103 protein-coding genes, 1 tRNA gene and 1 pseudogene are annotated in these 115,343 nt (G+C 56.7%); 44 read left to right on the top strand and 61 right to left on the bottom strand.

The window, feature by feature from the left end; translation table 11 throughout:
- Positions 1-4: 4 nt before the first annotated feature.
- Positions 5-409, top strand: coding sequence for a DUF302 domain-containing protein (locus tag HQL76_01630; protein ID MBF0107864.1), 405 nt, complete (start codon positions 5-7; stop codon positions 407-409).
- 172 nt (positions 410-581) lie between these two features.
- Here the strand turns inward: HQL76_01630 and ccoP are convergent, their stop codons facing one another.
- Genes ccoP through ccoN form a run of 3 tightly spaced genes read right to left on the bottom strand, consistent with a single transcriptional unit; the run spans position 582 to position 3,721 of the window.
- On the bottom strand, positions 582-1,496 hold the full coding sequence (ccoP, locus tag HQL76_01625; GenBank protein ID MBF0107863.1) for a cytochrome-c oxidase, cbb3-type subunit III: 915 nt from the start codon (positions 1,494-1,496) through the stop codon (positions 582-584).
- 34 nt (positions 1,497-1,530) lie between these two features.
- Positions 1,531-2,358 (bottom strand): cytochrome-c oxidase, cbb3-type subunit II, encoded by an 828-nt coding sequence (gene ccoO / locus HQL76_01620; protein MBF0107862.1) that lies wholly within the window; start codon positions 2,356-2,358, stop codon positions 1,531-1,533.
- Positions 2,306-3,721: a cytochrome-c oxidase, cbb3-type subunit I gene (gene ccoN / locus HQL76_01615; GenBank protein ID MBF0107861.1), complete on the bottom strand. Its 1,416-nt coding sequence runs from the start codon at positions 3,719-3,721 to the stop codon at positions 2,306-2,308. Before ccoN ends, ccoO begins: the two co-directional genes overlap by 53 nt.
- Before the next feature lie 161 nt (positions 3,722-3,882).
- On the opposite strand from ccoN, the gene ccoG reads away from it, so the two are divergent.
- From ccoG to HQL76_01575, 8 genes are all read left to right on the top strand, one after another.
- On the top strand, positions 3,883-5,292 hold the full coding sequence (gene ccoG, locus HQL76_01610) for a cytochrome c oxidase accessory protein CcoG (GenBank protein ID MBF0107860.1): 1,410 nt from the start codon (positions 3,883-3,885) through the stop codon (positions 5,290-5,292).
- Positions 5,292-5,834 (top strand): FixH family protein, encoded by a 543-nt coding sequence (locus tag HQL76_01605; protein ID MBF0107859.1) that lies wholly within the window; start codon positions 5,292-5,294, stop codon positions 5,832-5,834. Before ccoG ends, HQL76_01605 begins: the two co-directional genes overlap by 1 nt.
- Positions 5,821-6,012 (top strand): cbb3-type cytochrome c oxidase subunit 3, encoded by a 192-nt coding sequence (locus HQL76_01600; protein ID MBF0107858.1) that lies wholly within the window; start codon positions 5,821-5,823, stop codon positions 6,010-6,012. The genes HQL76_01605 and HQL76_01600 overlap by 14 nt, the downstream gene beginning before the upstream one ends.
- A gap of 98 nt (positions 6,013-6,110) precedes the next feature.
- On the top strand, positions 6,111-6,410 hold the full coding sequence (locus HQL76_01595) for a hypothetical protein (GenBank protein MBF0107857.1): 300 nt from the start codon (positions 6,111-6,113) through the stop codon (positions 6,408-6,410).
- A gap of 92 nt (positions 6,411-6,502) precedes the next feature.
- Positions 6,503-7,447 (top strand): agmatinase family protein, encoded by a 945-nt coding sequence (locus HQL76_01590; GenBank protein MBF0107856.1) that lies wholly within the window; start codon positions 6,503-6,505, stop codon positions 7,445-7,447.
- A gap of 153 nt (positions 7,448-7,600) precedes the next feature.
- Positions 7,601-8,413 carry an alpha/beta hydrolase gene (locus tag HQL76_01585; protein ID MBF0107855.1) on the top strand — a complete coding sequence of 271 codons (813 nt, stop codon included), beginning with the start codon at positions 7,601-7,603 and terminating at the stop codon, positions 8,411-8,413.
- Positions 8,414-8,457: 44 nt separating this feature from the next.
- Positions 8,458-8,754 carry an antibiotic biosynthesis monooxygenase gene (locus HQL76_01580; GenBank protein MBF0107854.1) on the top strand — a complete coding sequence of 99 codons (297 nt, stop codon included), beginning with the start codon at positions 8,458-8,460 and terminating at the stop codon, positions 8,752-8,754.
- Between the two features lie 3 nt (positions 8,755-8,757).
- Positions 8,758-9,945 carry an iron-containing alcohol dehydrogenase gene (locus HQL76_01575; GenBank protein ID MBF0107853.1) on the top strand — a complete coding sequence of 396 codons (1,188 nt, stop codon included), beginning with the start codon at positions 8,758-8,760 and terminating at the stop codon, positions 9,943-9,945.
- A 50-nt stretch (positions 9,946-9,995) separates the two neighbouring features.
- Here the strand turns inward: HQL76_01575 and HQL76_01570 are convergent, their stop codons facing one another.
- Genes HQL76_01570 through HQL76_01560 form a run of 3 tightly spaced genes read right to left on the bottom strand, consistent with a single transcriptional unit; the run spans position 9,996 to position 13,582 of the window.
- Positions 9,996-10,886, bottom strand: coding sequence for a GNAT family N-acetyltransferase (locus HQL76_01570; protein MBF0107852.1), 891 nt, complete (start codon positions 10,884-10,886; stop codon positions 9,996-9,998).
- A gap of 13 nt (positions 10,887-10,899) precedes the next feature.
- The gene (ccoS, locus tag HQL76_01565; GenBank protein MBF0107851.1) at positions 10,900-11,100 is read right to left on the bottom strand and encodes a cbb3-type cytochrome oxidase assembly protein CcoS; all 201 of its coding nucleotides are present in this window, start codon (positions 11,098-11,100) and stop codon (positions 10,900-10,902) included.
- Positions 11,093-13,582, bottom strand: coding sequence for a heavy metal translocating P-type ATPase (locus HQL76_01560; protein MBF0107850.1), 2,490 nt, complete (start codon positions 13,580-13,582; stop codon positions 11,093-11,095). Before HQL76_01560 ends, ccoS begins: the two co-directional genes overlap by 8 nt.
- Positions 13,583-13,635: 53 nt before the next feature.
- On the opposite strand from HQL76_01560, the gene HQL76_01555 reads away from it, so the two are divergent.
- Positions 13,636-14,325, top strand: a complete 690-nt coding sequence (locus tag HQL76_01555) for a sulfite exporter TauE/SafE family protein (protein MBF0107849.1) — start codon at positions 13,636-13,638, stop codon at positions 14,323-14,325.
- Positions 14,326-14,376: 51 nt separating this feature from the next.
- On the opposite strand, the gene HQL76_01550 is transcribed toward HQL76_01555, so the two are convergent.
- The 8 genes from HQL76_01550 to rsgA all read right to left on the bottom strand — a co-directional run bounded on the left by HQL76_01550 (position 14,377) and on the right by rsgA (position 22,389).
- On the bottom strand, positions 14,377-15,159 hold the full coding sequence (locus HQL76_01550) for an ABC transporter substrate-binding protein (protein ID MBF0107848.1): 783 nt from the start codon (positions 15,157-15,159) through the stop codon (positions 14,377-14,379).
- Between the two features lie 171 nt (positions 15,160-15,330).
- Positions 15,331-16,596 carry a glycosyltransferase family 4 protein gene (locus HQL76_01545; GenBank protein ID MBF0107847.1) on the bottom strand — a complete coding sequence of 422 codons (1,266 nt, stop codon included), beginning with the start codon at positions 16,594-16,596 and terminating at the stop codon, positions 15,331-15,333.
- On the bottom strand, positions 16,581-18,068 hold the full coding sequence (locus tag HQL76_01540; protein ID MBF0107846.1) for a phosphotransferase: 1,488 nt from the start codon (positions 18,066-18,068) through the stop codon (positions 16,581-16,583). The genes HQL76_01545 and HQL76_01540 overlap by 16 nt, the downstream gene beginning before the upstream one ends.
- Positions 18,034-19,419, bottom strand: a complete 1,386-nt coding sequence (locus HQL76_01535; GenBank protein ID MBF0107845.1) for a hypothetical protein — start codon at positions 19,417-19,419, stop codon at positions 18,034-18,036. The genes HQL76_01540 and HQL76_01535 overlap by 35 nt, the downstream gene beginning before the upstream one ends.
- A 24-nt stretch (positions 19,420-19,443) precedes the next feature.
- A complete protein-coding gene (locus HQL76_01530) occupies positions 19,444-20,595 on the bottom strand; it encodes a glycosyltransferase (protein ID MBF0107844.1) in 1,152 nt (383 codons plus the stop codon).
- A 128-nt stretch (positions 20,596-20,723) separates the two neighbouring features.
- A complete protein-coding gene (locus tag HQL76_01525) occupies positions 20,724-20,975 on the bottom strand; it encodes a DUF1640 domain-containing protein (protein MBF0107843.1) in 252 nt (83 codons plus the stop codon).
- Between the two features lie 219 nt (positions 20,976-21,194).
- Positions 21,195-21,272 (bottom strand) — tRNA-Arg (locus HQL76_01520).
- Positions 21,273-21,393: 121 nt separating this feature from the next.
- A complete protein-coding gene (rsgA, locus tag HQL76_01515) occupies positions 21,394-22,389 on the bottom strand; it encodes a ribosome small subunit-dependent GTPase A (protein MBF0107842.1) in 996 nt (331 codons plus the stop codon).
- 285 nt (positions 22,390-22,674) lie between these two features.
- Here rsgA and HQL76_01510 point away from each other — a divergent pair, with 285 nt between their 5' ends.
- Positions 22,675-24,576 (top strand): diguanylate cyclase, encoded by a 1,902-nt coding sequence (locus HQL76_01510; GenBank protein ID MBF0107841.1) that lies wholly within the window; start codon positions 22,675-22,677, stop codon positions 24,574-24,576.
- 30 nt (positions 24,577-24,606) lie between these two features.
- On the opposite strand, the gene HQL76_01505 is transcribed toward HQL76_01510, so the two are convergent.
- The gene (locus HQL76_01505) at positions 24,607-25,425 is read right to left on the bottom strand and encodes a TIGR00282 family metallophosphoesterase (GenBank protein MBF0107840.1); all 819 of its coding nucleotides are present in this window, start codon (positions 25,423-25,425) and stop codon (positions 24,607-24,609) included.
- A gap of 172 nt (positions 25,426-25,597) precedes the next feature.
- Between HQL76_01505 and HQL76_01500 the strand changes: the two genes are divergently transcribed.
- From HQL76_01500 to mobB, 3 genes are all read left to right on the top strand, one after another.
- Positions 25,598-26,869: an LbtU family siderophore porin gene (locus HQL76_01500; GenBank protein ID MBF0107839.1), complete on the top strand. Its 1,272-nt coding sequence runs from the start codon at positions 25,598-25,600 to the stop codon at positions 26,867-26,869.
- A 208-nt stretch (positions 26,870-27,077) separates the two neighbouring features.
- Positions 27,078-27,329 carry a molybdopterin converting factor subunit 1 gene (gene moaD, locus HQL76_01495; protein MBF0107838.1) on the top strand — a complete coding sequence of 84 codons (252 nt, stop codon included), beginning with the start codon at positions 27,078-27,080 and terminating at the stop codon, positions 27,327-27,329.
- Complete coding sequence (mobB, locus tag HQL76_01490; GenBank protein MBF0107837.1) at positions 27,326-27,853, top strand: molybdopterin-guanine dinucleotide biosynthesis protein B; 528 nt, start codon at positions 27,326-27,328, stop codon at positions 27,851-27,853. The genes moaD and mobB overlap by 4 nt, the downstream gene beginning before the upstream one ends.
- A 96-nt stretch (positions 27,854-27,949) precedes the next feature.
- Here the strand turns inward: mobB and trxB are convergent, their stop codons facing one another.
- On the bottom strand, positions 27,950-28,912 hold the full coding sequence (trxB, locus tag HQL76_01485; GenBank protein ID MBF0107836.1) for a thioredoxin-disulfide reductase: 963 nt from the start codon (positions 28,910-28,912) through the stop codon (positions 27,950-27,952).
- A 430-nt stretch (positions 28,913-29,342) separates the two neighbouring features.
- Here trxB and HQL76_01480 point away from each other — a divergent pair, with 430 nt between their 5' ends.
- Together HQL76_01480 and HQL76_01475 are read left to right on the top strand one after the other, a co-directional pair.
- Complete coding sequence (locus HQL76_01480; protein ID MBF0107835.1) at positions 29,343-30,602, top strand: heme NO-binding domain-containing protein; 1,260 nt, start codon at positions 29,343-29,345, stop codon at positions 30,600-30,602.
- Between the two features lie 199 nt (positions 30,603-30,801).
- Positions 30,802-30,951 (top strand): hypothetical protein, encoded by a 150-nt coding sequence (locus HQL76_01475; protein MBF0107834.1) that lies wholly within the window; start codon positions 30,802-30,804, stop codon positions 30,949-30,951.
- A gap of 81 nt (positions 30,952-31,032) precedes the next feature.
- On the opposite strand, the gene HQL76_01470 is transcribed toward HQL76_01475, so the two are convergent.
- On the bottom strand, positions 31,033-32,052 hold the full coding sequence (locus tag HQL76_01470) for a 2-dehydropantoate 2-reductase (GenBank protein MBF0107833.1): 1,020 nt from the start codon (positions 32,050-32,052) through the stop codon (positions 31,033-31,035).
- 73 nt (positions 32,053-32,125) lie between these two features.
- Between HQL76_01470 and HQL76_01465 the strand changes: the two genes are divergently transcribed.
- Complete coding sequence (locus HQL76_01465) at positions 32,126-32,392, top strand: cytochrome c (GenBank protein ID MBF0107832.1); 267 nt, start codon at positions 32,126-32,128, stop codon at positions 32,390-32,392.
- Between the two features lie 51 nt (positions 32,393-32,443).
- On the opposite strand, the gene HQL76_01460 is transcribed toward HQL76_01465, so the two are convergent.
- Positions 32,444-32,977: an O-acetyl-ADP-ribose deacetylase gene (locus tag HQL76_01460; protein ID MBF0107831.1), complete on the bottom strand. Its 534-nt coding sequence runs from the start codon at positions 32,975-32,977 to the stop codon at positions 32,444-32,446.
- Positions 32,978-33,049: 72 nt separating this feature from the next.
- Between HQL76_01460 and HQL76_01455 the strand changes: the two genes are divergently transcribed.
- Positions 33,050-33,775, top strand: coding sequence for an FkbM family methyltransferase (locus HQL76_01455; protein ID MBF0107830.1), 726 nt, complete (start codon positions 33,050-33,052; stop codon positions 33,773-33,775).
- A gap of 16 nt (positions 33,776-33,791) precedes the next feature.
- On the opposite strand, the gene gcvT is transcribed toward HQL76_01455, so the two are convergent.
- The 5 genes from gcvT to HQL76_01430 form a co-directional block, all read right to left on the bottom strand.
- Positions 33,792-34,889 carry a glycine cleavage system aminomethyltransferase GcvT gene (gene gcvT / locus HQL76_01450; protein ID MBF0107829.1) on the bottom strand — a complete coding sequence of 366 codons (1,098 nt, stop codon included), beginning with the start codon at positions 34,887-34,889 and terminating at the stop codon, positions 33,792-33,794.
- Positions 34,886-35,740, bottom strand: coding sequence for a 3-deoxy-8-phosphooctulonate synthase (kdsA, locus tag HQL76_01445; protein MBF0107828.1), 855 nt, complete (start codon positions 35,738-35,740; stop codon positions 34,886-34,888). The genes gcvT and kdsA overlap by 4 nt, the downstream gene beginning before the upstream one ends.
- Positions 35,737-37,368 (bottom strand): CTP synthase, encoded by a 1,632-nt coding sequence (locus HQL76_01440; GenBank protein MBF0107827.1) that lies wholly within the window; start codon positions 37,366-37,368, stop codon positions 35,737-35,739. The genes kdsA and HQL76_01440 overlap by 4 nt, the downstream gene beginning before the upstream one ends.
- Positions 37,369-37,569: 201 nt before the next feature.
- Positions 37,570-38,520 carry a tRNA (adenosine(37)-N6)-dimethylallyltransferase MiaA gene (miaA, locus tag HQL76_01435; protein ID MBF0107826.1) on the bottom strand — a complete coding sequence of 317 codons (951 nt, stop codon included), beginning with the start codon at positions 38,518-38,520 and terminating at the stop codon, positions 37,570-37,572.
- Between the two features lie 16 nt (positions 38,521-38,536).
- Positions 38,537-39,607, bottom strand: a complete 1,071-nt coding sequence (locus HQL76_01430; protein ID MBF0107825.1) for a response regulator — start codon at positions 39,605-39,607, stop codon at positions 38,537-38,539.
- A gap of 710 nt (positions 39,608-40,317) precedes the next feature.
- On the opposite strand from HQL76_01430, the gene HQL76_01425 reads away from it, so the two are divergent.
- The 6 genes from HQL76_01425 (at position 40,318) to HQL76_01400 (ending at position 49,167) form a co-directional block, all read left to right on the top strand.
- Complete coding sequence (locus HQL76_01425; GenBank protein MBF0107824.1) at positions 40,318-42,219, top strand: hypothetical protein; 1,902 nt, start codon at positions 40,318-40,320, stop codon at positions 42,217-42,219.
- 115 nt (positions 42,220-42,334) lie between these two features.
- On the top strand, positions 42,335-42,649 hold the full coding sequence (locus tag HQL76_01420; GenBank protein ID MBF0107823.1) for a hypothetical protein: 315 nt from the start codon (positions 42,335-42,337) through the stop codon (positions 42,647-42,649).
- 419 nt (positions 42,650-43,068) lie between these two features.
- A complete protein-coding gene (locus HQL76_01415; protein ID MBF0107822.1) occupies positions 43,069-44,199 on the top strand; it encodes a sigma-54-dependent Fis family transcriptional regulator in 1,131 nt (376 codons plus the stop codon).
- A 115-nt stretch (positions 44,200-44,314) separates the two neighbouring features.
- Positions 44,315-45,232: a sigma-54-dependent Fis family transcriptional regulator gene (locus HQL76_01410; GenBank protein MBF0107821.1), complete on the top strand. Its 918-nt coding sequence runs from the start codon at positions 44,315-44,317 to the stop codon at positions 45,230-45,232.
- A 60-nt stretch (positions 45,233-45,292) separates the two neighbouring features.
- Positions 45,293-46,468, top strand: coding sequence for a hybrid sensor histidine kinase/response regulator (locus HQL76_01405; GenBank protein MBF0107820.1), 1,176 nt, complete (start codon positions 45,293-45,295; stop codon positions 46,466-46,468).
- Entirely contained in the window at positions 46,465-49,167 is a 2,703-nt protein-coding gene (locus tag HQL76_01400; protein MBF0107819.1) for a response regulator, read from the top strand. The genes HQL76_01405 and HQL76_01400 overlap by 4 nt, the downstream gene beginning before the upstream one ends.
- 58 nt (positions 49,168-49,225) lie before the next feature.
- Here HQL76_01400 and HQL76_01395 read toward each other — a convergent pair whose 3' ends face one another.
- The 4 genes from HQL76_01395 to HQL76_01380 all read right to left on the bottom strand — a co-directional run bounded on the left by HQL76_01395 (position 49,226) and on the right by HQL76_01380 (position 52,278).
- A complete protein-coding gene (locus HQL76_01395; protein MBF0107818.1) occupies positions 49,226-50,050 on the bottom strand; it encodes an RMD1 family protein in 825 nt (274 codons plus the stop codon).
- Positions 50,040-50,822 (bottom strand): phosphate signaling complex protein PhoU, encoded by a 783-nt coding sequence (gene phoU, locus HQL76_01390; protein MBF0107817.1) that lies wholly within the window; start codon positions 50,820-50,822, stop codon positions 50,040-50,042. Before phoU ends, HQL76_01395 begins: the two co-directional genes overlap by 11 nt.
- A gap of 132 nt (positions 50,823-50,954) precedes the next feature.
- A complete protein-coding gene (locus HQL76_01385) occupies positions 50,955-51,194 on the bottom strand; it encodes a hypothetical protein (GenBank protein MBF0107816.1) in 240 nt (79 codons plus the stop codon).
- Between the two features lie 4 nt (positions 51,195-51,198).
- Positions 51,199-52,278 carry a patatin-like phospholipase family protein gene (locus HQL76_01380; protein MBF0107815.1) on the bottom strand — a complete coding sequence of 360 codons (1,080 nt, stop codon included), beginning with the start codon at positions 52,276-52,278 and terminating at the stop codon, positions 51,199-51,201.
- Between the two features lie 198 nt (positions 52,279-52,476).
- Between HQL76_01380 and HQL76_01375 the strand changes: the two genes are divergently transcribed.
- The 3 genes from HQL76_01375 (at position 52,477) to HQL76_01365 (ending at position 54,319) form a co-directional block, all read left to right on the top strand.
- Positions 52,477-53,412, top strand: coding sequence for an oxaloacetate decarboxylase (locus HQL76_01375; protein MBF0107814.1), 936 nt, complete (start codon positions 52,477-52,479; stop codon positions 53,410-53,412).
- 488 nt (positions 53,413-53,900) lie between these two features.
- Positions 53,901-54,125, top strand: coding sequence for a type II toxin-antitoxin system HicB family antitoxin (locus HQL76_01370; protein ID MBF0107813.1), 225 nt, complete (start codon positions 53,901-53,903; stop codon positions 54,123-54,125).
- Positions 54,122-54,319, top strand: coding sequence for a type II toxin-antitoxin system HicA family toxin (locus HQL76_01365; protein ID MBF0107812.1), 198 nt, complete (start codon positions 54,122-54,124; stop codon positions 54,317-54,319). The genes HQL76_01370 and HQL76_01365 overlap by 4 nt, the downstream gene beginning before the upstream one ends.
- A gap of 352 nt (positions 54,320-54,671) precedes the next feature.
- Here HQL76_01365 and HQL76_01360 read toward each other — a convergent pair whose 3' ends face one another.
- On the bottom strand, positions 54,672-58,220 hold the full coding sequence (locus HQL76_01360; protein ID MBF0107811.1) for a PAS domain S-box protein: 3,549 nt from the start codon (positions 58,218-58,220) through the stop codon (positions 54,672-54,674).
- Positions 58,221-58,520: 300 nt separating this feature from the next.
- Between HQL76_01360 and HQL76_01355 the strand changes: the two genes are divergently transcribed.
- From HQL76_01355 to HQL76_01345, 3 genes are read left to right on the top strand one after another with little or no spacing between them, the layout of a single operon-like run.
- The gene (locus HQL76_01355; protein MBF0107810.1) at positions 58,521-60,170 is read left to right on the top strand and encodes a hypothetical protein; all 1,650 of its coding nucleotides are present in this window, start codon (positions 58,521-58,523) and stop codon (positions 60,168-60,170) included.
- The gene (locus HQL76_01350) at positions 60,167-61,597 is read left to right on the top strand and encodes a glutamate--cysteine ligase (GenBank protein MBF0107809.1); all 1,431 of its coding nucleotides are present in this window, start codon (positions 60,167-60,169) and stop codon (positions 61,595-61,597) included. The genes HQL76_01355 and HQL76_01350 overlap by 4 nt, the downstream gene beginning before the upstream one ends.
- Positions 61,597-62,646, top strand: coding sequence for a peptidase M14 (locus HQL76_01345; protein MBF0107808.1), 1,050 nt, complete (start codon positions 61,597-61,599; stop codon positions 62,644-62,646). The genes HQL76_01350 and HQL76_01345 overlap by 1 nt, the downstream gene beginning before the upstream one ends.
- Before the next feature lie 102 nt (positions 62,647-62,748).
- On the opposite strand, the gene HQL76_01340 is transcribed toward HQL76_01345, so the two are convergent.
- Positions 62,749-64,455, bottom strand: a complete 1,707-nt coding sequence (locus tag HQL76_01340; protein MBF0107807.1) for a DUF262 domain-containing protein — start codon at positions 64,453-64,455, stop codon at positions 62,749-62,751.
- Positions 64,456-64,482: 27 nt separating this feature from the next.
- Positions 64,483-65,478 carry a TAXI family TRAP transporter solute-binding subunit gene (locus HQL76_01335; GenBank protein ID MBF0107806.1) on the bottom strand — a complete coding sequence of 332 codons (996 nt, stop codon included), beginning with the start codon at positions 65,476-65,478 and terminating at the stop codon, positions 64,483-64,485.
- A 300-nt stretch (positions 65,479-65,778) separates the two neighbouring features.
- Here HQL76_01335 and HQL76_01330 point away from each other — a divergent pair, with 300 nt between their 5' ends.
- Complete coding sequence (locus HQL76_01330) at positions 65,779-66,873, top strand: uroporphyrinogen decarboxylase (protein ID MBF0107805.1); 1,095 nt, start codon at positions 65,779-65,781, stop codon at positions 66,871-66,873.
- Between the two features lie 9 nt (positions 66,874-66,882).
- Here HQL76_01330 and HQL76_01325 read toward each other — a convergent pair whose 3' ends face one another.
- The 7 genes from HQL76_01325 to HQL76_01295 form a co-directional block, all read right to left on the bottom strand.
- A complete protein-coding gene (locus tag HQL76_01325) occupies positions 66,883-67,269 on the bottom strand; it encodes a response regulator transcription factor (protein ID MBF0107804.1) in 387 nt (128 codons plus the stop codon).
- A 106-nt stretch (positions 67,270-67,375) separates the two neighbouring features.
- Positions 67,376-67,765, bottom strand: coding sequence for a hypothetical protein (locus HQL76_01320; protein MBF0107803.1), 390 nt, complete (start codon positions 67,763-67,765; stop codon positions 67,376-67,378).
- Positions 67,762-68,703 carry a protein translocase subunit SecF gene (gene secF / locus HQL76_01315; GenBank protein ID MBF0107802.1) on the bottom strand — a complete coding sequence of 314 codons (942 nt, stop codon included), beginning with the start codon at positions 68,701-68,703 and terminating at the stop codon, positions 67,762-67,764. The genes HQL76_01320 and secF overlap by 4 nt, the downstream gene beginning before the upstream one ends.
- Before the next feature lie 41 nt (positions 68,704-68,744).
- Positions 68,745-70,340 (bottom strand): protein translocase subunit SecD, encoded by a 1,596-nt coding sequence (gene secD, locus HQL76_01310; protein ID MBF0107801.1) that lies wholly within the window; start codon positions 70,338-70,340, stop codon positions 68,745-68,747.
- Positions 70,341-70,460: 120 nt separating this feature from the next.
- Complete coding sequence (yajC, locus tag HQL76_01305; protein MBF0107800.1) at positions 70,461-70,877, bottom strand: preprotein translocase subunit YajC; 417 nt, start codon at positions 70,875-70,877, stop codon at positions 70,461-70,463.
- A gap of 169 nt (positions 70,878-71,046) precedes the next feature.
- Positions 71,047-71,340, bottom strand: coding sequence for a type II toxin-antitoxin system RelE/ParE family toxin (locus HQL76_01300; protein MBF0107799.1), 294 nt, complete (start codon positions 71,338-71,340; stop codon positions 71,047-71,049).
- Entirely contained in the window at positions 71,337-71,552 is a 216-nt protein-coding gene (locus HQL76_01295) for an addiction module protein (protein ID MBF0107798.1), read from the bottom strand. The genes HQL76_01300 and HQL76_01295 overlap by 4 nt, the downstream gene beginning before the upstream one ends.
- A gap of 332 nt (positions 71,553-71,884) precedes the next feature.
- On the opposite strand from HQL76_01295, the gene HQL76_01290 reads away from it, so the two are divergent.
- Complete coding sequence (locus HQL76_01290) at positions 71,885-72,784, top strand: HDOD domain-containing protein (GenBank protein ID MBF0107797.1); 900 nt, start codon at positions 71,885-71,887, stop codon at positions 72,782-72,784.
- On the top strand, positions 72,781-73,668 hold the full coding sequence (locus HQL76_01285) for an MBL fold metallo-hydrolase (protein MBF0107796.1): 888 nt from the start codon (positions 72,781-72,783) through the stop codon (positions 73,666-73,668). Before HQL76_01290 ends, HQL76_01285 begins: the two co-directional genes overlap by 4 nt.
- 38 nt (positions 73,669-73,706) lie before the next feature.
- On the opposite strand, the gene HQL76_01280 is transcribed toward HQL76_01285, so the two are convergent.
- From HQL76_01280 to HQL76_01170, 23 genes and pseudogenes are all read right to left on the bottom strand, one after another.
- Positions 73,707-74,474: a DUF547 domain-containing protein gene (locus tag HQL76_01280; protein ID MBF0107795.1), complete on the bottom strand. Its 768-nt coding sequence runs from the start codon at positions 74,472-74,474 to the stop codon at positions 73,707-73,709.
- The gene (locus HQL76_01275) at positions 74,471-76,501 is read right to left on the bottom strand and encodes a U32 family peptidase (GenBank protein MBF0107794.1); all 2,031 of its coding nucleotides are present in this window, start codon (positions 76,499-76,501) and stop codon (positions 74,471-74,473) included. Before HQL76_01275 ends, HQL76_01280 begins: the two co-directional genes overlap by 4 nt.
- Before the next feature lie 45 nt (positions 76,502-76,546).
- Positions 76,547-77,845, bottom strand: a complete 1,299-nt coding sequence (locus tag HQL76_01270; GenBank protein ID MBF0107793.1) for an aspartate aminotransferase family protein — start codon at positions 77,843-77,845, stop codon at positions 76,547-76,549.
- A 10-nt stretch (positions 77,846-77,855) separates the two neighbouring features.
- Positions 77,856-78,926 carry a hypothetical protein gene (locus tag HQL76_01265; GenBank protein ID MBF0107792.1) on the bottom strand — a complete coding sequence of 357 codons (1,071 nt, stop codon included), beginning with the start codon at positions 78,924-78,926 and terminating at the stop codon, positions 77,856-77,858.
- A complete protein-coding gene (locus HQL76_01260) occupies positions 78,907-81,060 on the bottom strand; it encodes a hypothetical protein (GenBank protein ID MBF0107791.1) in 2,154 nt (717 codons plus the stop codon). Before HQL76_01260 ends, HQL76_01265 begins: the two co-directional genes overlap by 20 nt.
- Positions 81,057-82,718 (bottom strand): SDR family oxidoreductase, encoded by a 1,662-nt coding sequence (locus tag HQL76_01255; GenBank protein MBF0107790.1) that lies wholly within the window; start codon positions 82,716-82,718, stop codon positions 81,057-81,059. Before HQL76_01255 ends, HQL76_01260 begins: the two co-directional genes overlap by 4 nt.
- Positions 82,719-82,738: 20 nt before the next feature.
- A complete protein-coding gene (locus HQL76_01250; GenBank protein MBF0107789.1) occupies positions 82,739-83,365 on the bottom strand; it encodes a hypothetical protein in 627 nt (208 codons plus the stop codon).
- Positions 83,366-83,458: 93 nt separating this feature from the next.
- Positions 83,459-86,266, bottom strand: a complete 2,808-nt coding sequence (locus HQL76_01245) for a bacteriohemerythrin (protein MBF0107788.1) — start codon at positions 86,264-86,266, stop codon at positions 83,459-83,461.
- Between the two features lie 324 nt (positions 86,267-86,590).
- Positions 86,591-87,610, bottom strand: coding sequence for a thiamine-phosphate kinase (thiL, locus tag HQL76_01240; protein ID MBF0107787.1), 1,020 nt, complete (start codon positions 87,608-87,610; stop codon positions 86,591-86,593).
- Positions 87,600-88,094, bottom strand: coding sequence for a transcription antitermination factor NusB (nusB, locus tag HQL76_01235; GenBank protein MBF0107786.1), 495 nt, complete (start codon positions 88,092-88,094; stop codon positions 87,600-87,602). Before nusB ends, thiL begins: the two co-directional genes overlap by 11 nt.
- Positions 88,095-88,220: 126 nt before the next feature.
- Complete coding sequence (locus HQL76_01230; GenBank protein MBF0107785.1) at positions 88,221-88,697, bottom strand: 6,7-dimethyl-8-ribityllumazine synthase; 477 nt, start codon at positions 88,695-88,697, stop codon at positions 88,221-88,223.
- 92 nt (positions 88,698-88,789) lie between these two features.
- Positions 88,790-90,037: a bifunctional 3,4-dihydroxy-2-butanone-4-phosphate synthase/GTP cyclohydrolase II gene (locus tag HQL76_01225; GenBank protein ID MBF0107784.1), complete on the bottom strand. Its 1,248-nt coding sequence runs from the start codon at positions 90,035-90,037 to the stop codon at positions 88,790-88,792.
- 4 nt (positions 90,038-90,041) lie between these two features.
- On the bottom strand, positions 90,042-90,701 hold the full coding sequence (locus HQL76_01220; protein ID MBF0107783.1) for a riboflavin synthase: 660 nt from the start codon (positions 90,699-90,701) through the stop codon (positions 90,042-90,044).
- A complete protein-coding gene (gene ribD / locus HQL76_01215; GenBank protein MBF0107782.1) occupies positions 90,686-91,813 on the bottom strand; it encodes a bifunctional diaminohydroxyphosphoribosylaminopyrimidine deaminase/5-amino-6-(5-phosphoribosylamino)uracil reductase RibD in 1,128 nt (375 codons plus the stop codon). Before ribD ends, HQL76_01220 begins: the two co-directional genes overlap by 16 nt.
- 311 nt (positions 91,814-92,124) lie before the next feature.
- Positions 92,125-93,396, bottom strand: a complete 1,272-nt coding sequence (locus HQL76_01210; protein ID MBF0107781.1) for a serine hydroxymethyltransferase — start codon at positions 93,394-93,396, stop codon at positions 92,125-92,127.
- Between the two features lie 92 nt (positions 93,397-93,488).
- Positions 93,489-93,935 (bottom strand): ribose 5-phosphate isomerase B, encoded by a 447-nt coding sequence (rpiB, locus tag HQL76_01205; GenBank protein MBF0107780.1) that lies wholly within the window; start codon positions 93,933-93,935, stop codon positions 93,489-93,491.
- Between the two features lie 113 nt (positions 93,936-94,048).
- Positions 94,049-95,284, bottom strand: coding sequence for a DUF790 family protein (locus HQL76_01200; GenBank protein ID MBF0107779.1), 1,236 nt, complete (start codon positions 95,282-95,284; stop codon positions 94,049-94,051).
- A gap of 21 nt (positions 95,285-95,305) precedes the next feature.
- On the bottom strand, positions 95,306-96,754 hold the full coding sequence (locus HQL76_01195; protein MBF0107778.1) for a DEAD/DEAH box helicase family protein: 1,449 nt from the start codon (positions 96,752-96,754) through the stop codon (positions 95,306-95,308).
- Positions 96,751-98,634, bottom strand: a complete 1,884-nt coding sequence (locus HQL76_01190) for an ATP-dependent helicase (protein ID MBF0107777.1) — start codon at positions 98,632-98,634, stop codon at positions 96,751-96,753. The genes HQL76_01195 and HQL76_01190 overlap by 4 nt, the downstream gene beginning before the upstream one ends.
- Positions 98,631-100,472 carry a DUF2813 domain-containing protein gene (locus tag HQL76_01185; GenBank protein MBF0107776.1) on the bottom strand — a complete coding sequence of 614 codons (1,842 nt, stop codon included), beginning with the start codon at positions 100,470-100,472 and terminating at the stop codon, positions 98,631-98,633. Before HQL76_01185 ends, HQL76_01190 begins: the two co-directional genes overlap by 4 nt.
- Positions 100,473-100,550: 78 nt before the next feature.
- Positions 100,551-100,779 (bottom strand): annotated as a pseudogene (locus tag HQL76_01180) (type II toxin-antitoxin system HicA family toxin).
- Positions 100,776-100,979 (bottom strand): type II toxin-antitoxin system HicB family antitoxin, encoded by a 204-nt coding sequence (locus tag HQL76_01175; protein MBF0107775.1) that lies wholly within the window; start codon positions 100,977-100,979, stop codon positions 100,776-100,778. The pseudogene HQL76_01180 and the gene HQL76_01175 overlap by 4 nt, the downstream one beginning before the upstream one ends.
- Before the next feature lie 95 nt (positions 100,980-101,074).
- Positions 101,075-101,644, bottom strand: coding sequence for a VanZ family protein (locus HQL76_01170; protein ID MBF0107774.1), 570 nt, complete (start codon positions 101,642-101,644; stop codon positions 101,075-101,077).
- Positions 101,645-101,887: 243 nt separating this feature from the next.
- Between HQL76_01170 and scpA the strand changes: the two genes are divergently transcribed.
- The 6 genes from scpA (at position 101,888) to HQL76_01140 (ending at position 110,551) form a co-directional block, all read left to right on the top strand.
- A complete protein-coding gene (gene scpA / locus HQL76_01165; protein MBF0107773.1) occupies positions 101,888-104,023 on the top strand; it encodes a methylmalonyl-CoA mutase in 2,136 nt (711 codons plus the stop codon).
- Positions 104,024-104,176: 153 nt separating this feature from the next.
- Positions 104,177-105,160 (top strand): methylmalonyl Co-A mutase-associated GTPase MeaB, encoded by a 984-nt coding sequence (gene meaB, locus HQL76_01160; protein MBF0107772.1) that lies wholly within the window; start codon positions 104,177-104,179, stop codon positions 105,158-105,160.
- A gap of 116 nt (positions 105,161-105,276) precedes the next feature.
- Positions 105,277-106,821, top strand: coding sequence for an acyl-CoA carboxylase subunit beta (locus HQL76_01155; protein MBF0107771.1), 1,545 nt, complete (start codon positions 105,277-105,279; stop codon positions 106,819-106,821).
- A gap of 16 nt (positions 106,822-106,837) precedes the next feature.
- The gene (locus HQL76_01150; protein MBF0107770.1) at positions 106,838-108,799 is read left to right on the top strand and encodes an acetyl/propionyl/methylcrotonyl-CoA carboxylase subunit alpha; all 1,962 of its coding nucleotides are present in this window, start codon (positions 106,838-106,840) and stop codon (positions 108,797-108,799) included.
- Between the two features lie 27 nt (positions 108,800-108,826).
- Entirely contained in the window at positions 108,827-109,237 is a 411-nt protein-coding gene (gene mce, locus HQL76_01145) for a methylmalonyl-CoA epimerase (protein ID MBF0107769.1), read from the top strand.
- A 228-nt stretch (positions 109,238-109,465) separates the two neighbouring features.
- Positions 109,466-110,551: an HD domain-containing protein gene (locus HQL76_01140; protein MBF0107768.1), complete on the top strand. Its 1,086-nt coding sequence runs from the start codon at positions 109,466-109,468 to the stop codon at positions 110,549-110,551.
- 25 nt (positions 110,552-110,576) lie between these two features.
- Here the strand turns inward: HQL76_01140 and HQL76_01135 are convergent, their stop codons facing one another.
- Positions 110,577-112,031, bottom strand: coding sequence for a tetratricopeptide repeat protein (locus HQL76_01135; GenBank protein ID MBF0107767.1), 1,455 nt, complete (start codon positions 112,029-112,031; stop codon positions 110,577-110,579).
- A 58-nt stretch (positions 112,032-112,089) separates the two neighbouring features.
- Between HQL76_01135 and HQL76_01130 the strand changes: the two genes are divergently transcribed.
- From HQL76_01130 to HQL76_01110, 5 genes are all read left to right on the top strand, one after another.
- Positions 112,090-112,620 (top strand): DUF721 domain-containing protein, encoded by a 531-nt coding sequence (locus tag HQL76_01130; protein MBF0107766.1) that lies wholly within the window; start codon positions 112,090-112,092, stop codon positions 112,618-112,620.
- Positions 112,621-112,842: 222 nt separating this feature from the next.
- Positions 112,843-113,499 (top strand): alpha/beta hydrolase, encoded by a 657-nt coding sequence (locus HQL76_01125; GenBank protein ID MBF0107765.1) that lies wholly within the window; start codon positions 112,843-112,845, stop codon positions 113,497-113,499.
- Between the two features lie 65 nt (positions 113,500-113,564).
- On the top strand, positions 113,565-114,101 hold the full coding sequence (gene cobO / locus HQL76_01120; GenBank protein ID MBF0107764.1) for a cob(I)yrinic acid a,c-diamide adenosyltransferase: 537 nt from the start codon (positions 113,565-113,567) through the stop codon (positions 114,099-114,101).
- Positions 114,102-114,198: 97 nt separating this feature from the next.
- Positions 114,199-114,930 carry a response regulator gene (locus tag HQL76_01115; protein MBF0107763.1) on the top strand — a complete coding sequence of 244 codons (732 nt, stop codon included), beginning with the start codon at positions 114,199-114,201 and terminating at the stop codon, positions 114,928-114,930.
- Positions 114,931-114,991: 61 nt separating this feature from the next.
- The coding region (locus tag HQL76_01110) for an Rpn family recombination-promoting nuclease/putative transposase (GenBank protein MBF0107762.1) at positions 114,992-115,343 on the top strand (352 nt) is incomplete at its 3' end.

The following is a 115,343-nucleotide window of genomic DNA, read 5'->3' as shown; positions in this document are numbered from 1 at the left end:
CGTCATGGACAAAAACCGCTATGCCTGGATACGGCCCGTCGCCGGGACTTTCGAAGAGGTTGCAACCAGGGTGCGTCAAGAGCTGCAACAACAAGGATTCGGCATTCTGACCGAAATCGATCTTGCCACCACGTTCAAAAACAAACTGAATGTTTCCTGGCCCAGGACCCTGATTCTTGGCGCCTGCAATCCACCTCTGGCGCACAAGGCCATGACGGCGGATGCGGATGTCAGCGTTTTTCTCCCCTGCAATGTCGTCATCCGGGAAACCGACGGCAAAACGATCGAAGTCGCGGCCATCAACCCGGAGGTTCTTGGCGCCATCATGCAAAACGATCGGATCGGTAGCGTCGCGGGTGACGTGGCGGCAAGAATCGGCAAGGTTCTCGATGCCCTGACCACCGCGTAACGATCAAACGTGCCGGCAAAAGGAACAGCGACAGGCCACCTCATGGAAACATGCATATCGTGCAACCGTTCATCCCCCCTTGACAGGGGATCCAGGGAGGCTGAAGCAAATCCTTGGATTCCCACTGTAGCAGGGAATGACGGGGTCTGAACAGTTCCAGATCAACAGTCGTTCATTGTCCTCCACCCAGGCTGTGGACATAAACCGCCACCTGTTTGATCGCCAGGGGATCGAGTTTACGGTTTGTCCCCTCGGTTCCGGCGCCCCAGGCGGGCATCCGACCACTGCGCCCCTTGGCAATGGACTGACGGACCGTCGCTTCATCGCCGCCATAGAGCCAGATGGCATCGGCAAGATTCGGGGCGCCAACCGTCTTCTCCAGAGGCTGTCCGGCCATGGTGTCCCGGGCCGATCCTTTTCCCTGATCGCCATGGCACACATTGCATCCCGCCTCACCCGCAAACAACGGCCCCCCCCGGGCAGCGGCATCCTTGCTGGATTCCCGACCGCTCAACGAAAGGACAAACTGGACCAGATCATCCACCTGTTCCTTCTTCAAGGCCCCGCCATGATCGATCAGATGGGCCGGCATCATGGCGACATGCCCGTTGGTGATGGTCTCGTGAATTCCATCAATGCTCCCGGACATCAACCAGTCGTCATCCACCAGGACCGGAAATCCGCCAGCACGAGAACCCGTACCGCCGCTTCCATGACATGGCGCACAATTGTCACCAAAAACCGCCTTGCCGCCCGAAATGGCATACTGCAACAATTGCGGATCATGGGTAATTTCCGCCAAAGTCATTTTTTCAAGGCTGTCATTGAATGGTTTCTGCTGAAGCCGCGCCTCGGCCAGTTCCTCCTCCAGCTGGGTATGCATGGTCCACCCGAGAAGACCTCGGGTAAAATCGGTCATCAGTGGCCAGGTGGGATAGAAAAACCAATAGACCACAGCCCAGATGATCGTTGCATAAAAGGTGTAGAGCCACCACCGGGGAAGGGGATTGTTGTATTCCTTGAGTGGATATCCCTCGTCTTCATCCCATTGGTGTCCCGTGGTATCCACCTTGTGCTCTTCTGACATGAAAAGGTCTCCTTGTGTTTGGCTGGATGCCCGGTCAACGGGTTTGGGTGATTGGTTGCGGGGTGGAGAAATCGACCAGGGTGCCCAACATTTGCAGGTAGGCCACCAGGGCATCAAGTTCGGTAATCTTCTCGGGAATGCCGTCAAAATCATCCAGGGCCAGTTTCTGGCCATACCGTTGCAGCAACCCTTTGCTGTCGCTCTGAAGAACCGCCTGGGCCTTGAGGTCCGCCACCGCGTTGGCAATCTGCTCCGGCGAATAGGGAACACCCACCTTGGCCAGGGCCGACATGCGATCGGCGATGTCGGCAAAATCAAGCGCGTTCTCTTCCAGCCAGGGATAGCGCGGCATCACCGACTCGGGGGCGACATCCTTGGGATTGCGCATGTGGGCCTGATGCCACTGGCTCGAATACTTTCCTCCCACACGGGCCAGGTCGGGACCGGTCCGCTTGGAGGACCATTGAAACGGATGATCGTACATGCTTTCCGCCGCCAGGGAATAATGGCCGTAACGCAGGGCCTCGTCACGAAATGGACGGATCATCTGTGAATGGCAATTGTAGCACCCTTCACGAATGTAAATGTCGCGGCCCTTGAGTTCGAGCGGTGTATAGGGCCGCACCCCGTCCACCTGGGTCACGGTGCTTTTCAGATAGAACAGGGGAACGATTTCAACCAACCCACCAATGGCGACCACCACCAGGGTAAGGATGGCCATCAGTGGAATGCTTTTTTCGATGATTGCGTGATTCACGGTGTTCTCCTTGCCTGCTTGCCCAGCAATGAAAAGAAAATGAGTTTCCTTTTCACGCGGCACGGGTGGTCGAAGTGGACGTGTTGCCGATGGTCTTGACAACATTGAAAGCCATCAGGAGCGCCCCGAGCAGAAAGATGATGCCACCCACCGCCCGAAAGACATAATAGGGATGCATGGCGCCGACGGTTTCGGCAAATGAATAGGTCAGGTTGCCAAAATGGTCGTAGGCTCGCCACATGAGTCCCTGCATGATGCCGGAAATCCACATGGAGACAATGTAAATGACGATGCCGATGGTGGCCAGCCAGAAGTGAACGTTGATCAATCGGACCGACCAGGTTTGGGTCCCCCAGAGTTTGGGTACCAGATGATAGATGGCGCCAAAAGAGACCATCGCCACCCACCCCAGGGCCCCCGAATGGACATGGCCGACCGTCCAATCGGTATAGTGCGACAGTGCATTGACCGATTTGATCGACATCATCGGTCCTTCAAAGGTGGACATGCCATAGAACGAAAGAGAAATGATGAAAAAACGCAGAATGGGATCGGTACGCAGCTTATGCCAGGCGCCACTCAGCGTCATGATGCCATTGATCATTCCACCCCACGACGGAAGCAGCAGCATGATGGAAAAGGTCGCCCCAAGCGTGCTGGCCCAATCGGGAAGCGCGGTATAGTGCAGATGGTGGGGACCGGCCCAGATATACAGAAAAACCAGCGCCCAAAAATGGACGATCGAAAGACGATAGGAGTACACCGGACGTTCGGCCTGCTTCGGAACGAAGTAATACATCAATCCAAGAAACGCCGCAGTCAAAAAGAATCCAACCGCATTGTGACCATACCACCACTGTATCATGGCATCCTGAACACCAGGATAAATGGAATAGGAATCGGTCAGGTTGACCGGAATGGCCAGGTTGTTGACAATATGCAACATCGCCACGGTAATGATGAACGCCAGATAAAACCAGTTGGCGACATAGATGTGCTTTTCCCGCCGCTTTGCCAGAGTACCAACAAAATTGATGAAATAGGCAACCCATACCACCGTGATCAGCAGGTCGATCGGCCAGATCGTCTCGGCGTACTCCTTCCCCTGGGTCAACCCCAGAGGATAAGTGACGACCGCGCCGACAATCACCAGATTCCATCCCCAAAAAGTGAACCAGCTCAGGGCATCGGAAAACAGACGCGCCTTGCTCGTCCGTTGCACGACATAATAACTGGTGGCAAAGAGAACCGATCCGCCAAAGGCAAAAATAACCGCCGAGGTATGCAAGGGACGCAATCGTCCAAATGATATGTAGGGAATCCCGCCATTGAGTTCGGGAAAGGCCAGCTCCAGGGCAATGAATACCCCGAGCAAAAATCCTACGATCCCGTAGATGATGGACATGATGGTGAACATTTTCACCACCTTGAAGTCATAGTGTTCCGTTCCCGCCGATTGTGCGATCATCGTCTCTCCTCGCATCATTGATTACCGGAATGTCCGTCAATCACGCCCTGGATATGTTCAACAAAAAAATCTGATTTGAAAACACCTTCATTTAAAAATATAATTCAAACATGATCAAGAAAAAAAACGCATCATTGCCAACAAAAAAAGGACACCAGACAATGGAGGAAACTTCAAATTCGCTCTATGCCGATTGGAAAAAAATTTATCCAAAGTATCAGACGGGTTTCTTTCGCAATCTGCGCTGGTCTCTCATACTCTTGTGGCTTGGGGTATACTATTTATTACCATTTGTGCGATGGGAAAGACCTGCGGGGCTTCCCAGTCAGGCTGTATTATTCGATCTTCCGGAGCGTAAGTTCTACATATTCGATCTTGTGGTTTGGCCACAGGAAATTTTTCTCCTTGCCTTGTTGCTCATTGCGGCGGCGTTGGGATTGTTTTTCATGACCGCGCTGGCAGGCCGGGTGTTTTGCGGCTACATGTGTTTCCAGACGGTCTGGACCGATCTGTTTTTGCAGGTCGAGCGTTTCTTCGAAGGAAACCGCAAGCAGCGGATCAAATTGGACCAGTCCCCCTGGGGACTGAACAAGGCGATGCGCAAGTTGGGAAAACACGTAGTTTGGCTGTTGATCGGAATGGCCACGGCAGGGGTTTTCGTCTTTTATTTCGCCGACGCGCCAACGCTGCTCAAGGGGTTTCTGACCGGAGAAGCGCCATTCGCCGCCTGGATGACCCTGTTGTTTCTGACAATGACCACCTACGTGATGGCGGGGTTCGCCCGGGAGCAGGTCTGCATCTACATGTGCCCCTATGCCCGTTTCCAGGGGGTCATGTTCGACGAGGACACCATCATCGTCGCCTACCATCCCGAACTGGGAGAACCGCGGCAGGGCAATCGGAGAACACGAAACGCTTCACGGGAGCGGGTCGGAATGTGCATCGATTGCCGCGAGTGTGTCACGGTGTGCCCGACCGGCATCGACATTCGCAACGGCCAGCAGTATGAATGCATCACCTGCGGCGCCTGCATCGATGCCTGCAATTCCGTCAAGGGAAAGCTCCATCTCGACAACGAACTGATCCGCTACACCTCCATGCGCGAAATGGGAGGGGGGCGAACACGATGGTTCCGCTTTCGAGTTCTCGCCTACGGCACCCTGCTTTCGGTGTTCCTGGGGGGGATCGTGTTTTATTTCCTCGGGCGCGACAGGGTCGAACTGAACGTGGTGCATCATCGCCAACCGACGTTCATTGCCCTCTCGGATGGCGGGATGCAAAATAATTTTACCATACGCGCCTTGAACATGAGCCCGGAGCGGCAAACCTATCGTCTGGAGGTGCGTGGACTGGAAGGGGCCGAATTGAAAGTGGCGGCGGTCGATGACATCGATGCCACGGGGCATCCCCTGTTGACCCTGCAACCGGGCGAGGTCGCTCCCTACACGGTTTATCTCAGGCAGGAGGCGCGCATGGTCCGGCCAGGACCTCACGAAATCACCTTTCATCTGACCGCCGTCGATTCCAGGGGGGGAGCGGCCATCTACAACAGCGTCTTCATGAGGCCGTGATGCAACGAATTCGTGAAAAAAAAATCGTGTTCCCGGGACGTGTCAATCCATGGCTTCTGGGATTGGGCGCCTTTTTCCTTTGCATTCTTGCCGTCAATGTCTGGATGATTCATCTGGGACAGGAAACCTTTCCCGGAGTGACAACCGAGAATCATTATGAAAAAGGGCTGGCATTCGATGAAACCCTGAAACAGCGACGGATGCCGCGGGAGATGGGAGTGACGGTATCGCTCGACGACGTCACTCTGGTCACGGGCCAGAAAGGGACTCTGCGTCTGCGCCTGGCCAAAAAAGAAGGGGTGGGAATGTCGGGAATGCGCATCGACGGAGAATTATACCGCAGTGTCCGGGCGGGTGTGGACCAGAAACTCTCCTTCGTCGGGACAGACGACGGAGTGTACAAGGCCGAAGTGACGCCACCCTTGCCCGGCCTTTGGGAACTCAAGCTCAGGATCCACACGGCAATGGGCATCTGGGAATACGATCAACCTTTGGTCGTGGTACAACAATCGGCGGGGAGGACTGACGATGACGTTCGGTGAACTGATGCTGTGGTCGAAGGAAATTGCCCTGGTCCTGTTTTTTCTGACCTTTCTGGCCATTGTCGCCTGGGCCTTCTGGCCGGGAAACAGAAGTCGTTTTCAACGGGAGGGAGCGCGAATCCTGGAGGAGGAAGAATCGGGCGGGACCGGTTCGAACGAGGGTTCCACCTCACGATGAAAGACGGCTGTTTCATTTGATCCAGTCATTCATCCGCAACTGGTTTTCGCTCCTTATCCGGGCGAACGGAGCCAGTTTCCGATAAGGAGGCCAAAATAATGGACATGATCATTCATTCTCCGATCCTGCCTGTCCAACAATCCAGGGAAAAAGACACTGCCAATGATCTTGTTGCACTGGCAACCCAGGCGGCCCTGGAACAACAATTGATTGCTCGCCGCCTCGCAAAGTCTCAGGAGCAGAGCGTGCGAGGAGAGGATGCGACCGATGAGGTCAATGACTTCTTCGCCAAGTGGAGCCTGTATGAAGGTCAAATGGACGCCGGAGGCAAAGGAAAGCCTCTTTCTAACGCATTGGAAGGGTTCCGTTTCAATGGAGCTCTTCGCACAATTTCTTGAGCCATGGGGTTGTTTTCCGTTGCCGATCTTCACGTCATCACCTATCCTCCCCGACGAAACATGGCGCACAATTCAAGAACCGGGGCCAGAAAATGGAAAAACTCCAGACATCCGAGAGGACGGAGAATGATTTAATCCTTTTGCCGCCCTCTCTGGGTTTCCTCGGTTTGGCCGATGACTCCCAGGATTCCAGGGGCGGTGACGCATGCCGGGCCCTGGTGATGCCGTTCGGGCTGGAAGCGAGTGTTTCCTATGGCCGGGGCACGTCCGGAGGACCTCGGGCGATCATCGAGGCCTCCCGTGAGGTCGAAACCTTCGACTGCGAACTCTGGACCGAAGCCTGCGACCATTTCGGCCTGTGGACCTGGGCAGGGGAACCCGTTCCCGGCGAAATCGGCGCCGCGCTCGCCCTGCTCGGCAGGCGGGTGGAACAGGCATTGACGCAGGGTTATTTTCCATTGATCCTGGGCGGAGAACATTCTTTGACTCCGGGGGCGATCATCCCCTTTGTCCAACGCCATCCCGACCTTGTCATCCTGCACTTTGACGCCCACGCCGACCTGCGTGATGGCTACCTGGGAGAACACCATTCCCATGCCTCGGCGTTGCGCCGTTGCCTCGATCATCCCGGAATTCAGGTCGTCAGCATCGGAATTCGCAACATTTCCCGTTCCGAGGCGGCGTATTACGAACGGGAACGGCGCCGGATCAAAATCTTCTGGGCCCACGAAGGAAAAGGACCGGAAATCATCGAACAGGTTCGACAACTGATCCAGGGACGTCCGGTCTATCTTTCCTTCGACCTCGATGCCTTCGACAGCAGCCTGATGCCGGCTACCGGAACCCCCGAACCGGGTGGACTCTTCTGGGACGATGTCATGCCGCTGCTGCGAATGGCCATGCGGGAATCCAGGGTTCTTGGGGCCGACATCGTTGAACTCGCCCCGGTGCCGGGATTGCATGCCTGCGATTTTCTGGCCGCGCGACTGGCCTATCGAATTCTGTCGTATCGATTTGCCGATGATCGAGGCTGTTGACATGTACAACAGATCGTGCGTGTGGATGGATCCGGGGTCGGTGTCTCCTTCCTGGTGGCATCCGGGGGGCAAAGCCCCAAAGTTTTAAACGGCGGAGCGACATGAAACGCCTGGGGACCATGTGTGCGTGAAAAAGGAGTTGGAGAGAACGTCATGAATCTGGAACTGGTGACCCATGAACCGACAGGCGTGTCAAAGCCGGTCGATTTGTTGTTCGTCCATGGCATTTGTGTCGGGGCGTGGGTGTGGGAGCGGCATTTTCTCCCCTTTTTCGCACGGCATGGATACCGTTGCCATGCGGTCAGCCTGAGGGGGCACGGAAAAAGCCCTTCATCGACCCCGGTGCGTTTCAATCATCTTCAGGAATATGTCGATGATGTCCGCAAGGCCCATGCCTCCATCAATCGCCCGACGGTCGTGATTGGCCATTCCTTCGGTGGAGGCGTGGTGCAAAAATATTTCCAGACGGGTGGCGCGGGGAAAGGCATGGTATTGATGGCCTCCGTTCCCCCCTATGGACTGGGAATCGCTTCCTGGCGAACCATGGTGATGAATCCGCTGCTTTGGACCAAGCTGGCCGCCATCATGACCTGGGGGGTGGCGACGATGGATCCCGGGGTGGTGCGCAAGATGGTCTTTTCCGAGGCGGTACCCGATTCGGTTTTTCTGGATTTTCTGAGCCGGGTGGGTGAACCTCCCATCATGGCCAGCATGGAACTCATGGGCTGGCCGCCACTGGCCCCCCTTCCCGGCAGTGGCAAAAACGACAAGATCCTGGTGATTGGCGGCGACGAGGACATGTTCGTTCCCGAAACCGACGTTCGCTGGACCGCCTTCTACTACGGAACCAAGGCAGTCATCCTGAAAAAAACGGCCCATGCCATGATGCTCGAACCGGGCTGGCAGGAATCGGCCGGAAACCTGCTCGCCTGGCTGGAATCACAATTTGTCGATACTCCGGCCTGAAACGGCGCACCCAAAACCGCCGGTCTTCCATCAAGGAGCGTTCGATGCATGTCACTTTGGTTCATGTTCATGTCAAACCGGAACAGGTCGATGCCTTCATCGAGGCGACCCGAGTCAATCATGAGCGGTCCATCAAGGAACCAGGAAATCTGCGCTTCGATGTCCTCGGGGATTCCGAGGACGGTAACCGGTTCTATCTGTACGAGGTCTATCGGACCCCGGACGATGCCCGGGCACACAAGGAGACGGCGCACTATGCCGCCTGGCGCGATACGGTCGCGACGATGATGGCCGAACCGCGACATGGCGTTCCCTACATCGGCATTTTCCCGGAGATCTAGTCCATGCACGTCGGTGAATTCGCCATTGCCGCCCTTCCCAGGATCGACTTTGGACCGGGGGCGTTGCTCCGTTCGGTGGGGCACGCGCTCGGTCATGGCCGCAACCTGCTGTTGGTGACTGGCGGTCGATCCCTGGAATCGGGAGGACATCTGGCGCGAGTGGTGGCGGCCATCGAATCGGGAGGCGGCGCGTGGCAGCGGGTGGTGATCGAGGACGAACCCTCGCCGGAACTCGTGGACGAGGTCGTCAAGCGCCATGGAACCGATGGAATCGATTGTGTTTTAGCCATTGGCGGCGGCAGTGTCCTCGATGGAGGCAAGGCCATTGCCGGTTTGATCGCCTCGGGTCGGTCCGTGCTCGATTTTCTGGAGGGGGTGGGACGCGGTTGTCGCTATGAAGGACCGGCGATTCCCCTGATCGCGGTGCCAACGACTGCGGGAACCGGCAGCGAGGCAACCAAAAATGCCGTCCTCAGCCGTCGGGGGCCGGAAGGATTCAAGAAATCCTTTCGTGACGACAGACTGGTGGCGGCGGTGGCGGTGGTCGATCCCGATCTTCTGCAAGGGGCGCCGGATGCGCTTCTTGCCGCCAACGGCATGGACGCTCTGACCCAATTGCTCGAATCCTTCACCTCGACCCGGACCAATCCCATGACCGATACCCTTGCCTGGTCGGGAATGGAGTCCTTCAAGGATCATTTTCTTCCCTTCTGGCGTTCCCGTGGGGGCGATCCTCAGGGACGGGCCGCCATGGCCTATGCGTCGCTCATGTCGGGCATCTGTCTGGCACAGACAGGACTGGGAGCGGTTCATGGATTGGCCGCGGCCCTTGGCGCACGGATTCCCATTCCCCACGGTGTGGCATGCGGCACCCTTCTGGCGGAGACGACCGCGATCAATATCGAGGCCCTGCGTCGGCGCCAACCTGATTCTGGCGCCCTGGATCGCTATGCCCGGACAGGTAATCTGCTTTCGGGACGTAGTGATCCCCGTGACCAGGCCCTGGCTGGACTTGTGGCCAGGCTTCGTTCCTGGAAGGAAACCCTGGCCCTGCCAGGACTGGGGCGTTTTGGCCTTGATTCTTCCCATTGGCCCCCAATCGTTGCCGACAGTCGCGGATCCAGCATGAAAACCAATCCGATCCCTCTGGAGGATTCCGAACTCACGGAAATTCTCGATCGCTGCGTCTGATCCGCGACCAACGTTCAGAACCGTTCACCGCAGGGAAATCTCCGTTTGTTTCATGCGGTTTTCCCGACCCGCAACCGCGTCACCAGGTCATGAAACCACTTTCTCCCCGGATGAATGACCCGATACCAATACCAACAGGGTTGAAACCGACCGCCAAAACGTTCCTTGAACTGAAAAATACCTTGAAGTCGCGGGTTATCGGTGGCGCGACGCACCCCTCCCAGATCATAAACGGCGACCTGACGCCGTTTCAGTTCCAGCATCACCTCCCAATGGAGCCATTGGGCCGCACCGGGAACACCGTCGGGAAGTGTCGCCCCATGCAAATAATAACCCCGTTGCGCATCCAATGGCACAATGGCCCCGGCTTCCAAACCACGGTCCGAATAGGCCCCCATGGTCAGCAAACGCGGTCCCGCCAGGGACAGCAATGATCGCAGATATTCCCGAGGGAAAGGATTTTTCATGTCCCCCTTGGCATAAGACCTGTCCATGAGCGTGATGAACTCATGGACATCCAACGTGGAACGAACCTGAATCGCCTCACGTCGGGCCCGATTGACCATGTTGCGATGCTTGCCATGAAGTCCAGACCATAACTGGCGCTCCTCCCGGCCCAGATCCACGACACTGGTGCCAAACTCGTCGGTGATCCTGGCCCCCAGACGCGCCAACAGCCGATCATCGGTCCAACGCGCCATGTTGAACGCGCATTCAATCTGAAATACGCCATGATGTCGTCCCAGGGCAAACAGTTCCTCCAACCACGCCTCTGCCCCGTCCTCCTCCCAGGCGCCATACAACTGCCATTTCCGTTGACGCGCATTGCGATATTCTCCCACCCACACCGAAAGGCCGGCGACCTTCAATTCCAGGGGACGATGGATCGACCCTGACCGTGCCAGCAGGGTCACCCACGGCTCATCAAGGAAATAGTTCATGATACGCCACCTTCTATTTTTTTCGCACGTCTACGTTCCTTGTTTCATCATGCGCGGTCCCGGGAATCATGTCCGCGTCATCATCAAACAGGATGCGGTGGGCCGGACCTTCCATGTCATCGAATTGACCCGTCCGGACCCCCCAGATCATCCACATCAGGCCGATGGCGCCGAGGATCAGGGCAATGGGCAACAGTATGAAAACACTATCCATGAAAACTCCCTGGAGAAAAAATGCCGCCATCCCCTCCATCACCCGATCCCTTGCCACGCAGACGAAGGGCATTGGCCACAACCACCAGACTTGAAACGGGCATGGCGATGGCGGCGACGATGGGACTGACCCAGCCGGCAACCGCCAATGGAATGGTCACCACATTATATGCCAACGAAAAAAACAGGTTTTGCCGAATGATGCGCAGGGTCTGCCGGGCCATGGCAAACAAATGTGCCACGGAAGAAAGGCCGGGATCGAGCAGAATCACATCACTCGTGGCCCGTGAAAGATCGGCGGCGCGATCGACCGCCAGACTCACATCGGCAAGCGCCAGTGCCGGGGCGTCATTGACGCCATCACCCACCATCGCCACCCGGATCCCCTCCTGCCGCAAGGCGCGAATGACCTGCTGTTTTTCCTCGGGCAACACCCCCCCCACCGCCATGGCAATGCCCACCCTGTCGGCGGTCCAGGAAACCGACGCCTGCCGGTCGCCGGAAAGCAAAGAAACAATCAACCCCTGTTCCTTGAGAAAACGAACCGTAGCCACGGCATCGGCGCGAATCGGGTCCAGGAATCCGAGCCACCCCCACGGCGTTCCTTCCACGGTACAAGCGACCCAGGTCACAGGTTGTCCCGAATCGTCCACGGGAATTTCGATACGGTCCTCCCGATCCCCGGCAAAGGCGAATTCAGGCCGTCCCACCCGCGTCATTTCCCCTTCCACCCGGGCCAAGAGGCCCAGACCGGGTTCAATACGGGGATTTTCGGCCTCCGGGAGTCGTTCCAGTTCCTGTTCGGCAAATGCCCGCATCACGGCCTGACCCAGGGGATGTTCCGAATAGCGTTCGACCGCGGCGACACGCCGCAAGAGTGTCCGATGATCGATGCCGTTTTCGGTCGCGGGAAGGGATCGGGTCAACCTTGGCTTTCCTTCGGTGACGACGCCGGTCTTGTCAAGAACGACCTGTTGGATTCGGGCAAGCCGTTCCAGCGTTCCCGGATCGCGAATGAGCATCCCCCCGCGCGCCGCATTGCCGCAGGCAACGAGCATGGCCGCGGGTGTCGCCAGGCCCAGGGCGCACGGGCAGGTGATGATCAAAAGTGCAACCGCGTTGGGCAGGGCCTGGTCCGGGTCCCTTGGCCACCAATAGACAAAGGTCACAAAAGACAGGAACACCACCCCTCCGACCAGCCAGGCGGCGACTCTGTCGGCCAGGGGGTGGACCAGAGTGCGGCTGCTTTGGGCCGCGGTGACGGTTTGGAGAATTCGCGCCAAAGTCGTCTCCCCGCCCACGCGACGCACCCGGACATGAATGCCGCCATCCACGTTCATGGTGCCACCAATCACCGCCGATCCTGGAACCTTGACCACCGCTTCCGCCTCACCCGTCAACATGGATTCATCCACGGTCGTTCGTCCACGGAGGATCCAACCATCCACGGCGATCCGTTCACCAGGCCGGATCACCACTTCATCGTCCACCCGAACCTGGCGGAGCGGCAGCCGCTGTTCCACCCCCTCCCGAAGGACCTGGACGGTTTCGGGTTGAAATCGGGTCAATCGTTCCGCGGCACCCGCCGCCTTGCGCCGGGCGGTCGATTCAAGGGTGCGCCCCAGAAGAAGCACGAAAATGAAAAGGGTGACCGAATCGAAATAGACTGCGCCCGGACCACCCCAGGTCGCCACGACGCTTGCAAGGAAGGTGACCGTGGCCCCCAGGGCAATGGAAAAATCCATCGTCAATCGTCCAGCCCGGATCCCCTGCCAGGCGCCATGAAAAAAAACACTTCCCGAATAGAACACCACCGGACAGGCAATCAACAGGGATACCCAATGGAAGAAGGTTTCGTATCGCGTCTCCATTCCCTGGAATGTCCCCGCATACAAGGCAACGGCGATGAACATGACATTGGCGGCACCGAAACCGGCAACCCCCAAGCGAATCAACAATGAGCGATCCCGCCGCCGATGCGATTCCTCGACCCTCCGGGGATCATACGGATGCGCCTTGTAGCCAACCCGCTGAATGGCGTCGATCAAATGACCCAGAGTGGTCGTTTCCGGATGCCAACGGACAGTCGCCCGAAAATCGGCAAAATTGACATGGGCTTCGAGGACACCAGGTATTCGGCGCAGGACCTGCTCGTTCAACCAGACGCAGGCGGCGCAATGGATCCCTTCCAGGAGCAGATGGACCTCCCGATCTCCTCCGGGAAGGTCGCGCACCATTTCCTTTTGGAACTCGGAATCGTCATAAACCGCCGAATCGACCCCCTCCCCCACAAGCAAACCGGTACCCCCCCCGGTCCGACGGTCATAATAGGCGCCAAGCCCCAGACCATGAATCAAGCGAAAGGCCCCGAGACATCCCTGACAACAGAACATCCTGCCATCCTGATGAATGGCTTTCCCCTCCCCGGCGGTCAATCCGCAGTGGTAACATGCCTCATCGCCATGATCGGACAACGGTTCCATCCTTTTGGTTCATGCACCGATTCCACCACCTTGACCATCCGGGAGTGACAACGATGTCCGCAACCCCCATCGACCTGTGGCTGACCTTCGTGACGGCCCTGCTGGCGAGCGGCCATTGCATCGGCATGTGCGGCGGCATGGTTGCCGCCCTGAGTTTCGCTCGCGACGATCATTCCAGGCTTCCCGCACGTTCCATCGACCTGATGATGCGTCATTTTTTCTACAGTTGCGGGCGTCTTTCCACCTATCTCGTTCTGGGTGGACTCAGTGGCTGGCTGGGTTCCCTGGTCCCCACCCTGGGACGTTCCCCCACCTTCATGGCCCTCCCCCTGATATTGGCGGGAGGGACGATGATCCTCATGGGACTGGAGACCTGGGGCATCCCCGTTCCCGGTTTTTCCTGGGCCAGGGGGTGGCACGAACGGCTGCTCGGGAAAAAAAACATCCATTCCACCTGGAAAAAGCCTGCCGCACTGGGACTCCTGACCGGACTTCTCCCATGTGGATTGCATTGGGCCTTTCAGGCCAAGGCGTTCGCCACCGGGTCGATCACGGGCGGATTATCCATCCTTCTTGCCTTTGGCCTCGGAACGCTTCCGGCGCTCCTGGGATTGGGATGGATCATCACCCTCATGGGACCGAAGATTCGGCAGGTTCTGCAACGTGCCGCAGCCCTGCTGGTGGTGATCATGGGGGTCATGGCCGTGATCCATGGATGGCACAAAGCGGGACTTTGGGAATAAACCAGGAGGGACCCTCCGGAAACATTGTCCCATGTTTCCCCCCCCTCCGTACTATTTTCCCCCTGGCGTCACGCCTTCAATCAACGGAGGCTCGACCCCATGCAAACGATACAACTGGGTCACCCGTCCCGACAACGCCATTTCCTTGAGCGTATCGTTGAGCAGGGGAGAAAGAGCGGCATGGGGCGATTTTTTCGACATGCCGAAATAATTGCCGATTCTTTGCCGGTAACGATAGTCGGCAAAGGAATAATCCTTGAACCCCAGACCGGTCAACACCCCCTCCATGGCCTGACGGTCGAGAAGGGCCACGGTATCGAAACGACCGCCGATGAACATTCGGGCAAGGTTGTGATCGTCCGCCGCGGTCTCCTTGCGGAGGGTTGGGTCCTTGTCGAACATTTCGAAATAGGCGGTCTTCAGCTTGATGCCGACGACCCATTTTTTCAGATCATCGTAGGATTGGATCGTCCCTTCCTTTCCTTTGTGTACCAGGAATTGAATATCCTTGTCCTGGTAACCGATCGGGCCCAGAAACGAAACGAACGCCTCGCGTTCGGGGGCCTGGATGACCCGGGGGACAATATCGACCTGACCGGTTTCAAGGTCATGAAGGCTCAAGGGAAAGGGCGCGACCCGCCATAGCACCCGATAGCCGAGTTTTCCGGCGGCTTCATTGAGAATATCCTTGAGCGGCCCCGATATTTTTTCCCCCTCGGCAACCACCATCTCCGGTGGACGGGGGCGATAATCGGCCTTGAGAATTTTTTCCCCAGCGGACAACGATCCGACCGATCCCGAAAGAACGATCATCACGATTGCCCACCCGAACATCGTCACGAACCCGCGCCCAACCCATCCATTCCTCAACGAACCCATGGCGAAAAACTCCCCGAAAATTCATGGAACAAAGGCGCCGGGAATCACCTCCGCCATCATGATCCAACGGAACAGTCCGGCAATCCGCGGCAACATTCTACAACCATTCATGCAGAAATTCCACCCTCATTCCCCACCTTCCATGGCGCCGCCCCAATGTTTGCACCCCGGAATCAGATAATGATGCAGTCTGTCTCCCTTGATATTCCACAAGAAAGAACCCTGAACCCGTTCCCTTGTCCCGATCGTCAATCGAGCCAATCGTTGCCGATCCCGAAAAAGTTCGGCCATTGCCCGTGCCAGGCCGGCGATCGCCTCCTCGGGAGTGGCCGCATCGACCCGGATGCCGCAGTCGTCATCGACGATTTCTCCGGGCCCGGGAAGATTCAGGCAAACGACCGGGGTTCCCATCGCCAGGGCTTCGAGGACGACGAATCCCGCACATTCCAAAAGACTGCCATAGACAAACACATCGGCCTGGGAGAATGCCTTGAGAACCAGGTCGCGTGTGGGCAGGTGGGCCGTGAATTCAACATGATTGCCCAGGTCCAACCGTCGGCAAAGCTCATGCAGGGATCGGGTCCTGGGTCCCCGGCCCAGGATGGTCAGGTGGACCTGATCCGGCCCCAGTTCATCGACCAGGCGGCGAAAGGCATGAAGAAGAAGGTCGATTCCTTTCCAATAGACGTGCCGGCTTGCGGTGATGAACCGAAGCGGAAGATGGGTCAAACGATTTTTTTCGGCGGCAAGATGCGCCGGCATTCCGACCTGCGCCTCCAAGACCACCCGATTCCTGTATCGCCTTGGAATCATTTCCGCGGAAGCCGCGGTCGCCGCCAGGATCAGGCAACTGCGATGGCAGGCCAGGTGAAACAGGGGATCGAGACGGGTTGCGATCCCAAACAAAAAACGGATCCCTTCCCGCAAGCGGTACCGCCAGGAAAACCCTTTGACGAACGGCTGGGGAATCCGCTCCCCGCCACCGACCGGTCCCCAGATGAACGGTACCGGCAACAAGGAAAAAACCGGGAAGTGGTACATGGGACTGAAGGTTATATGATGACAGAATGAAAATCGTTCTCGCCGATGCAACGATCTGGCCCGCCACCAGGCGCCCCACTGCCACAGGATATAGTACACATGAACCCCCCTCTGCCCCTTTTTCCAGAAGGACGCCCACCGGGGCAGGTCATGGTAGTACATGTGCAGCCAGGGATCGTTCCGGGATTTCAGTTCGGCCTCGATGGCCATGCGGTTGTTTTCACGGGTGAAGACCCAGACCTCGAAAAAACGGGTCAATTGCATCACCCATTGCCACCCCACTTCCGGTTCCGAACCATGTCCCGGTTCGCAGGCATAGGCGGAAACAAGAATTTTCAACCTTTTTTCCATGGCCATTTTTCTCCCGGAACGATCAGGGACAAGGATTCGAGGGCCTGAGGTTCATTGCGGCAAAGAAAACGTTGCAACAGCCACGAACGGATCACGGTTCCCATCCCTTCATGCATGTTGATCCACTGCCATTCTTTCCCGGCGAGAATCTGGCCAAACCGGGCAAACAGCTGCTCCGGTCCGAACCCCTGCTTCCGACCCAGGCGCGAATAGAAGAAATGGAACAGATCGGTGGTGGCCAGTCCGTCGGGTTCGCTCTCCTCCCAATCGATCACGAACATGATTCCATGGTCGAAACGCAGGTTCCATGGCGCGAAATCGCCATGAACGAAACAACACGGCACCTCGATGCCATCCCGGACCTCCTGGAGAAGGTGGGAAAAATGAGTGTGGACCCGTTCAGGCCAGGGATGCCCGCCTTCATACGCCGCGACCAGGCGCCGCCAACACGCCGTATCGCCCAGGGGTCGAACATGTCTGCCCAAACCGGCCAGACGCAAAAGAAAGTCTCCATGTCCCCCGGTCCAACGGGTGACCTGAGCCAAACCGGAGCGACCCACCATCGTTTGCAACGACATTTCGTGTCCCATCCAGGATTCCCGGTCGATGACGATGGCGGGAATTTGCCTGGAGAGGGCGGATCGGGAAAGAAATGCAAGGGCCCGTGATTCCTGATGCAGCGCCTCCACCCCGGCGGGGGAATCGGCCAGTTTGGCGATCCATGCATCTCCCGTTTGCCGATTTCCGACCAGGATCGTCATTTTGCGTCTGGCAAGTCCGGAACCGGCGTAGATCACCCAGTAATCGGGACGACCCCGCAATTTTTCGCCCAGAAAGCGAATGAATCCCGCGGAAATCACCCCTGGGTCCGCGGATTTGCGTGCGAGCAGGACCCCCTGCCATCCGGGATAAACCGGCCAACCCGCGCCAACCAGGAATCGTAACCCCGACACCAGCCCTCCCAACCAGGGACGCCCCGGAGCATGAAAAGAAAGGCCCATTCGCCGTTGAAACCGATCCTCCTGCGGAAAGAACAGACGCGGCTGTCGCGGCGGCACAGCGGCCAGGGTGGTCATGGACTGGAATCCCGTTTTCTTCAGTTTTCCTGGGGTGATGGAACATCCGCGAAACCCAAGGCAAGCCAAAAAGCCACCATCCGCCAGGGCGGCATGAAGAATCCACAAGTCACACACCATCCGTCCGACGACGATCAGATGGTAGGGAGGGTCGATCCGGTCCATCGTTTCCAGAAGACGGATGCGTCGATCCATGTGCTCTGGAAGGGAATCGTCCCGCTTTTCTTTCTGATCGATGTCCCAGCCATCGACCCGATCCCAGGTTCGCGCCAGTCCCAGGAGTTCTCCCAGCCCCAGCCCCAACGCCAGAACCCGCCCCCGAGGAGGCACATCCAGAACGATTTTCCACGAAACGCCCCGTTCATCGACCGATTGATTGCTTGAAAAGTGATTCATGGCGTCGAATCATCCGCGAGGACATGGCCTGGAACAGGAGTGTCAGGGCATCGTCATGCACTTTTTCGATCGTCGTTCCCGTGTCCAACCAGTGGGAACGGTCCATGGTCCCCTGCCAATGATGCAGCCGTTCCACCTGCCGGGCGATTTCGTCGCGGGAGAGTTCCGGCTTGCGCGCATGGATGATTTCGGGGTCGGTTCCGAGACAGAACACAAGGTCGGGACGGGGAACGAGCCAGGCGATGACACGGATGATCCAGGAAGGCAGGGCCACCCGACTGCGCCGCGGATCCACCAGAAAATCGTAAAAATAGCGGTCGAAGATGGTCAGACATGGTCGGGACACCCGTTCGGGAAAGACGCGCAGCCAATAACCGAAGATAAAATCGCACGAATAATAACCCAGCCGGGCCATCGACCCCAGCCATCCCGAAGGGGTTGACCGATGGGGGACGGTGACCGGACCCTGGGGGGCCGTGCCCCCGGTCAACACCGAAAGCGCCGGCAACCATCCAGGCCGCCAGTGGCGAACGTGAATGGCCCCGTGCAAGGGGTGGGTCAGCGTCTCGCGCAAGATTGCGATCAGAGCCGATTTTCCCGATCCGTCGGTACCAAGAATCACCAGCATGAAGCCAGGCGGAATGAAAAGTCGCCGCCATCGACCGATCCGGTTGTTCCATTGACGCCACCAGGTACCGCCTGGATTTTGCCGCCATCGATGCTGCCGCAAACAGTGACGCAAGTCCCTGACCAACCGTGCCAAGGGTTCACCGGAATCGGGCATCCCGGAAGACAATAACCGAACGAGCAGAAGGCGCCCATCCATCCCGAATGATTCCTCGAAGATGCCGCGCCAATGAACCGGATCGAGAAAATACGTCCGGGAGGCCCCGGCCAGATAACCTTTACGGTCGGTGCCGTTGTGGAGAAATTCCTTGAGAAAAGCGATCATCGTCCCTTCCGGGACGGCAACGACCGGTATCCCCCGCCACCATACCCGGCGTTCCAGGGTTTTCCTGGCATCGTAGTACGGCAGTCCACGAAAGGAAAGTTCCGAAAAAAAATCGATGGCGATGCCCCACCAACCGCTCGAACGACCGGCAAATCGGGCAAGGAAACCCGATTGCCGGTAGCCCGCGATCAATCCTCCACCATGCCTTTCGGCCACGCGACACGCCAGGCGAACCATCGATTCCAAATCATCCCGCTCCACCAACAGATCCAGATCATGGCCCCCGGTCGAATCGGGAAGATGTTCAAAGTCTCGCAGGACGGCATACCGGAAGCCAGCGCGTTGCCATTCGCCGAACAATTCGCCGAGAAACCGACCCCCGGATATGCGATCGATCAAAGTGGTTGATCCTTGTTCATTATTTCATTCATGAATTCGCTGCTTGGCAGTCTGTTGCACAAGACGAATAAATTGGGCAACACCATCGGTAAAGGCAATGGGCATGAGATCGGGGGGCAGGACGGCGGCGGGAATCGAGGAAAGCGGACGACCCGCCATGGCGTTCATCATGCAAACCACCAACTCATCACGATCCCACGGATCGAACAACCATCCGTTTTCTCCTTCGACGATCAAATCCCGTCCCCCGGCGACCCGTGAACAGACCACCGGCATTCCCGCCGTCAAGGCCTCGTGAATCACCGCCCCATAAGGTTCGAAGGAACTGGCCAGAAGGAAGACCTGTCCCAACAGGTACCATGCCGCCAGTTCCTGTTCCAGCAACTGTCCGGTAAACAGGACCGCCTCCGCCAAACGCAACGCCCGCATCGAGGATTCCAACCTTTCCCGTTCCACCCCATCGCCCACGATCACCAACCGCGTTTCCGGTCTCAGCCTGTGGACCTCATGGAAGGCCAGGAGAATGCGGTCCACCCCCTTGATGGCGGCCAGCCGGCCAACCGAAAGAAAGACAAACCGCCCCTGAAGCCGATACCGTTGCCACAACGAACAGGCCAGGTCCCGTGCTTCCCGCAATCGTGTACGAAAGCGACCGGGATCGTTGATGTTGGCGCACACGGCCATTTTTTCGTGGTCCATGCCCCATCCGACAAACCAGTCCCGCACCGCCGCGGAATAGACGATGAGGCCATCGGCATGGGACAATAAAAACTTTCGCGCCATCGATCGAATGGGCGATGCCCCGAGACACATTTCGACATTGTCGGCGGTCCAGATCAGGAGTCCAAAATTCTTTCGGCCAATAAAGCGTTGCCATGCCGCCATCCAGGTCGAAGGGGCATATTCCATCACGACGACCACATCGGGCCGGTGGACTCGTAGCGCCATGCCGATGCCCCAGCGAAATTGCCGGCCAAACAGATCGATCCCCTGGTTCAAATCACCATGAGCACAACGCAACTGTCGGCGCAGCCGAGTCTGATCGAACGATTGACTGACCGGATTGGAACGAAAAAAGAGGGTTGTCAGATCAAAGGGATCGGCCAGGGCGTTGAACAGATCGATCCGATAGGGGGTCAACGAGGGATGGAGAATGAGCACCCGAAGTCGCGCCATGGCCGTCATTCACTGGAGGCAATCCCCAGGTCCCCTTTATCCATGCCTGGCTGCGGCAGGAAGGGTACGACGTTAACATTCGGGAGACGTCGTCAGAAAAATTGGGAAGAATACATGACACTGAGGAATCAAAGCAACTTCACCAGTGCCGCCACCACGGCCACCGTCGCGGCCTGCATTCCGCCAAGACGGATCACAAGTCGCAGTTCCATTTCCTTCATGTCGCGCCGGACGTTCTCAATGTCCAACTTGGTCGCCAGCCTTTCTTCAATCAATTCGACCATGGCTTCGGCCTGGACTTCCGCTTGATCCTCGGTAAAGCCAACGGCTTTCAATTTCTTGGCATATGCCAAGGTGTCGAATGCAATCGCGGTACTCACGGGGCAATCTCCTTGCCAGGGTGACAACTGGAGTAAGCGTACCACGATGTCCCGCCAAACAACAGATAAATTCCCCCCTTGACACCACCGCCAACAGGGCTGTAGCCTTTTCCTCGTCACGACAAAACACCGTGGCCGGGTTTGATCGCCCGAACGGGATCACGCATCGCGCCTGCATCATGTTGGCGCTTTTTTTACGTCCGCATGTCATGTTTTTTTTGGCGCGCCCGGAAGGATTCGAACCTCCGGCCTACTGGTTCGTAGCCAGTTGCTCTATCCAGGCTGAGCTACGGGCGCAATCGAATCAAGAGAACAGCTTAGTTACCAGGATTTCCGGATGATGTCAATGGCCTTGTTCGAGAAAGTCCGGGAAAAAGATTTTTTCTCCATTGCAGCACATGCGGGTCCCTGGATGGCCTCAAGAAAGCGAATGAAAAATGCGCAACATGCTTTCATATCGTGTCCGGGTGACCCGTCCCTGGGACACCGCCTCCTTGACCCCGCAACCCGGTTCATGTTCGTGGCTGCAATCGGCGAAACGACAGGGACGGGAATGCCGGACCACATCGCGGAAATACAGGGCCAACGATTCCCTGGAAATATCGGCGAGGCCGAATTCGCGAATCCCGGGCGAGTCGATCAACCATCCGCCGAGGGGAAGAGAATACATTCTGGCGACGGTTGTCGTATGCCGTCCCTGACCGGTGGGAAGGTGTTCCGGGCCGATCACCGGTCCTTCCCCATTTTCGACCCATCGGGAGACGATGGAGGATTTACCCACACCGGAATGGCCGGAGAAAATACTGGTCCGATCGCGCAACACCACCTCCAGGTCATCCATTCCTCTTCCCGTCAAAGCCGAAACGAAGAAAATGCGATAATCCATCGCCCGATACGGTTGAAGAACAGCCACGAGTCCATCCTCGGAGTCGATGCGGTCCATCTTGTTGATCACGATCACCGCTTCCATGGCATTGGCTTCGGCGGCGACGAGGTAACGATCGAGCAATCCGGTGTTGAGTCGGTCGGCGGCCAAGGTCACCATCAGCGTATCGATGTTTGCCGCCACGGTCTGAACATCCCCCCCCCCCGTTGGTCGTCTCAGGGTGTTTGCGCGTTCGAGAATCGTCCAGATCACCCCCTGTCCGGAGGCGGCGTCCGAACGACTCCACCACACCCGGTCACCGCACACCGGTTCCGTTCCCAGAGTCTCCCGCACCGCGCACCGGATACGTGTACCACGAACATCCTCGATTTCGACATTCAGCCCAAAATGAGAGATGACCCTTCCTTCTTCCGGGTTTTCCGTCTCCAGTGGCAAGGGCGCCCCCCCGGAAGAAAAAGAATCGACCACCAAGGTTTGACACCTTCGTTCCCGCAAGGCTTCGATGCGAACCTTTTGTCGCGTGGTCAAACGTTTTGAGGGGTTTCTTCGAGGCATGAAAGATGTTAATGTCCCGTTGACTCATGGAGGCCCCAATATCAGCCGATCATTGAATGGTACGGCACTTCCACATGCAATATCAATGACCCAATGGATTCACCGCATTCATGGCGCGGGAAATTTCAGGAACATTGAATCATGACGAATCGCAAAACTGACTACGGGGTTCGGTTCCAGGATCTTCTGCGTTCGATGACTTGAAATACGGTTGAAACATTTCTGACCTCGGACGTCAATACCGTCATGGAATCGGTTATGTACATAAAAGTGCTCTCCACCATCGAATCGATGAACCTCAAGGCAAAGACAACCTTTCTGATCGTTGCCTTGTCGGGCGCCATGATTCTGATGTTGGTCTTCGTCAGTCTTGTCACCTTTCGCGAATTTTCCATCGCCACGGCCAAAGATCATGTCCGTTCGGTGGCGGAGGTGATCCGCGTCAGTCTGACCGAATCGATGATCAATGGGGTGATCGATCAAAGGGACCAGTTTCTCAAACGGCTTGCCGAGATCGAAGGCCTTTCGGAGGCCCGGGTGATCCGGGGGCACGGCGTGGTCGAACAATTCGGCAGTGGGCTCGCGCGGGAACAGACCAGTGACGCAGTCGATCAATCGGTACTGAAAACCGGGAGACCCTATTATTCGATTGTCGAGGGCGGATCCATCCCCGTTTTCCGCGGCACCATTCCCTTCGTCGCCTCGAACGTGGGAACCCCCAACTGTCTGCAATGCCATCAGGTCGCCATCGGCGAGGTTCTGGGTGTCGTCACCATCCATCTGTCCATGGAACATCTTCGCGACAAGGCGTTGACGACGATCGCCATCATGTTGGTCATCGTCATCCTGTTCGCGCTGTTTTTCGCCTTTGTCTTCCGCCGGCAGATCACTCCCGTGGTGCAGACGGCCCAGGGGGTACAGCACGTCGTGGCCCGGGCGACCGACGGCGATTTCAGCGGCAAGATCGACTATCGTGGCCGGGATGAGATGGGATTGATTTCCCGCGATCTCAACCGTCTCATGCAACATCTGCAAATCAACCTGGGGGCCATCAGTCACGATATTTCCCGTTTGATCCGCTACGAAATCGAGGAAAACAGCAATCTGGTCACTACCACCACGGAAATGGTCGAAACCCTTCTGGAAGTGGCGCAATTCAAACAGGCGGTCGAGGAAGACCAGACCACACAGGAGGTCTATTTCCGCATCAGCCAGTTGTTGATCGACAAATTTGGCGTCACCACCTTTTCCATTTACGAGGTCTTGCCGACCCATAACCACATCAAGGCGGTGGTCGTCGATGGCGATCAGATGAAGGCTGCCCGCTGGTGCAACGCCAGAATCATGTTCCACGCCGACTCCTGCCGCGCCCATCGCACCGGACATGTCATCGATTCCTTCGACAATCGCTATATATGCAGCCAGTTCGTCCATGGCGAGGAGACAAACAATCTTGGCCACTTGTGCGTTCCCGTCTTCCATTCGGGACAGGTGGGAATGATCATTCAAATCGTCGCGCTCAGAACGGATGGTCCGGTCTACCAGTTTTTGCTCCCCTTCATCCGCACCTACCTGCGCGAATCCTCTCCAACCGTCGAGGCCAAGCGGTTGCTGGATACCCTGCGGGAATCGGCTTTGCGGGACGCCCTTACCGGCCTTCACAACCGGCGCTTCCTGAAAGAATACGAAGACACGCTGATCGCCACGACCCGCCGAAAAAACAACAGCCTTTCGGTGCTGATGATGGATCTGGACCATTTCAAGAACGTCAACGATACCTATGGCCATGACGTTGGCGATACCGTCCTCAAGACACTGGCAAAAACATTGAGCGCCCAGATTCGGACCTCGGATATCGTCATTCGCTATGGTGGCGAAGAGTTCATGGTCATTCTCCAGGAAAACCACGACTACACCGGGCCACAACTCGCGGAAAAGATCCGGGTGGCGGTTGAAAAAATGAAGATTCAATTTTCGGGAGGAATCCTGCAGAAAACCATCTCCATCGGTGTCGCCGGTTTTCCCGCCGACGGAGAGGAATTGTGGGATGTCGTCAAGGCAGCCGACATGGCACTCTATGCCGCCAAAAAAGGAGGACGCAATCGTTGGGTCCGTTACGAACCCGGCATGGCAGACATGGCGGAGAACAAGGCGACTTGAGAATGGTTTCAATTAAAACCAATCTTGCGATCATGAAGCTCTGCTCCCCATCCCCCCCCCTTCCAGGATCGGACTCAAGCGAAGACATCGCCCGGTGGCGCGATCCACCTCGATCAGAACGGCAGAAAGTGTCCCCTCGGTCGTCTGGGGCTCGAAACGGGTCGGCAACCCCTTGAGAAAGCGGGGCATGACCGATTGCACCTCCATTCCAATGATGGAATCATAAGAACCGGTCATCCCGACATCGGTCATGAAACCGGTCCCCTTGGACAATATGCGGGCATCGGCGGTGGGAACATGGGTATGGGTCCCCACGACCGCCGTCACCCGACCATCCAGATAAACCCCCATGGCCGCCTTCTCGGAAGTCGCCTCGGCGTGAAAATCGACGATGATCGCATGCGGGTCACGCCCCAGGGCCATCCGTGCCAGACAATGGTCCACGACCCGAAAGGGACAATCCAACGGATCCATGAACACCCGCCCCTGAAGATTGATGACCCCGAGCGTAAACCCCATATCCAATTCCACCACCGTCATCCCCCGCCCCGGAGCGCCGGGGGGGTAGTTCAAGGGACGAATCAATCGTTTTTCTTCCTCCAGATACCGCGAAATTTCATTATAACGCCAGATATGATTGCCCGAGGTCAACACATCCACCCCCATCCCAAGCAATTCCCGCGCAATCGCAGGCGTCACCCCGATTCCTCCAGCCGCATTCTCGCAGTTGGCCACAACCGCCGATACGGAATGTTTTTTCCTGAGACCCGCCAGTCGGTTTTTCAACACCAACCGCCCCGACTTTCCAAAAATATCACCAATGAACAGGATGACTTCCCTGGAGGACATTAAATTTTTCCTGAAAATGAGTGGATAAGGTTTCGTTTGTCACTTTGATGCTCCGCAGGGTCCATGGTAGACTGCTCCTTAATGGAAGTCATGGAACCACCCGAATCGCACGTGTCACCGTGAAAAGTGCGAAGATTACCGAAAAATGCCCGTCCGAAAAAGAGAATACACCATGAAGCAACCGATTTTCGCCACATTGACCCTCCTTCTGGGAATGACAGTGGCAAAAACAGGGACCGGCTTGGCCAGCGACACCCCCACTCGGGAAGAACTATGGCAAATGCTTCAGGATCAGCAACGCGAAATCGGACAGTTGAAATTGAAACTGGAAAAAGCCACCACGGCCCGCAACACCCCCCCCCCAGGCCAGAATCCGAGCGCCGCCCCATCCGGAAGAGAACCCCCTTCCCAGGCGACAAACGCTTCCGGCCTCAAATGGAGCGACCGCATCCATCTGGGTGGGACGGTCGAAGTCGAAGCCAACTGGAACAACAATCATGATGGCGACTTCACCACCGCACGCAGGGAAGAAAGCGATGTCACCCTTGCCACCGCCGAATTGACCGCCGAGGCGCGTCTTCATGACTGGGTCTCCTCCAAGGTGGTGTTGCTGCACGAAGAAAATGGCTCCGACAAGGAGATCGACGTCGATTCCGCCACCATCACCCTGGCCAATCCCCGCGTGACTCCCGCCTTTTTGACCGCCGGGTTGCTGACGCTGCCCTTCGGACGGTTCGAAACCCTCATGATTTCCGATCCACTGACCCTCGACCTGGGCGAAACCACCGAGAGCGCGGTTCAATCCGGATTTTCATACAGTCATTACAGCGGTTCGATCTATCTCTTCAATGGTGATGCGGAAAAGAGTGGCACCGACAGCCACCTTCGAGGATTCGGCGGCAATCTGTCCTATGACCGGGATTACAACTTCGCCAAGGTCCATTTTGGCTCGGACCTGATCAGCACCCTGGAGGATGCCAATTTTATCACCGACTCCGATGTCGATGAGACCACGATGAGGCGTCATATACCTGGTCTGAGCCTTCACGGAAGTCTGGAGACGGGTCCGTGGACCGGACTGGCGGAATATGTCACCGCCATGAAAGAATTTGATCCGGGAGAACTGCTCTGGAATGGTGGCGGCGCCCGCCCCTGGACGCTCAATACCGAATTGGGGTATGGCTGGATCTGGATGGGCTACGGAGGAATGGTGGCGGTCGGTTATCAGCAGACGGGAGAGGCCGGTGGACTCCTGATGCCACAACGACGGTTGCGTGGTGGGGTCTCGGTCGTCCTCTTTCCCAACACCAACCTGTCCTTTGAATGGGCACATGATCAGGATTACAAAGTCAGTGACTCCAGTTCGGTCGAGGGGGGACCGGTCCGGGCAGGTACCGACGAGACATCCAATTCCGCCACCATGCAACTGGCCGTCGGTTTCTAAACCGCAACCAGCACAAGATGCGTCGTTTCTGTCATTCCGCGAAAGCGGGAAGCCGTCAACGCACCGCGCCCGATCAACGTTTGAATTCCCGCCGTGGCAGGGAATGACGTTTGAAAACCATGTATTCAAGCGGATTGCGGTTGAGTCCATCCATCAAGGATCATGCGGGGAAACCTGGAATCGAACAACCAAAGGAGCACATTTCGGAATGGCGCGTATTCTCTATTTCGCCTGGGTTCGTGAAAAAATCGGTATCGGCGAGGAACACCGGACATTGCCGCAATCGGTACACAACGTGGCACAATGCCTCCAGTATCTTCGCGGTCTGGATGAGCGACACAACGAAGCCCTGGCCGACGAAGCGTTACGGGTTGCGGTCAATCAGGAATATGCCCAACCCGAAACCGCGGTCGGTGACCGGGATGAGATCGCCTTTTTCCCCCCGGTGAGCGGCGGATGACCGCCCGCTCCGCCCCCCGCGTCATGGGTTTTGCCGCCCCCAGCGGCAGTGGCAAAACCACCCTGATGGAACGGGTCATCGCCGAACTGGCCGAGGCCGGATTTCGCGTCGGTGCGATCAAACATGGACACCATCCCGCCGACCCCGATAAACCAGGAAAGGATACCCATCGTTTCCGCCAGGCCGGAGCGAAAACCGTATTGTTTGCCTGCAAGGAACGATGGTTTCTGATTCAGGAATCGACCCCGGGACAGGAACCGGAGCTGGAACAACAAATAGCCTTGTTTCAAGGACATGACCTGGTACTGGTCGAAGGATACAAAAATCATGACCACCCCAAGATCGCCATTCATCGCCGGGATGTCACCGACCCTTCCTATATTGAAACACTGATCAATGTCATCGCCATCGCCACCGACGACCCCACCATCGCAGCCCACCCCACCCTTCCATCCATTCCCTTGAACGAACCAGACGCAGTGTCACAATTCATCCTTCGGCACCTGGGCCTGGGGAAACCGTGATTGGAGAAGATCAAAAACTGGGAAGGGATCCCCCCTTCCCAGATGCGTCCATACCTTTTGAAGCATCGAAATGATGGAAACAGTCCATTTTTTCGATCAGATTCGTGTCGCGGCCCCTTCCATTTCATTCAGAAAGCGTTCCGCCTCCAGGGCCGCCATGCAACCGGTCCCGGCGGCGGTGATCGCCTGGCGGAACACCCGATCCTGAACGTCGCCCGCGGCAAAGACTCCGGGAATATTGGTCGCGGTCGAATCGGGCTTCGTCACCAGATACCCGGTCGCATCCTTGTCCAGTTGATCCCCGAAGATGGCGGTATTGGGCGAGTGACCGATGGCGATGAAAACCCCACGCACCGCGATGTCCTCGATGGCGCCACTCCGAACGTTGCGCACCCGGATCGCCGTCACCCCATCCTTGCCCGGATCCCCGAGAATATCTTCGACGACACAGTTCCAGACCGGTTGGATTTTCTGATTTTCCTCCATTTTCCGCTGCATCACCTGTTCGGCGCGCAAGGCGTCGCGCCGATGGATCAGGTAAACCTTGTTGACAAAATTGGTCAGGAACAACGCTTCCTCCACCGCGGTATCCCCACCCCCCACCACCGCCACATCCTGCCCCTTGAAAAAGAAACCGTCACAGGTGGCACAGGCGGATACCCCATAACCATTGAGCCTTTTTTCCGCGGGAATCCCCAACCAGCGTGCCGAGGCGCCGGTCGCCACGATCAGGGCATCACAGGTATAGACATCCCCGGAATCACAGTGAATCCGAAAAGGTTTCCGTTTCAATTCGACGCTGGTTACCGAATCGGAAACGATCTCCGTGGCGAAACGCTCCGCCTGCATCCGCATTTTTTCCATCAGTTCCGGCCCCTGGACACCGTGTTCGAAACCGGGAAAATTATCCACCTCCGTCGTGATCGTCAACTGCCCGCCCGGCTGCATCCCCTGAAGGATCATGGGCTTGAGGTTGGCCCGTCCCGCATAGATCGCCGCGGTATATCCCGATGGACCAGCACCGATGATGATCAATTTTCGATGTTTTTCGAGCGACATTGCACATTCTCCTGGTTGGTGCGAACACGTTGCTGGAAGTGGGAAGACTTTCTCATGAAATCCATGGCTTTCTGGATGCAAAAAAGGAATAATCCCGTGAATGACATCGACGCCGTACATGACAGAATCGTCCATTCGACGGGATGAAACGATCACAGGAATCCGTCCATCCCTCATCAATCCTGTCATCACCCCGTCCATCCTTCAAGGCGCCACGGAACACCGGTCGGTTCCAGGCTCCATACCATGGACCCGGTTGGAGGTCAATCGGCGCCACATCATGGCGTTCCCTGGACAAAAAGGCTGGCCTCCCTTTGTCTTTATGAAATTTTTATCGGACAATGCCCGAATCTCCCGGTGGAACAGGCCGCCATCGATGACCCGAAGATTACGGACATCCATCATATAATATCAACGGATTCGAACCTTCATGCATGGTATCATCTTTCTCGCCTTCGAGGATTTCCTGGGCTCCCGCCTGGGCAGCGATGCCTGGCCCCGGATCCTGGAACGGGCCGGCCTCGACAACTCCGAATTCTCACCCGATCAATTCTATCCTGATCAGAACATCTTTTCCCTGTTTTCGGAGGGAGCCCGACTGCTGGGCATTGCGCGGGAAGACATGCTGCGCCAGTTTGGAACGCATCTGGCCCCGGGACTCGTGGAAATGGGCCGATCCACCGGAATCATCCACGAACATTGGAAGACGATGGATATTCTGGAGCATTTGAACAGCGATATTCTGTCCTCTTTTCCCAACCCCCGCGACAATTCCCTGCCTCCCGATATCCGCACCTATCGCCTCAAGCACGGCGAGGTCGCCATCGCCTACGTGTCCAAAAGGAAACTGTGTCCCCTGCTGAAGGGAATTCTCATGGGAATGGGGGAGGTCTTCAACGAACCGATCGCCTTCAAGGAGCCGGTCTGCATGCTCAACGGCGCCCCGCTCTGTCGTCTGTCGGTCTACCTTGACGATCCCCTGTTGCAACGTTATGTCAACATCAATCGGGAATTCGAGATCATTCACTCCCGCATCGAGGAAATCCGACTCTTTTCCCAGTTCAAGGGGATCCCTTTCTCGGGGAGCGGACTGGTCTTGCGCTACAACCACGAAGAGGTCCTCATCCAAACCCAGGGACAAATCCTGGCCGCCATGAGAGAACATGGCCTGGTCTTCATGGCGGTATCGCACCTGCCCGTAGGTCTGAAGGCCAGTGTCAAAAACGTGGATCTCCAGCAGGGGACCGCGCTGTTGACCTCCTTTTCCCTGACCGATGGTACCGTCGGCCAACGCTGTTTCAAGCGGGTCGCCCCTGAAACTCCCGTCCCGGTGCATCTTTTCCTCGAAGAAAAAAAATACTCCGGTTCCATCGACAACCTGTCGGGCGGGGGGATCGCCGTCGCCTTGAAACGTGGGCAAACCATCGATGAAATGATGCTGTTCGTCCCTGTCCGGGTCGAATTCAAGGTGCCGCTCAAATGGCTGAAGGTGGGCGACACCATCGAGCTGGGACCGCATGAGGTCGCCCTCGACGGCAACATTCTCGATGTCCTTCCCCTGAGCAACGGCCAACGGATTCGCATCATTTTTTCACCATTGAACGCCTACAACCTGCACATCATGGATCAATATTTCCAATTCCGTCAGGGCGAGGTCCAGGTGGAACTCCAAGCCCTCATGAACCGTTGACCCGCACATCCAGTTCCTCCCTCTCTCCCGACCCGCAAACAATCCATCAGGATCCATCGTCGCATCGCCATGTTTCCCGGAACCAACACCCGTCGTCTGGCCCGGACCTTGCTTTATCATCGGGCATCCGTCTGGCGTCAAATTTCAGTCATGCGGATAATCTCATTAAATTTCAAGGTTCCCTGTGAGGAGAATTGGCATGTCCGCACGTCGCAGAGCCGTCGAGCCCCCCCCAGCGATGAATTTCATGGTCAGAATTCTGTCACTCATTTACGTCGGCGGCGCCTACGGGCTGGTCCTGGTTTCACTGGTGCAGGCAGCCATCCTGGTCTCCTGGCTGCGCGGATAGACCCTGGCGGTCATGCCAATGAAACAGTTCCTCATGATACAATCGCCATGCGTGACTCCTTGCCGCGCCATGCCACCGGGATCACCCGCGACCCGGAGGACGCGGTCGGGTGGCAAGGGTCAACAGGGCGTGCAAGGCATCCAGACCGGGGGTTGGAATTCCATGAGTCCGGGCAATGGCGGACGCCTTGCCGAGAATGGCCTCGACCTCCAGGGGCCTGCCCGCTTCAAAGTCGAGCAGCATGCTGGTCTTGTAGGATTCCATCCGGTCGGTTTCCGTCATGTTTTTCGCCACCAGGGCCTCTTCATCGAGGAGATGCCCTTCGGCATTGGCCAAACGGCAGACCTCGCGCATCACCCTTTCGACCAGCGTTCGCACCACCGGAGAATCCATCATGTCACGGGTGGTTGCGTGATGGCCCAACACCGAAATCGGATTGAACGCGGCATTCCAGATCAGTTTTTTCCAGCGTTCGGCAACGATGTCGGCACAGACGGCACATGGTACGCCACTCGCGGCGAACAACCGTGACAACGAAACGACCCGGGCCTCCTCTCCCCGAGGATACAGGCCGATGCTCAAGCGTCCATAACACAGGTGACGCAGCACCCCTGGAGCGATTCTTGAAACGCAAATAAAGGCCAGACCACTGATCAGGATATTGCCGGGAAAGGCGGCGGCAATTGGTTCTTCGTTCCCCAGGCCGTTTTGCACCAACAAGATCAGGGTACCCGGCCCTACCGCCGGGCGGATCAACGCCGCCACATCCAGTTCGGGAACGGCCTTGACCGCCACCAGAATGATGTCGGCGTGAAAAGAATAATCCGAGACTTCCCGATGAACCGAAAAGGGGCGATAATGGAAATCGCCCTGGATGCTTTCGACGCGAATGCCCTCCTTGAGAACGGCTTCATAATCGGTGCGCGAATGGTGTACCGTTGAAACCAAAGCGCCTGCCCGGGCAAGTTTGCCCGCGTAATAGCCGCCGATGGCCCCCGTTCCCACGACGAGGATTCGAGGTTTTCCCTGGGAAAAAGTCGTGGCATCCGTCTGGAAATCGGACGTCGATGGGGTATGGCTGTCATTGGCCTTGTTGTTCATGATTCGCAACGTCAACCTGGAGGATAAAATGAAAAAATCAGGATTGGCCCTGCTGGGAGGGATCGTCCTTGCCATGAGCAGTTCCGTGCCCGGCCACGCCGCCGATGCCGAAAACGGCAAAAAACTTCATGATGCCAGTTGCATCACCCCGTGTCACGCCCAGCGTGTCAACGGGACATCCAATCAATTGTACACCCGCGAAAACAACAAGAAAACCCTGGAAGCCCTCCGGGCCCAGGTAGCCACCTGCAATCAGATGGTCCTCTCCTCCAAATGGTTTCCCGAAGACGAGGCGGACGTGGTAGAATACCTGAACAAGGAATTCTATCATCTGAAGTAGGGCCGTTCCTGCAACCCGCAACCGGATTCACCGGTCCGGGCCAGGACAAGATCACGCCTGGGACCGATCCCTCGCCACGCGAAGGATGCGGGCATCGTCTTCCGAAAAGGCACAGAGGATGATCCGGGACAGGTTTTGCGAAGCACCGTCCAGGAATTCACGAACGCAGGTGATGGCAATCCGGGCGGCGTCCGCTTTGGGAAAGCGGTAGACCCCGGTGGAGATTCCGGGAAAGGCGATGCTTCGCGCCCCGACCTGCTCCGCCAGGAGCAGCGAATTGCGATAACAATCGGCAAGTCGCTGGTGGGGATCGGGATCCTGGTGAAAAACCGGGCCGACCGTATGAATCACGTACCGGGCCAAAAGCTGTCCGGCCCCGGTGATGACCGCCGATCCGGTCGGCAAACCATCGGGAAACCGGCTTTTCCGGAGCTTGCGACACTCTTCCAGAAGCGTTGGGCCGGCGTTCCGGTGGATGGCGCCATCAACCCCGCCGCCGCCCAGCAGGGTGGCATTGGCGGCATTGACGATGACATCGACATCGAGGCGGGTAATGTCGCCAGTCATGATTTCCAAGGTTCCCATGAATGTCCCCTGCGATCAAAAAAGCGTTACAGTCCTGTCTGGACGCATCATCATGGTACCGAAGGACCCGTCATGAGTAAAAGGGATCCGATGCCTCCGATCCGGCACCTTGTCGCCAGGAGCAAACGTTTTTTCAAACAGATGCTTGGACGGGACTTGTGGATTCGCCCCCAGGTTCGGGTCCCGACGGTATTCCTGGGATCGGAGTACGGCGGGTACGCCATCGACGATCGCGGACTCAATCCAGACAGTATCGTCTATTCTTTTGGCCTGGGAGAGGATGTTTCGTTCGATCTGGCCATGATCGAGCGCTACCAGACCACGGTGCATGCCTTCGATCCAACCCCACGAGCCATTGCGTGGTTGCGGGAACAATCCCTGCCTGGAAAATTTGTGTTTCGACCGGTAGGGCTCGCCGATCATGACGGCGCCGCCCTGTTCGCCCCACCGTCCCGGGAGCGTCATGTCTCCTACAGCCTGGCACGGAGCACACCGGAATCATCGACGGGTGTCGTCGCCCAGGTCGCACGTCTGGCCACGCTGCTCGGAGAAAACGGCCACGATCGTTGTGACGTGTTGAAAATGGATGTGGAAGGGGCGGAATATCAAATCCTGGAAGACATTCTGGACACGGAAACCAACGTCCGTCAAATCGTCCTCGAATTTCACCCGGAAATGATCGCCTCGGGACTGAAACGAACCTCCAACCTTCTGCAACGGATGAACCACGCCGGATATTCGATCATTGCCATCTCTCCCGATGGCCGCAACTATTCTCTCCGTCGTGCGTATCAGTAGGCCCGGAATCAATCAGTTACATGGTGATGGGTGTTTTTTTCCGCCCGGCGACGAACGGCAGCCGAACGATTTCGGCAACCAAGGGACGCCCCCGCACCATCACCTCGCACGTCTCCCCAAAGGCCAACCCCGGTTCAAGGCGCGCCATGGCGATCCCCCGTTGCAATGAAGGAGAATAACCGCCGCTGGTGATTTCGCCGATGCGTCGTCCGCGGAGAAACACCTCCAGATGGTTGCGCAATACCCCCTTGTCCCGCAAGACCAAACCATACCGTTGCGCCAGATTGCCCGCCTCACGGCGGGATTCAAGCGATTTTCTGCCGATGAACTCCCGCAATCGCGGTTCCCAGGCCACAACCCAGGCCAATCCCGATTCCAATGGGTTGGTCTTCTCGTCCATGTCCAGGCCATACAGGTTCAAACCCGCCTCCAATCGCAAGGTATCGCGCGCCCCGAGGCCAACAGGTGCAATTCCCGCACGCATCAAGCCATCCCACAACACCGCGACCCGCTCCGCATCGACCATGATTTCAAAGCCGTCCTCCCCGGTATATCCGGTCCGGGCGATACGCCAGCCGTCGGCGACCAGAATATGGAACGGACGCAACGCCAGGATACGATCCTCCAATGCCCCAAGAAGGCAATGCCGCAATCGCTCGGGTACCCTGGGTCCCTGAAGCGCCAGCATCGCCAGATCCCGGCGCCAGTGTACCTCGACCCCATAAGAGGCGGCGTGGATCCGAATCCAGGCCAGGTCCTTCTCGGTGGTCGCGGAGTTGACCACCAGGGAGAAAAACCCCTCCCCCAATCGATAGACGATCAGATCATCCGCGACATTGCCGCGATCATTGAGCATCAGGGAATATTGCCCCTGCCCCACCCGGGGAATTCGCGCCACATCGTTGGCCAGAAGCAGGCGCAACAGATCGTCCACTCCGGGACCGGTCAAATCAAGGATCCCCATGTGCGATACGTCAAACACGCCGCAGTCCTCGCGAACGCTCCGGTGCTCGCGCAACTGCGAACCATAATGCAGGGGCATATGCCATCCCGCAAAAGGGACCATGGTGGCCCCAAGATTGACATGCCGTTGATGCAATACGGTTTTTTTCACTGTTTGACCACCTCGTCAAGACGTTTCAACGTTGCCAGAAGCGCGGGCATGCGGGCAAAAGGAACCATGTTGGGACCATCACATGGGGCCTGATCGGGGTCGGGATGGGTTTCCAGAAAAATGCCCGAAACACCAACCGCGGTGGCTGCCCGGGCCAGGGGTTCCACAAACCGCCGCTCCCCCGACGAGGCATGCCCCGCCCCTCCCGGATATTGGACCGAATGGGTCGCGTCGAAGATCACCGGAAAACCGGTTTCGGTCATGACCTCAAGACCCCTCATGTCCACGACCAGATTGTGGTAACCGAAGGAATAACCACGTTCGCACAACAGAATGTCGGCATTTCCGGCACGGCAAGCCTTGTTGGCGACCTCGGCCATGTCCTCGGGCGCAAGAAACTGGCCTTTTTTGATGTTGACCGGTTTCCCCGCCCTGGCCACTGCCTGGATGAAATCGGTCTGGCGACACAGAAAGGCAGGGGTCTGCAACATGTCCACGACCAGACCCGCCTGATGGGCCTGGGCGATTTCATGGACATCGGTGACCACCGGAAGATCGAGTTCGCCACGAACCCGGTCGAGAATCCGCAAACCAAGATCCATTCCCGGACCACGATAGCTTGCCATGGAAGTCCGGTTGGCCTTGTCGAACGATGATTTATAGACCAGCGAAAACCCGGCGCTGGTACACATGTTCTTCAGGGCGGCGGCGGTTCTCAGGGCAAAATCGACCCCTTGCGAATATCCCGTCCCCTCCAGAACGCACGGACCGGCGATGATGGCCAGTGGCAGGCGATTGCCGAAGGTGACCCGACCGACAGTCACGGTTCGCTGCCCGAGACCGGGGCTCATGAGATCACCCGGCGATGTTGGAGACTGGACTGGACGAAGGCGGAAAACAAGGGATGCGGGGCTCGGGGACGCGAGGTGAATTCGGGATGAAACTGGCAGGCAACAAAGAAAGGATGATCGGGCAGTTCGATCACCTCCACCAATCCGCCATCGGGAGAGGTTCCGGTGATTTTGAGCCCCGCATCGCAAAGACGTTGCCGATAATTGTTGTTGAACTCATACCGATGCCGATGCCGTTCCGATATTTCCAGAAGGCCATAGGCCCGTGCCGTCCGGCTTCCCTCCTGGAGAATGCAACGATAGGCGCCAAGACGCATGGTCCCCCCCTTGTCCGATTGGGAATCGCGCTGCTGTTGCCGATTGCCATCGACCCATTCGGTCATCAGGGCAATGACCGGGTCCCGGGTGTTTTCGTCGAATTCGGTCGAGTCGGCCGCGGAAATTCCGGCGACATGACGCGCAAACTCGACCACCGCCATCTGCATTCCAAGACAGATCCCCAGGTAGGGAATTTTTCCCTCGCGGGCAAACTGGATCGCCTTGAGTTTGCCATCGACGCCACGCAACCCGAATCCTCCGGGAACAAGGATGCCATCGACCCCCCCGAGCAGGACTTCCGGGTCCTCCTCGACCAGTTTTTCCGCATCCACCCAGCGCAGCGACACCTTGGCATTGTTGGCGATGCCGCCATGATTGAGCGCCTCGTTCAAGGATTTATAGGCATCCTTGAGTTCGACATATTTTCCGACAATGCCGATGGTGACCTTGTGTTTTGGATTGATGGTCCGTTCCAGAACCTCCTCCCAGTCGGACATGTCGGGTTCGGTGCTGGACAGTTGCAGGTGTTGCAACACCTTGCGCGCCAATCCCTCAAGGTACAAGGCAAAGGGAACGCGATAAATGGTGTCCTGATCGCGGCAGGCGATGACGGAACCTGGTTCCACGTTACAAAACAGAGAGATCTTCTTGCGAATGCCGGCGGGAATGTCGCGATCGGTCCGGCAGATGAGAATATCGGGTTGAATGCCGATCGCCAGCAATTCCTTCACCGAATGTTGGGTCGGTTTGGTCTTCAACTCCCCCGAGGTGGGGATGAAAGGCATGAGGGTCAAATGGATGAAGAGGGTATTGCTGCGTCCAAGATCATTGCGCATCTGGCGAATCGCCTCCAGGAATGGCAACGATTCGATGTCACCGACGGTCCCGCCAACCTCGACGATGGCAATCTGGACATCCCCGGCGACACTCGATATCGCATCCTTGATGGCATCGGTGATGTGGGGAATGACCTGGACGGTGGAGCCCAGATAATCCCCTCTTCTTTCCTTGCGGATGACCCTCTGGTAGATGCGACCGGTGGTGAAATTGTTGGCGCGACTCATGGGTATGTTGAGAAACCGTTCATAGTGTCCCAGATCCAGATCGGTCTCCGCCCCATCATCGGTGACGAAGACCTCACCGTGTTGATAGGGACTCATGGTTCCCGGATCGACGTTGATGTAGGGATCCAGTTTCTGGATGGTTACCTTGTATCCGCGGGCCTGCAACAGACATCCCAACGAGGCGGCGGCCACCCCCTTGCCCAACGAAGAGACCACACCACCAGTGATGAATACAAATTTTGCCATGATTCCCGATCCACTCTCCGATTGCGGATTTAAAGCGACCACCCCCGCGCTTCCCCCCGTGACGACAAGAGGGACACCTCTCGGAAAGAGATTAACAGAAATCCACGGATCACCTCAAACACCACCGAGTGAAATCAGGCCAAAACATCAAAACAATACCCCAAAGCGTCCCAATGGGACCCATTTTTTATTTTCAATAATTTATTGTTCCGCCTTCGTGCTCAATCCCATCCCGGCACAGAGACGAAGTGCCTGGAATGACATCCGGTCTCCACCCTCGATCCAGGAAATCGCCACGCCGCGTCGTTCCATCCGTCGGAACCAGGTCTCCTGGCGTTTGGCGAACTGGCCGATCGCCCGCGCCAACCCCTCGCGAAGGGCAGGATCATCCATTTCTCCGCGCAGGTGTCTTGAGACCCAACGATATTCCAGACCCAGGGATTCCAAACGTTCATGGTGTACCCCCCGGTCGAGAAGGTGTCGTACCTCGTCGATCAATCCCGCCTCCAGACGTTGATCCAGACGCCGGCGAATCCGCTCGCGCAATACCGGTCTGGGCCAATGGATTCCCAGCACCACCATCCGCGGACGGGTCAACTCCGGAACCCGAATCGTGTCCCGAGGGGCCTCGGCGATTTCGATGGCGCGAATCAGACGTGTACGCGAGGTCAGATCGGTGGTGTTGTGAAGACGGGGTTGACTTTGCCGCAAACGTTGGGTCAATGCCACATCGGACCACGATGCCAATTCCCGACGCAACCCCGGATTTTCAGGTACCCGCGCCATCCGGTAACCAAGAAGCACCGACTCCAGGTAAAGCCCCGATCCACCGACCAGACACGGAAGTTTTCCCCGCGCCTCGATCTCCCCGATCGCCCGGTAACACATCTTCTGAAAATCGTAGACACAAAATTCATCGTCCGGATCGACACAATCGATCAGGTGGTGTCGGATGTCACCATATTCATGAAGGTCCTTCCCGGTACCCAGATCCAGGCCCCGATAGACCTGACGTGAATCGACCGAAATGATTTCCCCGTCGAGCGACCGCGCCAGATCGACCCCCAGGCGTGTTTTTCCACTGGCTGTTGCCCCGAGAACGACCAACAACGCACCCTCAAACGTTCCATTCACCCCCGCATCCTTTTCCATATCGCGCAACCTGGCGTCATGACTGGAGCCGTCCCTTGATGTCCTCGCAATCGGGAGAAAGGAACGGGGACCGTTCCTGAAACTCGCGTCGGACCTCCAGAATGTCGGAGAAAATATCGATGAACACCCGAACCAGCCGGGGGTCGAAATGGCGACCGCTCTCTTCCCTGAGGAAGGAAATCGCCCGGGCGGGACTCCATGCGGCCTTGTAGGGGCGGGCGCTGGTCAAGGCATCGAACACATCCGCGACGGCGACAATACGCCCCTCCACCGGAATCTGTTCCCCAACGAGTCCGTCAGGATATCCGCTGCCATCCCATTTTTCATGATGGGTCCGGGCAATCACCTGGGCCATGCGCAACAATTCCGAATGATGATCCCCAAGAATCCGGGCACCGATTTCAGGGTGTTTTTTCATCAAGGCCCACTCGGTGGCATCCAGGGGGCCAAGCTTCATCAATACCTGATCGGGAATCCCGATCTTGCCCACATCGTGCATCGGAGCGGCGTTGAACAGACAGTCCAACCGCTCCCCCTCCAACCCTGCCGCATGGGCGAGAAGGCGGCTGTAGTGACTCATGCGCACCACATGCAGCCCGGTCTCGTTATCCTTGAACTCCGCCGCCCGACTCAACCGATGGATGATCCCCTGCTGCAAATCCTTCAATTCCCGGGTGCGCAGCTGGACCGTATGCTCCAGGACCCGGTTGTGCCGGGTCATGGCCATGTGGGCGCGGACACGCGCCAGAACCACCCGGCTGTTGAACGGTTTGGCGATGAAATCGACCGCTCCCATCTCGAAAGCGCGCATTTCCGACAACGCACCCGCATTGCCCGTCAGAAACAAAACCGGAATGTTGCGCGTCGCCTCATCATCCTTCAGCGAGGCCAGGATTTCATAACCATCGATGTCGGGCAACACCATGTCCAACAGGATCAAATCGGGAGGGTCCTCATGGCGTACCATGCCCAGGGCCGACTCGCCATCCAGGGCCACGCGGACATTGTAGAATGGGGTGAGTATTTCATCAACCGCGGTCACAATGATGGGATCGTCATCCACCACCAGCACCGTATTGCAATGAATGGGCAGGCTTGGAACCATTTCCTCATCTCCCCGTCTTCGAGTTGTACACGATGATCGAAATGGGCGCGAACCGGGTCAAGGCCAGGACCAGGAATCGATTCCCAGGTTCCAGCCCCCGCCCCGTCCTCCGCTCCCGCAACCCGATAACAGCCAGAACCATGCCATCGCCATGGCATCACCCCGATCGATCCACCATCAGGCGCCAATGACAATTAAAATTAAATAACTGTTTTAATTGTATTTTTCAACAGATTGCGCAACCGATGAACCCCGCATTCGAACCCGCCTTTCCCACCCGCTCAGCCGCCGACCTTTCCGATCATTCAATAAAGAATCTTTTGCATCAGGCAATAATTCTTAACCATCCCTCCAGCACAAACCCTTGGCCACATCTTCCGTCACATCAAGCGTCACGGTCGATGATTATGATGACATCAAGCAGGGAATAAATAAATCGTTAGACGTTCTTATGGTTCAAGGTAATTTTGTAAAAAACAATCTGGACAGGATAAGAAAACGGGCGTAGGATGGTCGCCCATGGCTCGTCAAGCGCTTCATTTGCTCAATTTTCACCATGGAGCCAATGCGAAATATTAGGATTATCTAATACGATCAAGGATTGAAATTAAACGCTTATTCTTTTTGCATCCTATGGACAACATCAATAAGTAGAATGCCGGTCAACCACAAAGCAAAGGGGAGAAAACACCATGAGAATACAAAATAATGTCAAGGAAAAGATCAAGAATCACGCCATAACCCAGTTGAAATTGAGAAATGACGCCAATCCGGAACATGTGAACCTTTACTTGAACGATGAAAGCATCGACAAAGGGAAATCCCTGGTGCTTGGCCTTGGTCGTCAGGTCACCGTCACAAAAAAATCGGCATTGGTATTGGTGGACCACGCCCCGCTCCACAACTGGGGACACCCTTGTGAACTCATGCTGTACGACGTGGAAAACGGTGAACATTACGAAACCCATGCCTCTCAGCTCCCACCGGATTCTTATCACCACACCCCGAAAAACTATACCGCCATTCACGCACCCTTGGTGCATCGACCTGAAAAAATATCAAATACTGTAGAACAGGCATCCATTCCGCAACTCGACAACGCCTTGGCCAATGTCACGGGCAAACGGTACGCCATTCTGTTTTCTGGCATGTCGAACAACCGCCATCTGAACGATCTTGAGTTCCTGTACAGAACACTGATCAATGTGTACAATTTTGACGCGGCGAATATTACCGTTTTGAATTATGACGGGACGGTCAATTATTCCGGTGACCCGCAACCCGTGGTGAACTGGCCCGGGAACAACACGCCTTATACGATCAGGGTCAATGGTCAGGGCACCAATGTTCAGTTGGGGGCCGCATTGGATGCGATCAAGGGAAAATTGCAGGCCAATGATCTATTACTGATTCACACCAACAACCATGGCGGTGGACAGCCAAGCGACCCCGAGGCATGGCTCTGCTGCTATCCCAATTGGGACAGCTTTACCGCAACACAATTTGGCAACAAGATTGGAGCATTGCCCACCATTGCATCGCTTATCGTCATGATGGAACAATGTCACTCCGGTGGATTTCAATCGGCGGTGATCAACAATTCCAAGGCGACTGCCACCTCCTTTGCCGCCGCCTGTATTGCCACGGCCAATTCGATGGGCGGTCCCGACTTCGATCCATTCGCCAAGGACTGGATTGCCGCGGTCACCGGAAAGAATCCCAATGGTTCGGCCCTCTCGCAACCGGTGCCAAACCCGGCATCCGCCCGGAATGCCTTCGACTATGCCAACGCCGTCAAAGTCGCTGGCGATTCACCCGTCTTTGCCGACAACCCCGTCAATTGTGGCAGCAATCAATACCTGACTGGTGCGAAACAAGTCATTTATGCTTCCTACAACGGCTCACAATTGGGCGTCACCCTTCGCGATTCCCAGTTGAATCAGATTTCCTGTTTCAATACAGGCATCAGCGCCAGTTCCATCGCTGTCGGTCAAAACAACGATGTCTACCTGACCTCCGGCAACCAGATATACAACTTCAGCACCCAAGGCACGCTCATAAGGGTCATGACCTTCCCCATATCCTCCATCAAATACACCGGTATCGTCGTTCGCGACGGCAAGGTCTATGCCGCATATATGGGCTCGCAACAAGGCGTCACCATCCGTGACTTGGCCTTGAATCAACTCTCATGTTTCAACACTGGCGTCAACGCCACCGGTATCGCGGCAGGATCGAGCAACGATATTTACCTGGCTGCGGGAAATCAGCTGTGCAAGTTCAACACAAACGGTTCAGCCATTACCAGTATCACCTTCCCGGGTGTCGTCTATACGGATGTTGCCGTCAATGGCCCCAACCTGTACGCCTCTTATATGGGATCACAACAAGGGGTGACCGTTCGTGATTTGAACCTGGCTCAATTGTCCTGGTTCAATACAGGCTTCAATGCCAATGGCATCACCACCGGAACGAGCAATGATCTGTACCTGGCCTCCGCCAACCATCTGTATCATTACAACACCAACGGTACACGACTTGCCGACATGACCTTCCCCATCTCAAGCATCAACTACACCGACGTCAAGTGTTAAACGGGTAGAACAAGAACGGCTTGCCCTGGAAGCGTATGGCTCCAGGGCAGGTTCGTTCTTGCCGATATGCCAACTTTTGTGCGACAATTCGATTCGTTCCTGCCTGGAGGCATCGATGAACCTGGAAGATTCGCAAATAATCGCTCGCATCAAATCCCTGATACCAACGGAACGTCACGGCGAGGCCGTGGTTTACCTGGACACGCAACCCAAGGAGCCTGGAGAACGCATCACCCTGGGAAGGCAAGAGTTTATCGTCCCCTTCGCGGGCCATTTCATCTTTATCGACCTGATGCCAATCGCCAACTGGGGCCATCCCGCCATGGGGGTGTTGCTGGCCGAAAAAGGCGAAGAAGCCTTTGTGTTCGATTGCGAGTTTCCCCCTTTTTTTGGCACCCTTCCGGACACAATCCGCAAACTGCCCCTTTGAACCTGGATCCGAAAATATCCGAATCGATCAAGGACGATCATCGAAAAACTTCTTCATGATGCGGATGAATTCTTCACTTCTCACCCCTGAAACACAGACCGGAAAACCGCATTCGCCGACCCGTCAGGCAGGATCCAATCCAGGGGCACGCCCCTTTCCCATCATTACAATGCATTGATTTATCATATAAAAAAAACGCCCCTTTCCCATAGGAAAACGGTACGGAGAAGAAATGCCGAAACCTTCACACGATGAAAAGTGAAGTGGCATGGATTTTTCTTTGACCGTGATGGGGAAATGCACATTCTCCACCTGCTCTTCAACTCATCTTCAATGGATATGATCGCCTCCCAGGAGGTTCCAAAGGCTTTGTGGACCGGTTTTCCGCGCCAATCACCATGTCGAAATGGAAAAAAAGAATGAGTGAGGAAAAAGAAAAAGACGCACCTCTTCCAAATGGAAAAACCGATGAAGAAATCACGAATGATCCCGTGGAAATAAAAAAAGATGCAGACGATGAAAGGGTGAAGGATGGAGAAGCCGACAGCGACATCGATGAACACGCGATGGTGTTTCGCAGCGAATCGATGAAAATCCTTCTTCGCCGGGCACGGCATGTGGCGACGTTGGACTGGCCCATTTTATTGCAGGGAGAGTCGGGGACGGGAAAGGATGTTCTGGCCCGATTGATCCATCGGGCCTCCAATCGCAGCCAGGCGCCATTTGTCTGTGTCAATTGCGGGGCCATCCCGGAAAACCTGGTCGAGGCGGAACTGTTCGGCCATGAGAAAGGGGCCTTCACCGGGGCGGTCACGACGCGAAAAGGTTATGTGGCCGAGGCGGATACGGGAACCTTGTTTCTTGACGAGATCGGCGAACTCTCCCTGTCGGCCCAGGTCAAACTCCTCCGGGTCATTCAGGAGCGAGAAGTCGTCGCCGTCGGTTCCTCCAGGATGCAACGGGTCGATTTCCGCATCATTGCCGCGACCAACCGCAATCTGCTACAGGATGTCGCCCAGGGACGCTTTCGCAACGATCTGTTTCACCGCGTCGCGGTTGCGGTCTTCAAGATTCCGCCGTTGCGCAGTCGCCTCGAAGACCTCGAATCATTGATTCATTCCTTCGTGAAAGCGATCAATCGCGATCTTGAACAACATCCGGTCCTCGGCAACAAGAAAAAACTTTCCGACAAGGCCAGGATGTTCCTGATGCAATACGACTGGCCCGGAAATATTCGTGAACTGCGCAATACCCTCCTTCGGGCCATGCTCTGGAGTGAAAATCATACCGTCAAACTCAAGGACATCGAGGATGCAATCTTCTCTTCGGTACAGGACCACCGGGGAGATATACTTGCCAAGGAATTTGGTGGTGATTTCAGTCTCGCCGACATGCTTTCCCGGGTCGCCGACCATTATTTCAACAAGGCATTGAGAGAAAGCGGCGGAAACAAGGCCCTGGCGACACGGCTTCTCGGCCTGCCCAATCCAACGACTTTTTCCAATTGGTCACGGAAATATCCATGGGAAAAGAACAACAATAATACATAGCCCGTCGTTCGATGGGAGACCCGTATAAAACATTGAACAGATCATCATCCACTTTATCCAGTCCATCGAATCCATCCCTGGTTGGCGTCACTGGTGGAACCGTGAGGGTCGAAGCATGAACGCAACAAAGAAAATTTCGGGAATCATCGACAAGGAGGATCCCCCTGGCGGTTTCAATCTCCCGGCCAACCGCCGCGAGATCCCCCCCATGATCCGGGTGGACGATCATCAACTCCCCCCGGGAACGGTCGAAGGAGACGGACCGTTCGTTCATTACAGCCAACCCATGAAGAACCTGGTTCGTCGCGCACGCCTTCTGGCGGCCATGGACTGCCCGGTCTTGATCCAGGGAGAACCGGGAACGGGAAAGGATACCGTGGCCCGATTGATCCATCTGAGTTCGCATCGCTGCCGCCAACCCTTGATCCGTATCGTCTGTGGCACCCTCCCCGGAACGACCGGCGACGATCGCGCCGACCATGGAGGCCATTCAATGGCCTGGAAACGTCTGTTTCCTCCCGAAGCGCTGCCCCCCGGAGTCCAAAGGGGAACCTTGCTCCTGGATAATGTCGATGAACTTCCTCAATCGTTCCAGTCCGAAATCCTGCGCCTGTTCAACAGGAAGGTGGAATCGCTCAAAACCCACGATCCCTCCGACCGCGATCCCTTCCGCATCCTTTCGACCACGACGAAAAACAATTTTGCCACGAAGATGGACCAGGGATCATTGATCGGCGAACTGATGCATCGATTGAGTTCCTTCGTTCTCAATGTTCCGCCACTGCGGGAACGCCGCGCCGACCTCAATGCCCTGATCGACATCGCCACCGAGGCGGTACGCCGGGAATTTCATTCGGTTCATACCCGATCCACGCCGCCGGTGGCCATTTCACGCGAGGCCCGGAAAATGCTGTTCAATCATTCGTGGCCGGGAAATCTTCACGAACTGCGCAATACCCTCGCCCGGGCCATTCTCTGGAGCGAAGGGAACACCATAGAAGCGGCGATTCTTCGGGAAACCCTGCTGCATTGATGCGTCCCTGAAACAACCGAATCGAAAAAAAACATCGATCCAACGGACCGGATGCCCCAAATGATGGATCGTTCCAAACCAATCGTGCTGATCATCGACGACAGCCCCGCCGACATCGATGTTCTTGTGGAAATGTTGAGTCCCAACCATACCCTGCGCGTCGCCCTGGATGGCCCCCAAGGGGTGAAAAAGGGGTGCGCCGCGCCAAGGCCCGATCTGGTCCTGCTCGATGTCGTCATGCCGGGAATGGATGGCTATGAAGTATGCAACCTACTGAAAGAAAACGAATCGACACGCAACATTCCCGTTATTTTCATCACGGTGCAGGACAACCCGGAAGATGAACTCCATGGTCTGGCCTGCGGCGCCGTCGATTACATCCGGAAACCGTTCAGTCCCGCCATCGTCAAGGCGCGGGTGAAGACCCATCTGGCCCTGGCCTCGGTCATGGCGGCTCTGGAAAACAAGAACCGGCAACTGGAATACGCAGCCAGGATCAAGGAACTGGTATTCGAGATCAACCGCCATGACATGAAGGGGCCGCTCATGATTCTGACCCAGTTTCCGGCCTTGATCCGGCGGAAACACGAACTGAACCCCACCCTGGAGGAAGGGTTGAACGTGATCGAACACGCCGCGCTCAGGGTTCTTGAAATGGTCAATCATACCCAGGACCTTCATCGCATCGAAACGGGCACCTACGAACTGATTCCCGAGCTTGTCCCACTGCTCCCCGTTTTCGAGGTGATCCAACGGGAGCATGCCAGCTTCATCCGCGGCAAATCGCTGGATCTGCGCATTCTTTCGGGCGATTCCGCTCCCCCCGAGATTCACGCCTCGGTCTTTGGCGAAGTGTTGTTGTGTTATTGCCTGTTTTCCAACCTGGTGCGCAATGCCCTCCACGCCGCGCCGAATGGTTCGGTCGTGACCATCACACTGGAAAGCGAAAAAAATTTCAGAATTGCCCATATTCACAACGAAGGGGAAGTCTCCCGGGAAATCCAGAGCCATTTCTTTGAGAAATATGTCACCTCCGGAAAGGTTGGCGGGGTCGGTCTTGGCACCTATTCGGCGCGGCTCATGGCCCGGACCATGAATGGCGACGTCACCATGAGCACCTCCGCCGCGGTCGGGACGACACTCACGGTTCGCCTGCCCCTGCCGCCGCCAGGAGCGGAAACCCGACAGACCCTGGAAAGTCCCTTCGCCATCTACGCTTCCAGGTTCGACCCATGAACACACAACAACCATCAACCTTGAACCCCGTGCCCGAATTGGCAGATCGGACGGCGCCTGCCACGGAAACCCGCTACCGCCAACTCTTCGAACAAATGGTTTCCGGGGCCATGATTCTGCGGCGGGAGGAAACAAACGACCGGCCCTTTGTCCTTCTGGACATCAACGATGCCGGCGCAGCCATCCTTGGCCGGAGACGGAAAAAAATACGCGACAAACATCTGTGCGACATCTTTCCTGGCCTGTGTCGTTCGGAACTGACCGAGAGCCTGCGCAAGGTCGATGAGACCGGTCAGAAACAAAAATCAAAACCGTTTCATTACCGCGATGGAAAACGGGAATTCTGGCTTGCCTGGAATGCCTTCCGCCTCGATGATCGCGGTGAGGTGATCTTCATTTTCAACGACATCACCGAAAGAGTGCTGGCGCCGCAAATTCGCGAATCCCGGATGGAGGCGGAAGCGGCCAACGAGGCCAAATCCCAGTTTCTCGCCATGATGAGCCATGAATTGCGTACCCCCCTCAACAGCGTTCTGGGGATGGCCGGACTCCTTGAGGCCTCCCCCCTGTCGCGCAAGCAGCAGCATTGGCTCGAATCGATTCACATTTCGGGAAAAAGGCTTCTGGCGACCATCAACCAGATCCTCGATTTTTCCAAGATCGAGGCGGGTAAAATGCAATTGGAATCCCAACCCTTCCGCCTGACCGACATTCTGCAAAATGCCGCGGGCATCGTCGGCCTGGAACTCGAACGGAAGGGACTGGAACTGATTTTCGACAAAAGACAGGATGTTCCGTCCCGTTTTTTCGGCGATGCGGCACGTGTGGAGCAGGTGCTCATCAATCTGATCACCAACGCCATCCGCCACTCCGACCGGGGCGAAATCATCGTCCGCATCGAGACAATCGCGCAAAAGGAACAAAAAATCCAACTGCGTTTCTGCATCCAGGATCAGGGGGTGGGCCTGACGGAGGATCAACAGGAGAAACTGTTCGTCCCCTTCACCCAGGTGTCCTCGGACAGACACCGACAAAACGGCGGCACGGGACTGGGACTGGCGATCTGCAAGAGCATCGTGGAAAACATGGGGGGGCGCATCTGGGTCGAAAGCGTTCCGGAGAAAGGGTCATCCTTTTTCTTCACCCTGACCCTGGAAGTCGCCGCCACCCAGACGGTCGTGGAAGAACATGCCAAACAAAAAATTCCCTCCTTCAACATCCTTCTGGTGCATCGTGAAGGAACCCAGCGCGACCTGCTGACGGAGATGATCGGGGAATTCGCGCACCGCGTCGTTCACGCCCATGATTATGACAAGGGGGTCAAGATCATGAAGAAACGGCGTCATCTTGATCCGATCGATCTCATCATCATGGAATGGCCCGAGATTGCCTCTTCCCTTTCCAGCCCGCCGGAGGAAATCCTCCGCAAGGCCCAGGCGCGGGAAATTCCCATCATCAGTCTTGTGTCCTCCCATGTTCTGCACCATGATCATCCCGGAGCCGGCCAACCGCCGGGCATCGTTTTGGCAAAACCGGTCTTCCGATCGTTTCTGCACGATGCCATCCTGGAATCGACGGGGAAGAGCATACAACGCTCCCCCATGTCCTGGGTCTCCAAGGCGGCACGGATGCGAATGGCGCAACGGCTTGGCGGGGCGAAAATCCTGTTGGTGGAAGACAACGACATGAACGTGCATGTCTGTCGCGAGTTGCTGGGACGACTCAACGTTCACGTTGATGTGGCGGAAAACGGACTCGATGCGATCCAGGTGTTGGCAAGCCATCGTTTCGACGGCGTCCTGATGGACATCCAGATGCCTGGAATGGATGGCTACGAAGCGACCCGGCACATTCGCAACATCATGGGCCTGACCGATCTGCCCATCATCGCCCTCACTGCCAATGCCCTGGAGGAGGATCGAATCCTCTGTCTCCAGGCGGGAATGAATGATCATGTCGCCAAACCGATCGATTTCATCCGTCTTTTTTCGGTCATGGCCCAGTGGATCAAACCTTCAACCCCTGTCCGCGTCGCCGACCATCTGCCGCTGCTTTTCGATGCCGATCACCAGGATGCGCCGATCCATCTCCCCGGCATCGTCTTCGCCAACGGTTTGGCCCGGGTGGGAGGAAACCGGAAACTGTTTCATAAACTCCTGAAAAACTTCCACAAGAAGCATCAGCGGACGGCCCATCTCCTCGAACGGCTTTTGATCCAGAAGGACCATGAAACCTTCCGGAGGGAAATCCACACCTTGAGAGGGATCGCCGGAACCATCGGCGCCCATGATCTGTATGATGTCGCCTCGCGCATCGAACACCAGCTGCGCACCGGTTCATTGGATGAGATCCATCCTTTATTTTCAAAACTGGAGGACCATCTGACCTTTCTGATCTCGGGGCTCGGTCAGTTTTTTCAGCGTGCCGACGAGGACAAGGCGGTTCAAACCGAAAGAAAGATCTCCTTTGCCGACATTCCGACCGAAAAAATCGAACATCTGCGCCGCATGGCCCACGATATCGAGGAATTTCTCAGGCTTGGGGATACCCGTGTCCGCAATCTTCTGGAAGAAGTCGAACGGGAGTTTGCCGACTGTCACCTGCCGCATCTGGCGGAATTCTCCGAGGCGGTCCAGGGATACCGTTATACCGATGCCAGGGAAATCTTCGACCGGATGATGCGCCAATGTTCTCCTTGAGCGCAACGCCGGACGCCCCGGGGTTTTATCGTTTTGCGATTGCGGCGCTTTTTCCACTTCAGTGCCGCCCGAAGAGTTCATAGAGGGTCAGACCGATTTCAACAAGAATGAGAATCACGACATACCATTCAACGCGAAGACTGCGATGGGTATGAAGAAGCCCCAGGACCATTTCCGTCGTTCGGGCGATGACACTGAGTTTTCGTTCCAGGGCGCGACTGCGGTCGGCGATTTCATATTCCTCGGCCAGTTCATGATGCAGCCGTTCCAATTGGGGAAAATCCCAAAGAAAAGCGGGCCGTTCGGTCACTTCGACCCGTCCGACGGTCCGTTGTTCGACAAGCAGGGTATCGCCGATCTGGCCCAGAAGTTCGCGCCCGCGGGCACGACGCCACCACCCCTGCCGCAATCCTTCGGCCAACGGCTCGACCTGATCGAATACCAAAGCCACTTCGTTTTCATGGTGTTCAAGCACCAAACTCTTGGCCAGGACATCGGCGACCACCGCCAGGCTCGGAACGTCCGCCTGCGCCAAATGCACATCGCCCTGGGAAGAAAAACGATTGCCATTGCCGATGCTGATTTGCACCAACTCCCGTCTCGCCTCGGCAAACCGCTTGAGCACCAAAGGTTCGATCCGCTCCAGAAACGCCCGCTCTTCCTCGGGATCGACCCCGAAAAGGACGACCACCCCAAAACGGAACAACACCGCAAGCCCGTTCCGACACACCGGCAGGGCATGACATCCCGGTCCCAGTTCGCCCGGTTCCCGTTCCAGTTCGCGATGCATCAGGCGCTCGCCCAGATAGATGGCGACCCCTGAAAGCGTTTTCGTGGCATCGAACGAAAACTGCTGCCGACACGGTCCCTGATCAGTTGCCAAGATGGATCATTTCCTCCGCTTCGAGCCGGACCCCGGCGAATGGCGCGGCAGGCAGGACCGATTTTCCCACCGTCAAGGTGGCATCGTTTCTGGAACGCATGTTCCAGGAGGGTTTCTTTCCCTGGACACGGAACAGCAGTTCCTCGGCGATGCTGGCCACATGATCGCCAATCCGTTCCAGATTGTTGGCAATGAAAAGAAGATGGATGCACGAGGTGATGTTGCTGTGCGATTCGATCATGTAGGTCAGGAGTTCGCGCACCATGCTGCCATAGAGGGAGTCCACCGCATCATCTCCCTGCCATATTTTCGTGGCCAGTTCCGCGTTTTCCTCGATCCATGCCAGATGCATGCCCCCCAATTGTTCGAACACCATCGACCCCAGGACCTTGAGACTTCCACCCGCCTGGGGAAAAGGTTGCCGCACCAGTTCACCGACCCGATTGGCAATGTTTTTGCTCAGATCGCCAATCTGTTCCAGTTCCGAGGAGACCTGCTGGATGGTGATGACCCAGCGCAGATCGTCCGCCAGGGGCGAACGCAATGCCAGAACACGAATCACCTTCTCCTTGATGGTGTCCCCGAGGCGATCGATCTCGACATCCTTGAGGGCCACCTCGCTGGCCATTTCCAGGTTGAAATGGGCCACGGCATGCATGGCTTCGTGGATCAGGGTGTATACCAGGCCGAACTGACGCACCACCAGTTCATCCAGCCGGTCGAGTTCCTGATCGAAGGAGGTCACCACATGGGGCAGCAGGTTTTTCGACATGAATTTGGATTCCTCGAATGGTTGATCGTCCCAAGGCGGGGGATGAGCCCTCCCGAATCCTCCGCCAATCCGTTCACCGCGAGAACCGTGCCAGATCCCGCCCCCATGGCGTCTCAGGCGGCGGCCATTTGTTCAAGGTGATGAATTCAAATTGGAAAACAAATCCGGGAATACTGCTTGAACCGTTGTTTCAAAAAAGACATTCTCGAACGGAAACGATGGATCATCCAGAAAAATTTTCGAAGGTGAAGAATTTTTAAGGCGCCCACCAATATGGTTCCATGAAAGGCCAAGGAAGCGCTCACAAGAAACCTTGGGACCAGGCCACCAACCCCGAAAGACGCAGGCGACCCGATCCCGGTGCGCTTTCATGTCATCATCCCTGATGGCGCTGTTCTTTTTCCAAGGTTTCCAGGGCGATGCGGTATCCCACATCGCGACGATGCCCGATCGTTTTCCGGGTAAAATCGGTTCCCGGAATCAACGCCTGTTCCCCGATGGAATACGATTCCGTCAATTCGATGACAACCGGCGGCGTAAACGGTTGATAGGCACGCAAATCCTTGAATCCCTCATCCTCACGCAAAGGACTGTCCGGGGGAAGCAATTCATCGACCTTCATGGCAAATTCCCGGAAACGATTCATTTTCTGGAAAAGTTTCAGATCGTAATCAATCTTGCACTCAAAGTTGATGTTCGTTTTTCGACTGTCCACTTCGATCATGTTCTTGGGGACCACGCCCTTCTGGGGAAAGAGCGACAGGACATAAACGGTCCGACGACAGGTTTGCCCTGGAGCATCCTTGATCCCGTTCAATCCCTTGAAGGCGGGCTTGAGCGGGGTATTGTCGAAAAGCCCACCGTCCCAGTAGTGTCCACCGTCGATTTCCACCATGGGAAATCCGGGAGGAAGCGCACCGCTGGCAAGGATATGCCGGGCATCGATCGGACGACGTCCCCCCGGAGGAGACGAATCCTGTCCAATGCCTGCGAAATTGGCGAACACTTCAAGCCGGCCCGATTCGATATTCAGGGAGGTCACCGCCAACCGGATCGGACCATGATTCAATTTATCCCAGTCGATCAAATCGTCGAGGGTCTTGGCCAGAGGGCTTGGATTCGAGAAAAAGGTTTGCGACCATGGAGCAAAGAACAATCCGGGATTGGTGTAATACATTCCGGGATTGTAAGGCAAGGACAGAAGATGATGCAGGGCGTCGGGAATTCCCGGCATGGGCAAGGCGCTCAGCCGCTGCCACAATTCGTCCAGCGCCGCGACCGGATCGTCGTTGCGGCACCCGGCAATGACGGCGGCATTGACGGCGCCGATGGAAACCCCCGTCACCACCGATGGACGAATCCCCTTCTCCCACAATGCCGTGAAGGCGCCATACTCATACGCCCCAAAGGCCCCTCCCCCCTGAAAGACAACGGCACTCAAATGATTACTTTCCATGATGACCCCTCCAATTTTTTTCTTTACATGAACCAATCCACTTGACGAAATGGAATATACCTCAATGTTGATCATAAAAAAACAATAAACACTCAAAAGCGCAGTGGATGAACCAGAAGCCTTTCCCCGGGAGGGAGATCGACCGGTTGATTGCCGCAGGCAAATATGAAAGACTCAATGTGGACAGGCCATGCGCCAATGCAATCGCCCCATCCTTCGGACAGGAGCAATGATGTGACCACCAGGAACCAGGAACCTGCGGCAAAACGGCTGCGAACCCTGTTGGCCCGACCCGGAATCCGGATCGCCCCGGCGGTTCATGATTGTCTTGGCGCCCTCGTCGCCGAACAGGCGGGATTCGACCTGATTTTTTCGGGAGGTTTTGGCATTTCCGCCTCGCGCCTGGGGCTGCCGGACCTGGGATATCTGACCGCCACCGAAATGATCGACGCCGCCCGGGCCATCGCCAGGGCAACCCGTTTACCGGTCATCGCCGACATGGATACCGGATACGGCAATCCGCTGAACGTGGCGCGAACGGTCATGGAAGCGGTTGCGGCTGGCGTTGCCGGAATTATTCTCGAAGACCAGGCATGGCCGAAACGCTGCGGTCACATGGAAGGAAAACAGGTCATCGACCCGGCGGAACATGTCGAAAAAATTGCCGCCGCCCGCCATGCCGCCGGCGACAGCGACTTGGTGATCGTCGCCCGTACCGACGCCCGGGCCATTCATGGCCTGGAGGATGCCCTGAAACGGGGCGAACGGTATCTGGCCGCCGGGGCCGACCTGTTGTTCGTCGAGGCGCCGCGCTCCAGAGACGAGTTGGAATGCATCGCACGCCATTTCCCCGGCCATCACCTTTTCGCCAACATCATCGAAGGTGGAAAAACGCCCAACCTTTCGGCCAGGGAACTCGAAACGATGGGATACAAGGTGGTTGTCTTCGCCTTGTCCGGGTTGTTCGCGGCCACCGAGGCGTTGCAGAACTGTTTCGCCCACCTGAAACATTTCGGGACGACCGAAGGGCTGGCCCACCGGATGGATTTTGCCGGTTTCGAAAAGGTGATCGGTCTCGACCGGCATCGCGCCCTGGAGAAAAAACTGATGCCCCGGTCCGACACGTCCTGTTGAACACGATTCGACCGTTCGTGCATAGGAGTTACGCAGTTGAAATCGTGATTCTAATAAAATCAACAAGTTACTTTAACTTTCGTTAATTTAATGTTTGCAATAAAATCAACAAGTTGGCCATTTCAACTGCGTAACTCCTATCAAAAACAAAACCCTGGGGGCAATCCCCCAGACCCCTTTTTTCTTTCAATAGTTTTTAACACGGGGAAGGGTCTGAACGGAAATCAGGGGACAGAATATCCATTTCCTTTCCGGCTTGAAAAAGTTAAGATGACTCATGGTCAGAATCGCTCGTGTTGTTGCTCCTGATTGATTCATCCGGCTAGATTTTGGACGCAATGGGAGCCAAACCTGACAAATTTCAGTGGACTGGAAAGGTGAAATCCTGGACAATCTGACTGTGGAAGCGTTGTTTCACCGTGGCACAACGTCTCGTCATCAAGTTCCGGACGCAAGTATTTACGGATCATACAGAAGGGGCAATTCTCATGAACATCCAGTGGAACGCTGTTTTCAAGAAAGTCCCGGAGGGATATATCGGTTTTATCGAGGAACTTCCGGGAGCCAACACCCAGGGGGCAACATTGGAGGAGACGCGAGCCAATTTGGAGGAGGCAATGGAGATGGTTCTTGAAGCCAACCGGGCGATGGCTGAGGAGTTGTTACAGGGTGATGGATGGATTCGGGAACCTCTGGCCGTAGCCATTGCATGAAACGACGTGATTTGGTACGCCACCTTGAAAAATTTGGGTGCGCGTTGTTGCGTGAGGGAAATCGGCACACACTGTTCGTTCATCGCGCGAAGAAGAAAAGCTCAACAGTTCCCAGGCATAATGAAATTAACGACAACCTTGCCGTGAAAATCTGCAAGGATCTGAACATACCTAAACCTGACTCTATCCATTGAATGAGAAATCCGGTAGATTGGAGAATTGGCGTGCCAACTGTAGAGGGGGACGGTAGCATGTTTTCCATGCGGCTTTCGCCATGGACCTAAGGCCACCTCCCATGATCGCATTTCCAGTTCCCCCTCATCGAACCGGACGTGCGGATCTCCCGCATCCGGCGCTCGGACAAGACATCACGCTAACGCACGCAGAAAATTACGTCGGTGTTCTTGCAGAGAAACAAACCCTAACTTTTCTGCCTGTGTTTCCGACATAATCACTGGCGTGGCTAGGCATTGGTATGTTCTTCAACCGCACGATTCGGGGGATCAATTCCATCCGTTCCAGGCACCCTCCGGGTTCAATCAATGATCAAACAATATTCCGATCGATTCCCAATCGTTCCAGACATTCATTCAACGTCGTCTCGGCCCCTTCGAAATCATACCGGGACACCTGCCGTTCCAATCGATCCATCCATGAACCCAGCGCTTCGTTGACCAGGCCATCACGCAGGCTGGCCAGGGTATGATCCACTTCGGCATCATAGGAGGCCAATTGCCGGGAAGCCAATCGCAGCAGGTCGTTTCTCCTGGCGATGAGTTCCGGGGTCTCCGCCTGGACCGGCACGGCAACCGTGTCCTCCTTCGTCCGGGACAGGACACGTTGAATATCCCCGAGCGACTTTTCCAACCTTTGGGAGGTCAGGTCGAGGTGTGGTCGGTAGACCGCCGGTTCGTCGCCATTTCTCAGGGCTTTTTCCAGCCTTCCGGCGGCCAGGGTCAATTCGACCGCGCCGATGGTGGCCGATACCCCTTTCAGGGTATGGGCAAGCCTGAGGGCCGTTTCCTGATCGGCCATGGCCAAGGCCGATTCGATGGCGGAACAGGCCGAACGCTGGTTGTCGCAAAATTTGGACAAAAGCCCAAGATAACCCGCGACATTGCCGCCCATCCGACGCAATCCCCCCAAGGTATCCATGCCCGGAATCTCGGGCAGGGACATCCCCTCATTCAGTCCCTTGTGTTCAGGCAAACCGTTTTCAGGCCGAGCCCCTCCCGGATGCACCGGTCGGATCCATCGAGCGATCTTGGCGAGCATTTCGCATGGATCCACCGGTTTGGCGATGTGTTCCTTCATGCCGACCGCCAGGCATTCTTCGCGATCATCGGCCATCGCATTGGCGGTCATGGCCAGAATGGGCAGTTCCTTGAACCTGGGATCGGCTCGGATTTTCCGTGTCGCCGTAATGCCATCCATCACCGGCATCTGCACATCCATCAACACCCCGTCCACCACCTCCCGCTCAAGGATTTCCAGGGCCGCCAGACCGTTTTCCGCCGTCAGGACCGTCACCTGCGCCTGTTCCAGCAATTCCCTGGCGACCTGCCGGTTGATTTCGTTGTCTTCCACCAACAGAATCCTGGCCCCCGAAAGTGTCGCTCCGACATCGCAACCACAGCCCGGCATGGATCCCGACGCACCGGCTTCGACCCGAACAACCGGCCCCAGGGCGTTGACGGGGTTTCTCTCCACCCGTTTGGATGAAATCCCCAACAAAACCTCAAAAATAAATTCCGAACCCCGGCCCGATTCACTTTCGGCCCAGATCCGTCCCCCCATCAATTCGATGAGACGGCGGCTGATCGCCAATCCAAGCCCTGTGCCACCATAACGACGGGTCGTCGATGAATCAGCCTGGGAAAAAGGACGAAACAATCGTTCCCGTTCCTGCCGGCTCATCCCCACGCCGGTATCCCGGACCGAAAAACGGAGGCGAACCGAATGTTCTCCACGGTCGATGACCTCGACGTGAACCGAGACCTGCCCCACCTCGGTAAACTTGATGGCGTTGTTGACCAGATTGATCAATACCTGCCCCAGACGTAATGGATCACCCACCAGGCCCGGAGGGATGTCGGCGGCGGCCAGAAGAAGAAATCTCAGATTTTTCTCCTCGGCCTTCAAGGACATCACCGCTTCCATGTTGTCCAACACCGCGTCCAGAGTAAACTCGATCGCCTCCATGTCCAACCGGCCCGCCTCGATTTTTGAAAAATCAAGAATGTCGTTGATGATGCGCAGGAGCGAGGTTGCCGAATTGTGAACCTTTTGGATGTAATCCTGCTGGCGCGGGGTCAGTTGCGTTTGCAGACACAGATGAGACAATCCGATGACCGCATTCATCGGCGTTCTTATTTCATGGCTCATGTTGGCCAGGAATTCACTCTTGGCCCGTGCCGCCGCTTTCGCCTCGGCGGTGGCAATCTTGAGCGAAGTGATGTCGGAGTAGACCACAACACTGCTGCCATCCGACATCTGGCTTTCCGAAATCCGGATCCAGCGATTACCGCTGAACTCCTCCTCGAAGGTTTGTACCATCCGATCCGCGCGCCGGGCCCGGTCTTCAAGCAGAGGATCGCGGTATTCGGCAGATTTGGTGATCTGCCCCCGTTCCACCGCCACCCTGAGGATGTCTTCATAGGTCGTCCCGGCGACGATCAGTTCGGCAACCTTGTCATGCAGCTCGTGAAAAGCGTTGTTCCAGATTTCCAGCCGGCCATCCTTGTCGAAAATGGCAAAACCATCGCGGATCGATTCGAGCGACATCATCAGCAACATGTCGCTCTTTTCCTTGAGGCTTTCCGCTTCCCGAATCCTTGTTTCATCTTCCTTCTGCCGGGTGATGTCCCGCGAAACCCCGACATAACGGATGACCTTTCCCTCCCGATCGACGATGGGGGAAATGGTCGTCCCCGCCCAATAATGACTTCCGTCCTTTCTGCGATTGAAAAATTCGCCCCGCCATATCTTGCCCGACTTCAAGGTCTGCCACAGGTGCCGGTATTTCTCGGGATCCGACTCCGACCCGAGAATCTTCGGATTCCTGCCCACCACATCGCCGACCCCGTAACCGGTCAGTTCGACAAACTGCGGGTTGACGTACTCGATGGTTCCGGCAAGATCGGTGATCATGATGGCGTTGGGATTGTTCTCGACGACACTCGACAGCTTCAACAGTTCGGCTTCTTTTTCCTTTTCCCTCGTCAGGTCGCGAATGATGCCGGTAAAAAGAAACTCGCCACCGATCTCGATCCGACTGACGGTCAGAAACAGAGGAAATTCCGTCCCATCCTTGCGCCGGCCACGCAACTCCCGACCATGGTCGATGATGTGGGCGACACCGGTGCGAATATAGCGTTCGATATGTTCGTCGTGTCGCTCGCGAAACGGTTCCGGCATGAGACACTGGACGTTCAACCCGATCACTTCCCGGGAAGAGTACCCGAACAGGCGCGTGGCGGCCCGGTTGAACGATTCGATGATGCCGTGACAGTTGATGGTGATGATGCCGTCGCCGGCGCTGTCGAGCACCATGCGCATGCGTGCTTCCTGTTCCCGCAGGCACCCTTCGATCTCCTTGCGCCGGGTAATGTCTTCGTAGATCCCCAGGACCCCCAGTGTTTCGCCACCCGGCCCCGGAAGCAATACCTTGCTGGTCCGATGCCATTGTCGCTCGCCACTGGAGGTGCGGCGCACCCGTTCCATGTTCATCAGTGACGTCCCGGAATCGAGAACCTTGCGGTCCTCCAGCTGGTATTCCTCCGCATCCCGACTCCAAGGCATCTCCCGATCGGTCTTGCCGACGACCTCTCGCGAGGATTGATGTCCCGAATCCAGGGCAAACAGCCGGTTGCATCCAAGATAACGCCCCTGGGGATCCTTCCAGAACACCCGCACCGGAATGGTGTCCAAAACCAGTTCCAGCATGGCCGCCCGCCGGCGGATTTCGTGATCGACCGTTGGGCAATACCCCCTGAACGGAACAGAATGTTCGTGGCGCCGTGCAAACCGGAGGGTTCCCAGAACGCCAAGGAGCACGCCCACCGCCAGAACCGACAACAGAATCGATATGTCCAAACGTTGGATCCCTTCTTTTCGACGACCTGCGATCACACATCCGACCTCCCGGACCCCGCAATCGCCCTTCCCCGTCAATGCGACACGGGAATGCCTGTAACATTCAAATATTACGTACCTTTCTCCATTCCATCAAGCCGTGGTCACCCTGGTTGTTGACAGGCATCAACAATTCTTGCGAATCGGCGATGTCCCCCATTGACAGCGATGGCCAATCTCCTGTTAATGCAAGCGTGAACACTGCGAAAAAGCAGGGTCGTTCCGATCGCCACGGCAGACTCCAGCACCTGGAATTCCATCATGATCATTCCCAGCGAGGCCGCGAACAGAGTTCGGCAATTCCGCCAGATTCTCCTCTGGCCCCTCCAATTGATTCCATTGCCCGAGGATGAGTCCCGAAGTCACTGGCAGTTCTTCGACGACATCCGCAGGGGATCGCCGTGGATGCGGATGGCCGATGAAATTGGCAATGAATCCGGTGGCTTCCAGGAGATCTACTACAAGGAATTCTCGGTGTTTCTCCCTTACGTCCGTCGTTTTCTCTATGGTGAAAACCGCGGGCCATGGATCCACGGCGAGGAGGACCATCCCGGCGATGCCGCGGTCAAGATTTTTCGCCGCCGGGATGTCACAACCCTGCGGGTGGTCCCGCGGGTGGGACATCCTCCGATCCAGCTTTCGGTGGACAGCATCGATCTATTTTTTTTCGACGACATCGATCTTGTCTTTCTGAAGGTCGAGGTCAGTGGCAACGACCTGCCCCTGGCGACGATCCAGGAATTGCTCTACCGCTTCGGTCGCGCCTACCCCACGGGATGGAACGAGGACGGACTGGGAATTCACAACGTCCCCGTCGCCGAATGGCTGGGGCCTGCGGGTGAATCGTTGATGACCTCCGATTTCGGCGACCGGTCCAAGTTTCTCACCTTCACCAAACAGCACCGGGTCCCCGCGACAGCGGCCCATTGGTCGTTTCTGCTTCTGCCCCTTGTTTTTGCCGTCTCCGGGGAGGTAGGCATGTTGCGGTTTCATCAGATCGAAAACCATCACATGCCGAAAATGGCCTTTGTCGCCCTCGACGATCCCCGTTCGCTGACCCGCGATCAATGGTTGCGACTGGGGATGGCCGATTCGTTGCATCCCGATGAACCCATACCGCGCAATGATCCCGATGTCATCCATTTCGAGGCGAATTATTGCTTCGACCGCTATTGGAGCAATACCGAGGAAGGGCCCAACTGCCGGTTTCTCTGTCATGGCCGGACCATGCTGTTGGTCGGCGACGCCCAGGCAAGTTATTTCATCAACGGCAACCGGGGCATGCTGGCGCAATTCCGCCATCAATATTTCATCCTGTTTCTCATCGCCCATCTTCATCGGGCCTCGCTGCTGATCTTCTCGGACCAACTCGTCGATGCCATCCATGACCTCGATGTCCGCCAGAGTCAGTCGTTCCGCACGTTTCGCCATCGAATCCACAATTGCTTCGAAGCCTTTCTCCGCTTTACGCATCGTTACTGGTTTCATGAAATCTCGGAACGGACCGACATTCAATCCCTGTTTCGCCTCTGCGGCAAAAACCTTGGCAACGACAGCCTTTACGAAGAGACCAAGGAAGAACTGCGCGACATGAGTCAATACCTCGACAGCGACATGCAGCGGCGCCAGTCGAAAACAGTCACCCAACTGACCGTGGTCACCGCCTTCAGCCTCATCGGCACCCTGACCACCGGATTTCTGGGCATGAACACCATCGACGAAACCACCGCGCCCCTTTGGATCCGCTGGGGATTGTTTTTCCTGACCTTCATCTCCTCGGCCATCATTCTGCTGTTTACCTTGATTCAATCCCAGGGATTATGGGATCTGATGGAGGCCATTTCCGATACCAAAAAGCCCCTGTTGTCACGCATACTTCTTCTGGTCGGCATGGGAAAGGAGAAGCAATGAACAGTGAAACAAAGGCGAGCCGTTTCAATCCCTTCGACTTTTTTCTCTTCGGTTCGCGACTGTCTCGGGAAACGGATCTGTTGGCGACCTGGTTTGCCGAGCGTCGGTTTCTGCACGATCAGGGTTGGGGCGGATTCGAACTGGAAGCGTGGCTCGTGGATGCGGGCGGGAATCCGGCGCCGCGCAATCAGGCGTTTCTGGAACGGCTGGGCGACTATCCCCTGGTTCCGGAGCTGTCGCTGTTCAATGTGGAGTTCAATACCGAGGAACGCCCCCTCAGGGGCGATGCCCTGCGCCGGATGCACGATTCCCTGGCAACGACCTGGACCACCTGTGATCGGATCGCCATGGAGATGGAGATGGGACTCATGATGATCGGCATCCTCCCCACCGTCTCCTTCGAGGACCTCACCTTTCGCAACATGACCCCGATCAGCCGTTACATGGCCCTGAACGAACAGGTGATCCGGATGCATGGCGACACCCCGTTCGAGATCAACATTTCCGGACGGGAACATCTGCGGCTGGAACATCACGACATCCTGGTCGAGGCGGCGACCACATCGTTTCAGATTCATTTGCAGGTCAACCAGGAAGAGGCGGTGCGCATGTACAATGCCGCCCTGATCGCCTCGGCCCCCATGGTGGCCATCGCCGCCAACGCCCCCTTTCTGTTTGGCAAGTCGCTCTGGGACGAGACCCGTATTCCGGTCTTCGAGCAATCGGTTCCCCTGGGCCGCGACCGTGCCCTGAGCGGCCCCCTGCCCCGGGTCGATTTCGGCCACAACTATGTCCGCGATTCGTTGCTGGAATTGTTCCTGGAAAACCAGCAATCCTTTCCGCCGCTGCTCCCGATCACCGCCAACGATCGCCCGGAGCACATGCATCATGTCCGCATGCACAACAGCACCATCTGGCGTTGGAATCGACCTCTGGTCGGATTCGATTCCCAGGGACGTCCCCATCTGCGTCTGGAACACCGGGTCACCTCCGCCGGCCCCACCGTCATGGATTGCATGGCCAACGCCGCCTTGTTCTACGGTCTGGTCCATGCCCTGTCGGAGCTTGAAACGCCGCCGGAGCGGGTCATTCCCTTCTTCGAAGCCCAGACAGGCTTCTATCTTGCGGCACGGCATGGGCTGGAGGCCTCCATCCTCTGGCTTCAGGGAAATCGCGTTTCACTGCGGGAGTTGCTCTATCGGGACCTCCTGCCCCTGGCCCGAAGGGGATTGGATCGCGCCGGTCTCGACGCCGCCGATCGTGATGAATTTCTGGGAATCATCGAGGGCCGCTTGCGCACGGGACAGAATGGGGCGGCATGGCAACGCGCCTTCGTGGAACGGCACGGCAAGGACATGGGGGCCCTTACCCTGGCCTATCTCGAACGTCAGCGCGCCATGACGCCGGTACATGGATGGACCCTCTGATGCTCACCATTCGCGATCATTTTCCCGCACCCCTTCTCTCCACCCCTGCCCACGACCTCCACAAGTTTCTGCCGGGACCGACACTCTGTCACCTCCCTGGAATCAACCCGCGCCCCTTGTTCGTTTCGGTTCTGTTGCACGGTAACGAAACGACGGGGTTCGTCGCCATCCAGAATCTTCTTTCACGCCATTCCGGGCGCCCTCTGCCACGCGCCCTTTCCATTTTGATCGGCAATGTCGCGGCGGCCAGGGACAGGCGGCGGCATCTGGAGGGCCAACCGGACTTCAACCGCATCTGGTGTGGCGAGGGGGGCGCGGAATTCATCATGGCCGGGGAGGTTCTGAGTGACATGGTTCGCCGGGAGGTGTTCGCCGCCATCGACATTCACAACAACTCCGCCGCCAATCCCGAATATGCCATGGTTGCCCGTCTGGCCCCCTGTAATCTTGCCCTGGGACGCATGTTCAGTGACAAACTTGTTTTTTTTCTTCAGCCCCAGTCCTCCCTGACCTCCGCCTTCGCCGACCATTGCCCCGCCGTCACCATCGAATGCGGCCTTCCCGACAATCCCCAGGGGGTGGAACGGAGCGTCCGTTTCCTCGATCGACTGCTTCGTCTGGAATCCATCCCCGCCGACCCCGGTCCCCTGGAAAACCTTGACCTGTTCCAGATTGTCGCCATGCTCAAGGTTCCCGGAGAACGCCCCTTCGGGTTTGACCCGAATCATCAACAGGATTTATGTTTCCTGCTTGATCCGCCGCGGCAGAATTTTCAACGGTTACCGGAGGGCACGGTCTTTGCCCTGGACCCCTTGGGACCTGGCCCCATTCTGGAGGTGGTCGATCGGAGCGGCGCCGACGTGGCACATCGTTTTTTCCGCATGGAGGGGTCGAGACTCATCACGACACGCCCGTTCGTCCCCGCCATGCTGACGTTGGACCAGCGCATCATCCGACAGGATTGCCTGGGCTATATCCTGGAACGGGTGCGGCACTTTCCCATCGATGCCCCCGAAATCGTGGACCGGAGAAAACGCCAGGAAGAGTGATCGGAATTATTGAAAGAAAAAAGGGGGCTGGGGGATTGCCCCCAGACCCCTTTTTTCTTTCAATAATTGAACCCGGAGGGGACCTGGGCCGTTACATTTCCTTCAATGCGCGCAGGAAAGCCTCCAGATTTGCACCGCCCTTCGGGCCATCGCCTGTTGTCGTTTTTCCAACAGGGCCGGGGTCCACTCCACAGGAGCCAGCTCCGCCACCTCACGACTCAGGGCGTACCGACTCTGTTTAAAAGCCTTCAATTTTTCCAAATAATCCGAATTGCCAATCAGCCGGTTCGCCTTCGACTCCAACAGCGTCATGTTGCCCAGACGATACCGCGCCTCATCCCATGATGATTCATCAAACATCTCCCCCCAGACCTCCAGGGGGTTCTCGGGAAGAATATGCTCGATGGTTCCCGGATCCGTTTGATAGTCACACGCCATTCCCGAACGATCGGTTTCCAGTTTGGCCAAAATATATTTGGCCAATTTTTGTTTTCCTTTCGTCGGAAGGGACAACGTGGAAAAATTTTGTTGAAACGTGCCGTCCGCTACATACACCGAACGTAAATGAACAAACACCGCCTCTGGCGTTCCCCGACCCCCATCAAGAATAAATTTTGCCGCTTTATGGTAGACAGGCTCCAGTTCGTTGGAATTCAAACCGCTGACAATCGTAAAACGGAATGTTATTATCGAGATCATCCTCAGAATGGATTTAAAATTTTCACGGCTACACTTTTCCCATGCGGCAAATACCAAAGGCGTCATCTGTTGCGCCCGGAACAAACGCAACTCCTCGATTTCCGGTCGGCATTCGGGGCGTTCCAACCAATACTCATGCTGCGGATCGAAGACCGCGGAAAACAATTCCGCCCGGTGTTCAAGGCTGTCCATCAGGCCAAACACCTCTGCGGGCGTCCCGACCCGATCCCGTACCAACTTGAACAGACGCTGTTTCCTGACCTTGGGAATGTCACAGAGCAGATGATAACGAAGAAATTCCGGAAACTTTTCCTGACCTGAAACACCCATCATGTCATGCCACCGCCTTTGCAGGGATTCCAGATCGGCCTTGGCTTTTATTCGCGAAAACAGATAATTTTTAAGCAAATCGGTTGCGGAAAGTTCAAGACCGCGGGCATTCAATGTTTCAAAGACGGTATAGGCGTTCAACTCATTGTCCACCGATATCCAAATGAACTGAAGCTGGCGCGCCACCGTTTCATTGAGCAGTTGCGCCAGGGCCAAACCATTCCCCTGCATGGACTCTTCCCGCGCAAGCCTTGACGAAAAAAAGAGAAAACCTTCCCATAACAAACGGTTGGAATGGGGCAAACGGCGAATGTTGGCTGGTCTTCGTCCCTGAACCAGGTAGTCCTGATAAAAACCGTTGTCGGTCTCATTCAGGAACAGCTTGCTGCTTTCGACCAGGGAAGCGGGATCTTTTTCGCCAATGAAGCGACCGCGCAGCCCAATAGAACGTTCCCGGTTCTGTTCGGGTTCGATCCCTTCCTTTACCAGGGTCTGCAATCGATCAAGCACTGCCAGGGCCAACAGACTCAATGTCGCCAAACGTTGTTGACCATCGATAATCCGGAACTCACGGTCGGAGATCCCCTCCAGGACCAGCGCCCCCATATAATGATTGACATCCAGATTTCCATGCATCTCGATGATGTCATTCCATAAATCTTCCCATTGCTCCTCGTTCCAGGAATAATCCCGTTGATACGGGGGGACACGATAAATCTTTCCGTTCCCCATGAGATCGAGAAAGGTTGCCGTTGTCTGGAGCAGAAGCGATTTCCCCATGGGAATTCCTTCAAGAAAAAAACAAACTCATTTTCCCTCGGGTTGAAACCATCCCTTCTCGGAGAAATATCTTAATGCACCGTTGTGGTAGGGAACACTGAACTGGGGCAACATCACCTTGGGAGAGAGTCGGTGGAAAAGCGGATTGGATTGACGCAGCTCTTCGATATGATCGAAGATCCCCTTGACAATCCGATAGGCCGCCTTTTCGGAAACATCGATGGTCGTCAGGACCAGGAGTCGGATTCCGAACGAGGGAACCGGAGCCTTGACCCCCCGGTAGAGTTCTCCGGGGACTTCACTTTTATCATAATAGGACCGCTCGTCCACCATTTTTTCGATGCAGGGTTCGGTCAGGGGAAGAATCGCCAGGGAATGTTCCAGGGAAAGCCGGGTCAATGCCTCATCGGGATGGCTGGCCAGGGAAAAATAGGCCTGAACGGCATGATTTTTCATCCCGCTCGACAACTGGGTCAATTTTCCGTCATCGACAAGTGTCAGGTCGGAAGTGGACAGGTTGCATGATTTGAGAACGTCAAGCACCACCCGTTCATTATCCGGTTCGGCAACGCCGACATGGATCTTCTTTCCCTCGATGCCGCGAAAGGTGGAAATGGCGGCATCCCTGGGGATGATCAGGGTTACGACCTCCTGATGCAACGAAAACAAAACCCTGAGATTGGAAAATCCTTTCTGGAAGGGAGGCTGACCGTGCCATGCCCGATACACGACATCGGCCCGGGCCAGACCAAGTTCAATCTTTCCCTCCTGCAACGCCAGGAGATTATGGGTCGAACCGTCGCTGACCAACGTTTCGCAAGGAATCGTCGCCGTCTCCTTTTCTTTGGCAAGGGTTTGGCAAATCGAAGTTCCTGCCCGGTGCAACTTTCCTTCCAGCCCCCCCGACCCCACGCGGATTCGATCGATGATGGTTCCCTCCCCGGTATTTTTGTTCTCCTCCCCCGAAGAACAGGAAGAAAGCAATACCAAAGCCGCCACTGCCCCCATACGGAAGATTCTCATTTCCAGCCTCAATCACAGGCAGAATGAATACCAACAAACCTGTTCAAAGTCCGTTTCATCCTTTCAAACGGTTCCGGACCCCAGGCTATCATGTCATCCTGGGGATTGTCCAAGAACCGAGAATCGACCCCGGGTGACCGTATCCGTCCATGATCGCCCAAGAAAAGTCGAGGAAAACACACCGGGAAAATTGACGACAAGGAAAGCGGATGAAACTTGCAATGGATGGTAACTCATGGGTATCCTTCAAGATCGAGCCAATCAACCCCCTGAGCGACAGGCAGGCAGGAACCTGATCCAATGAACATACCTTCCGAGCCGCGATCCTTGTTTTTACGCGCCTGTCTGGGCCTTGATGTCCCCCAGACGCCTGTCTGGCTGATGCGCCAGGCGGGACGTTACCTGCCCGAATATCGAGAAGTCCGGCGCCAGGCGGGAAGTTTCCTGGCTCTGTGCAAAAACCCCGAACTGGCGACACAGGTGACCTTGCAACCCATCAACCGTTTCGGTCTCGACGCCGCCATCCTGTTTTCCGATATTCTCGTCGTCCCGGAAGCGATGGGAATGGAACTGCATTTTCTTGACGGTGAAGGTCCCCATCTGCCCCATCCCCTGATCCGGCCTGGCGATCTTGATCGTTTGCGCGAGCCCGATCCCGGGAAGGATCTGGGTTATGTTCTGGCGGCCATCGATCTGCTCGTGAAACACCTCCCCGATCCCATCCCCCTGATCGGTTTTTCCGGCTCGCCATGGACCTTGGCGACCTACATGATCGAAGGGGGATCGAGCAAAAAATTTGCCCGGATCAAAACCATGCTTTATGACGACCCCCGACTGCTCGACCAACTGCTGCAACGTTTGGTTCACGCCGTCACCGACTATCTTAACGCGCAGATCGACCACGGTGTCAAAGCGGTCCAGATTTTCGATACCTGGGGCGGAGTCTTGGGACCCGAAGCCTATCGTCGTTTTTCCCTGGAACCGATGGCCCGTATCATTGCCGGTCTCAAACGACACGATGCCACGGGCGCCCAGGTCCCGGTCATCGTCTTTTCCAAAGGTTGCGGTGGCTATCTTGAGATGATCGCCACCTCCGGATGCGACGTGGTCGGATTGGATTGGACAACGCCCCTGGACCAGGCCCGGACCCGTCTGGGAGCCAAAGTCGCACTTCAGGGAAATCTTGACCCGGCGGTCCTCAACGCAGCCCCCCAAAGGATCCGGATGGAGGTCATCAAGGTCCTTGAATCAATGGGAAACCGCAACGGCCATGTCTTCAATCTGGGCCATGGGATGGAACCCGGCATCGATCCGGAAAAGGTTCCCGTCCTGATCGCCGCCGTCCGTGAAGAAAGCCGCCGCATCCGCCATCGGTCGGAAAAAACGACGAATTGACGGACGGTTTTATGGAGCCGGCAAAAGTTCGGAGACCGCCTTGCGGACCTCTTCCGGCGAAAACGGCTTGCTCATGACCCTCAGAGCGCCGAAATCCCTGGCCATGTCCAGATTGAAGGTGGCATCCAGACCCCGCCCTCCTCCCGACATGGCAATGATCCGGGCGTCGGCAAAACTTTCCGTCATCTCCATGATCAACTCGACCCCATCCTTGACCGGCATGAGGATGTCGGTGATCACCAGATCAAAGCGGTATTTGCGGTACAAGTGAATCCCCTCGTCCCCATCGCGGGCCTCTTGAAGTTCGTGTCCGTCCTCCCCCTCAAGAATGGCGCGCAGATAGGCACGAATGTTCTCATCATCGTCTATGATCAGTATTCGAGCCAATGAAAGGATCCCGTTTCAAGAAGTGATCCGCCCCGATGCATCAGGGTGGAACCGATTCGAGGCAGGTCCGACCTGCCCCCAACACGCGCCGTCCACCAAACGAACGTCACCGCCATCAGTGCGTGTTGGACGACTTTCCTCCTCCCTTCTGGGTCAGATGGTACGCAGCGACCGAAGCCTCTTCGACCTCCCGGATCATTTCCTGTTTGGAACGGATCAGGAGATCCATGGGAATCCCGGTGCTTTTGGCAATCTGTTTCAATCCTTCCGAATTCTGAAAATGGCGTGCCGCCAGGGTAATCTTGACGAAATCATCAAGAATGACCTGGCGGAATTCCTCACTGGCGACCATGGTCAGACAGTCGGCCATCCTGTTCCATGGGGTTTTTTGTTCCAGCGCCACGGCGAGCGCCGCCATGGCCTGATCATGGATCCGGTCTTCCTCGGCGGAAAACCGGGGGTCGGCCACATGAAACCGCAATTGATAATCGTCGGTACCGCTCATGAAACCGCTTCCTTTGCCTTGACCGAAGTGGAGCCCCCCTTCATTCCTTTTTTCTCGAACAACAACACAATCGGACTCGCCACAAAAATGGATGAATAGGTCCCGACGATGATGCCGAAAAGAAGAGTCAGAGAAAAATCGTGGATCACCTCGCCACCGAAGAAAAACAAGGCCACAAGCACCAGCAGAACGGTCCCCGAGGTGATGATGGTCCGTGAGAGGGTCTGATTGATGGCAATATTGATCACCTCCGCCAGTTCCTGTTTCTTGCGACGTTTCATTTCCTCCCGGATCCGATCATATACCACGATCGTGTCGTTGATGGAATACCCGACCAACGTCAGGATGGCGGCGACGATCACCAAAGTGAATTCGATGCGTAGCAGAGAAAGAAGGCCGACGGCTACGAAGGTATCGTGAATCAAGGCAAGAATGGCCCCGTAGGAAAATCGCAGCTCAAATCGCCAGGCGACATAGATAAGAATGGCCACCATGGAATACACCATGGCCAGCGCCCCCTGTTCCGCCAGTTCGCTGCCGACCTGGGGTCCGACGAACTCGACCCGCCGCAGTTCGACATTCCCCTGGCCCGCCAGGGGTTCCAGGCTTTTGACGATCTGCTCGGCAAGTTGGCTCGACTTCCCTCCGTCATCGGATTGTTTTTCGACGCGGATGATGATTTCCTCGCGGGCGCCGAATTCCTGGATGACGACATCACCCAGGCCAAGTCGGGTCATGGTGGCACGGATTTCGTGGAGTTGGGGCGGTTGCACGAAGCGCACCTGGACCAGGGTGCCGCCGGCAAAGTCGATCCCTGGATTGATTCCCTGCAACATCAAGGAAATGGCGCTGGCAACGATCATCAGGCCCGAGACGAGAAAAGCGGCCCAGCGCCAGCGAATGAAGTCAAGATGGATTTTCGATGAGATCAGTTCCATGGGGCAATCGGTGTTCCTTAGTCAAATCGAGGAAATCGCCATCAGATGCTCAAGGATTTCAGGCGCCGGTTTTTGACGATCATGGCCAGCAGCACCCGCGTGACGAAAATGGCGGTGAACATGGAAGCGATCAGACCGATGGACAGGGTCACGGCAAATCCCTTGACCGGTCCCGTCCCGAATTGAAACAAAACCAGGGCGGTGATCAACGTCGTCAGATTGGAGTCGAGGATCGTGACAAAGGCGGTATCGTATCCCTGATCGATGGCGGCCAAAGGAGTCCGTCCCAGGCGCAATTCTTCGCGAATGCGCTCGAAAATCAGGACGTTGGCATCGACCGACATCCCCATGAGGAGGACCATGCCGGCGATCCCCGGCAAGGTCAGGGTGGCCTGGATCCAGACAAGGATGGCCAGAAGGACGACAATGTTGAGCACGACCGCCACGTTGGCCAGCCAGCCGGACCCCTTGTAGTAGATCCCCATGAAAAGGACGACCAGGGCGCCACCGATCAACACTGAAAGCAATCCCTGCTCGATGGAATCCCGCCCCAGGGTCGGCCCGACAGTCCGTTCCTCCATGATGGTGACCGGCGCGGGAAGGGCGCCGGCGCGGAGGATGATCGCCAGGTCGTGGGCCTCCTCGGTAGTGAAACTGCCACTGATCTGCGCCCGACCGCCATCGATCCGTTCGCGGATCACCGGGGCCGAGTAGACCGTCCCATCCAAAACAATGGCCATCCGTTCTCCCACATGTTCACCCGTCAACTGACCAAACTTGCGGCCTCCCTGGCTGTTGAAGCTGATGGAGACGTAGGGTTCGTTGAACTGGGAATCAAAGTTGACCCGGGCATCGGTAAGGAGATCCCCCGACAGGACGGTCCGTTTCTTGAGCAGGTAGGGTTGACGGGTCTTCTTGCCACTGGCGCGGTCGAACTGTTCGCCATACAGGAGGATGTCCCCGGGAGGGATGCGCCCTTCGATGGCCCCGGCCAGGTCGCCTTTTTCATCGACCATCTTGAATTCAAGGCGGGCCGTCCGACCGATGAGCCCCTTGGCCCGCGCCGGATCCTTCAAGCCGGGAAGCTGAACCAGGATGCGGTCTTCTCCCTGTTTCTGGATGGTTGGCTCCGCCACGCCGAATTGATCGATGCGCGAACGGATGGTCTGGATCGACTGTTCAACGGCGAAACTTTTGATTTCCTTCTGACTGTTTTCCGAAATTGTCAACGTCAAGGCCAGCCCGTCCGGCGCGGTGGCAAACGCGACGTTCACGATTTCCGCCGCCAGGGCCTTGCGGACCGGTTCGACATCGGCGGCCTGCGACAGTTTGACGACGACCCCGTCGGTACCACCCGCATGTTCGACGCCGCGATAGCGAAGTTTTTCCTTGCGCATGATGGCGCGGACATCGTCCACCATGTTTTCCGCCGCCTGTTCCACCGCCTTGGCCGATTCGACATGCAACAGGAGGTACAATCCTCCCTGAAGATCCAACCCGCGGGCAATGACCTGCCGCGGCAACCATGACGGCCACCAGGAAGGGACCCCACCCATCAGGCTGGGGGCGGAATAGAGGAGGGAAACCAGAGTCACCAGCAGGACCACCGCCGGCTTCCACCAGGGAAGTTGTTTCATTGTCCACCCATTGTATTGCGCGGGGAGGGCATCATCGTGTCCCCCTTCGGCCCTTGCCCACGCCGCGGGACGCAACCGACGCCGACAGTTCCGGAAAATGCCTTGATGTCACCAGAGTCTTCATGATCCGGAAGACGTCGATCCCTTCCCTTCCTTCCCTTCCTTTTCTTCCTTGTCGTCCGCCGCGGGTTGCGTTCCCGCCTTGGCGGTCACCTGGGAGATGGTGCCGCGCCGCACCTTGACCCGGAGGGGCCGAAAGGTCTTGTCACCGACCTCCACCTCGCCCAATTCGACGGTGATGGTATCTTCATCGATCCGATGGATCTTGCCGAGCAATCCGCCGCCCGTCAGGATCGAATCGCCACGTTGCAGATTCTGCAACATTTCCTTGTGCGCCTTTTGCTGCTTTTGTTGCGGTCGGATCAGGAGAAAATAAAAAATGGCGAACAGCAGCACCATGAAGATGATGTTGCCGATGGCCGCTTCGTTGCCGGTGGCCCCCCCCTGGGCATGCGCATCACGGATCAGGTCGAACATCCTGGCACCTCGAACAGGTTATCGGGAAACAGTCACTTTTCGAAGGAATGACAATAGAAACCTTATCGACGCTTTTCAAGGTTTGATCACCATCCCGGCCTGGGAAAATCGCGCGGGCATTGCCAGATCCGCGCTGGAACCCGGAGGCGAGGGGAAACGGAAACTCCAGTCACCCTTTCAAACGGTCGCGCCAGTATTCGGGGCGGCGATGCAAATGCGCCACGGCGACGATCAGAATGTCCGATCCGTCCGCATGGTAGATCAGCCCGTAGGGAAAACGCCGCAAACGACAACGCCGGGCGTTGGTGCCGAAGGGGTGCCACGCCTCCGGGTAGCGCTGCACCAGTTCCAGAGCCACCAACACTTCGGCCAGGAACGCCCGGCCAAGACCGATGACCTGCCCTTCGTGGAACGCCACCGCTTCGTCGAGTTCCCTCTGGGCGGCTTCAAGGAAGCGGATCATCGATATTTGGCCAGGACGTCATCCAGGGGGATCGCCTTCATCTCCCCCCGCCGGTAGGCCGCCAGACGCTCCTCGGCCTCCTGGGACCACAGCCGATCCATTTCCCGATCCGGTTCGTCCAGGCTGCTCAGAATGGCGTCCACCAATTCCAGACGCGCCGATGGACTCAATTTTCGGGCTTGTGCCTCTATGGCGGTTGCGGTGGCGTCCATCATGTTCTCCATCATGCCCTGATGATACGGAAAGATGGTGATGTTGAAGCACATTCTCCCTGCGCATGACTGCTTTTTGCCCCGGACAGGGCATTGGGTGTGTTGCCGGGAAGGTGCATGCGTTCACCTTTGGCAGCGACAGTATGCATCATGGCAGATCCCTTCAGCAGGTTTCATACACAATCGGCACGCAACGGAACGTCTTTATTCTTGAATACCGCGACAATCCATGAAACCATCAAGATTCAGAGGTACGTTTCCGAACATTCCGATCCGACGCATCGAACATCGCGGCGGCTCACCCTGGCAAAAATCCTCCACCCGCAACGCTCATGGCCACCACCGAACCCGATCTTTTTTCGCTGATGGAATCGATCACGGCGTTTCCACTCAGCGGCTATCGCATCCTGCAACTGGCCAACGACCTCGATTGCCCGCCCCGGACGTGGGTTCGGGTCATCGAACAGGACCCGATCCTGACCCTCCACCTGATACGCCTGGTCAACACCGATCATTTCGGTCTGACGCGCAAGATTCTGTCGGTCAAGCAGGCGGTCGTCTTTCTTGGCGTCAACACCGTCAAAAACCTTGCCCTGGAGATCGCCCCAATGGAACTGATCGCCGGGGCCGACCCCGCGACAGGACCGCTTACCCTGGTCCACCGTCACAGCCTGACGACCGCCATCATCGCAAAAAAACTGGCACGAGGTCTCGGGTTTTCGGAACGCGACGCCACCGACTGCCATGTGGCGGGATTGTTGCACGATTTTGGCAAAATAGCCCTTCACCGGCTGTTTCCGGAACGCTATACGGCACTTCTGCGTCGGAAAGACCGGGAAGATCTGGAAGAAGAACAATTCGTCGCCCTGGAGTGGCAGGAGTTCGCAACCACCCACACGCTCGTCGGCGACACCCTGGCCCGAAAATGGCAACTGCCGGAACTGATCGTACACAGCATGGGCGGGCATCACGAGGCCGACCGATGCGCCGGAAATCCGCTTCTGGCCTGTGTGTACGCCGCCAACATGATTGCGCAAACGATGGACCGGGATCATTCAGGCCGTCCCTCCCGGAAGGTGGTCCTTCCCGCGACGATGGTTGCGCTGTTCAATAAGGATCTGGAAGGACTGTCCACCGAGCTGGGACTCTTCGCCGATGAAATCGATCATGCCATGAGGTTGACCACCGTTTGGGAGAATGGTTTCATGACCCCGTTCGAGAATCACTCATGAAACTGACCTTCAGAGGCGTCCGCGGTTCGATTCCCGTTCCGGGACCGGGAACCTTGCGCTACGGGGGCAATACAACCTGTCTGGAAATACGCGGCGACCAGGGAGAGTTGATCATCCTCGATGCCGGGACCGGCATCTACCCACTGGCCCAGACCCTGTTTGCCGAACTTCCCATCGAGGCCCACCTGTTTCTCACCCATACCCATTGGGATCACATCCAGGGGTTTCCCTTTTTCATCCCCGCCTTCATCCCCGGAAACATCATCCACATCCATGGCGCCTTCGACCCCGTCGGTCAAAAAAACATACGCCAGATTCTGTCGCGGCAGTTTGAATACTGTCATTTCCCGGTCCGCGAGGCGGAACTGAAAGCCACCATCCATTACACCACCCTCAAGGAACGCCAAAGCATCCAGGTTGGCAGCGTCACCGTCCGCAACATGTTGATGAACCATCCGGTTCTCAACTTCGGCTACCGCCTCGAATGCCATGGAAAAAGCATCGTTTTCACCGGTGACCATGAACCGCTTTACAACATCTACCTCCCCGAGGACGAAGAATGGGCGGAATATCAGGGCTACATCAATGAAAGAAACAAGGAGATCATCGACTTCATTCATGGCGCGGACGTCCTCGTTGCCGATACCTCCTACACCATCCAGGACTATCCCCAGAAAAAAGGATGGGGCCATTCAACCTTTGACGCCAACATCGATCTGGGCCGAGCGGCCCAGGTGCGCTCGATCCATTTCACCCATCACGAACCGACCCGCCGCGACGATGAATTGGAACGGGTCTTCAAGGAGGCCATCGACCGCAAGGAGGTCACCGTCCACGGACCCGCCTGTCACCTTGCCCGTGAAGGATCGAGCATCACCCTTTGATCATGTTCCCCGCCTTTCCCCCGATCGGTCACGCCCGTTCATTCACCATTGACCGACCAGTCGTAAGGAAGATCCGCCTCTGTTTTTGCATCCTTGGGAAGATCGTCGCGATAGCGGCGGACAAACCCCATGACACCACCCGAGTTGCCAAAATCATCCTCGAACCATGAAAAAATACGGGAAAGTTTGACAACGCCACCCTCGATGACGAGTCCCTTGGCCTCGTTCATGAGAAACTGGCGGGCCTGATCATCCAACTGACGGTCCAGATTGGCCGCGACATAGGGTTCCCGACGCAGGTCGGGACAACTGACGGAGGCACAGACGATGGCCATGTGGACCCGAGGATCGCCCATGGGACGAAGAATCTCATGCTCCACCTGATCCAGGGTGACCGTTCTGCCACCCACGGTTCCGGCATCCTTCTTCCAAACCGGGCCAAACAGCGATCCGACATCCTTGATGCTTTTCACCGGCCAATGATCCGCCACCATCTTCAGTGCCAGAATATTGTAGACATTGATGTAAAAGGCCAGTTTCTCCCTGGATCCCGACAAGGTGGCGACGTCGAAAGCGGCGATGGACCGGATCGTGGCGGCAAAATCGGGATCGTTCTTCAGGTCGGTATACTTGACCCGGTTGAGCCGGGTCGCGTTGACGCTGCCCGGATGGACATGACGTTCGAGAACCACCTTGTACCCTTCCCAGTCGGGTTCCACGGCATCGGCACGGTCCCATCCGAAAAAAGACAGTGCCATCAGAAATGCCACGGCGAACGGTAAACGCCAATGGGGAGTCGCATTCATGCCGGTTTCCTTTCCAGGGTGACATCATGAAGGATGACCAGGTTGGTCGGGAGTTCCGCCAGTGGTTGTGATACCGCCTCGATCGTGTGCCCGAAGACACCCCGGGTCAAGGGGCGGGGAAGGTCCAGTCGCGCCATCCGTTCGCGGGACCAGGGGCCCAGAGGCAATCCCGCCGCGACCCGGTCCAGCGCCTGGCGGTAGCAGGTGACCAGGGACGACAAGATCTCCGGCGTGTACAATGCCCCTTCGATGCGGATGCGCGCAACCCCTGCCGCGACCAATGATCCGATCCGATCCAGGGCACACAGATCTCGGGCCATGAACAGATGGTTGCGGCAGTATTGATCCGCTTCGAGCCAGTAAACGCCACCCGCCCGGTCACGCAAGGCATAGGCCCCGCCGACACACGGTCCGGAACAGGGATCGCTCCGGGAGGTCGCGGTCAAATGAACACCGATGGGACAATATTCGAGCAACATCCCCGGCAAGGCCCCATGAACGATCACCTCCAGCGGCAGGGTCGTCCGTTTGGCAAGATCCAGAATGCCCGCCAGCGGCAATTCCAAACCAGGGGTCCACGAAGAGACCCGCAACCGCCGCAACAGCGCCACCGCCCCGGTATTCCAGACATTGACACCATAATCGGCATGGAGCGGCGCCGGGGAACGGTCGTGAAAAAAAGCCAGGGTCCCCAGGTTGGCGATCCGGTATTCATCCGGCGGGTGATCCCCGAGGTCCGCCACCAACCGCTCCAGTTCCGCGAATTCCCGTTCGGTGGTGATCCGGGGGGCATGGATGCCGACTTTTTTGCCTTTCCCTCGTGCGGCGGTCATCCACTCGCGCATCCATGTTCCGCCCCACCGTTTCCGTCCTCCGGCGACAAACTGTTCCCCGCCGATGGTGATCCAGTCACAGGGGGCATCGAGCAGTGCCTCCGCCCCCTCGGGCGACCCGCAGCGGACCACGAGTTCGGGCCGCGTCCCTGATGGCAACCCGGACAGGCTCCCGCCAGGAATTTCTTCTTCATCAGCCCCTTCCCAGGGCCGTTCCTGGACGACAAGCGAAAAAAACCTTGGCTCCCGTTTGCCCGTGATCCCCGAGGAACCGGGTCCGGGCCGATGAAAGGCATGCCCGGTGTTGACCTCGCGCAAGGTATGGTGTTTGAGGCGGTTCAATTGGGCAAAATCGGTCCGGTAGGCCACTGGGTCCTCATAATAACGGTCGATGGCCTGACGGTAGCTCGCGACGATCGGGATCAGGTATTCGGCGGGACGGGCGCGTCCTTCTATTTTCAAACAATGGATTCCCGATACGGCCAGTTCGGGAATTTGATGGTACAGGCATAAATCATTACGCGCCAGGAGGTGGCGATCCGCCACCTCCCCCAGGACCCGGCCATCGCGTCGATCGATCAGACTCCACGCCCAGCGGCATGATTTCAAGCATTTACCCCGGTTGGCGCTCATACCGGCGGCGATCCCGCTGTGATAACACTGCGATCCCTGGGCGACACACATGTCGCCATGGACAAAATATTCGACTTCCAGGCCGCTCTCGCGCCCAATGCGGGCCGCCTCATGAAGGGTGATGTCCCTGGAGGCGATGATCCGGGTGACGGCCAATTCTTTCAGGAGTTGCGCCGCAAAAGGATGGTGTACCGACATCATGGTACTGGCATGAAGGGAAAGACCCGGCGCCATTTCGTGCAACAGGCGAATGACCCCGAGGTCCTGAACGATCAGGGCATCGGGGTTCATGGCGATCAGATCGGGAATTCTTTCGGTCAGCAAGGTGATTTCGGCATCGGTCAGCAGGTTGTTCAGCGCCAGGTAACACCGAACCCCGTGTTCATGGGCATAAGCCACAACCCGCGTCAGATCGTCCGCCGAAAAGTTGAGCCAGGCCCCATGTTGTCGCATGGCAAAGCGTTTCTCGGCGACATAAACCGCATCGGCCCCCGCCTCGATCACCCCCTCCAGGGCTTGCCAATTCCCTGCCGGGGCAAGGAGTTCCATTTTCTCGGACATTGCCATTTTCAATTCACGAAGCCCTTCGAAAATCGCGCGACGAATTCATGATTCCAAAAAAACACGCTCCAGGGCCGCCTCAAGATGGTCAATCTGCGACGCATCGAGGATCAGGGGCGGCATCAGCGTCAACACATTGCGGCCAGGACCCGTTTTTCCTGCCAGAACCCCATGATCTTTCAGGGATTCCAAAATATTATCCAAGGTCGCCGCGGCAGGAGTTCCATCACAATCGGCCAGTTCCACCCCCAGCATCATGCCCCTGCCGCGCACCTCGGCGATCAGGGGGACACGCTGCTGCAATCGGAGCAGAATGGACCGCAACCGTTCACCGGTCCGGGCCGCCTTTTCTTCAAGATGGTTGCGTTCCATGAAGTTCAACGTCGCCAGGGCCGCGGCACACGCCACCAGATTGCCGCCAAAAGTCGAAGCCCCCGGTCGGGTATAGGTGGCGGCAATGGCATCGGTCGTCATGAAGGCCGCGATCGGCAACCCGTTGCCCAACGCTTTGCACACGGTCAAAATATCGGGGACCACTCGCGAATGTTCGAACGCAAACCGTTTTCCCGTCCGGCAAAACCCCGTCTGCGCCTCGTCCATGATCAACAGCACGCCGTGGCGGTCGAGAATCTCCCGGACCCGTGCCCAATAGCCCTCCGGCGGCACGATGATCCCGCCATTGCCGTGGATCGGTTCGACGATGAAGGCCGCGACCTCATCGGGATGTTGCCGGAGATGCTCCTCGATGACCTCGGCGCACTCCAGGGAACATTCCGGATACGACAGCGACATGGGACACGCACGACAGACAGGGCTTGGAACAAAATGAACATTTTGTGGCGGATCGGGATCGGTTCTCCAGAAAGAAAGCCCCGTCACCCCCGTCGTCAGCCAGGTTCGTCCATGAAGGGCACGACTCAGAGCCATGAACCCCTTCCTTCCCGTCGCCAGTTTGGCCAACAACAGGGCGCCCTCGTTGGCCTCACTGCCGCTCGTGCAGAAAAAACCACGACACAACCGCCCCCCAGGGACAAATCGAGCCAGCGCTTCGGCAAGAAGGAGCATCGGTTCGGTCAGATAGATGGTGGTGGTGTGTTGCAGGGTTGCCATCTGACGGGTGGCCGCGGCCACGATTCCGGGTTCGCAGTGGCCGCAGTTGACGACCCCGACCCCCGAATAACCGTCCAGATAACGCCGACCGCCATCGTCGAAGAGCCACCCCCCTTCCCCCCGAGTCAACACCATGGGGTTTTTGTAGAAATGATAGACACAAGGGATGAGAAAACGGGATTTCTTTTCCAACATCCGTTGCGTCAGAAGGGTATGATCAAGACTCTGGGACATGTGTCAACCATCAATAGATGCCATCGTCAACGATCAGATGGCGTTGTTCGAGTCGCCCGGGGTCTCCCAATCCATCCCAGGGAGGACCGTCTGGCAGGGGCGGAACACGGATGGCGTCATCCTGTTCCACGACATTGATCAACAAGGCGCTCTCCTGCAAGCGGTGCATGACGACCTGACCACGGCTGCCATAGGCGACCTCCTGGGAAAAGTGGATCGGGCCTGGAACGCCCGTGATCCACGCCACCACCCGGGAAACGATCTGGGGAGAGGATGGATAATAACAAAGCCCCTCCTCCACTTCACCCCGCTGATGACAAACCCCGAACAGGGAATTGCCATACCCCGAAAGGACGGTGGCATTGACAAAGCGGCTGCGGTATTCATGAAAAACCTGCCGGGTCACCCGCATGCCGCCCAGATAGATGAAAGTGACCGCGCCGCATTGGTCGGTCGAGAGAAGATCGGCCAGCGGCGTCAGGATGGCGGGCGTGGTAAACAGACAGGCAATCTTCTGCACCCGGATGATGTTACGCGCCTGTTCCAGAACATGTTCCAGATAACGTTTCCGCGCCAGAGAGTGTTCGGCCAGGCGGCGAAACCAGCGCGGATCGAAATCGACGCTGAAAGGATCGCTACCGGTGGTTTGTTCGGCAATCCTGTGGGCCGCCTTGCCGATGATGTGCGGTCCCCCCGGCCCGATCCACAGCCAATGGCCCGCGGATGGCCAGGAACACCCAAGCGCCCGGGCCGTCTCCAGAAATGGAACGACAAAAGAGGCCTCGAAATCGTCCTGTGAAAAAGCGGTGGTTTTCGGCATTCCGGTCGCACCGCCCGTTTGCGCGGTGATCAGGGAAAAGCGGCCAAGCTGGGAACGGGGAATCAAGTCCTCGATTGGCCTGTGCCGCAACACGTCTAGTTCCATGGGACCCATCAGCGCCAGATCGTCGATGCAACCGATCCGGTCGCGCACCGAAAACCCAAGCTGCCGCTGCCGTTCCAGCCAATAGGGGGCGCCCCCCTCCGGGTCAAAATGAAGGGCCAGAATGCGACGCAACCATTCATCCCGATCGACGACCATGGATTCTCCTCGCGAAACGGGCCAGAAGAAATGGCAGCAGGTACAGATCGCACAACCACGCCACCAGAACCGTCAGTGCCGAAAGCCAGCCAAACTGGGCGATGGGGACAATCCGCGAAACGGTCAAGGTCAGAAAGGCGATGAACACCGTCGCGGTGGTGATCCACAACGCCTTCCCGACACGAACCAGCCCCGCGTCAAACCCATGTTCCACATCGAGGGCATGCAGCAGGTGCATGGTATCATCGACAATCACCCCGAGCATGACGCTGGCCACGAAAAAATTCATGCTGTTGATCGCAACCCCCAGCACCACCATGAGACCACCAGTGATCACGAGCGGAACAAAATTGGCAACCAGCGCCAGGACGAAAATACGCCAGGATCGATGCCCCAGCCCGAGAAACAAGGAAATCAAAAGAAATACCAGGGCAAAAGTATCGAACTGACTTTCGAGCAAACGATCCTGGGCCGCCAGGATCAGCGGCAACTGCCCCGTCAGGCGAAGGGACAAGGAGGTCCCGGTGGGAATCTTGTGTTGCCACAAACGATGAAGATCCGCTTCGATCCGCTTGTAGTCTTCCCTCTGACTGAACCCGAGGGTCACGCGCATGAGCGATTCATCGGGCTTGATCCAGCGATGGCGAATGGCCGGATCACGTTCCCTCAACACATCGCCCCCGCCGGCACTGCCGGACAGCTGGGGCCAGCGACGCACCTCGGCGAGAAACGCCTCGATGGCCGCGATCCGAACGGGTTCGGTCACCGTGCCCTTTCCGCCACAATCGATCAACAGTTCCACCCGGAGAAGTCCGCCCAGACGATCCTCGATGGCGCGGTAGGAACGCATGAGGTCCGAGGTCGGTTCGAAAAAATTCAAGGCATTGGCATCGATCACAAGACGCGGCAAAAGAAGCGCCGCCCCCAGAGCCAACACCAGAAGCGTCCCACCGATCACCGACCGTGCCATGGACCGATCGCCAACCATCCCGAACCATACGCCTCCGGAACCTCTTCCGGCTCCGACACGTTCCCATGTTCCCGATACCAGGCGCATGGCACTTGGGATGAACATCATGGATATAATGAACGAAACCATGATCCCCAAAGGGAGAATCCATCCAATATGCCGCAACGCCTCCTGGGGAGAAAACAGGAAGGCCATTGCCCCCACCGCCGTGGTCACGGCGGCGGATGTCGCCGGCTTGAATACATAAGAGAAGGCATCGGCAAAACGATAAACCCCATCGCGACCGCGCAGGGACAACAGATGAATGACGGAGGTCAGGACAACACAGAACACGAGCGGAAAAAGAATAAGCCCAAACAGGGTCATCCGGATCCCGAACCACTGGGCCGTCCCAAGGGTAAAGCCGATGGCAAGTCCCATGGCGATCAGGGTGATCACGATCAGGGAAAGACTTGCAAAATAATAGTGGACGACCGCCAGCGCCGCAAAGACCAACAGTGTCACCACCACCATCATGTCACGGGTGATGGCGGCGCTCAGGGTCTTGGAAAACCAGGAAACCCCTGCCCAATCGACCGGGATTCCCACCCGTTGCCACTCCAGTTCGATGGCATCGAGGATTCGTGGATGATCCTCCCGGCGCGCGGGATCGAGAAAAAGCAGCAATCCCGCCGTTTCCAGATCCCTGGACAACAAAAAACCGATACTTCCAGGGAACAGCTGTTCCATCCGCTTCCGGTATTCCTCCCGCCGATCGGGGTCGAAAAATTCAAGCCCGACCAAAGCCCCAGGTCCCGACGACCCGAACCATTCCCCGATGGGATCGATCACGCCGACAACCCCGTCCATCCGCGCCAGCCGGGGGATCACCTCAAGATAGTCTTCCAGCGGCGACCGGGGGTAATCCTCATCGACCGAATCAGGCCGACTGGCAAGGAGATCATGCACGCCAAAAACCAGGAGCACCGTATCATCGCCACCAAAAGTCCGGGTGAATTCCTGATAGGTTCGATACAGATCCCCTTCATGATCGATCCAGGCATCGAAGGAATGTTCCACCTTGAGTTGGGACAAAGGCCCGAAAAAGGGCAAAAGCGCCACCAGGGTCAGAACGGTGATCCATAAAAAGCGACGTTCGATGAATTGAGCCAGTTTCCGAATCATGAGGCCAGACCCGCAACCTCGTCGAGCACATGATCGTTGATGCGTGCGTAGTATTGGCTCAGGAGATGGGCAAATTTCAACCCTGTCTCACGATTGCCGGCAATATGAATCCGACCACGAAAGAAGGCCTGCCTGGGATCAAGTTCGCACCGGACGATGGCTCGAAAGGTCGGCAATGCCAGCGTGAAGGTACACTCAGGGATCATCCGTTCGCCGGACGATGGAAAGCGGGCCACCCCTCGTGAAAAACAAAGTGTCCGGTCAAACGGGACAGGACCGGTGACCACAAAACGAATGGAGGCAGTGACAAAGCGGTTTTTATGCAAAAAATCGGTACCAAAATCGCCACGGACCAAACCTTCGAAATAGCGTTCCGGATCGTCGATCCCCAGGGCATCCAGGGCAAGGCGACCCAGATTCATCGGAATCGGCACCGTGCATCGATCGGTCCCCTGATCGAATTCCCGGTCGGTTCCGCAACAATCGTTACGCTGATGAACGCATTCGCGACGTTTCGTTCTTTGGCTCAGGAATTGACGGGCGATCACGGCGGGATCGACGGGTTCCGGCGGCATCCACGCCGCCTCTTCGGGGGCGAGTCTGAAATGGACCGTTTCCTGAAGATACGGATCATAGGCACGGGTGGCCCGATGAAAACGACCCTCCAGGGAAGTACGGGGACGCTCGCGAAAATCATCGGGGTCACAAAAGGTAATCCCGGTCATCCCCATGATGCGGCAAAAAGTGTCACGAAGGGTCTTCAAGGCGATTCCCTCGGCGGCGACGACATGGCGCACCAGGATGGAATCGGTCCCGGGACGCATCAATTCCCGTTCCACGACGGCAACCACATGGTCGATGGCCACCAGATTGATACAGACCTCCGCCACCGCCGCCACGCGCACCGGGATGAACAACGTATCGTCCATCCGCCGCACCCCCAACCGTTCCATGCGTCCCCGTCCCTGTTCCAGATCCAACCGGCAACAGGCATGAAGGAACTCCAGTGCCTTCAGGAAAGCGTACAGAGTACCGACATCCCCTTCTTCCCCCAGGGGAAATCCGCCAACCACGATCGCCAGACGATGGATGCGCACACGGATGGGACTTCCAGATGCTTCGGAAAACAGATACCGTTCCGCCTCGAATTTGGATCGTTCGTAAGGATTGCGAAAGCCTTGCCCGCGATCAAAGTCAAAATGATAAAAAGGGCTTGTGGTATCTCCCGCGACAAACGCGGTGCTGGCATGAATGAACAGGGAAACATCGAGTCCGCGACATAACGAAAATGCCGCGCGTGTCCCCAGGGTATTGACCCGGTACACATCCAGTGCCCGCTGTTCCTCGAAACGGGTCAGGCCGGCGCAATGAACGAAGGCGTCGAGACGCAATCCACGAAGCCGGTCGATGGTCTCCCCGGTCAGGCCGCAATCGGTTTGCGTGACATCTCCGATCAGGATATGCAGACGCGCCATCTCCCGATCGGTGCATTCCGAAAATGGTTTCAAGGCACGAAAGATTCTTTGGCCATTGTCCCCGTTGGCCGCGCGAACCAGTGCAAACACATGCCACCCCTGGACCAGCAACCGGGCCAACACATGTTTTCCGACATACCCCGTCCCCCCGGTCAGAAAAACCCGCCGGGAATGGGTGTCCATGGACGGTATCGAATCGTTGCTCATGGTTTAATCGATAATGCGGCCTTGTCAAGAATGGCATCGGCGGCGTGAATGAGTTCGATCTCGGATTCCTCTTTTTCGGGCAGGGAGGATTGCAACAGCAGGGAGATGGTTCCGTCCGGGGCGACGATGTACGCGGCATAGCCATTCTTCCCCAGGGGGTTCCCTGGAGCGGCAATCCCCAACGCCCCGGCCAACGTTCCCTCGCGATCGACGATCACCTGGGATCGTTCCAGATTGGGAATGATCCCCCGGCCCCGGGCATCCCGTTCCTCCTTGATCTGTCTCAAACTGGAGGTGACCAGGAGTTTTTTCACCAACCACGGGGCATTGCCGACCGCGGCCACCGCCACAAACTGTTCCGGATCGATCTTCCACCCCCGGGCGACCCATCGAAAAGGAAGCTCCTTCAACAAGGGAAAGGTCGAATGCGAACCGACGACAATCAGAACGGGCGTTTTTCGCAAAAGATCGGCCATCGTTCCCGTGTCGCCAAACCCCGCCAACTCCACTTTTTCCGGAAGGTCACGAATTTCCAGGCCCAACGCCATCCCCGGAGACCCAAGCCATCCCATAACCAGAAACATACAGCCAAGAATACCCATGACGACATGACGAAGAGTCAATTTCGATCCTTTCCGTACCGATTCGGGTTCCACGCCCTCTCGGTTAATCGATAACGATGGCTTCACTGAAACGCATTCAGTCCGATCCCCCGTTCAGCGAACGCCCCCCTTGCGTAAATGTTTGGCATAGGCCTTGTCGGTCACCATGATATGGTCAATCAGCCACTCCCTGAGAAGTTTGACCAGTTTCATGTCGATGAAGGCCCCCCCTTCATTGAATTGCTTGTGAAACGCGAGGACCTGATCGACAAAGCGGGCGTGCAGGAGTTTGTGCGCCTCGGTATCGGGATAATGAGTGCGATCGAAGGCCTCTTCCTCACGTTTGAAATGAGTGGCGGTATAATCGACCAGTTCCTGAAGGATCTGCCCCAGAGCGCTTCGTCCCATACCGCGATTCATCCCGTTGTAGAGTTCGTTGATGAGCGCCACCAGCCGTTTATGATCATTGTCGAAGGTGACAATGCCAACGAGAAGTTTATCGCTCCAGGGCATGATCTGCCGGTCGATCGAGGTGGCGTCCTGGACCAGATACAGTCGGTCGAGAAGTTCGAACATTTCACGGCGCAGACTGTTGAGACGATCCATTTCGGAACGGGCCTGTTCATGTTTGCCGTTGTGGACCAGGGCGGTGATTTCACGAGCGGTATTGTGGACCTTTTCGTGGACGTTACCCAACTCTCCATACAGTTCCATGGTTCCGAACAGGTTCGTCCCCTCGGCATAATACCATTGTCCAAATTTGCACTGTTTATGACTCGATACCTCCTCGGGCCGAAGGAGAAGACGGCCACGGATCACCTGCTCCAGCCGACCCAGCCATTGAAGGTGGGCCAGTTTGATGGACCGGACATCGAAACGGGCCTTTTCGATACGCACCCCTCCGACCGCCATTTTGAGGGCATCGCTGGTTTCATGGACCACTTCGGTCAACCGGCCCGAATACTCGACGGAACCATCCAGGTAATGACTGAGCTGCATCGATTGCAGCATCATTTTCTGCACCTGGGTGGATGAGGCGAAAATTTCCTGGGCAGCCCCCTGCACCTTGGCGGCCCGATCGCGGGCGGCGGTGCTCTCCGCGGCAACCATGGCACCATTGGCGGCAACCCGCGACGCGGCACTGGCGATTTCCTGGGTTCCGGTGGCGGCCTCGACCGCGGCGCGCGCCACCTCCTGGGAGGCCGCCTCCAGCTCATGGGCATTGCGGGAGACCTCGGTGGCGGCGGCACTGACCTGTTCCATGGCGCGGGAGATGCCATTGATCTCACGATTCTGCGAATCGACCGCCTTGGTAATCTCCTGGTTGGCGGCATTGATTTCCTGCACCCTTTCGGTAATGCCCAGGGTCGCCTTGGAGACATCCTTGACCAATCCCCTGATTTCGGAGGTTTTCTCCTGAATCATCCGGGTTGCGTCGGTGGTTTGGCGTGCCAGATCCTTGACCTCGTTGGCGACCACGGCGAAACCAAGCCCCGCCTGTCCCGCCCCGGCCGCCTCGATGGCGGCGTTCAAGGCGAGCATGTTGGTCTGGTTGGCGATGGTCTTGATCAGATCGACCACCTTGCCGATCTCGGTGGCGGAAACGGCCAGACGGTTCATGACCTCCATCGATTCCCTGGCATTCTGCTTCGCCTGGGCTGACATGTCGTCCGCCTGCTGGCAACGTTCCCGGATCGATTCCAGGGAGTGGGTCAGATCGACGACGGAACGGGACACATTGTTGACCGAAACATTGACCTGATCAAGACTGGCGTTGACCCCCGCCACATTGCTGGTCATCTCTTCCGCGGCGGAAGCCATGGTGTTGACGTTGGTGCTGGCCTGCTCCGACGCGGCGGCAATGGCAGTCACGTTCTCCGACAGTTGTTGCGCCGCCTGCGACACCGTCTCGATGTTGGTGACGGCATCGAGAATGTTGTCGTTAAGCTCCTTGGTTTCCCTGTCCAGGCGATCGTTTTCCTGGACCACGGATCGGGCCAGGGCATGATTGTCGTTGGAATCCTTGCGCAAGGCCCCCTTGAGCGGAACCATCTCATCCACCACCGACATGACCGATTCCGATTGCAGCAACACCGCATGGATGACGTGCGACAATTGGTCCGCCATCGTGTTCAGGCCCAGGAAAATGCGGCCAAAAGAGTTGCCGGAGGTCACATGAAGCCGTTGCGTCAATTCTCCCCGGCTCAAAAGTTCAACCCCATCCTCGATTTGCGCAATGGAGTGGAGAATCGAACGCAGAAACAGGACGATGACCGCCAAACCAAACACTGTCCCGACAAACAGGATCAGCGCCAACCCCAGCTGATGGCGTTCGACCTCATCGGCATGTTGCACAGCGCCGCCGTGAAGGGATTCGATTCTCCCACGCATCCGCTCCACCAGTGCATCCATTCCCTGGGCCGTCGGTCGGTCGATTCCCGATACCGCCTTGTCGATTCGTGGAATCGACTGGATGTCGCCGGGGACATGGTTGGCCTGGAGGGCTTCACGATAATGACGACCAAGATTTTTATGGTTTTCAATCAGCTCAAGCACACTCCGGGTATCTTCCCCCAGGTTCTGAAAAGCGCGGTGAACCTCTTTCAATTCCTCCTGAACCTTCCCCTCGACAGTGACGAACTGCTTGAAATACTTGAACTCGTTTACCGGTTCCTTCGCCTGATGGCCGCGAATGAGGGTATTTTTCCATTCCTGCACCTGGCGGCCAAACAATGTCGCCGCCTTCTCGGCATGGGACGCAGCCTGGGAAACCATGGCCAGGTCACGCGAGGAAACGGTTTGTCGATGGATTTCCACGCTTTGCCACACATTCAAGCCCACCATGACCATAAGCAGGGCAATGATAAAATAAAATCGATAATGAAGAGAAAGATTGTCAATCCACAACAGAAAAGATTTCATTTCTCGACCCGATGGCGCGAATTTCGACCGGAAACCCATGCAACAACTTCTGGCAGCGAACCCTGATGATCACGGCATTTCCAGGTCATCATATCATTTTTGAATGCCGGGAAAAACAGTTCGCGGACCCATTCCTCGAACTTGTTCGAGGTTCGGAATTTCATTCCTTGATAACACTGGAAAAACAGGGTACCGTAGAATTGACGGTACGATCGGTTGTCTGGTTCGGTTACTTTCCAGCAAACTTCTTTCAGAATACACTATCCAAACGTGCTCTGGAATCGACGGGCTGGGCTTCGCGCTACGTACCGTGACACGTCACGATCAAAAATGTCTGAACCCCGGAACGGCGAAGGAAAGCGGGTTGCCATTATCCAGAAGGCGGACCTCCTTGCGATCGGTGACGATGCCGATTTCGGTCAAGGTCACGCCCAACCGGGCGGCGATCGCGGGTAGTTGGTCGGCGGCTCCCGGGGCCACGGCAAACAAGAGTTCGTAATCCTCTCCTCCCGTCAACAGCAGTGGCCATCGGTCGTGTTCGCTACCCTCCAGCCATTGGCGGGCGGGTGGCGAAAGGGGAATCCGCCGAAGATCAATGTCGGCGCCGACACCCGATGAGCGACACAAATGTTGCGCGTCCGCGAGAAGGCCATCGGAAACATCGATGACGGCCCGGGCAATGGCCGCGTCCACCAGGGTCAGTCCCAGGTCGGTCCGAGGCATCGGACGCAGGTGTCGCTCCATCAGAAACCGGATGGCGGCGGGATCCATCCGCCGGAGGGTTTCGTCCACGCCAAGCAGATGACGCAAACCAAGCGCGGCATCACCGATCGTCCCCGAGACGAAGAGCCGATTCCCCGCCGCGGCCCCGGCACGCAGCAAGGAACGTTCATGACCGACAACGCCGAACATGTTGATGGTCAAAACGATCGGGCCGTCCGTCCTTGTCGTGTTGCCACCTGCCAGAGTGACCCGAAACCGCGCCCCCGCCTCGTTCATCCCCAGGGCCAGCCGTTCCACCCACGCCAGGGGGGTCGATGATGGCAGCGTAATGGAAAGAAGATACCACCGGGGTTCTCCTCCCATGGCGGCGATGTCGGACAGATTGACCGCGACCGCCTTCCAACCCAGATCCCTGGGATCGGCGTCCCGGACAAAATGGACCCCTTCCACCAAGGTATCGGTCGTTGCCAGCAAATCCTGGGTCCTGGGCACCAGAAACACCGCAGCGTCATCGCCAATCCCCATCCCCACCCCGGGTACATCGGTCCGCTCCAAAGTCTTGAAACAGTGATCGATGAGACCGAATTCCCCCAGCGATGCCACCGTTGCGTCATTCGTCACGCTTGTCACTCCCATCGACTCGGGGACGGACCTCCCGCGCCAGGCGGTCCAAAACCCCATTGACAAAAGCACTCGATTTCTTGTCCCCATAACGCTTGGACAGAATGATGGCCTCGTTGATGATGATACCAATCTCCAGATCCGGTTGGGTCATCAGTTCAAAAACCGCCAGCCGCAGAATATTGCGATCGATGGCGGCGATCCGGTGCATCGACCAGTTGTCCGTCGCCTGGGAAATGCGTTGGTCCAGGTCCTCGATCCGGTTCCATGTCCCCGAGGCGATTCGTTGAAAATAGTCCATATCGACATGACCGGCCTGGATCTCCTCGCTCAATTGTTCCACGGCATGGCGGATGTGTTCGCCGGTGATGTCACTCTGGTAAAGGGCCTGCAAGGTCAGTTCCCTGGCCTTGTGTCGTCCCGCGGGATGCTGAGCGGCGCGGGCAAGTTCCATCGGATCGAGGGTGGAGGTGTCCTGGGTCATTGTACCGTCCCGTATCGGTCGCGGGTCATGAATCATGATTCGGCCCTGGCGTTGGCCTGGATGCGACAGCTGCAACCTTTCGCCCCGTTTTCCGGACCAAGACACCCCCCGACCAGACGACAGGCATCATATTTTTGTGAACAGATTGACCATTTCGATCAGGGAAAGCGCGGTTTCCCATCCCTTGTTGCCCGCCTTGGTCCCGGCCCGATCGATGGCCTGTTCCACCGTATCGGTCGTCAACACGCCAAACCCCACCGGAATTCCGCTCTCCATGGCGATGGCGGCGACCCCCTTGCTGACCTCCGCGGCGACATAGTCGAAATGAGGCGTCGCGCCGCGGATGACCGCACCCAGACAGGCAATCCCGGCATATTGGCCGCTCCTGGCCATCCGGGACAGGGCCATGGGAATCTCGAAGGCCCCGGGGACCCGGACCACGGTAATCCCCGATGTCTCGATCCCATGTCGGTGAAAACAATCGAGCGCCCCCTCCAGCAGGCGTTCGGTGATGAATCCATTGAACCGGGAGACGATAATGCCGTAAACCCCTCCCTGACCGGCGTCCAGACGACCTTCCAGAATGCGAACCTGTTCGGACATGAATCGACTTTCGTTGAAATAGGATGGGATGTGCGCCTTGCTGTTCTTGAACCGGAAAATGTTCCGCGAAACCTCCCGGCATTGCCACGCTGCTATGAACTCTTCTCGTCTTGTTCTTCCAACTCCGGAAGGCTTGCGGGAAGGAAATGACCCAGTTTGTGGCGTTTGGTCGCCAGATACTGGGCGTTGCTGTGGTTGGCCGGAATGGCAATGGGAACCCGTTCCGTCACTTCCAGGCCATACCCTTCCAGGGCGATGATTTTTTTCGGGTTGTTGGTCATGATCCGGATCTTGCGAACCCCGACATCCCGAAGCATCTGCGCCCCGATGCCATAATCACGCAAATCGGCGGGAAATCCAAGTTTCTTGTTGGCCTCGACCGTATCCAGTCCCTGGTCCTGAAGGTTGTAGGCATGCATCTTGTTGATCAGTCCGATCCCGCGCCCTTCCTGGCGCAGGTACAGAAGCACCCCGCACCCTTCCTGACCGATATGGCGCATCGCCGAATGCAACTGACTGCCGCAATCGCAGCGCTCGGAACCAAAAAGATCGCCCGTCAGGCATTCGCTGTGGACCCGCACCAGGACCGGTCGATTCGAGTCGATTTCCCCCTTGATCAGGGCGACGTGTTGAAAGGCATCGACATCGTTGGTATACACGATCAGGCGCCATTCTCCCCCGAAGTGGGAAGGAAGCCGGGTTTCGACCTGACGATGGACCAGTTTTTCGTTCTGGGTTCTGTAAGAGATCAAATCGGCGATGGTCCCGATCTTGATGCCATGGTTCCGTGCAAAGGGAATCAGGTCCGGGACCCGGGCCATGGTACCGTTTTCGTTCAAGATTTCGCAGATGACCGCCGCCGGTTTGCGACCCGCCATCCGTGCCAGATCGACCGAGGCCTCGGTATGTCCGGCCCGTACCAGAACCCCGCCGTCCTTGGCAATCAGGGGAAAGACATGTCCCGGACGGACAAGGTCCGTGGGAAGGCTCTGCTCATCGATGGCAACAGCAATGGTCCGGGCGCGGTCATGGGCAGAAATACCGGTGGTGACACCGGTTTTCGCTTCGATGGATACGGTGAAGGCGGTCTTGAACTTGGCATCGTTGTCCACCACCATGAGCGGAATCTGAAGATATTCGACCCGTTCCCGGGTCATCGCCAGACAGATCAGACCACGACCGAATCGGGCCATGAAATTCACCGCCTCGGACGTGCAATCCTCGGCGGGTATGATCAAATCGCCTTCGTTCTCACGGTTTTCATCATCGACAAGGATGATCATCCGTCCCTGGCGGAAATCCTCGATGATTTCCTGTATGGAGTTGAAGTCCGAGGACATGTCCCTAGAAACCTTTCCTGGTCAAAAAAGCCTCATCGACGATCGATGATGGACGTAACGGGTTTCCCGCCGTCAGGAGCCGTTCCACGTAGCGGCCCAGGAGGTCGGTTTCCACATTGACACGGCTGCCCGTGGTCAGGGTGGCGAGGGTGGTTTTCTTTCCGGTATGGGGGATGATGTTGACGCAAAACCGGGTGACCGCGTCGTCATCCACCACTTCATTGACCGTCAGACTGACCCCATCGATGGCAATGGAACCCTTGGCGATAATATAACGCCCAAAGGTGGCGGGCACACGGAACCAAATGCCCAGAGAATCCCCACGAGGTACCAGACGTTCGACCGCACCCACGCAATCCACATGTCCCTGAACGAGATGTCCGTCCAGGCGACCTCCCAGAACCAGGGCCCGTTCCAGGTTGACCGTCTGACCGATGCGCAGCTGTGCCATGGTCGTGACCGCGACCGTCTCCCGTGAGACCTGGACGGAAAAACCGGTCGCTTCCCTGGTGACCACCGTCAGGCACACCCCATTGATGGCGATGGAATCGCCCAGCGCCACCGTGGCCATGTCGAAAGGGGCACGCACCCCCAGGATCCACGAGGAGCCGCCTTTTTGCAGGCTCTGAATGGCGCCGGTATCCTCGATCAGGCCGGTAAACATGGTCCATTCCGCATGAAATCACCCAAAGTCGCGGTCAACAGCACATCCTTGCCCAGATGTGTCACCTCAAGCCCCTGCAATGCGATGGCCTCGGACAGAAAGGATGCGCCCGCACCACCAAGGAGACCGGGTGCATTCACGCCACCGATGAACATGGGGGCCAGGTACAAAAACAAACGATCCACCAGTCCCTCTGTCAGCAGCGATCGGGTCAAGGTGCTTCCCGCCTCCGACAGGACGCTGTTGACCCCCATGCCGGCCAAACGCCGCATCATGTCGGCCAGATCGACCCGTCCCTGGCCGTCGTCACGGCAGATCAGAAGTTCCGCGCCCCGATCACGCAGGCAGCGGGCTGTTTCGTGATTCGCCGCCGCAATCGTGGCAATCCACAAAGGCGCACCATTGGATGCCGTCCAAATCGCCGCATCCAATGGAAAACGCAGACCTGAATCGACCACCAGTCGAATCGGATCGCGCCCCCCGGCGATGCGGCAGTTCAGACGGGGATTGTCGGCGAGAAGGGTCCCGATCCCGACCATGACCACATCATGGGTGTCGCGCAGGCGGGCGACGCTGGTCCGTGCCTCGGGACCGGTGATCCACTGGCTTTGCCCGGTATGGGTTGCCGTCTTTCCATCCATCGACGCGGCCATCTTGAGCGAAACCAACGGTCGTCCCCGGGTGACCCGACTGATGAAAGGGGCATTCAGCGCCCAGGCCTGGGCCTCCCGGAGGCCAACCCGGACCACTATACCAGCCTCCTTCAGCCGCGCAAACCCCCGGCCTGCCACTCGGGGGTCGGGATCGGTCATGGCGGCGACCACTTCGGTCACTCCGGCCTTGATCAGGGCATCGGCGCATGGCGGGGTACGTCCTTGATGGCTGCATGGTTCCAGGGTGACATAGGCAGTGGCGCCCCGCGCCAGAGGACCGGCTTGTGCCAGGGCATGAACCTCGGCGTGTCCCAGGCCCGCCTTCGGGTGAAACCCCTGACCCACGACCCGCCCTTCCCGGACCAGAAGACAGCCGACGACCGGATTGGGATGGGTTCGGCCCAGACCACGCGCGGCAAGCCGCAGTGCCCGATCCATCATCCGCAAATCCATCGACATGACGTGCTCCAAAAAAACGATGCCTCAAAAAAATATTGAAAGAAAAAAGGGGTCTGGGGGATTGCCCCCAGGGTTTTGACTTTGATTTTGACTTTCACGCGCCCTTTCACCCGAAGCAAGATTCCCTCGTGGTTTTTGCGGGAATCTTGCTTGAGGCGCGCGCCTGGTTTTTGCGAAAAGATCGGGACGCATTGCAAGTTTTCACGCAAGGGGGTTGCCCTTCTTCGCAAAAAACGCGAACAGACCCCTTTTTTCTTTCAAAAATTGAACCCGGAAGATACCTGGGCAGTTACTTTTCTTTCCGACAAAGATCACATGTTCGGATAAACCGGATAACGCCGACACAAGGCCAGGGTCTGATGGCGCACCTCTTCCTCCACCTTGGGATCGCTCCCACCCTGCGAAGAGACGGCATCCACCACCCGGACGATCCACCGTCCAATGTTTCTGAAATCTTCCGCGTCGAACCCCCGGGTCGTTGCCGCCGGGGTCCCCAGGCGGATGCCCGAGGTGATGAACGGGGATCGGGGATCGTTGGGGATGGCGTTTTTGTTGCAGGTGATGCCAGCGCGTTCCAGAGCCGCCTCGGCCTCCTTGCCGGTAATGTTGCGCGAAGTCAGATCGACCAGCATCAGGTGATTGTCCGTGCCTCCAGAAACGATCCGAAGCCCCTGGGCCACCAGGGTTTCGGCCAGGGCGTTGGCGTTGGTCCGGATGCGGCGGGCATACTCCTTGAATTCGGGTTGCAGCGCCTCAAGAAAGGCAACCGCCTTGGCGGCGATGACATGTTCCAGCGGGCCCCCCTGGATTCCGGGAAAAATTTTTGAATTGATCTTCTTGGCCAGGTCTTCCCGATTGGTCAGGATCATGCCGCCACGAGGACCACGAAGGGTCTTGTGGGTGGTGGTGGTGACGATGTCGGCATGGGGGAAGGGACTTGGGTGTTCTCCTGCCGCGACAAGACCGGCAAAATGGGCCATGTCCACCACCAGATCGGCACCGACGGCATCACAGATTTTGCGGAAACGGGGAAAGTCGATGACGCGGCTATAGGCCGAGGCCCCGGCGACGATGATACGGGGACGATGTTCGTGCGCCAAACGTTCCACTTCGTCATAATTGATGGTTTCGGTTTCGGGATGGAGGCCATATTGAACCGGGCGGAACAACTGGCCCGAAAAGTTTGGGGCGGCCCCATGGGTCAGGTGGCCGCCATGGGCAAGCGACATTCCGAGGAGGGGGTCTCCCGCCACGGCCAGCGCCATGAAGGCGGCCATGTTGGCCTGGGAACCCGAGTGAGGTTGAACGTTGGCATATTCACAGCCAAAAAGCATCTTGGCCCTGGAGATGGCCAGGGACTCGGCACGATCGACAAAATCACAGCCACCATAGTAACGCTTGCCGGGATAGCCCTCGGCATACTTGTTGGTCATGACGCTGCCCTGGGCTTCGAGCACGGCGCGGGAGACGATGTTTTCCGAGGCGATCAGTTCGATCTGGTCGCGCTGACGGGTAAGCTCGTCGCGAATGGCGGCATAAAGTTCCGGATCGACGATCGAGAGAGAGGCGGACGAATCAATCATGGACAATCCTCGTGGATATGATGAAGCGGCAAATGGAGGTCGGGCAACGAAGCATCAGGGAGAACCCGGGCGGATACCGGTATCGAAGCCGACTACGGTATCAAGGGGGTATCGAGGGCATCGATACGTCGCTGATGACGGCCTCCGGCGAACGGTTCCTCAAGCCAGACATCGACAATGGCCACGGCCAGGCCAGGGCCAAGCACCCGTCCGCCCAGGACCAGGACATTGGCATCGTTGTGTTGGCGTGACATGCGGGCGGTGTATTCATCATGACAGAGGGCGGCGCGAATCCCCTTGAAACGATTGGCCGCCATCGACATGCCCAGACCCGTGCCACACAGAAGAATACCCCTGTGACATTCACCACGAACAATTCGCCGACAGAGTTCCGCGGCATAGGCCGGATAGTCCACCGACTCGGGACCATGAACACCCAGATCGTTCACCTCCCAGCCCTGCCTGGCGCGCACATGCGCCACCAACTCGTTTTTCAACATCCAGGCCCCATGATCACACGCCAGCAGCAATCGGTTCATGCCTTCAACCCTCCTTGGATCGTTTCGTCCAGGCCGCCCCACCCGTGGCATCATAATCCACCGGTCGTCGTCGATAAAGGTTTCGATGTCTGGTGTGGTTGGTCTTCATCATTTCATTTCTCCCTCGTCCGGAACCCTTCCAGGCAGGCGACGGCCCGTCTGACCAGGGGAAATTCATTGAAAAGAAAACCATGTTCCTGAAAATAGTGTGATTTTTCAAGAGCGTCCGCCAGGGTCGGATCCTTGGCGAGTCCACGATCGACGGCAATGGCCAGATTGGCAAGGTCGGCGACCGGACCCGGGGTGTCGAATTGTTGCAAGCGCCGCAACAATGGTCCCTTGTGCCACCGATGAAACATCTCCAGATGAACCATCTGGCCATCGCCATGACGAAAGGTAAAATCGACGGCGATCAGGTCGGATCCCTTCAAGTGAAGAAGGTGGGGATCGGGAAGGAGGGTCCAATCCTTGTTTTCCTCGGCAAATTTAAGGGCGAATCGCTCGAACTCTGGCGGAATGTAGGCCGTTGTATGGGCATCCTGGGCCACCAGGCCACTCCCCTCGTCGAGGGTCAAGGTGCCCTCTTCCCCCCCCTTGGGTCGAACGTCGGCGGTCAGGGTCCATTGGCGCAGATGACAGACGGCGGGAAGCAGCGACGCAAACTGAAAACCATAGCGACGGACCTGATCAAAAAGACTCAAGGGGCCATCCAGAATCAGATGATATTCCCCCGGCCCTCTTTGCCGGATGGAGGCCAGGAGGCGAAAAAATCTGATTTGCCGGAAAAAACGGCGAAACCGACCGACATCGTTTTCCTGGATGGTCACTTCCATTCGGGTCGCCGCCAGTAACAGCCCTTGAACCAGGGCCATGTTGTAGCGGTTGAGCAATGCTTCCCCTTTCAACGAAGGGAAATGGGACAGGGTCTGGCGATTGGGAAGATCGGAAAACAGGGTCTGGGTCAGGGAATCGGCGGTATGTCCCAACGCCCCGGCCACCCCCTCGCGAAACGCCTCCAGATGACCCACCGTGGGCGAGGCCAAATGCCGGACTGCTTCCAGAAACACCGACATTCGCAGGTCCTCCGCCTGTCCATCGGGTTCCTTGAAGAGGCAGCGGTCGAGGAGAAGTTTGTTCAAACCCTTGCCGATGAGGGAAGAACGGCTCGCATCGATGATGGGTTGAACCATTTCGGCGATCTCTTCGTGACTGGATCCCTCGCCCCGGGCATAGATACCGATCATTTCTTCGGCCAGATTCAGATAGGACCGGTTCTGGACATCGATGAAGCGGGGGGTGATGCGTCCATCACGAAGACGGTTGAACCGGAGCAGTTCCTTCGTCAGCATGGAATTCCCTTGTCTTGGCGCTTATTCTTCGGAATTTTCCGTATTTTTTTGATAAGCAGCATGTTGGCGCCGGCGCTCCGAGGTGAAGGTTTCGGCGGTGTCGCCGGAGACCAACTCATAGAGAACGGCCTGTTTTCCCTGACGAGGTCTGAGGATCCGGCCCAGGCGCTGCACATGTTCGCGCACCGAACCGCTCCCCGAGACGATGATCCCGACCGCGACATCGGGGACATCGACCCCTTCGTTGAGAATGCGCGAATTCACCAGATAGGGCAGGCTGCCATCGCGAAAACCTTGCAACAGCCGTACCCGTTCCTGGGCGCGGGTATGGTGGGTGATCACCGGCAGGAAAAAGGTTTCGGCGATGGCGTAGGCGGTGGCATTGTCATCGGTGAACAACAAGACCCGTTCCCGCCGGTGCTGGATGAGCAGGCGCCACACCGCCCTGAGTTTGGCGCGGCTGGCGCGGGCAATCCGTTTCTGCATGCGATAGGCGGCATAGGCCTGGCGCCCTTCCTGGGAACGGGCACAGACCTTGATGAACTGGCTCCACCCCTGGGGATCGCGAAAACTGATGCCACTGGCGCGGGCGAACTCCTTGTATTGGGCATAGGCGGCATTGTAGGCGGTCCGTTCATCCTCGTCCAGATCGATGGCAATGGTTTTCAGTTCGTAGGGGGCCAGGTACCGACCTTCCAGATCGCCGATCTCCGAACGGTGACAGATGGGGCCGACCAGGCGTTCCAGATCCCCCTCGGTGCCGTCAGCCCGCTCAGGGGTGGCGGTCAGTCCGAGGCGAAAAGGGGCGATGGCCATCGTCGCCATGAGGCGGTTGCTCGGGGCGGGAAGATGGTGACATTCGTCGAACACGATCAATCCAAACCGATTGCCGATCCGTTCCATGTAGATCACCGCCGAATCATAGGTACTGACGGTGATCGTTTCGACCTGGTGACTCCCCCCGCCCAACATGCCGATGGTGATCCCGAAACTTTGTTGGAGACGATCGTGCCACTGGATCATGAGGTCGATGGTCGGCACGATGATCAGGGCGTTGCGTCGCACATGAGCGATGGCCAAATGGGCGACCAGTGTCTTGCCCGCACCCGTGGGAAGAACGACGACGCCCCTTCGTTGCGCCGCGATCCAGGCTTCGATGGCTTCCCTCTGATGGGGACGCGGTGGAGGATCATTGCCGGCGAGACCGGGGTGGGTCGAAAATTGACGGGCGTGATCGGTAAAGGGAATCTTTAGACGGTGCAGCTCCAAAACGATGGCCCCATAGTCCAGCGCCTCGGCACGGAAGCAACCGGTACGTTCGTCCCAATGGACATGCCGGGCGACCGGGGCCAGATCCTCGGGACATCCCTGAAGGGTCAAGGTCCCCTGATCGAACTCGATACGCACCCCGGCGGAAGGCACGGTCTCCCGGGTCGTGGAAGGCGCGGAATCAGAAGACTCCAAGGTCATGGCGATTCTTTCCTGAAACCCATTTCTTCGAGAAAGCGCGAGCGCTGTTTCTGGTAACCGTTGTAGGAATGAGACCAACTCATATGGAGCGTCTCTTCGGTTCGTGTGATCGCGACAAAGCAGCTGCGACGTTCCTCTTCCATTTCCCGACTGTCCGGCCCCTTCTTGACCGCCTGATAGGAAGGAAAGACCTCTTCAGCCATCCCGATAAGGAATACATGTTTGAACTCCATGCCTTTGGCCCCATGCACCGTAAGGCACGGGATCGAGCCGGGAACTCGCGCGACCGCCTTTTGTTTTAAATCCATTTCCTGCAAGTAAAGATGAAGCGTCACGTTTTCCAGTGAATACGCTTGCATCAATGCGCCATGCAATTCCTTCCAGGTATCGATTTCTTCTTTCTCCAGTGGGTTGTCCAACCACTTTTCGGCCCAAAAAAACTCAAGCAAATCCATGAAGGTCAGACGGTCCACAAGATCATGATCCACTCGACCCAGCAACGACCGAATCGCATTTTGATCAACCGATGCCATTGTCATTGGTTCAATCTTCATGGAAGCGACAGCGACCCATGCACGCAGAAAGTCACCCCCGTTCAGCGCCGCCGCGACTTCGACATCATTCACTTCGATCGATATTTCGGTAAAATCCAACCATGTCACACAAACCCGTCGCAAAAATTCCCGATCATGTCTGGCGTTGGCAAGCCTGAGCACTGCGTGTAGCCAACGCACCGAGGCACACTCAAACTCGTTTTTCCGTTGTGACCTATAGGGGGTAAGTCCACAGTTTCTCAAGGCCTCCGCCGCACGCGCAAGCAGCTTTGTCGAACGCGCAAGAACGACACAATCTTCAGGATTCCATCCGGATTGTTTAATTGCGGTTGGAATTGACATAACCTCGTCATCTTCATATTGAAATGACAGTAATTTGAGGACCTGCGAATGATCAACACCCTTATTTGCTTCAAGGGGTTGTTTTCCTGGTGATCTTCTCCGATTATGACCAATCAGATGATTGGCCATGGTAATAATCACAGGTGGGCAGCGGTAGTTCTTTGGAAGTTGGACTAATTCCATGCTGAAATCGACCTGCAACCCCAGCAATCTTTCTGGACTTGCGCCATTCCACTGATAAATGATTTGATCATCATCAGCCACGATAAACAGATTTGGCTGGGGACCATCAACAAGCAACTTGAGCAAATCATATTGCGCACGGTTGGTATCTTGAAATTCATCAACACAGACGAATTGCCAAGTCAACCGCGTCAAACGCGCCACTCCAGCGTTTTCCGCAAGCAATTTCCGCGCAAAATACAATAGTCCTCCATAACATAGGCGGTTGTTTTTTTTCAATAATTCACAGTACCTCCTGAACAATTCAGGTATCCACGATGGGGCGGGAACCATTCTGGATACCCTGGATTCCCCGTCATACGATTCCCTGAACAAATAGTCAAGAATTACTAATAGATTCTTCCAGTCGCGTGGAATGGATGAAGTATCGCACTCCAGCGTGGCCATCGCATATTCAATCAAAGAAAAACGGTCTTCATCAAGAGTGAGAATCGAAAAATCAGGCTGTATTCCTACATGGCTTCCATGCTGACGTAAAATATCCCCGGCAAATGAGTGGAAGGTGCAGAGATGGGCACGGTCAGAACGTCCTCCAATCGATTCATTCAGTCGCTCGCGCATTTCGTCGGCAGCTTTCGTCGTGAAAGTGAGCGCCAGAACGCTTGAGTCGGGAAATTCCTTGAGAAGACGCGCCGCTCGATCAACCAAGACTCTCGTTTTACCTGAACCAGGGCCAGCCAATACCAATAGTGCCCCATGGTTCCATTCAATCGCACGCCTTTGATTGTCGTTGATATTCATCTCGATTCCGCCCATTCTATTGCAGTATCAATGATATTTACCAACAGTTCAGGTACCAGTTTAGCTTTTTCCCCATCAGGAGCCTGTTTTATTTTTTCTCTGATTTCATCAAGCACTTGATACACGGCAGCGATCTTGTGTTCCTTGACGGCCATAGTAAGCTGCTCAAAATAATCATCATGACCCGGTTCAACAGTAATTTTCTTCTGAGACTGCTTCGTTAATAGATGTTCATATATTTTATGGAAACCATTTGTGCATAAATATTGTTCCACGTTTCCTTTAATTTTAAATAGCACCTTGTCCTCTGGTCTCGACTCCAGATTTTTCTGACCATGATTCAGGTCGTTATTTCCTTGCGTGTCAGTATCATGAATGGAAATCCAATGAATTCCTAGTTCTTTTGCCACATTAATAAACATTTCAATACTTGCATGTCGATGGTAAACGCATCGGACACCGCTTCGTTCCAGATTTCTTCCAATAATTCTTGCCAATTCAGGCAGCAATATAATTTCAGTTTCACCTTCTACAAGAATCCAACATTTTTCAAAAAGAAGTTCACCCCTCGAATAGCGGATATGATCGTTGAATTGTTTCTTCTTCTTTTCTTCAAATTTAATATTCCTAACGTACCTGGGAATTGTTTTGTCTTGTTGTCGATCCAATCGAACGATGGAATTGGGTGGTACTTCAGAAAGTAAATCGCCGCTGTGTGTTGAGATGATTTTTTGTCCTGGAATGCGTTCAATCAGTTTCCAAAGAGCCCGTACCGCACTTGGATGCAAATGTGCCTCTGGTTCCTCCATGGCAATGATTGCCGCTCCTTGGTTCCATGTTTGTAGAAACGCATTAAACAATGCCAACACCGCAAGACTTTGCGTGCCTTCACCATGTCGCCCGACTGGAATCTTTGCTCCGGTTTCGGCGTTCAAATTGACCTGAGCTTTGGCAAGAATATCGAACAAACGTCCGGGCACAGCATCGACAGAAACCAGATTTCCATCTCCCGCCATCGATACAACCTCATTTATTTCATTCAACCTTCCCACAACTTTGGAAAAAGATGTGTGTGAAGAAACAATCAGGTCATTGACTTCAGCAAGTTTTAGTTCTATTTCTTCATGTTTCTCTCTTGTCAACTGGGACTCTTTCAAAAATGGTCGCCAGAAAGTTCCCTTGGCATCGAAGTGCCTTGCCGAATCGCGCAGGGCCGACAGATAATAATAGGATACCTCTTTCTGGAAAATTGAAAGGGCTGCATCTGAATAAGTCTTCAGCGGCACACCATCCAGATTTTGAAACTCCCAGTCATGAATGAATTCCTGCGTTTCTCCATGAAATTTGGCACCGACTTGTAGTATGATACATCCATGTCCATCCGAATCAACCTGAAGAATCCCGGCACGGTTCAGGATTCTTCTTCGTTCTTCTTTTTGTTTATTTTTTCGTTCATTATCCCCTTCTCCGGATTCATCTTCACGAAAGGTCAAACGAATGCTGATTGCCGGGGCTGCGGATGGCTCGGACCTTGCCTCTGGCAGATGGAAATCGTAGACATCAAATGCACAGCCACGGCGGGACCGGACCTCACGCAACGCAAACCGCAGGGCTTCCAGCACGGCGGTCTTGCCTGTGTTGTTCTCTCCAATCAAAACTGTCGTATCATCAAGTTCCAGATCCAGACTGGCGATTCCACGAAAGTTTTCAATTTGCAGGCGACGCAATTTCATCATGGTCCCTTTATAGATAAATATGTTACTATATAAATAGGAGTAATCCATCCCCAGCGCCAGATACAAATCACGATCGGGTGGTCCGGCAGCACCCAAGGTCATGGCGATTCTTTCCTGAAACCCATTTCTTCGAAAAGCGTGGGGGCGGTTTAAGGATGCCGGTACGTTCCATTCGTGCGGTTACAACAAATCCAGGAAATGTTCAAGAGGGATTTCAGCCTGTTTCAAAATTTGGTGCAATGTTGTTCTTTTAACAGGTTTATGGGCAGGAACGGTCAGTTTCATCGTTGTCTGCATCGTTGTCTTATTGAAGACGGATATGACTTCCTTTTTGTCGCACGATCACCCAACCATCCCTGCGCAGCGCCCGGATCACCTGGTCATGGTTGAGACTGGGAATAACAGTCATATCGCAATTTCCAGGGCCTCGGCCTTTGTTGAAAAATTTTTATCATCTTCAACAGGATCCAGGTAGAGAAAAATGGCCTCTCGAATGTTGTGCAAGGCATCCTCTCGAGAGTCGCCTTCGCTGATGCAGCCCGGCAGGGAAGGAACGATGGCCGTGTATCCACCCTCATCACTTGGTTCCAGAACAACCACTATTTTCATTGATGCATCCGTTAACGATCGTCCAATACACACAAACCATGGATATTCATGTGCCGTCCTGCTGTTTCATCCATCTCCCCGGCATCCTTCCGGTTTCATTCATGTACGTCGGCAGGGGGTGACAGGGGCCTGAAGGCCAGAATCAACCCGAGTCCGACCGCCCCGCCCATGACATCCATGAAGGCGTCGCGCAGATCGAAATACCGGTCGGGAAGGAGAAACTGAAAGAATTCGTCCAACAATCCCGCCAGCGCCACCATGATCATAAGGTCGGCAAACCCCTGACGCCCCCGTGGCGGATGGGCGTTGAACAGCAACATGCCAAGAATGGCGTACTGCACAAAGTGGACCCGTTCGTCGGGATTGGTCGTGATGGTCAAGGCGGTCAGGCCGGCAATCACGAGAAGGACCAGCGCCAGAAAACGTCGCTTCGCCCAAAAAAGCACCCCCCCGACGACCCCCAGAAAAACGACCGCCAACACCACATTGACGATCCGTTCCACATGCTCGACCCCATTCATGACCGCATACAGCCACATTTCAATGGTCGGGATCATCGGCACCAGGGAATAGTGCAGCACCAGGTAGAGACCAACCCACATCCAGGCCCGCGGCGATTGCCGGACGGCGTCGGGAAATTTCAGTATTTTCTGAAAGATTTTCATGTATTTAGATAAATTCAGGTTAAGGAGGACAATTTTATTTTATGGACTATTTTCCGATGAAGTGCAAGTTTTTCAACGGGAAGTTGAAAAAAAGAGATGACGGACACGGCAACTTGCATTACATTCGACCCACCCAAACGAGTATGCGTGGCCCCCGCCGTGAAGTCGCGGCGGTTGATCGTGTCCCAAGTCCCAACATCTGGTTCCTCCAGGAAAGACCCAAAAAGACGAAAGGTTATGTCCATGTCCGAATCGAAAAAGCCCAGCCTTGAAGACTGGAAAGCCGCGACGGAAAAAGGCCTCAAAGGGAAGCCGATCAGCTCTCTGGAATGGTCCACCCCCGACGGAATCACCATCAAGACGGTCTATTCCAAGGCCGACGTCGAAGGATTGTCCAACCAGGATACCCTCCCCGGCTTTGCGCCGTTCCTGCGCGGCCCCCATACGACGATGTATGCCGGACGCCCCTGGACCATCCGCCAATACGCCGGGTTTTCCACCGCCGAGGAATCCAATGCCTTCTACCGGCGGACGCTCGCCGGGGGCGGTCAGGGCGTCTCGGTCGCCTTCGACCTGGCGACGCATCGCGGCTACGACTCCGATCATCCCCGGGTGACGGGCGACGTCGGCAAGGCGGGCGTGGCGGTGGACAGCGTCGAGGACATGAAAATTCTTTTCGACGGCATCCCCCTGGGACAGATTTCGGTCTCCATGACCATGAACGGGGCGGTGTTGCCGGTGTTGGCCAGCTACATCATCGCGGCGGAAGAGCAGGGAGTGGCCCAGAAGGACCTGCGCGGCACCATCCAGAACGACATCCTCAAGGAATTCATGGTCCGCAACACCTTCATCTATCCGCCAGCCCCCTCGATGCGCATCGTCGGCGACATCATCGAGTTCACCTCCAAGAACATGCCTCTGTTCAACAGCATCTCGATTTCCGGCTACCACATGCAGGAAGCGGGAGCGGATGCCTCCCTGGAACTGGCCTATACCCTGGCCGACGGCAAAGACTACGTAAAAACCGCGGTGGAACGGGGAATGGGGGTCGATGATTTCGCGGGCCGCCTTTCCTTTTTCTTCGCCATCGGCATGAACTTCTATCTCGAAATCGCCAAGCTGCGCGCCGCCCGCATGCTGTGGTGCGAAATCATGGAAGGATTCGGGGCCAAGAAAGCCTCCTCCAAGATGCTCAGGACCCACTGCCAGACCTCCGGCTGGAGCCTGACCTTCCAGGATCCCTACAACAACGTGGTCCGGACCACCATCGAAGCGATGGCAGCGGTGTTCGGCGGCACGCAGTCGCTGCACACCAACGCCCTGGACGAAGCGATCGCCCTGCCAACCGACTTTTCGGCGCGCATCGCCCGTAACACCCAGTTGATCCTTCAAGAAGAGGCCCACATCACCCACGTCGCCGATCCCTGGGGCGGTTCCTATCTGATGGAAACCCTGACCCAGCAGATTGCCGACAAGGCCCGCGAAATCATGAAAGAAGTTGACAAGGCGGGTGGCATGGTCAAGGCGATCGAAGCGGGTCTGCCGCAACGGCGCATCGAGGAAGCGGCGGCACGGCGTCAGGGAAGCATCGACCGTGGCCTGGAAACCATCGTCGGTGTCAACAAGTACAAACTCAAGCAGGAAGAGGCCATCGACGCCCGCAAGGTGGACAACCAGGCGGTCCGTCTGTCCCAGATCGAACGACTCAAGAAAATCAGGGCCGGACGCGATCAGGCCAAGGTGAACGCTGCCCTCGACGCCTTGACCAAGGCAGCCGAGTCGGGCCAGGGCAACCTGTTGGAACTGTCGGTCAACGCCATGCGGGTGCGGGCCTCCCTGGGCGAAGTCACCGAGGCGATGGAGAAAATCTTTGGCCGTCATACCCCCCATACCAGCACGGTTTCGGGTGTTTATGGCAAGGTTTGGGCCGATGATCCGCAATGGCTCGACCTCAAGAAGGATGTCGATGCCTTTTCCGCCAAGGAAGGACGCCGGCCACGCATGCTGGTGGTGAAGATGGGCCAGGATGGACATGACCGCGGGGCCAAGGTGATCGCTTCCGCCTTTGCCGACGCCGGTTTCGATGTCGATCTGGCGCCCCTGTTCCAGACTCCGGAAGAGGTGGCGGAACAGGCGGTCGAAAACGATGTCCATGTGGTCGGCGTCTCCACCCTGGCGGGCGCCCATACGACCCTGATTCCGCAGTTGATCCAGGAACTGAAGAAGAAGAAGGCGGAGGATGTGGTCGTGGTCTGTGGCGGTGTCATTCCGCAACAGGATTACGATGAACTGCGCGCCGCCGGCGTCGCCGAAATCTTTGGACCGGGGACTTCGGTCGCTGTTTCGGCCCGCAAGGTGATTCAGCGCATTTCCGCCTGAGCGGCCCGGCAGTGAATTATGATCGATCGGGCCGGATGGTTTTTCCTCCGGTCCCGATCGATCGGACGTATGGAACGAAGCAATGGACGGGTTGGTCCGGCATGGGCCGGTCGCCCGTCGATCGATGGGGACCGGCGGGACAGGAGGGTAACAATGGCGCGGTTCGATACCGAAACCTATGTTCAGGGGGTGCTGCAAGGGGATCGGCGGCTGATCGCCAAGACGATCACCCTGATCGAAAGCACGCTCCATCAGGATGAAGAACAAACCCAGGAAATCATCGGACAACTGCTCCCCTATTGCGGCAAGTCCCTGCGCATCGGCATCACCGGTCCTCCGGGAGCGGGCAAAAGCACCCTGATCGAAGCCCTGGGATTGCATCTGCTCAAGGAAAAACGCCGGGTGGCGATTCTGGCGGTCGATCCTTCCTCCAAACTGTCCGGGGGGAGCGTCCTTGGGGACAAGACCCGCATGGCCCGACTCATGGCCAACAACGACATCTTCGTTCGCCCCTCGGCGGCGGGGGAAACGCTGGGCGGGGTGGCGCGCAAGACCCGTGAAACCATGCTGGTCCTGGAAGCGGCGGGCTTCGATACGGTTCTGGTCGAGACGGTCGGTGTCGGACAAAGCGAAACGGTCGTCTCGGACATGACCGACTTTTTCCTGTTGGTGGCCCTTCCCAACGCCGGTGACGAATTGCAGGGGATCAAGAGGGGCATCATGGAAATGGCCGATGCCATCGTCGTCAACAAGGCGGACGGTCCGTTCGAGGAGTCGGCAAAGCAGGCGGCGCATGTATTGCGTTCGGCGTTGCAGGTGATGCATCATCCGCGTCCCGACTGGGATCTGCCGGTATTTCTCGCCAGTGCCCGCACGGGTTTGGGCATCGATGAGGTTTGGCAGTCGATGTTGCGTTTTCAAAAAGTCATGACGGCCAACGGCACGCTTCAGATGCGCCGCCGTGAACAAAATCTGGAGTGGATGGCGACCCTGGTACGCGAAGAGCTGGCACGTCGATTCGATGCACATTCCGAGGTTCGGTATTTGATGCCCGACCTGCGACGCAAAGTCAGTGATGGCAAGATCACGGCAGTTCGTGCCGCCAGTCTGCTCATGCAGGCGTTTGCCGCGGGATAGATCGTCAAACGAAAAAATCGTGATGGAAAATCGTAACTGCGGGGATGAATCGCGCTTATCCAGGCAGACGTCAATCAATTCTTTTTGCCAATCAATTTTTTCGGATACCTTGACCCATGCAGGAGATTGTCAAAAAATTCGAGCGTCTGCGCGCGGAAGCCCGTCTGGGAGGGGGGCCGGAGCGGATCGAAGCCCAACATGGCCGCGGCAAACTGACAGCCCGCGAATGCATCGAAGTCCTGTTTGACGAGGGATCGTTCGAAGAACTGGATATGTTCGTCGAACACCGGTGCAACGAATTCGGCATGGAACAAAGACGATGCGCCGGCGACGGAGTGGTGGCGGGCTTCGGAGAGATCAACCGGCGCAAGGTGTTCGTCTACGCCCAGGACTTCACGGTCCATGGCGGCACACTTTCGGAGTCCAATACCCAAAAGATATGCAAAATTCTCGACCTGGCCATGCGGACGGGGGCCCCGGTCATCGGCCTGAACGATTCAGGCGGAGCACGCATCCAGGAAGGGGTCGCCTCCCTGGCAGGATACGGAGAAATTTTTCAACGCAATGTCCTGGCCTCGGGCGTCATTCCGCAACTGTCGGCGATCCTCGGCCCATGCGCCGGCGGCTCGGTCTACGCCCCGGCCTTGACCGATTTCGTCCTGATGGTGGAGGAAAATTCCTACATGTTCGTCACCGGTCCCGATGTTGTCCGGACCGTGACCCACGAAGAGGAAACCTTCGAATCCCTGGGAGGGGCACGGGTTCACGCAACCCGTTCGGGAGTGGCGCACTTCGCCTTCCCCAACGGCATGGTGCTCTTGACACAATTGCGCCGTCTCCTCTCCTTCCTTCCCGCCAACAATCGGGAACGCCCCCCGGTCGTCCGCGTCGGCGATCCTCCGGAACGTCAGGAAAATTCGCTTGATTATCTGATCCCGGAAGATCCCCTCAAACCTTACGACATGAAGGAATTGATCGAGAAAGTGGTGGATAACCACGATTTCATGGAAGTTCACGGGGGATTCGCCAAGAACATCATCGTCGGTTTCGGACGCATGGATGGCGGGACGGTCGGCATCGTCGCCAATCAACCTCTGGTGCTGGCGGGTTGTCTGGATATCGACGCGAGCGTCAAAGCGGCCCGGTTTGTCCGTTTTTGCGATTGTTTCAATATTCCGATCATCACCTTCGTCGATGTTCCCGGATTCCTGCCCGGAAAGGTTCAGGAATCGGGTGGCATCATTCGACATGGGGCCAAACTGCTCTACGCCTTTGCCGAATGTACCGTTCCCAAGGTGACCATCATCACGCGCAAAAGTTATGGCGGCGCATATGATGTCATGTCATCGAAACACTTGCGCGGCGATCTGAACTTTGCCTGGCCCAACGCCGAAATCGCCGTCATGGGAGCCAAAGGCGCGGCAGAAATCATCTTTCGCGGCGAATTGAAAAAAAACAACAACCCCGAGGAATATTTGCAGGCAAGGACCCGGGAATACGCCGAACGTTTCGCCAATCCGTTTCGCGCGGCGCAACGTGGGTTCATCGATGACATCATCATGCCCAGTTCCTCCCGCTGGAAAATCATCCGCGGCCTAAGCATGTTGAAAGACAAACAGATGAACAACCCGTGGAAAAAACACGGGAACATCCCTTTGTAGCGACGATGGGGCATCGATGAAAAAAATTTTGATCGCCAATCGTGGTGAAATTGCCTGCCGCATCATCCGCACCGCGCGAAAAATGGAACTGCAAACGGTCGCCGTCTATTCGGAAGCGGACAAGGAAAGCCTGTTCGTGCGCCAGGCGGACGAGGCCTGTCTCCTCGGCCCGGCCCCGAGTACCCTTTCCTACCTCAATGTCGAACGCATTCTGGAAATCATCGACCAGACCCAGGTGGATGCGGTCCATCCCGGCTACGGATTCCTGTCGGAAAACGCCGCCTTCGCCCGAAGTCTCGAACAACGTGGCGTCACCTTCATCGGCCCATCCCACGAGTCGATCCTGGCCATGGGAGATAAAATCCGCGCCAAACGAATCGCCATTCAGGCCGGAGTACGGACCATTCCCGGATATGATGGCCGAATCGAAAACGCCGATCAGGCCGCGGCTGTCGCCTGGGAAGTGGGCTATCCAGTCATGGTCAAGGCCGCCGCGGGCGGTGGCGGCAAAGGGATGCGGGTCGCCAGAAACGAAATCGAAGTGCGCGAAGCCTGGGAAACCTGCACCCACGAAGGACTCTCCTACTTTGGCGATGGCCGCATCCTCATCGAAAAATATATCGAAAAACCACGCCATGTCGAAATTCAGATACTGGGCGACAAACATGGCAACATGGTCTGGCTCGGCGATCGCGATTGCAGCATCCAACGGCGCAACCAGAAGGTGATCGAAGAAACCCCTTCGACCTTCATCGATCCCAACCTGCGCCGCACCATGGGCGAACAGGCCGTTCGATTGGCCCAGGCAGTCGGTTATCATTCGGCGGGCACGGTGGAATTCGTGGTCGGGGCGGACAAAAGTTTCCACTTCCTGGAAATGAATTCACGCCTTCAGGTCGAACACGGAGTGACCGAAATGGTCACCGGACTGGATCTTGTGGAACAGATGATCCGGGTGGCCCGGGGAGAACCACTCGGATTTTCCCAGAAGGAGGTCCGGATGAAGGGGTGCGCCATCGAATGCCGCGTCTATGCCGAAAACCCCTACCGCAACTTCATGCCATCGACGGGACGGTTGGTGTATTATCGCCCGCCCCAGGAAGGCTCCAGGGTCCGGGTCGATTCGGGGGTGTTCGAAGGGGGTGAGGTGTCGATGCATTATGATCCGATGATCGCGAAGGTGATCACCTGGGGCCTCCATCGCGAAGACGCCATCTTCGAGCTGGAATTCGCACTGGACGAATTCCAGATCGAGGGACCCGATCATAACATCGACCTGCTCAATACGATCATCCGCCATCCGCGGTTCGAGACGGGCCATTTCACGACTGCCTTCATCGATGAAACCTTCCCCGACGGTTTCAAGGGGGCCCCGCCAACCGAGGATGGAACCCGCGCCTTCGCGGTGGCGGCAGCCGTGATCCTGCTGGTGGAATCGGCCCTTTACCGGCAGATTCCACCGCTTCAGGACCTGGTGGTCATGGTGGAACACGAAGAGTTGCACCTGACCATCGAACGCAAGAAGGGGTGCGAGATGGTGGCGTTTGCCGCCGAGGATCCGGTGGTGGTCACCCATGACTATCAGGCGGGAAGCCGTCTGGCCTCCCTGGTGATTCACGACCAACCCTGCGCCTTTCGCATCCGCCGCCTTGCCGAAGGCTATCTGCTGTCACGCGGTGGACGGACAGTGACGGCAATCGCCCGTTCCCCCAGGCACCATGTGTTGTCGCGGCACATGCTGCGAAAAAAACCTTCCGAAACGAGTCGTCTGCTCCTGGCCCCCATGCCCGGGGCTGTATTGAAGGTGCTGGTCGGTGTCGGGCAGACGGTCAATGCCGGGCAGGCGGTTTGCGTCCTGGAAGCGATGAAGATGGAAAATACCATCCGCTGCGAACAGGATGGAAAACGGGTGAAATCGATCCGCGTTCAAGCAGGAACGACGGTTGAAGCGGATGAGGTCCTTGTCGAGTTCGAATAGTCAACGTCAACCCTTGAGGAGAATGGAATGATCGGACGTCTGAATCATGTGGCCATTGTGGTGCCCGACCTGGATGCGGCAGCGGCCCGGTATCGGGATGATCTGGGAGCCCGGGTGGAAGCACCGTTTGATTTGCCGGAACACGGTGTCCGGGTGGTGATGGTGCGTCTGGACAACACCACGGTGGAACTGCTGCACCCGTTGTCGGATGCCAGCCCTGTCGCCGGATTCCTGAAGAAGAATCCGGGCGGCGGCATGCACCATGTGTGCTATGAGGTCAAGGATGTGACCGCCGCCGCCAAAGTCATGATCGACAAGGGCGTCAAGGTCCTGAACGAAAAACCAAAGATTGGCGCCCATGGCAATCCCGTCATCTTCCTGCACCCGAAAGACTTCAATGGCGTCCTGACCGAGCTGGAACAGGTTCCCGCCAAGTAACCTCCTTTTACCTGTGAAAAAACCGGTGGCTGAAAAATTCCACCGGTTTTTTCTTTTGCGGAAGATCCCGAATTGCCGCCAAATGTACAGAACAAGATGCGAATGAATGATCATTTATATTAATTACAATATGATCATGTATGTATTTCCATTGAAAGTCAACCGTTGTGGTATTTTCCAGGAAGGGATATTTTTATGGCACGTTAGGTTCTTGGAAAGGATGCACACATGGCGCACACACTTGGGATCCTGAAAGAAAAAGAGAAAAAAAAAGTCGATTCTTCTTCCGTTGATGCCATTCTGGAACGGCAACTCCAGGAACTGGCCCTGGAAGATGATGACAAGATGGCAACCACGGCGGACGACCGAAGTTCGCTGGAGCGGGAAATCGGTCCGGCAACGAAGCTCCAGGAACGCTTCGATGGCGATGTCGCACGTTTTTTCAAGGAGATGTTTGCCGGTCAGGCAGTACAACCCGAACCGATCGTGCAAGGGGTTCGGGAGGTGATGTCCTCGGTACTGCGTCAGGAACAGGCGCTCCTCGGGTTGACGTTGCTCAAACAACGCGGTGGCGGTCATCATGTACATGCGGTCAACGTATCAACGTTGATGATGATTTTTTGCAAGTTTCTCGGGGAACCGGTTGCCATGACCGAACTCATGGGGCAGGCGGGCATATTCCACGACCTGGGGGTTACCCGGATTCCCGGATCGATCCTTGAAAAGGAGACGCCCCTTTCCGTACCCGAGGTCAAGGTTCTCCAGACCCATGTTCACGAGACGGCGGGCATTCTCAAGGAGATGAAGATTCAGGAAGGGGTGATCCAACGTGTGGCGTTGGAGCATCACGAAAGGCTCGATGGCACCGGTTATCCCCAAAGAATCAAGGGAACAGCGATCAGCCGCGAGGGTCGAATTGGCGCCATTGTCAATGATTTCGAAAACCTGACCGGGACCCGCCCTTTCCGCAAACCGATACCGCACCATGACGCATTGCGGCGGATGATGGGGATGGCGGACCGCTATTATGACAAGGTGCTCTTGCAGAAGTTTGTACGCTGCGTCGGTGTCTACCCGATGGGGACCATTCTGCGCCTGAAAAACCGCCATGTGGTGATGGTGGTGGGCAATCATGCGACCCATCTGCTGCATCCGATCGTCCGGGTGGTCGCGGATTCTTCCGGAAGAATCGTGACCCATGGACAATGGATCAATCTTGTGGAAAAGAAAGAAGATCCGGGGTACAAGATCGAAGGACCGACACCGCCTCCGGTGGGGCTCGATTTGGTCACTCTTCTGAAAAAGGATGGATGATCGGGAAGCGAAATGAATACCTTGTTCATCCGTGGACAGAAGAAGCGTCAACAAATGTCCGCCGCCATTGTTCCAGATCGCCTGCCAGACGAAAGATGATGTCCGCCCAGGAATCGGGTTGGGTCTGGCGGTAGAGGGTGGCGCTGGGATACCATGGGGCCGTGGTCCCCGAATCGAGCCAGCGCCATTCGGAGGCATGAGGGATCAGGATCCAGACCGGTTTTCCCATCGCCCCCGCCAGGTGGGCCGAGGCGGTTTCGATGCTCACGATCAGGTCGAGATCGGTCATGATCCTGGCGGTTGCGGCAAAGTCGGTCAGCGACGCCTCGGTATCCATGACCGGCGTCCCATCGAGTTCTCCCGGATGAAGCCCCTTCTGCAATGAAAAAAAACGAATCCCGCCGATGGAGAAGATCGGTGCGAAATCGCAGGCGTTCAATTGTCCCCGGGACTTGCCCCGCCAGATCAATCCAACCACCGGATCCCGTCCACGCCCCAGGCGCCATCCCGGAATCGTCAGCCCTTCCGGTGCCTTGAGATAGGGAATATCCCGGGGAATGGTCGCCAGACGGGTATCGAACCGAAGGGGCAGGGAAAGCATGGGAAGGCACCAGTCGGAACGGGACAGAGAAGAACCGGGGACCCCAACCTCCACGACCGATGGCATCGCCGCGAACAGACGTTCGAGGAGCGGTTCGCACAAAACCCGGACACACCCGCCCCTTCGGGCGAGCAAAGGAGCGTACCGAATCATCTGGATGGCATCTCCGAACCCCTGTTCCTGAAGCAACAGGATGCTCTTTCCCGCCAACGGTTCGCCGTTCCATTCAGGCGCTGGGAAGTTTTTTTCGACCCCGCGATAATGACGGCTCTTCCAGCGCCATTCGTTCTCCCGCCATCCTTCCTCATACGCCCCCGACATCAACAAGGCCCGGCTCAGATTGTAATGGATGTCGGCATCGGCGAAATCACGTTCCAAGGCAGCGCGATAACAGGCGATGCCCTCCGCAAGGCGCTTCAGCGCCACATGACAAACGCCAAGGTCACCCAGCAACGCGGCATTGTCGGGATCATGAAGGAGCGCCTTTTCCAACAGAGGTCGTGCCAGATCGGGCCGATGCATTGCAACATGCAACCGCGCCAGGTTGCCCAGGGTTTCCGGATCATCCGGTCGGAGCGCCAAACTCCGCGCGTAATCGTCCAGGCTTTCCCCGAAGCAGCCAAGGTGATACCACACCAAGCCCCGGTGACTGAAATAATCGGCGACATCGGGAGCAAGACGACAGGCCTGGTCCAGATGGTCCAAAGCCTGCCGATGCCGTCCCATCCTCTGGCAGGCGACTCCCGACAAAAACCACCCCTCGCCGTTTCCCGGATCCTGTTCCAATACCCGCGCAGCGATCGCCAGGGTTTTGTCGGGGCGGTCCGCCAAAAGATGATCCAACCCCTTCTTCAAGGCACGAATGTGTTGAATATTCATGAACTCCAGGGTACCCTTCCCTTAAGCGCATGGCAAGACCGGCATACAGGATCGACGCATGGACCATGGTATTTCAGCACGGGACGGAAAAAACGTCCTTCCCCCCAGCCCGTCGCGGCCATCCAACCGCTTCGTCGCCGTCGATGAGGTCGTCGCCCAACTGACCGCAGGCTTTCGCGAACGACCGCAAACGAAAGCCCATTTTCTGCGCGAAACCTGGCGCCAAGCCGTGGGGGAACAGATTGCCGGACATACCGAACCGCAACGACTTCTCAATGGCCTGCTCACAATCCGCGTCGATGCCTCCGTCTGGGTCACCCAACTGCTCCACATCAAACCCATCATTCTCGCCGCCCTCGCCAAGGCAAGCCCTGGCAGCGACATCCGCGACATCCGCCTGGTCCAGGGAACCCTGCGTCATCGACCCACACCATCTTCCGCACCCGCACCCCGCGAAAAGCTCCCCCCCCCACTTCCCGAAGAGTCGGAAAAAGCGGCCCGCATGGTCGCCAATGTCTCCGATGCCGAGCTTCGTTCGGCCCTGGGACAACTTTACCAGACCCTGCTGATCCGCCGCCGCTGCGGCTGAACACACATCGGGCAACGCTTCGATCCGACAAATTCACCGCCTCTTTTTTTCGATCCAGATGAACGAAAGTTTGCAGCCGGCATTTCAAAGAGCAATAAATGATGGTATAAACTGGCATTGGACGCAAACGATGGAAAAATCATTCATCCCCGGCCCCTGAACATCCCGCGGAAAGGGATGACACCCAGGCCCCGGCAACCCTTGCGATGATCGATGCGGCGCATGAAGGACAAGATTGGAACGGTCGTCATGGTCCACGGCCTCTGGTTGGATGGCACGGAACTCAAACCGATGGCCAGAAGACTGGAAAAGCTGGGCTACAACACCCTGTTTTTCAAATATCCCACCGTCCGGGCCGGGTTGCTCGACAATGCCCATGGCCTGTGGCGTTTTCTGGAAACCGCCTTCGGAAAGGAAATGGAACAAGCAAAATCGGCACCTCCCGTCCATCTGGTGTGCCACAGCCTCGGAGGATTGGTGGCGTTGCACATGCTCTACCAGCATCCCCAGGCAGTCATCGGGCGCATGGTCGCCATGGCGACCCCCTTTCGCGGGTGTCTGACCGCCCGAAGACTCAGCCGTTGGCCGTTCGGCGCCATCCTGTTGGGTGGCAGCATGGACCAGGGGCTCTATTCGGGTGGTCCCCGCGCCGTCCCCCCCGGTCGTGAAATCGGTGTCATCGCCGGAAGGCTTCCCCTGGGATTGAGTCACCTGATTCTTGGCATGGAGGGACCCAGCGATGGTACCGTTCAGATTGCCGAAACCTGTCTGGAAGGGGCCGCGCATGCCACCGTGGACCATGTCCACCTGGGAATGGTACTCTCCCGGAAAACCGCTCATCTTGCGCATCAATTCCTGGTGACGGGAAAATTCCACTGAAACGGACAGAAACGGACCCTTCCATCGCAACGCCGTTTCCTGTCCGCAACCAAAGAGGGGTAACCTTGGAACACAAAAAAAAACGATTGGGACGGGTCCTGGTTCTGACCGGCAACGGCAAGGGCAAGTCAAGCAGCGCCTTCGGCATGGCCTTTCGCGCCGCGGGATGGGGAATGAACGTTTGCGTCATTCAGTTCATCAAGGGCGCCTGGCCGACCGGTGAGGAAAAAGCGGCCAAAATGTTTCCCAACATGGAATGGCATGCCCTGGGCGACGGCTTCACATGGAAAACCGAAGATCCGGAGGGCGATCGAAAAAAAAGCCGGGAAATCTGGGAATTCTGTCGCGAAAAAGCCCTTTCCGGAACGTTCGATCTGGTCGTCTTCGATGAAATCAACATGGCCCTTGGCTTCGGTTGGCTGACCGACGCCGAGGTCGTTCATTTCATCCAGGAAGAACGACCCAAATCGTTGCACCTGATCCTGACAGGGCGCAATGCCTCCAAGGCCATCATGGACGCTGCCGATACGGTCACGGAGATGGGTGAAATCAAACACGCCTTCCATGCCGGCATCAAGGCGTGCAAGGGTGTGGAGTTTTAATTTCCCAAAATGACCCACCCTTCGTGGAAATTCCATCGCACCCCGGGGTGGGAGAAGGCAACAGGACCCGATTCAGTCGCCGGAGAAAACAGAAAATATGGAACATCCAGAAAAGGCAACAAAAAAAATTCTTGTCGTGGATGATATTCCCGATTTTCGTGAATTGATGATGGAGCTGCTGGATCGGGGGGGATACCAGTGCGTCATGGCCGACAACGCCGAACAGGCCCGGCTCATGATCGAGGAGGAACGCCCCGACATCATCCTCCTGGATTGGGTCATGCCCGGCGTGTCGGGAGTCGAACTGTTACGTTACCTCAAGGCCAAGGTTACCTATGCCCAGATTCCCATCATCATGGTGACCGCCCGTGACAGCGAGGAAGACAGGCTTCGGGTTTTGGAAATCGGCGCCGACGATTATATCGTCAAACCCATCAAACCGCCTGTCCTCATGGCTCGAATTCAGGCCCTGCTTCATCAAGGGACCACCGGCTCCGACGGAACGCTTCGAGTGGCGGACCTGTATCTGGACCTCAAGGAGCAAAACGTCCTCGCCGGAGATCCTCCGGTACGCATCGAACTGGGGCGAATCGCCTTTCGGATTCTCGCCTTCTTCATGTCCCATCCCGACACGATCCACGGGCGCGAAAGTGTCTTGAAGCAGGTCTGGGGTGGAGACGACAAGGTAGGCGGACGCACCGTCGATGTCTACATCCGGCACCTGCGCAAGGCATTGGAACCGTGGGGACACCACCATCGGATCGAAACGATCCGCGGCTCGGGTTACCGCTTCTCAAGCAGCGAAAATACAAAGCAAACGTTACAATAGCTTGATCCGCAACCAATGGTAAACCCTCGTCTCATGAAGATATCGCTCCCATGAATTGACCATGACCGACATCAGTCACCCGCACGACCGATTCTTGAAGGCTTTGCTCTCCAACCCGGAAACGGCGGGAACTCTATTGCGGGAGCGATTGCCAAAGGAAGTGGTGGCGGTGTTGTCCGATGATCCTCCAGAGTTGGTGGAGGGTTCGTTCGTCGATGAATCGTTGCGGACCCACCTGACCGATCGACTCTACCGGGTCAAGACAATCACCGGTCATGTAGCCTTGCTGTACGTGCTGATCGAACATAAAAGTTCTCCCGACGTGCGTATCAGCTGGCAATTATTGAACTACATGATCGAAGCGTCAACAAATGTCCGCCGCCATTGTTCCAGATCGCCTGCCAGACGAAAGA

This window comes from Magnetococcales bacterium (assembly GCA_015228815.1).
Lineage (GTDB): Bacteria > Pseudomonadota > Magnetococcia > Magnetococcales > UBA8363 > UBA8363.
Note: the sequence above shows the minus strand (reverse complement) of the source record. Positions and strands in the feature narration are given on the sequence as shown.

What these genes read in the sequence shown, in the direction of transcription:
- HQL76_01425 (MBF0107824.1), top strand. Translation starts at nt 40,318, where the DNA reads ATGAGAATACAAAATAATGTCAAGGAAAAGATCAAGAATCACGCCATA.
- HQL76_01510 (MBF0107841.1), top strand. Translation starts at nt 22,675, where the DNA reads ATGTACATAAAAGTGCTCTCCACCATCGAATCGATGAACCTCAAGGCA.
- HQL76_01465 (MBF0107832.1), top strand. Translation starts at nt 32,126, where the DNA reads ATGAGCAGTTCCGTGCCCGGCCACGCCGCCGATGCCGAAAACGGCAAA.
- HQL76_01540 (MBF0107846.1), bottom strand. Translation starts at nt 18,068, where the DNA reads ATGAATCACTTTTCAAGCAATCAATCGGTCGATGAACGGGGCGTTTCG.
- HQL76_01550 (MBF0107848.1), bottom strand. Translation starts at nt 15,159, where the DNA reads ATGTTCGGGTGGGCAATCGTGATGATCGTTCTTTCGGGATCGGTCGGA.
- HQL76_01295 (MBF0107798.1), bottom strand. Translation starts at nt 71,552, where the DNA reads ATGGACGCCACCGCAACCGCCATAGAGGCACAAGCCCGAAAATTGAGT.
- HQL76_01475 (MBF0107834.1), top strand. Translation starts at nt 30,802, where the DNA reads ATGTCCGCACGTCGCAGAGCCGTCGAGCCCCCCCCAGCGATGAATTTC.
- HQL76_01470 (MBF0107833.1), bottom strand. Translation starts at nt 32,052, where the DNA reads ATGAACAACAAGGCCAATGACAGCCATACCCCATCGACGTCCGATTTC.
- HQL76_01220 (MBF0107783.1), bottom strand. Translation starts at nt 90,701, where the DNA reads ATGTTTACCGGCCTGATCGAGGATACCGGCGCCATTCAGAGCCTGCAA.
- HQL76_01415 (MBF0107822.1), top strand. Translation starts at nt 43,069, where the DNA reads ATGAGTGAGGAAAAAGAAAAAGACGCACCTCTTCCAAATGGAAAAACC.
- miaA (MBF0107826.1), bottom strand. Translation starts at nt 38,520, where the DNA reads ATGGAAAAGGATGCGGGGGTGAATGGAACGTTTGAGGGTGCGTTGTTG.
- HQL76_01175 (MBF0107775.1), bottom strand. Translation starts at nt 100,979, where the DNA reads ATGAAAATAGTGGTTGTTCTGGAACCAAGTGATGAGGGTGGATACACG.
- HQL76_01605 (MBF0107859.1), top strand. Translation starts at nt 5,292, where the DNA reads ATGCAACGAATTCGTGAAAAAAAAATCGTGTTCCCGGGACGTGTCAAT.
- HQL76_01480 (MBF0107835.1), top strand. Translation starts at nt 29,343, where the DNA reads ATGCATGGTATCATCTTTCTCGCCTTCGAGGATTTCCTGGGCTCCCGC.
- HQL76_01410 (MBF0107821.1), top strand. Translation starts at nt 44,315, where the DNA reads ATGAACGCAACAAAGAAAATTTCGGGAATCATCGACAAGGAGGATCCC.
- secF (MBF0107802.1), bottom strand. Translation starts at nt 68,703, where the DNA reads ATGGAACTGATCTCATCGAAAATCCATCTTGACTTCATTCGCTGGCGC.
- HQL76_01590 (MBF0107856.1), top strand. Translation starts at nt 6,503, where the DNA reads ATGGAAAAACTCCAGACATCCGAGAGGACGGAGAATGATTTAATCCTT.
- mobB (MBF0107837.1), top strand. Translation starts at nt 27,326, where the DNA reads ATGACCGCCCGCTCCGCCCCCCGCGTCATGGGTTTTGCCGCCCCCAGC.
- HQL76_01270 (MBF0107793.1), bottom strand. Translation starts at nt 77,845, where the DNA reads ATGTCCCAGAGTCTTGATCATACCCTTCTGACGCAACGGATGTTGGAA.
- HQL76_01365 (MBF0107812.1), top strand. Translation starts at nt 54,122, where the DNA reads ATGAAACGACGTGATTTGGTACGCCACCTTGAAAAATTTGGGTGCGCG.
- mce (MBF0107769.1), top strand. Translation starts at nt 108,827, where the DNA reads ATGATCGGACGTCTGAATCATGTGGCCATTGTGGTGCCCGACCTGGAT.
- trxB (MBF0107836.1), bottom strand. Translation starts at nt 28,912, where the DNA reads ATGTCGCTCGAAAAACATCGAAAATTGATCATCATCGGTGCTGGTCCA.
- HQL76_01115 (MBF0107763.1), top strand. Translation starts at nt 114,199, where the DNA reads ATGGAACATCCAGAAAAGGCAACAAAAAAAATTCTTGTCGTGGATGAT.
- HQL76_01545 (MBF0107847.1), bottom strand. Translation starts at nt 16,596, where the DNA reads ATGGAAAAAAGGTTGAAAATTCTTGTTTCCGCCTATGCCTGCGAACCG.
- HQL76_01560 (MBF0107850.1), bottom strand. Translation starts at nt 13,582, where the DNA reads ATGGAACCGTTGTCCGATCATGGCGATGAGGCATGTTACCACTGCGGA.
- HQL76_01185 (MBF0107776.1), bottom strand. Translation starts at nt 100,472, where the DNA reads ATGACCTTGGGTGCTGCCGGACCACCCGATCGTGATTTGTATCTGGCG.
- HQL76_01420 (MBF0107823.1), top strand. Translation starts at nt 42,335, where the DNA reads ATGAACCTGGAAGATTCGCAAATAATCGCTCGCATCAAATCCCTGATA.
- HQL76_01595 (MBF0107857.1), top strand. Translation starts at nt 6,111, where the DNA reads ATGGACATGATCATTCATTCTCCGATCCTGCCTGTCCAACAATCCAGG.
- HQL76_01455 (MBF0107830.1), top strand. Translation starts at nt 33,050, where the DNA reads ATGAGTAAAAGGGATCCGATGCCTCCGATCCGGCACCTTGTCGCCAGG.
- scpA (MBF0107773.1), top strand. Translation starts at nt 101,888, where the DNA reads ATGTCCGAATCGAAAAAGCCCAGCCTTGAAGACTGGAAAGCCGCGACG.
- HQL76_01260 (MBF0107791.1), bottom strand. Translation starts at nt 81,060, where the DNA reads ATGATTCGGAAACTGGCTCAATTCATCGAACGTCGCTTTTTATGGATC.
- ccoG (MBF0107860.1), top strand. Translation starts at nt 3,883, where the DNA reads ATGGAGGAAACTTCAAATTCGCTCTATGCCGATTGGAAAAAAATTTAT.
- HQL76_01555 (MBF0107849.1), top strand. Translation starts at nt 13,636, where the DNA reads ATGTCCGCAACCCCCATCGACCTGTGGCTGACCTTCGTGACGGCCCTG.
- HQL76_01285 (MBF0107796.1), top strand. Translation starts at nt 72,781, where the DNA reads ATGAAACTGACCTTCAGAGGCGTCCGCGGTTCGATTCCCGTTCCGGGA.
- HQL76_01290 (MBF0107797.1), top strand. Translation starts at nt 71,885, where the DNA reads ATGGCCACCACCGAACCCGATCTTTTTTCGCTGATGGAATCGATCACG.
- HQL76_01600 (MBF0107858.1), top strand. Translation starts at nt 5,821, where the DNA reads ATGACGTTCGGTGAACTGATGCTGTGGTCGAAGGAAATTGCCCTGGTC.
- HQL76_01350 (MBF0107809.1), top strand. Translation starts at nt 60,167, where the DNA reads ATGAACAGTGAAACAAAGGCGAGCCGTTTCAATCCCTTCGACTTTTTT.
- HQL76_01440 (MBF0107827.1), bottom strand. Translation starts at nt 37,368, where the DNA reads ATGGCAAAATTTGTATTCATCACTGGTGGTGTGGTCTCTTCGTTGGGC.
- HQL76_01340 (MBF0107807.1), bottom strand. Translation starts at nt 64,455, where the DNA reads ATGGGGAAATCGCTTCTGCTCCAGACAACGGCAACCTTTCTCGATCTC.
- ccoS (MBF0107851.1), bottom strand. Translation starts at nt 11,100, where the DNA reads ATGGATAGTGTTTTCATACTGTTGCCCATTGCCCTGATCCTCGGCGCC.
- HQL76_01170 (MBF0107774.1), bottom strand. Translation starts at nt 101,644, where the DNA reads ATGAAAATCTTTCAGAAAATACTGAAATTTCCCGACGCCGTCCGGCAA.
- HQL76_01155 (MBF0107771.1), top strand. Translation starts at nt 105,277, where the DNA reads ATGCAGGAGATTGTCAAAAAATTCGAGCGTCTGCGCGCGGAAGCCCGT.
- HQL76_01255 (MBF0107790.1), bottom strand. Translation starts at nt 82,718, where the DNA reads ATGGACACCCATTCCCGGCGGGTTTTTCTGACCGGGGGGACGGGGTAT.
- phoU (MBF0107817.1), bottom strand. Translation starts at nt 50,822, where the DNA reads ATGTCGAAAAACCTGCTGCCCCATGTGGTGACCTCCTTCGATCAGGAA.
- HQL76_01585 (MBF0107855.1), top strand. Translation starts at nt 7,601, where the DNA reads ATGAATCTGGAACTGGTGACCCATGAACCGACAGGCGTGTCAAAGCCG.
- HQL76_01190 (MBF0107777.1), bottom strand. Translation starts at nt 98,634, where the DNA reads ATGAATATCAACGACAATCAAAGGCGTGCGATTGAATGGAACCATGGG.
- ccoP (MBF0107863.1), bottom strand. Translation starts at nt 1,496, where the DNA reads ATGTCAGAAGAGCACAAGGTGGATACCACGGGACACCAATGGGATGAA.
- HQL76_01275 (MBF0107794.1), bottom strand. Translation starts at nt 76,501, where the DNA reads ATGTCCGAGAAAATGGAACTCCTTGCCCCGGCAGGGAATTGGCAAGCC.
- ccoO (MBF0107862.1), bottom strand. Translation starts at nt 2,358, where the DNA reads ATGTTGTCAAGACCATCGGCAACACGTCCACTTCGACCACCCGTGCCG.
- ribD (MBF0107782.1), bottom strand. Translation starts at nt 91,813, where the DNA reads ATGTCGATGGATTTGCGGATGATGGATCGGGCACTGCGGCTTGCCGCG.
- HQL76_01210 (MBF0107781.1), bottom strand. Translation starts at nt 93,396, where the DNA reads ATGATTGATTCGTCCGCCTCTCTCTCGATCGTCGATCCGGAACTTTAT.
- nusB (MBF0107786.1), bottom strand. Translation starts at nt 88,094, where the DNA reads ATGACCCAGGACACCTCCACCCTCGATCCGATGGAACTTGCCCGCGCC.
- meaB (MBF0107772.1), top strand. Translation starts at nt 104,177, where the DNA reads ATGGCGCGGTTCGATACCGAAACCTATGTTCAGGGGGTGCTGCAAGGG.
- HQL76_01400 (MBF0107819.1), top strand. Translation starts at nt 46,465, where the DNA reads ATGAACACACAACAACCATCAACCTTGAACCCCGTGCCCGAATTGGCA.
- HQL76_01245 (MBF0107788.1), bottom strand. Translation starts at nt 86,266, where the DNA reads ATGAAATCTTTTCTGTTGTGGATTGACAATCTTTCTCTTCATTATCGA.
- HQL76_01505 (MBF0107840.1), bottom strand. Translation starts at nt 25,425, where the DNA reads ATGTCCTCCAGGGAAGTCATCCTGTTCATTGGTGATATTTTTGGAAAG.
- HQL76_01375 (MBF0107814.1), top strand. Translation starts at nt 52,477, where the DNA reads ATGCAATCGCCCCATCCTTCGGACAGGAGCAATGATGTGACCACCAGG.
- kdsA (MBF0107828.1), bottom strand. Translation starts at nt 35,740, where the DNA reads ATGAGCCCCGGTCTCGGGCAGCGAACCGTGACTGTCGGTCGGGTCACC.
- HQL76_01130 (MBF0107766.1), top strand. Translation starts at nt 112,090, where the DNA reads ATGGACCATGGTATTTCAGCACGGGACGGAAAAAACGTCCTTCCCCCC.
- HQL76_01280 (MBF0107795.1), bottom strand. Translation starts at nt 74,474, where the DNA reads ATGAATGCGACTCCCCATTGGCGTTTACCGTTCGCCGTGGCATTTCTG.
- yajC (MBF0107800.1), bottom strand. Translation starts at nt 70,877, where the DNA reads ATGTTCGACCTGATCCGTGATGCGCATGCCCAGGGGGGGGCCACCGGC.
- HQL76_01405 (MBF0107820.1), top strand. Translation starts at nt 45,293, where the DNA reads ATGATGGATCGTTCCAAACCAATCGTGCTGATCATCGACGACAGCCCC.
- HQL76_01345 (MBF0107808.1), top strand. Translation starts at nt 61,597, where the DNA reads ATGCTCACCATTCGCGATCATTTTCCCGCACCCCTTCTCTCCACCCCT.
- HQL76_01140 (MBF0107768.1), top strand. Translation starts at nt 109,466, where the DNA reads ATGGCGCACACACTTGGGATCCTGAAAGAAAAAGAGAAAAAAAAAGTC.
- HQL76_01500 (MBF0107839.1), top strand. Translation starts at nt 25,598, where the DNA reads ATGAAGCAACCGATTTTCGCCACATTGACCCTCCTTCTGGGAATGACA.
- HQL76_01335 (MBF0107806.1), bottom strand. Translation starts at nt 65,478, where the DNA reads ATGAGAATCTTCCGTATGGGGGCAGTGGCGGCTTTGGTATTGCTTTCT.
- HQL76_01265 (MBF0107792.1), bottom strand. Translation starts at nt 78,926, where the DNA reads ATGGTCGTCGATCGGGATGAATGGTTGCGTCGCATTCTGGCCCTTCAT.
- rpiB (MBF0107780.1), bottom strand. Translation starts at nt 93,935, where the DNA reads ATGAACCGATTGCTGCTGGCGTGTGATCATGGGGCCTGGATGTTGAAA.
- secD (MBF0107801.1), bottom strand. Translation starts at nt 70,340, where the DNA reads ATGAAACAACTTCCCTGGTGGAAGCCGGCGGTGGTCCTGCTGGTGACT.
- HQL76_01225 (MBF0107784.1), bottom strand. Translation starts at nt 90,037, where the DNA reads ATGTCCTCGGACTTCAACTCCATACAGGAAATCATCGAGGATTTCCGC.
- HQL76_01575 (MBF0107853.1), top strand. Translation starts at nt 8,758, where the DNA reads ATGCACGTCGGTGAATTCGCCATTGCCGCCCTTCCCAGGATCGACTTT.
- HQL76_01630 (MBF0107864.1), top strand. Translation starts at nt 5, where the DNA reads ATGGACAAAAACCGCTATGCCTGGATACGGCCCGTCGCCGGGACTTTC.
- HQL76_01530 (MBF0107844.1), bottom strand. Translation starts at nt 20,595, where the DNA reads ATGGCGCGACTTCGGGTGCTCATTCTCCATCCCTCGTTGACCCCCTAT.
- HQL76_01195 (MBF0107778.1), bottom strand. Translation starts at nt 96,754, where the DNA reads ATGACCTTGGAGTCTTCTGATTCCGCGCCTTCCACGACCCGGGAGACC.
- HQL76_01300 (MBF0107799.1), bottom strand. Translation starts at nt 71,340, where the DNA reads ATGATCCGCTTCCTTGAAGCCGCCCAGAGGGAACTCGACGAAGCGGTG.
- HQL76_01320 (MBF0107803.1), bottom strand. Translation starts at nt 67,765, where the DNA reads ATGAGCGGTACCGACGATTATCAATTGCGGTTTCATGTGGCCGACCCC.
- HQL76_01380 (MBF0107815.1), bottom strand. Translation starts at nt 52,278, where the DNA reads ATGGAAAGTAATCATTTGAGTGCCGTTGTCTTTCAGGGGGGAGGGGCC.
- ccoN (MBF0107861.1), bottom strand. Translation starts at nt 3,721, where the DNA reads ATGATCGCACAATCGGCGGGAACGGAACACTATGACTTCAAGGTGGTG.
- HQL76_01125 (MBF0107765.1), top strand. Translation starts at nt 112,843, where the DNA reads ATGAAGGACAAGATTGGAACGGTCGTCATGGTCCACGGCCTCTGGTTG.
- HQL76_01150 (MBF0107770.1), top strand. Translation starts at nt 106,838, where the DNA reads ATGAAAAAAATTTTGATCGCCAATCGTGGTGAAATTGCCTGCCGCATC.
- HQL76_01200 (MBF0107779.1), bottom strand. Translation starts at nt 95,284, where the DNA reads ATGCTGACGAAGGAACTGCTCCGGTTCAACCGTCTTCGTGATGGACGC.
- HQL76_01355 (MBF0107810.1), top strand. Translation starts at nt 58,521, where the DNA reads ATGATCATTCCCAGCGAGGCCGCGAACAGAGTTCGGCAATTCCGCCAG.
- HQL76_01330 (MBF0107805.1), top strand. Translation starts at nt 65,779, where the DNA reads ATGAACATACCTTCCGAGCCGCGATCCTTGTTTTTACGCGCCTGTCTG.
- HQL76_01370 (MBF0107813.1), top strand. Translation starts at nt 53,901, where the DNA reads ATGAACATCCAGTGGAACGCTGTTTTCAAGAAAGTCCCGGAGGGATAT.
- HQL76_01580 (MBF0107854.1), top strand. Translation starts at nt 8,458, where the DNA reads ATGCATGTCACTTTGGTTCATGTTCATGTCAAACCGGAACAGGTCGAT.
- moaD (MBF0107838.1), top strand. Translation starts at nt 27,078, where the DNA reads ATGGCGCGTATTCTCTATTTCGCCTGGGTTCGTGAAAAAATCGGTATC.
- HQL76_01135 (MBF0107767.1), bottom strand. Translation starts at nt 112,031, where the DNA reads ATGAATATTCAACACATTCGTGCCTTGAAGAAGGGGTTGGATCATCTT.
- HQL76_01230 (MBF0107785.1), bottom strand. Translation starts at nt 88,697, where the DNA reads ATGTCCGAACAGGTTCGCATTCTGGAAGGTCGTCTGGACGCCGGTCAG.
- HQL76_01570 (MBF0107852.1), bottom strand. Translation starts at nt 10,886, where the DNA reads ATGAACTATTTCCTTGATGAGCCGTGGGTGACCCTGCTGGCACGGTCA.
- HQL76_01460 (MBF0107831.1), bottom strand. Translation starts at nt 32,977, where the DNA reads ATGGGAACCTTGGAAATCATGACTGGCGACATTACCCGCCTCGATGTC.
- HQL76_01385 (MBF0107816.1), bottom strand. Translation starts at nt 51,194, where the DNA reads ATGAAAGCGCACCGGGATCGGGTCGCCTGCGTCTTTCGGGGTTGGTGG.